Genomic DNA, 115,343 nt, shown 5'->3' on the forward strand with positions numbered 1-115,343 from the left:
GATCATTCTTAACCTTAAGAAAAACCAGAGCCCGACCATCCCAAAAATTCGCCAACGAAGACCACGACGAAGGATTACCCGGACACGGATCCCCACCCGTCAAAGGCTCCCAACTACTCGGACGAGACACAAAAACCACTCCTTCACGGTTTGTTTCCTAATGCAGATACCTTCATCACACTATTAAGCATCCTCAAAGAGCGGAGCGGGAGAACCCTATTGTCCATATTTATGGGGACACGGCGTGCAGGTTTACCGTGCTCACAGCGGTAGCGTGTCCCCTGTTCTGCGTTTTTGCTGGATCCGATACACGGGTTTATGACGAAATGTTACAGAAAAACCGCGGCTATCGGTATCCGGGGCCTACCCCTCCAGAAGCTCTGAGAGCTCCATCCACCGGGTCTCCAACGCCTCAATCTCGGTATCAAGATCCGTAAGATTCTGGGACAGGGCTGAAAGGCCCTGATAGTCGGCCTGGTCGTGGGCAGCCATCCGCTCAAGAAGCTCCCCCCGAGAGTCCGCCAGCTTAGCCAGCCTGCGGTCAATCCGACCTATCTCTTTTTGCATTACCCGTTCCTGGGCGCCGGATACCCCAGAACCGGTATCCCTATTCTGCGTAGCCAGGGGAGACGAAGCCCCCCCAGCACCCGCTGACTGCCCGCCCAAACCTGCCGCTGCCAGCCGCAGATACTCATCCACCCCACCGGGTAAATGCCGAAATTCGCCATCAATAACCGCATACTGCTGGTCGGTCACCCGCTCCACAAAATAGCGGTCATGCGACACCACCAGCAGGGTGCCGGGCCAGGTATCTAGCAAATCTTCCATAGCCGCCAACATGTCGGTATCAAGATCATTGGTGGGCTCATCCAAAATCAGCACATTGGGTTCATCGAGCAAAATCAGTAGCAGCTGCAAACGCCGCTTCTGCCCGCCGGAAAGATCCCGCACCGGAGTCGACAACTGGGCGCTAGAAAATCCCAGTCGCTCAAGAAGCTGCCCCGGAGTCATCTCCTTCCCGTCAACCACATAGGAAGTCTTCTGACGGCCCACCACCTCGGACACCCTGTCATTCTCAACCTCGGTCAGCTCGTCAAGCTGCTGAGTGAGCGTAGCGGTCTTCACCGTCTTGCCGCGCTTGACCCGCCCCGCAGAAGGACGCACCGCACCGGTCACCAGCCCGAGGAGGGTGGACTTTCCCGCACCGTTAACACCCAAAATACCGGTGCGCTCACCGGGTGCTATCCGCCAGGTGACATCCCTCAGTACCTGGCGGGAGTCCTCGCCAGCCCCACCGTAGGTCACCCCAACATTCTCAAGATCAACCACATCTTTACCCAGCCGGCTCACCGCCAACCGGGTAAGCCCCACAGAATCCCGCACCGGCGGCACATCGGCGATCAGCTCGTGGGCAGCCTCAACACGGAACTTGGGTTTAGACGTGCGAGCAGGGGCGCCCCTGCGCAGCCAGGCAAGCTCCTTACGCATAAGATTCTGCCGCTTGGCCTCGGCCGCAGCAGCCTGCCGGTCACGCTCAACCCGCTGCAAAACATAGGCCGCATACCCGCCCTCAAAAGGCTCCACCGTACCGTCATGCACCTCCCAGGTGCCGGTGCACACCTCATCAAGAAACCAGCGGTCATGGGTCACCACCAGCAGACCACCCGAATTTTTGTGCCAGCGCTTCTTAAGGTGGGTAGCCAACCAGTTGATCGCCTCAACATCGAGATGGTTAGTGGGCTCATCAAGCATGAGCACGTCCCAATCACCGGCAAGTAGGGCAGCAAGACCTACCCTGCGCCGCTGCCCACCCGACAGCGAGGACACCGGTGCCTCCCAGTCAAGATCGGGCACCAGACCCCGAATCACATCGCGCACCCCGGCATTGGAGGCCCACTCATAATCGGGAGTATCACCCACAATAGCCCGCCCCACCGTCAAAGAATCGTCCAGGGTATCGGCCTGGTCCAGAAAACCAATCCTGGTACCCGAACGCACCGTCACCTGCCCCGAATCGGGGCTGAGCCTTCCGGACAGTAAAGAAAGCAGGGTGGACTTGCCGTCACCGTTCCTCCCGACGATCCCGATCCGGTCCCCCTCACCGACACCAACGGTAACTCCCTCAAAAATGGGTCGGGTTGGAAATTCAAGATGCAGGTCTTCGCCGCCAAGTATATGTGCCACAGTTGACAAGGGTACCAAACCATCGTCGAGGCCCCTCCGCATACGCTCCACCCCGCCATAGGCCCCCAAAAAATTGTTAGGATAAACGGGTACCGTACAGTTTGCAGAAAAGAGTGCTGTGAGTAGCTTCAACGTGTCATCTCTGCTCGGCAACCTCGCCAGAAAACAAACGCGAATACCCTGGCACACCGGAGAACAAACACCTTCACCCGACATGCAGCCGCAGAAAAAAATCCTCTTTGTCTGCACGGGGAATATCGCCCGCAGCGCCTGCGCAAAATACCTTGCCCGCCATCTGGCAGACACAAACACCCCGTGGGTGTTTGACAGCGCCGGGACCGGGGCCGTGGTGGGAGCCCCGGTAGCCCCCCACATCGACCGAGAACTAGAAAACCGCGGCATAGACTTTCAGGATCACAGCGCCCAACAAATCACCCGGAACATGGTCGCCGAATCCGCCCTGGTGCTGGTCATGGAAAAAGAACACCTCAACTGGATCAGCCGCGAATGGCCCCAATACCGCAGCCGGGTACACCTGCTCGGGCAGATGAGCCGACTACGCCACGGCTCCGGCAGACGGGTTGACCCCGTCTCCTACCTGCGCCAGCACGACGCCGCACCCCTGACCCAGGACGAAATAGCCGACCCCTACCGCCGCGGACACACCGCAGCCCAGCAGGCCGTGGCCAGAATAGAAAAAGACCTCTCCGTGGTTGTGCCCTGGCTGGGTCGATAGGATCATGCCACCCCGTACAGGGGGTTAACAGCTGCCATAGGATTTTTGGTATTGTTTTCTTTTGGCGGGCAAAGCAGTCACGGTTTTTAAACCCGGCCGGCCCCGCAAAATAATCCGCCATGGTGTAATGGCAACACAGCGGCCTTTGAAGCCGTTATTCCAGGTTCGAGTCCTGGTGGCGGAGCTACACTAGCGTGATTGATGTTCCGGCTAGTGTCTTTCCACCGTTGAGGAGTCATCGCCTGTGACTAACGCAGTTCAAAATGTCCCATCCGCTGTTATTGTTCTAGCCGCTGGGGCTGGGACTCGCATGAAATCTTCTACCCCCAAAGTGATGCACGGTATCGGTGGCAGGTCAATGGTCGAACACGCCATCGCTGCCGCCCGAGAACTCAAACCCCGCCGGCTGGCAGTTGTGGTCAGACACCAGCGCGATAAAGTGGCTGAGCATATTGTGAACTTTGACCGGCAGGTGAGCATTGTTGACCAGGACGAAATCCCGGGTACCGGGCGCGCCGTCGAGGTGGGTCTGCTGGGGCTGGACCACGATGAGCCGGTGCGGGGGACGGTGGTGGTCACCTACGGTGACGTCCCGCTACTGCGCGCCGAAACCCTGCGTGAGCTCGTGGCCTTCCACGAAAAAGACCGCAACGCCGTAACGGTGTTGACCACCCACCTCGACAACCCCGGAGCCTACGGGCGTATCGTGCGCAACCAGGCGGGAGAGGTCACCGCCATTGTTGAGGCAAAAGACGCCAGCGCGGATCAGCTGGCGATCACAGAGATCAACTCGGGTATATACGCCTTTGACGCGGACGTGCTCAGGGACTCGCTGGCTAATGTCACTACCGACAACGCCCAGGGCGAGAAATACATTACCGACGTGCTAGAAATCGCCAGATCAGCTGGCCACCGCACCGCGGCCTTGGCCATCGAAGACCGCTGGGAGGTTGAGGGGGCAAACGACCGTGTGCAGCTTGCCCAGCTGGGGCGCAAACTCAACGACCGTCTTGTAGAAGAGCATATGCGGCGGGGGGTAACAATCGTTGACCCGCAGACCACCTGGATCGACTCGACCGTAACCATTGACAATGATGTCACGATTCTGCCCGGAACCCAGCTGAAGGGTAACACCTCGATTGCTACCGGTGCGGTGGTGGGGCCCGACTCGACCCTGGAGAACGTTGAGGTTGGCCCGGCGGCCACGATCGTGCGCACCCACGGTTCGGACTCACGGATTGAGGCGGGAGCCAGCGTGGGTCCTTTCGCCTACCTGCGGCCGGGAACCCTGCTGCGGGCTGAAGGAAAAATTGGGACCTTCGTGGAGACCAAAAATGCTGATATCGGTGCCGGTTCCAAGGTCCCCCACCTCTCCTATGTGGGGGACGCGACCATCGGTGAGAACTCCAATATTGGTGCCGCCTCTGTCTTTGTGAACTATGACGGCGTGAATAAGCACCGCTCCATTGTGGGGGACCATGTGCGCATGGGCTCGGATAACATGTATGTTGCCCCGGTTAATATTGGCGATGGCGCCTACTCGGGGGCGGGAACCGTGATCCGCGAGGATGTCCCGGCCGGTGCCCTGGCTATTAGTGAGTCTCCCCAGCGCAATATTGAGGGCTGGGTTATAAAAAATCGAGAGGGTACCGACGCGGCGAGGGCAGCGGCGGCAGCGATATCGAGCAACTCTTCGCAGGAAGGCGGAAAGTAGGTCATGGTGGATATTACTAATCCCGGCGAAAAAAAGATGGTGCTCGTTTCTGGGCGGGCGCACCCCGAACTGTCGGAGCAGATCTCCCATGAGCTCGGGTGCTGTATGCTACCGACCTCTGCCTATACCTTTGCCAACGGTGAGACCTATGTGCGGTTTGAGGACTCTGTGCGCGGTGCTGATGCTTTTGTGATCCAGTCGCATCCGGCCCCCATCAACGAGTGGCTGATGGAACAGCTCATCATGATTGACTCGCTCAAGCGGGCCTCCGCACGGTCTATCACCGTGGTGTCTCCCTTTTACCCCTACGCCCGCCAGGATAAGAAGCATAAGGGGAGGGAGCCTATTTCGGCCAGGCTGGTTTCTGACCTCTACAAGACTGCTGGCGCGGACCGGCTGATGAGCGTGGACCTGCATACCGCGCAGATCCAGGGTTTTTTTGATGGCCCGGTTGACCATCTGATGGCGATCCCCCTGCTGGCACAGCACGTCAAAGAGGTGGTTGAGGACGTCTCCAACGTGACCGTGGTTTCACCGGATACCGGCCGTGTTCGGGTGGCTGAGCAGTGGGCCGAACTGTTGGGCGGGGCGCCGCTTGCCTTTGTGCACAAGACGCGGGATATCAGTGTCCCTAACAAGGCCGTATCCAAGACGGTGGTGGGTAACATTGAGGGCCGTACCTGCGTGCTCATCGACGACATGATTGATACCGGGGGCACTATTTCCGGGGCAGTACAGGTGCTCAAAAATAATGGGGCTAAAGATGTGATTATTGCTGCTACCCACCCGGTTTTTTCTGAGCCTGCAATAGAACGTTTAGCTTCTTCGGGTGCCCGTGAAGTGGTGGTGACCAATACGCTTCCCGTTGCACCGGAGCAGCGGTTTGATCATTTGACGGTGCTTTCTATTGCCCCGCTCATTGCTCGAGCTATCAAGGAAGTTTTTGATGAGGGGTCGGTGACCAGTCTCTTTGACGGCCGATCAAATTAGAGCACTCCTTCTACCCTAGCGATAGCAGAACCCGCTCTGACAGGCGGAAATTTGGTGCTGGGTCGGTGGTGAAGAGGGGTNCGCCCGGTGATCACCGGGCGAGTCACCCCTCTTATCTGTATAATAAAAAGATCGCACTAACACATAACACTCGCAAGCCTTCGTTCGCTCACTTTTGGGGGCACGCAACACTCAATATATAGGGAAAATAGGGCCGGGCACGGCCCCTTTGGGTGTGGCCGGAGGCTAGTACTTTTAGGGGAGAAAGAAGTCGGATGCTTTCTAAAATAAAGAAGGTTCTACAGCTCATAGACTATCCTTACAGAGGAAAAATCATTTTTTCCGTTCTTGGATCAGCCTTTGTGTCTATTCTTGAGATGATCGGGGTTGCGGCCAGCTACCCCCTGTTACTGGTGGTCTCCGGAGCCGATATTCACAGCGGGGCGCCGGGCATTATTTCTTCAATTTTTAAGATCGACGATCGCGGACAGCTCATTATTGTCACCGCCCTACTGGTTGGTTTGTCCTTTGTGCTGAAGAGTATTATTTCGATGGCATTCCGCTGGTGGCAGCTGGGTTTCGTCAACCAGCTGGAGAAAACCGCGCGCACCAATCTTTTTAGGGCCTACCTGGATGTTCCTTTTCTTGAGCACCGCGCCAAGCAGATACCGGATCTACACACTAATCTGGCGGCCGCGGTGTCGCAGTCATACGGGCAGGTTATCCTCGGTACCATCACTTTTTTCTCCAATGCTTTTACCGCCCTGCTGCTGATGACCGTGATGCTGCTGGTCTCTCCACTTGCCGCCCTGGTGGCCCTGGTACTCTTTTCGGGTGCGGGCCTGCTGCTCTCCTTTTCGCTGCGTAGCAGGTTACGGAGGGTCAGCGCCGAGGCCACGGAAGCGGACCGTATTTCTTGGTACGCGTCGATACCGGCCTTTCAGGCTTTCCGCGAGATGAGGCTCTTTAACGTGGCCGCTAACTTCTCCCGCGACTACGCTACCGGTGCCACCCTGCGAGCCAGTGTCAACCGGAGGAACGGTTTCTACTCGGAGCTACCCAAGTACCTGATTGAGATCGTTTTTGTGCTCGGGGTGGCCTTCTTGGCGGTCCTGCTCTTTAACCTGTACTCGCCCGAGGAGGCTATCTCGGTCATGGGCGTGTTTACGGTTGCCGCTATGCGCATGATGCCCAGCGTAAATTCGGCTATCGCAACGGTCAACGTGGTGCGTGCCGGTAGCGTGGGGCTCGATATTCTCAGTGCCGAGGTGGACCAGCTCAACAGGAATATTCCCAACTCCCAGTTGCCCACCTCCAACACAGAATTTTCCGGTGACATTGAGATTAAAGATCTGGTGTTCGGCTACGACGACGAGTCAAAAATTCTTGACGGCATCTCCTTCAATATTGAGAGGGGCACCACCGTTGCACTGGTGGGTTCCAGCGGGTCGGGTAAGTCAACCCTGGTTGACCTGATCTTGGGCCTTCTCCCGGTTCAGGGAGGCAGTATTAGTTCTGGCGGGGTTGATATTCACTCGGATATTCGCGCCTGGCAGCACGAGATGGGTGTGGTACCCCAGAACGTGTTTATGATCCCGGGAACCTTTAGGGACAATATCGCCTTCGGTATTGACTCTGAGGACATTGACGACAGCAAGATTATCCGTGCCGCCCGGGACGCCGACCTCGGCGACCTCATCGAATCCTTCCCCCGCGGTATCTACGAGGACCTGGGCCAGGACGGCAACAGGTTGTCGGGCGGGCAGCGGCAGAGGCTGGGTATTGCGCGGGCGCTCTACCGCAACCCCAAGGTTCTGGTGCTCGACGAGGCGACCTCGGCGCTGGACAACAAGACAGAGCACCGGATCACCGAAACCATCGCTAAACTCCGGGGCAAGGTCACGACGATTGTTGTCGCCCACCGGCTATCAACCATTAAAAATAGCGATCAGATTTTCTACCTGCGCCGGGGGGAGATCGTCGGCAGGGGTACCTTTGAGGAGCTTGAAGGCATGGTTCCCGAATTTGCCGAACTCGTGAGGCTGGGGAAAATCTAATGGTCACTGTTGCCGTACTCAGCCCCATTGTCCCCGAGCACAACCCGGCCAACGCGGGCGAGAAACTGGTGTGGAACCTCTGCCGAAGCCTACGGGACCTGGGGGCCTCGGTAACGATCATTTCCGAGGGATCGCCGAGGAACCGGCTGAAAGAAACGGATTTCCCCACCGTGCTCGTGGAGGGCCGGGAGACCTTGGCAGCCTCTAGCTTGCGTAGGTTGCACCGGCCCGTGTCATCGTGGACTCCCCAGCTTGATTTTTTGGCCGCGCTGCTGCGCACGCCGGAGGCTTACCGCCGCCTCAAAACCGCCGACGTGATTGATCTCCAGTGGGCTTCAATGGTGCTGCTTGCCCCTCTGATTCGCAGGATAAACCCCACCGCGCTTCTGGTGGGGACCCTCCACGATGTCAATTCTCAGCGTTTGAGCCGCCGGGCTTCCCGGGAGCACCGCCGGGTGCGGGCGCTGATCTGGAGCCTTCAGGGGAAGCTGGCGGGCGCGCTTGAAAACTCGGTGGTGGCCGCTCTGGACCGGCTGGTGGTGCTCTCCGAGAAGGATGCCGCGCTTTTAGGGCGGCGCACCCGGAAAAACACCGGGGTGCGGGTGATCAGTCCGCCCGTCTACGATTCTTTTTTCGGCGAGCTTGAGCACGCACCCGATACCGGGGCTACCCCGACCTTCCTACTCATGGGCTCCATGTACCGGTGGGAAAACCAGGAGTCGCTGCACTGGCTGGTCAGCAGGGTCATGCCGTTGGTCTGGCAGGAGCAGCCGCGGATTCGGCTGGCGGTGGTGGGGCCGGCTCCGGAAGAGCTGATGACAGGTCTCGACCCCAGGGTGGACTACCGGGGAGTGTCCGAGACCGTCTCGGATGCTTACCGGGAGGTGTGGGCCGCACTGGTACCGCTTCGGCTGGGTGCCGGGGTTAAATTCAAAACCGTTGATGCCCTGCTTGCCGGTGTACCGGTGATAGCAACCTACGCCGGTGCAGAGGGTATCTGCCGGGTGGACTGGGTGTCCACGATAGCAGAAAGCCCGCAGGCTTTTGCGGCAGCCATGCTGGACACGGTGTCCAGCTACCCCCGGTACCGCCGGAAGGCCCTGGCCCAGCGGGCACAGGTGAGAGAAGCCTACGGTCTCGACAGATACCGTACGAGGGTGAAAGAGGTGTATGACCTATAGACGTATCTGTCGTTATCCCCGCACACAACGCCGAACCCTATCTCGCCGCACAGCTGGAAAAAATTCTTGCGGCAGACTTCCCCGGTAAGACCGAAATCCTGGTGGTGGATAACCTCAGCACAGACGGCACAGCGGCCGTTATTGAGCGTTTCTGTCGCAGGGACCCGCGGGTCCGCCGTGTAGGGGCGGCCGAAAGACCCGGGGTCAACTATGCCCGAAACACGGGCGTGCTGGCCGCCCGGTACCCGTATATTCTGGTTTTTGATGCCGACGACCTTATTGACCCCGATCTGCTCCCCGACTTTATCAATCTTTTTAGACAGGCAGATCTGCTGGGGGCCGGCCACCGGCAACTGGTCTGGGATCCCGTCACCGCAGATTACCGGCCCGGTGAGATTCGGCGTGAGGCCCCGGTGACCCCCGCACAAGAGCCCTACGCGATGGGGGCAGCCATGGGTTTCACCCGCTCGCTTTTTCTCCAGATTGGGGGGTTCGACGAATCCTATGTGGGGGGCCACGACGAGGTTGATTTTGCGGTACGCGCATACGCGGCGGGGGCAGAGTTTGGTTGGCTAGATCAACCGCTTATCAGCTACCGCCAGCGGAACAGCCTGCGGGCCAGCCTCCGCCAGAAATTTCACTATGCCCGCACCTCGGTGCAGCTGGTGCTCAACTGTGCGCCGCGTTTTGATTTTAGCCTGCCCGGTTATCGGTTATTGGTGCGCAAAGAACTTGCAGCCCTCAACCGGGTGTGCACACAGTGGACCGGTAGACACCGGCAGCACGAACTCGAGGGCCTGGCCTGGACAAGCGGCCGACTCTATGGTGCCCTACTCTACCGCCTCCTCAAGCGGCTACCGGCGAGGCAGCTGCTTGAGGAGACAGCCGGGGCCGCTGCCGGCGGAGGCCGTGCCCCGGTAAAGATTGGCTTTCTGACCTCCTGGGATATGGACGATGAATACTCCTGGTCGGGGGTCTGCTATCGGGCGGTACGTGCCCTTGAAGAGAGGTGTGAGACCCGGCGGCTGCCAATACCGCGGGTCAAAGATGCCGCCGTAGACCGCCTTCTGGCAAAACTGTTGGGTAGGCTGGGGCTGGTCTACCTGCCGAACCACGCCCTGTGTACGGCGATCAAGCGTTCGCTGGTTGCTCGCCGCCTGGTCACCACGGCGCCCCCGCAGACCCTGGTGGCGTTTGCGGCCTCCACCGAATCCCTGCTGCTACCGCGAAAACTACCGGTAGTGCAGGTCACAGATTCGTCGTTTGCGGCGGTTGCCGACACCTACTTTTCGGGCGAGCCAAAACTGTCGCGCCTGAGCCTGTGGCAGGGTAAACTTATCGACCGCTGGGCGGGGCGGCGATCGGGTATCTACAGTCTGGCCAGCAACTGGTCGAGGGAGGTGGTGCGCCGCGACCTGAATCTACCGTCGAGGACACTGATCCTTAACCCTTTCGGCCCTGGAACTCTGCCCCGATCCCTTGCGGAACCCTACCGGGGAGGGGCCCTAAAAATTATTTTTATCGGCTCCGACTGGGAGAGGAAGGGCGGTGAAGATATGCTCCGTGCGCTACACCAGGTCCGGTCCCGCCGCGATATAGAAGTCACCGTGGTGGGCCAGGAGCACCGAAAGTTACCCTGCTGGGTGAGATCGCTACCGCGTCTGAACCGAGAGCAGCTCTCCGCCGAATACGCCGACCACCACCTGCTGATCGAGCTCAGTACCGCAAGCGCCGGCGGGGTGGTGGCAACCGATGCTCTCGCACACGGGTTAGCCACCCTCGCCGCAGACACCGGTGGACTCAAAACAATCGTGAGAAGCAACGGCTGGCGGGTTCCGGTGCGGGACTGGAAAGCCGCCGCCGACCTGCTGGCCGGGCTCACCCGCCAAGACATCAGCGGTGCCCAGGCAGAAGCCCGCCGCCTGTACAGAGAAGAGATCAACTGGGAACGGTGGGCGCAGAGAATTCTCGATATGGGCTAGTGCCTAACGATAGTTTTTGAGTACCGGCTTAATCCTTTCGTCAAAAAGAATGTGGCTCTGATGCTTGAGGGAGAGCGGGTGAATGATAGTACAGAGAATCTCTGTCCACCGAATAGGGTAGGCGGCGGGGAGCCGATAGGTGTCGGTGATCGAGGCCGTTTCTTCCAGCTGATCCTGGTAGAAGGTGAGGGTGCGGTGTAGCTGAGCCATCCACTCCCGCGTGAAAGGGGAGTGGGGCTTGAACGCGAATGCTGAGGGGCCGATAAGCGCCCGGTAGTGTTTCTTGAGGGCCCTCCCCAGCTCGTAGGGCATTTCGGGGGCGTATTCCGAGGTGATCTCACGGTAGCCCACCACCCAGGTGTCGGGGCTGGAATTGATCTGATCGATCACGGGGTAGAGCTGGTGGGTGTAGGGCTTGATGTCGGTGTAGATTCCCCCGTAGTGGTGCATGGCGTAGGCGCGCAGGTAGTCGCTTTTATGCACCGGTGTGAGGTGATCGTAGGCGGGGTGGAAGGGGTGGCCTACCAGCTCGATATCTTCTCTGCCGGTAATCAGACGGATGTCGAGGTTCTTCTGCTCACGGAGCATATCCAGGGACCGCTGACGGGTGGGGGTCATATCACCGCCGGCCCAGCATATCCAGAGTATGGCCGGTGCCGGTGCCGGGCTACTGTAGGGTTCCGGGTCGGGGTGGCTCAAAAAAGTATGGGGAAAGCCGTTGTAGACGTAGGGGTGTTTGGTTTCCGCCCGCGCCCACCTCCAGTCGTTGACCCGCAAGCTGCACCTGTGAAGGGTGGTTCGTAGTTTCTTGGACACGACAAAGGCCCGGTGTTTGGCAGATTTGAGAGGCTGAAGCACTTCAGTCATTGGTCTAACTCACCTTTTGTGAAAGATTCATAACTATGGAGTGAACGCGCATACCCCTAAATAGCGGACACGCCTATAAGATATAGCTAGCCCCCGTCCACAGTCAAGCTATGCTTGACTGTGTCTGCGCAGGTCCGGTGAGCAGATCGGGGCGTTTTACCGGGTAGAAATGATTTCCTGCACACATGACAGGTAATATATAAATATTTATAGGCAAATTTTGAAAAATACTGTTTTGGTTTCTGTTCTTATCCCTTTTTACGGGGACCCAACAGACACAATGGCTCTTGTTGACCAGCTCAAATCGCAAAACCCGGCACCCGAGACCGAGGGCCCTGCGGCGGTTGAGATCATTGTTTCTGATGACTGCTCACCGCAGCCTTTTCCCGCCGTCGAGGGTGTCAGGGTCGTCCGGCGGAGCGAAAACGGCGGATTCGGGGCAAACGTCAATAGCGCCGCAGCCCTGGCGCGCGGAGAGTGGCTTTTTATTCTCAATTCGGATGTGAGTATAGAACCGGATTTTGTGCAGAAAACAGTACGCCGGGCAGAGGCTCTGGGCGACGTGCTCTTCAGCCCGCAGGTCGTGGGCCACGACGGCACCAGCCAGTACGTGGGAAGAAAATTTCCCACCACCTTCCACCTGGTGTGGGAGTGGCTCACTCCGCTGGCCCGAATACGACACACCCGGCTCTGGCACACCCTGGTGGGGCACGACACCCGCTGCGTGAGCGGGGTAACCCGCCGGGTGGACTGGGTGATGGGGGCCTGCATGGTGGTGCGCCGCGAAACGTTTCAGCGTGCGGGCGGTATGGACGAGCGTTTCTTTATGAACAGCGAAGAGGTCGACCTGCAACGTCGGCTCCGCGACCTCGGTGTTGCGCGGGTTTTTGCCGGTGCACTCACCGTTGAACATGCCGGCGGGGCCTCCTCGGGGGCCGGTTTGCAGAGGCGGCAGTGGGTGCTTGACTCCCGCTTTATCTACGCCCGCAAATGGAAAGAAATGGGCCGGCTCGCCCCGTGGCTCAGAGCGGCCACCCACGTCAATTACGCCTTCAACAGGGTGCGGGCTTTGCGCAACCGGCAGGTTGATGCCGCGGCAACCAAAGAAACTGAACTTTCTCTCATTGAGCGGGCAGAGAAGAAGGGGCGGGAATGAAAAACCGAAAACTTTTGATTATTAGTCCGGCTTTTCACGGCTACTGCTACTCGATAGCGGACGGGTTCCGGATGCTGGGCTACAGCGTGGTGGTTCACCGCTACGACGCTTTTGACGATTTTGCCTCCAAGGTCCGTAACAAGGCCCTCCACGAGCTCCCCGCAAAAATTGGATTAGACTGTGGGCGTGCAGCAGAGAAACGCGCCACCGGTAAAGCTATCTCGGTGCTGGAGGAGGTCAAACCTGACCGTCTTATCGTGATTAAGGCAGATACCCTGGGGGAGAGTTTCTGGGAGCGTGTTCGAGAGATGTCCATCCCCTATATGCTCTGGCTCTATGACGATCTCAAGCGGCACCGCTACACCGATGCCTTCCTGAGGGAGGTTCCCGCGGTACTCAGCTACGCACGCAGCGAGGCGGAGCAGCTTTCTCAGCGCGGCGCTAACGCCCATTTTATTCCCAACGGCTACGACCCCAAACTTGCTAGTCTTCCCGCTACGCGCACACAGGAGATCGTTTTTGTGGGTTCCCGCTACGATAACCGGGTGGATATGATGATCCGGCTCAAAGATGCCGGGGTGCCGGTGCGGGTCTACGGGCGCGGCTGGTCCCACCACCCCTATGACAGGTTGCGCACCTGGGAGTGGAGTCGCCCGGATTTGCCCGCGGAGAGGGATATTTCCCTGACCGATGCCTACCGGGTGCAGGCCGCAGCGGCCGGGGCCCTGAATATCCACGGCTTACAGGCGGGCCTTGCCATGCGTACCTTTGAAGTGCCGGGGATGAGCGGGCTACAGCTGATTGATCGTCCCGATGTCGAGGAATTCTACGAGGTGGGGAGTGAAGTTCTCCTCTACCGGTCGGTGGAGGAGCTGGTGGATCTGTGCCGGAAGATTATTGCTGATGCGCGCTGGAGCACGGCGATACGGGAGGCCGGCAGAAAACGCAGTCTAGCCGAGCACACCTTCTTTCACCGGGCGCAGAAAATGGACCGGCTATGGGCCTAAAATTTCCCGATAACCTTGACGACTGGCGGGCCTGGGCTCAGCGGCAGAATCTTCCCCGCTACCTTAAAAACCGTGTGCTACCGGGCGCCCGGCGTCCGGTGCAGCGGTTGGTGCTGGTGTCCAAAGATCGAAGGAGTCCCCGGGTTCTGGTTGCTCTTGAGGCGATGACCCCCACCCAGCGGCAGGCCCTACTGGTTCCGGGGGACTATCTTGCCGCCGCGGGGCTACCGGTTGCTGTTCTCGCCCCCGCTGAGCACCGGGATTGTTTGGTCGAACAGGGGTATGGACTGGTGGCTGAGTTCGCGGGAGACGACCGCGTGCCGGCTCATTTGCACGGGGTGGGGCAGGTTATCTCCACGGGCAACTATCTTCCGGTAGGTGATTGGGCCTACCGGCAGGCGCAGACCCGGGGCTGGGACTACAACCTGGTGCAGCACGGACTCAACACCCCCTTTGTGCCCCCTCTACCCCGGGGGTCCCGACTCTTTGCCTTTAGCGAGCAGGATGCCGCGTTCTGGATATCTCACCGTACCGATATCGAATACGAAACGGTCGGGTCACAGATTTTCTACCGGGCCCAGCAGCGGGCCGGTTTAAAACCGCACAGTATTGAAAAAACACCGATATTTTTAGGGCAAATGCACGGGGCTGAACTGTCGCGTATCAGTTTTGCTCGTGCATCATATCAATTCAGTAAAAATCACTCTGCCATATATCGTCCCCACCCTGCAGAAAAGGATAAACTATCTACTATGACCCACAGCTTGTGGGCCAAAAAGGGTATAAGGATCGATCGTAGCGGTACACCGTTGAACCAGATAAACAACCCCGTTGTGTCTATCTTCTCCACCGGTGTGCTAGAAGCTGCAATCCGCGGACTACCGGCATGGGCTTACCACCCCAACCCGCCCGCATGGTTGGTTGAGTTCTGGGACCGATACGGAATGAGTCGGTGGGGAAGTGACCCCACTTTGGCACCGGCTCAACCCGAGATTGAACCTGCCCAACGTATTGCCCACGTTATTGCAACACACCTGGAGACATAGTGCGCATTCTGTGCGTTATTCCGGTTCGCGGTGGTTCCAAAGGAATACCCCGCAAGAACCTCAGACCCATTGCCGGAAAACCGCTTGTTGCCTGGACCATCGGTCGGGCACTGGAAGCCAAAAAAGAACTGGCGCCGGAGCACGTGCTCGACGTCCTGGTCTCCACCGATGACCCGGATCTCGCAGAAACCGCCCGTACCTACGGTGCCGAGGTACCCTTTATTCGGCCCGCGCACCTCGCGGAAGACACCGCCGCGACCGAGCCGGTTATCGAGCACGCCATTGAGTTCATGAGCGGGGTCGGGAGGAGACCGCAGGCGGTCATGCTTTTGCAGGCAACCAGCCCGGTGAGATTACCCGGCACCCTGGCCCGGGCTGTTCGACAGTTTGCCGGCTCAGATGCGGATTCTCTGGTGGGTGTTGTTCCCATCGGCCCCTTTATCTGGGCGGCTACAGATCCCCCCACCGCCCAGTACGAGGTGGATGCGCGGCCGCGGCGGCAGGAACTGACCCGAGAAACCTACCGTTACCGCGAAAACGGCTCCGTATACATCACGGCAACAGAGATATACGAGCGCTACCACAACCGGCTTGCCGGAAAAATAGAGCTCTTTATACTCAGCGAACTGGAGGGGGTCGATATAGACGCCATGATCGATTTTTCGGTTGCTGAGCATCAGCTCCAAGAAGTTTTGAAGAAGGAAAGCGAATACCCCCATGATCATTGAACGGAATATCGTTTCCTACGTGGTTTTTTCTGAGGACCCGGTGCTGAACGCCCTCCAGAAGATCACGGCAAACGGGCAGCGCATTATCTTTGTGGTTAACGAGTCGGGAATCCTGCAGGGGTCACTCTCCGACGGTGACTTTCGGCGCTGGCTACTGGCGCACCCCGCGGCTTCCCTGGACACCGCAACCATCGAGGTGGCCAACAGGCAGGTGCGTAGCTTTCCCGTGGGGACCGCGGCTGACGAGTTGAGCGGGGAGTTTGCCCGGGGCATTTCGCATCTTCCGCTGGTTGATGAACGCGGGCACCTGATCGCTATTGCCATGAACCAGCAGGACGTTTTGCGTATTGGCAGGCACGAAATTGCCGAGGATAAGCCCGCTTTTATTATCGCCGAGATTGGCAACAACCACCAGGGCGATGTTGACCTGGCCAAGAGGCTGGTTGACCTGGCGGTTGAGGCGGGGGCCGATGCCGTCAAGTTCCAGCTCAGAGATATGGAGGCCCTCTACCGGCAGAAGGGTGCTGTCTCTGCCGGGGAAGACCTGGGGGTGCAGTACACCCTCGATTTGCTGTCGCGTTTCTCTTTCACGGTGGAGCGTATGTATGAGGTTTTTGACCACGTTAAGCAGCACGATATGGATATTTTGTGCACGCCCTGGGATTCGCCCTCGGTGCAGGCGCTGGTTGACTACGGTATTGCGGGTATGAAAATTGCTTCTGCCGACCTCACCAATCACGAGTTGCTGCGCGATGTTGCCTCCCGCGGACTACCCATGCTGGTGTCGACCGGTATGAGCCGCGAGGAAGAAATTCGGGAGTCGGTGAAACTGCTCCAGAATCGGGGGGCTTCGTATGCTCTTTTGCAGTGCCAGTCAACCTATCCCGCGCCCTTTAAAGACGTGAATCTTGCCTATATGGATAGGCTAGCTGAGATCGGTTCATGCCCGGTGGGTTACTCGGGGCACGAGCGCGGTTACCATGTGCCTCTCGCCGCGGTTGCCCGGGAGGCCAAGATTATCGAAAAGCATTTTACCGTCGATAAAACACTGGAGGGCAACGACCATACGGTGTCTCTTCTGCCCGACGAGTTCAGGTCCATGGTTACCCAGATCCGGGAGGTGGAAGAAGCTATCGGTTCGGCAGCTCCCCGCCGGGTGTCCACCGGTGAGATGATGAACCGGGTGAACCTGGCAAAATCGCTGGTGGCCACCCGCACCATAGCCGCCGGTGAGACGGTGCGCGAGTCAGATGTTGCGGTTAAGTCTCCGGGCAGGGGGCTTCAACCCAACTACCTGCCGCAGCTGCTGGGCCGTACTATGCGGCGAGAGATTGAAGAGGGCGGTTTCTTTTTTGAGGGGGACCTTAAAGACAGTGCGGTAACCCGCCGGAATTTCGCCTTTGACCGCCCCTGGGGTCTACCCGTGCGCTACCACGACTACGAGCCGCTGATCGAGGAGTCCCACCCCGATTTTTTGGAGTTCCATTTTTCGTATAAAGACCTTGAAATAAACATTGATGAGGTTTTTGAGAAAAAGCTGCCCATGGGTTTCACCACCCATCTGCCCGACCTGTTTGCCGGTGATTTTTTGGTTGACCTTGCCTCCGACGATCCCCGGGTGTGGGAGCGCTCCATCGCCGAGGTGCAGCGGACCATTGATATTACCCGCGATCTCACCCGCTACTTCACCCTGGACGACGACCCGGTCATGGTGGTGACCATGGGTGGTTTCACCGAAGACGGACATATCAGCCCCGCCGCCCGCGCCGATAAATATGAGCGTATCGGTGAGGCGTTGGGCAAGCTGGATTCTTCCGGGGTGAGGCTGGCGGCCCAAACCCTGCCACCCTACCCCTGGCTGATGGGCGGGCAACAGTACCACAACCTTTTCCTTGACCCCCACGACACCGCCGATTTCTCCGACACCTTTGAGACCCGCCTGTGCCTTGACGTATCCCATACCGTACTTGCCGCCAACTTCTTGCAGATTCCGCTCTCCGAAGCGGTGGAGGTGTTGGCGCCCCGCTCAATCCACCTGCACCTGGTCGACGGTGTGGGCGTTGACGGCGAAGGAGTGCAGATAGGCGAGGGGGATATCGACTGGGCGGCCCTGGGCAAACAGCTACGCCGGCTCAGCCCCGGTACCTCCTTTATTCCCGAAATTTGGCAGGGGCACATTAATAACGGTGAGGGCTTCTTTACCGCGCTCGATCGGCTAGAAAAATGGCTGTAGATTCACAGCTGCCGCTGGCCCTCTGGGTGGTGCCGGTTGCCGAGTTCGGCGGGGTAGCCAGGCACGTATACGATGTTGCCGCTGCCGGTTTGCCCGGTTTTCGTCTGGCTATTCTACTGCCCGAGGGAGAGCTCTCGCGCCGGCTTGGCTCCCTCGCCAGGGTGCTGACCGCCGATTTCGGTACCGAAGCCGGGTTTGCCGCCTCTTTTTCCACCCTCAAAAGGGTGATCTCTGAACTGCGCCCGGTAGTGGTGCACAGTCACCTTGCCTACGCCGATACCGTGGCGGCGGCCGTGGTGACAGCCTTGCGGGTGGGTCACCGCCTGAACCCCGGGGTGCACCTTCCCCTGCTGGCCAGTACCGAACACGGTATTGCCGGTGTGAGCGGCATCTACCACGGATCGGAGCTGAAAGCGCGGGGGCGGAAGCTACTCCATCGACTGCGGTTGCGGGTGACCGATCGCGCTATAGCGGTGTCGGCCTCCACCGCCGAGCAAATGCGTAAGAAGTGGGGTGCCCGGCGGGTTGAAATTATTCGTAACGGTGTTGATAGTCAGCGGATAGCCAGCCTCGTGCACCGTGACCGGGTACCCGCTCACGGTGGCCCCCGGATTCTGTCCCTCTCCCGTCTGGCCCCAGAGAAGGGGCTGCCGCTCTTGCTTGAAGCCTTTGCCAGGGTACGGGAGACCTACCCGCAGGCGCACCTGGAACTTGCCGGTTCAGGTCCCCTGCTGAGGGAGCTCCGGGAGCAGGCTGCGGGGCTGGGACTGGACGATTCGGTCTCTTTTCCCGGATTCGTTGATCCGCTTGAGGCGATGGGCAGAAATGATTTTGTGGTGCAGCTCTCCCTCTGGGAGAACCTGTCCTATACGCTGCTCGATGCTAAGGCTGTGCCGCTGCGGGTGGTGGCAACCGATGTGGGGGGTAACCGCGAGATCGTGGCGGACCGGGAGCTGGTGGCCGCGGCTGCCGGGAAAGCCGGCGCCCGTGACGTTGCCCGGCGGATAGTGCAACTGTGGGAGCAGCCTGTTGCCCCGGGGAAGCCGATCCCTTCGGTTGAACATATGGTGAGAGAAATTGTTGCCTGCTACGGGAGAGGGATGAGGTAGCTATGGTTGCTGAAAAACACGCCGATGCAAAGAGACTCGCCGACTACTACGACGAGGCAAAAAACGTGCTCAGAGACCAGAGCTCGCAGATCCGCATACCCGATTTTCTGCTTTTTGCCGGCCTTATTCTGGGCATGGATATCGGTATTGGTCTGCCGACCAACCAGATTATTTTGATCATTATTTGCCTATACGGGCTCACCAGAAAACCGGTCTATGACCTTAAGCCGCTGGGCGGTCTCATGGGTCTGTTTATGATCATGCTCAGCTATATTGCCCTGGTTTCTTTTCTGGCCGACCCCACCGAAGACGCCAGTGACTGGAAACGGCGGCTTCTCCGCCTGGTGCTGACGACGGTGCTCATTTTTATTCTGGCCTCCGGGCAAATTCATCTGCGCTCGGCAATCTACGGTTACGCTACCGCGATCGTGGTCAATATACCGCTCTTCTATGCGGGGCTAGTGCCCGATAACTACGGCGGCTATCTCACCGGTTTGGTGGGGGATAAGAACGTGGCCGGTTTGGTCTACTGCCTCTTTGGGATTTTGATGATCTCTCTGGTGAACCGGCGATCCTCTAAAGCGGTGGTTTTTCTGCTGTTTTCCGGGGCACTGTGGCTGACCGGTTCGCGCACTTCTCTAGCCGCTTTTGCCATGGCCTTGCTGTGGATTCTGATAGCTCCCAGGCTGCCGGTGCTGGGTAGGTTTGTGCTGGCCTACCTGCTTTACCTGGTGGTGAGAGTGCTCTCCGAGGACTATTCTCAGGTGGGGGAGTTTGCCAACCGTGTTGGGTCTGATGAACTGCGACAGCGGATTGACGATGCCTCCTGGGCGCGAGTGCAGGAGACCGGATTTTTTGGGCAGGGCCTCGGTGAAGCCTACGTGCAGCTGGCCGATTCCCTCAACTTCTTCTTCCATAATTCTTACTGGTCTGCTTTTGTGGAGGGGGGCTGGCCCTGGGCTGTTTTCCTGGTTGCTGTAACGGTGTTTGTGCTGGTGCGGCCGTTCTCTGACCGTAAAGGCTGGACCCGTCAGCAGCTGATCGCCCAGGGCTTGGGTATTGCCCTGCTCATTTGTTCTCTGCGTCTGGGCGAGGTTCTGTTCACCCTCTACTGGGGTATCTGTATGGGCTACGGGTTGAGGGTGTGGCTGACCGAGCTGCCGGAGAACAGGGGTAGGGTGGGCCCCGGGCGGGGGCTCGACCAAGAACTGATACCCGCCAAGGTGAAGTAGGGCTCATGGTTGATTCCAGCTACGAGGTTTCGGTTATTGTCTGTGTACGTAACGGTGCGCAGACCATTCTGGGCCAGCTAGAAGCCCTCAACACCCAGAGTGGTGCACCGCCCTTTGAGGTGATCGTTGTCGATAACGGGTCAACCGATTCAACGCGGCAGACGGTTGAACAGTGGATTGGGGCCGCCTCGCGTCTGCCCCACAGTGTTCGGCTGGTGGCGGCAAACCGGCGTGCTTCTATACCCTATGCGCGGAATGTGGGGGTGGGCCATGCCCGCGGCCGGGTAATCGCTTTTTGCGATGCTGACGACCGCGTAGACTCCGGCTGGGTTGCCGCTTTTGCGCGGGCCGTGCACGGGAATATGCTCGCCGGTGGAAAGATTATTCCTTCGCGGGAGAGTCTTATGCCTCCCGGTTGGGGGAGCGGGCTCTTTGCCACCCCCTACCTCATGCATGTCGCCAACTGTAACTGTGCCCTTGAAAGGGAAACCTTTCTGAGGATTGGTGGCTACGACGAGTCGCTACCCCGCTACGGTTTTGAGGATGTTGAGTTCTCTTGGCATGCCCAAGCCCGGGGTGTGGAGCTTGCCTATATTCCGAGTGCGGTGGTGCACTTTACGGTGAGTGGCGACCGGGCATCTGTGCGTAAAAAGTTTCATCTGGGCCGCGGAAGGGTGCTCATGGCACGCCGCTATCCCGGATACGATTCACGAACCTATTCGCCGGGGTCCACTCTCGTAGACTGGGCCCGGGGGAGCGGGAGGATTGTCACAGATCTGATGCGTACCCGCCGGGTATCCCGCCAGCAGCTGGGTGCTTCGGTGGCAGCCCTGGGGCGGGTGGCCGGGTCCCTGCAATACTCCGGTAAAACCAAGAACATCGCTCGCAAAGGAATAGCCGGTGACTAAGCCCACGATAACGATAGCCAGTAACAACGGTGATATGGGCGGTGGCGAAGTCATGCTCCTCAACCTCGCCCGCGCTATGAGGAGGGCAGGCTACACGGTGACCGTGCTGGGTCCGGCCCAGCCCGGCGAAGTCTGTGAAGCCGCCGCTGACGAGGGCTTTGACACCCTGGCGCTACCCGCTCAGAGTCGCGCACAGTATATGGGACAGCTCAGGGCCTGGGACAGGCAGCGGCAGGGGGTTCTCTGGTGCAACGGTCTACTGCCTGCGGTAGCGACATCCGGTCACGGCCACCGTGTGGTTCACCTGCACCAGTTACCCCGAACCACCCCGCAGAGGGCCCTGCTGAAACCGGCCAGGAAAGGAGCTTGTGTCACCCTGCTACCCAGCGACTACGCCGCGGCCAGGGTGCCCGGCTCACGGGCCTTCTATAACTGGGTGGACCCGGTCGATATGCCCCTGTCGCGGAGGGCACCGACAGGTTCTCTGACCGTCGGTTTTTTGGGCCGCCCCTCGCATATCAAGGGCACGGATATTCTGGCGCAGGCCGTGCTAGGGCTGCGTCAAGCCGGTGAAGACTACCGTCTGCTGATTGGTGGTGAACCAAAATTCGTTGACAGTGCGGACCGGCAGCGGGTGCAGCGGCAACTGGATCCGCTGGGGGACGCGGTCGAGTTCACGGGATGGGTGGAGCCGGCAGAATTTTTACGGCGTATCGATATGCTGGTGGTCCCCTCAACAATCGCTGAAACCTTTGGGCTGGTGGTGGCCGAGGCAATGTCTGCGCGAGTCCCTCTGCTCATCACCGATGCCGGGGCTCTCAGTGAGGTGGCAGGGAGCACCCACCCCTGGGTTGCAGCCGCCGGTGACCCGGCAGATTTAGCGGAGAAGATCCGGCAGCTGGGGCAGAAAATCACCGAGGGTGACGACGCTCTGGGACAGATCCTACTTTCTGCTTATTGGCGGTGGCAGGAGCTGTTCTCCCCCGAAGCCGGCCAGGCAAGGGTCAGCGCACTGCTGCGGGAACTCGCAAGCACCGGTGCAGGGGAGGCGCCGTGAACCGACCGGTTCAGACCGATCCCGCGCCGGCCCCGTCGGTAAACCGCCCCCGTTGTACAGTTTGAGAGTAAGAGAATGGTTGACTATCAGGCAGCAGTTATCATCCCCACCAGAGGCGGTGCGGCAAAACTCCATTATCCGCTGGATGCCCTGGAGAAACAGAGCGAGAAAGACTTTCAAGTTATCGTCGTTATCGACGGTGATATCGACGGCACCGAGGCGGTCGTAGAATCCTACAAAAAACGCGGAAAACTCAACCTTGAGACCGTGGTCTTTGCCGAAAACCGCGGGCGTACCAGGGCGCTTAACGCCGGCCACCGGGCTGCCTCTGCCGCCGTGCTCATCCGCTGTGACGACGACCTGGCGCCGGGGGAAGATTTTGTTGCCGGGCATCTGGAACACCACAGGGGTGAAGAAGAAGTGGGAGTGATCGGTATCTATCACAATATTTTTCCGCCCACCCCCTATGCCCGGGCCTACGGTGAATACCGGAACACCCGCTTTAAAGAAGATGCCTACCGGGCCGACTCTGATTTTTCCTGGTATTTTTGGGCCGGCAATGTCTCGATGCCCGCAACCCTTTATGAGCGTCTGGGCGGCTACGATGAGCGTTTTCGCCTCTACGGCTGGGAGGACGTGGATATGGGGTACAGAATCTACCGTTCCGGCGCGAAGATCGTGATTGATCCCCGGCTAGAAACCAACCACTACCTGGCCGCAACCACCACCGCTTCCCGGGCGGTGCGGGCCCTGCACTCGGGTGCTGCCCGGGCTCTTTTCGTCAACAAACACGGTGGTGGTTCGCTGCCGGACCCCCGGCCGGCGGGCCTGTGGGGGCTGGCGGTGAGGCTGGTTGCCGCGGGGGCGCATGAGAAAACCATTACCCCGGCGGGGTCCGCCATTGACAGTATTGCGGACCGTCTGCCCCGAGGCATGGCAGAGAAACTCGTCTCTCTGCTGGTTGAATCGTCGTCATACGCCGGTATCCGCTACCCGCGGCGTGCCCAGAAAGTTTTCTAAGATGCTTTTTAACGGTGTTAAAAAAACCCATTCCGAGCAGCTGGCACCGGTTGCGATAGCCCACGACTACCTCACCCAGAGGGGCGGGGCTGAGAGGGTGGTTCTGGCCCTGCACCGGGCCTACCCGCAGGCAACCATCTATACCGGTCTCTACAATGCTGAGAGGACCTACCCGGAGTTTCGCGACGCCAACATTGTGGTTTCACCGCTTAATAAAATACGGTTTTTTCGCGAAAACCACCGCGCAGCGCTACCCCTGCTACCGCTTGCCTCAAGCCTGCTTCGGGTACCGGCAGAAAAAACGATTGTCTCCTCAAGCGGTTGGGCCCACGGGTTCCGGTTCTCCGGAAGAAGCCTGGTCTACTGTCACTCACCGGCCCGCTGGCTCTACCTGAAAGACCAGTACCTGGGGGAGAACAGTAGCCCGGCTGTTTCCGTGGCGCTCAAAGCCATGCTGCCGGCCCTCATCCGCTGGGACCAGCGGGCAGCCGGCAGGGCGAACCGCTATATTGCCAATTCGACCGTTATTCAGCAGCGGATCGCCAGCGTCTACGGTAGGACAACAGACATCATTTTCCCCCCCTACTCCATACCGGAAAACAGCGCACAGCAACCGATTGCCGGTCTTCAAGAGTTCATGGCAGACTCCGACTATTTCTTGGTGGTCTCCCGTCTGCTGCCCTATAAAAATGTTGACAGGGTGATCGAGGCTTTTGCCGGTCTTGATCACAAGCTGCTGGTGGTGGGGGCCGGCCCCATGGTGGATGAACTGCGCGCTGCCGCCGGGAATAATATCCGTTTTGTCTCTGACATTTCCGATGAGGAGCTGCGCTACGCTTACGCCCACTGCAGGGCTCTCCTGGCGGTATCACACGAAGATTTTGGGCTGACACCGCTTGAGGTCGGGGCCTTCGGTAAGCCCACGATCGCCCTGAAAGCCGGCGGCTACCTCGATACCATTAACCCCGCAATCAACGGCCACTTTATTGAGGCACCAACGGCGGCGGCTATACGCACGGCGGTCTATAACTTTCAAGAGCAAGACTGGGACGCTAAGGCTATCGAGGAGCACGCGGCCAAATTTTCCGAGGCCCGATTTATTCAGCAGGTCAAAGCCTCCATGGACCTGCTCTAGAGGAGCACCCGCCGGATCAGCTGCATGTCCAGCAGAGAAGACACGAAAACGGTGATGTCCTGGGAAATGGCTTCCGGTGAAACCTCAAAAATACCGGCGGCCAGGTCGATCAGGGTATCCACGGTGCGGGGCTCCCGCAGCAGGTCCCACATAATCCCCGCCGTCCCGTCAAAACATAGGATCTCCGAGCGTTCCAGGTGGGCAACATAGATCTTTGTGGAGTTGGGGTTACCCAGATCGGCATCGTACACGTATGCGCTGTCGGGTGAGTGCACAAAAGCCACCGTGCTCATCGGGACCCACCCAGCGAATAGAAGCGGGCAAAAAATTTTCTGCGTTTCTCGGCACCGGTGGGTGCGTGTCCTAGGGACATGGCCAAATGGTCCTCATTGACCGAAAAAATATTGGTGAGCAAACGAGCCTTCGCCCTGAAACCGTGTGCCCGCTGCATCCGTGCTAGCCACTGCAGATAGAAGGGCGAATCCTGAGACATCACCTTCCACAGCAGATAGTGAGGCGCCCCCCGGTGCTGCTCGACCCTGCCCAGGGCCGTATCAAAAGCGAGCACCGCATCAAGTTCTTCTGCCCGGGCCCGCAACTGGCCCCACTCGGCAGCCCCCAGCACGGACTCCAGATGGGCGACCTCCCGGCTAGACCGGGCACGAGCACCGTGTACGATCACCAGCAGGCGAGAGTCAAGCAGGGAAGGAACCTGGCAGGGGAAAGAAGAAATATCCTTGGTCCGCCGCTGCCCCCACAGCTGCTCAAAAGCGCGGGTGGGATCGGCGAAACCGACCCCCGGAAAGTAGCGGTGAATATCGGCCAGCCCCCAGCTGGGATGATAAACGGTAGCCGCGTGCTCAAAAATTGATCCGGTTTCAAAATGGGTGAGCACCTGCCAGCCGTCCTGGTCGAGCAGGGCCATCAGCCGATGAACGTGCGCGGGGCGTACCAGCAGGTCGACATCCGTACTGGCACGATCTTTCCGGTAGGTGTCTTCACCGAAGGCGTAGCCCTTGATATGGAGAAGATCCACCGCGTTGAGGAGAGCTACCCGCTGAAAATAGGCGTGAGAGAGGTGTATACGAGCCTTCAGCGGTATCTCGTTGAGCACCGGATCAGCCACCGTCACCGTCCGCCCCCTTTCATGTGCGCCTTCTGGTGCAAGAATAGTGCGGAAGCCCCCCGCACTATTGGCCTGCGATCTTTCTATTTTTTGTCCCTGCGCCGGGGCCGATCGGAGGAGCTCTCCTGTGCGCCGTCTACCCCGTAGTAGCTGGAGTACATAGCGGTACCCGCGTAACCAAAACCGTAGTAGGAGGTGCCCAAGCCCTTGAGCGGGGTGCGGTTAATAACCGTGCCCAAAATATTGGCGTCAACCTTGTCCAACACATTCTTCGCCTCAGCCAAATGCTCCTTGCGGGTGGCGCCCACGGCCGCAACCACCACCACGCCGTCCACCGCGGTCGACAGCAGAGATGCATCGGTGACCGGCAGCAGCGGCGGCACATCAATGATCACCATAAACTCCTGAGAGAGCTCTTTGATCAGCTGACGCATCTTATCCGAGCCCAGCAGTTCCGAGGGGTTGGGCGGAATCCTGCCGGCGGGAAGAATAAAGAGCTGGGTGTCCTCGTACTGGCGTACCGCGTCAGAGAGCTCCACCTGACCCACCAGCACCTGGGTGAGACCAACCTTGGAGTCGATCTTGAATTTTTTGGCAATCGACGGGCGCCGCAGATCGGCATCGATGATAATGGTAGGCTGCCCCGAATCGGCCAGGGAACGGGCAATCGAGGTCGATACCGTCGATTTACCCTCACCCGGCTCGGAAGAGGTCACGATGAGAGACCTGGGCGGATTGTCAATATTCACAAAACGCAGGTTGGTTCGGATCTGGCGAATGGCCTCCTGCGAAACGTGATCGTCGCTACTGGTGAGAAGGTTCTGTTCGTTGAGCTTCTCGGTTTCGGGTAGGGTACCCAGCACCCCCGCATCGGTGGCTTTGACGACGTCGTCGCGAGTGCGTACCCGAATGTCGAGCTGGTTACGGAGGAAAATAATGGCAAAGACCATCACCAGGCCGGCACCGGCACCAAGAGCGGTGTTTTGAATAAAGTTGGGGCTGGAGGGGGAGCCGGGAAGGGTGGCGTTATCCAGCGGAACCACCCGCACGGTGGTTGACCCCTCAAGGTCGTTGACCACCTTGGCGGTTGCCTCAAGTGAACTGTTGGCCAGGGTCTGGGCATGCTCGGGGGAGTCAGCGGATGCGGTGACCCGGATCAGTGCGGAGTCCCCCTCTAGAGCGGCGGAGAGGTTGCCCTGGATAGCGCCCTTACTCATGCCGAGTTCGGGGTGAGATGCCAGGATTTCTTCGGCTACGGGGCCGGAGGAGACCAGGGCCAGGTAGGATGAGGCCTTGTCTTTGGCGGCGGTGCTGCCGGAGATAACATCACCGATACCGGTGGAATCACCCACGGTCACGTAGCCGGTGGATGAGGAAGAATAAATTTTAGGTTGGAGCATGGAATAGCCAAATCCCAGGAGCGCACCAACGAACACGCCAATCACGAGGTATTTCAGATTAACTCGAACCAGGCGCACAAAATCAAGGATTGTCATAGCGGATAAACCCCAAACCTAAATAGTGTGAAAAATCGTGCGAATAAATGAGTCTCTGCAAGTCTAGCATCTCCCCTTGGAGGAAAGGAGGCGGCTTGTCCCCTAAAAAGAGGTAGCTTTATATCACAGAAATTATTCTTTAGGGCAGACACCGTTTCCGTCCGGCCTCAGCGGCGACGGGCCGGGGTGAGCCGTGGGCGGGACCTGCCGAATCAACCGCAGAACCTTGCCACCTCAACAGCCTACTTCAGCAGGCCCATCAGGTATTTACCGTAGCCGCTTTTAAGAAGGGGCTGGGCCAGTTCTTCTAGGCGGGAATCATCAATATATTTCATCCGCCAGGCAATCTCCTCGGGGCAGCCAATAGAGAGCCCCTGCCGCGCCTGTACGGTGCGAATAAAATGGGTGGCATCGGAGAGAGAATCAAAAGTCCCGGTATCAAGCCAGGCGGTGCCGCGCGGCAGAATCTCCACCCGTAATTTTCCCTGCCGGAGATAGACACTGTTGAGATCGCTAATTTCTAGCTCACCGCGGGCCGAGGGCCTTATACTTTTAGCAATCTCAACCACCCGGTTATCGTAGAAATAGAGTCCGGGGATCGCGTACTCGCTCTTAGGAAACCGCGGTTTTTCTTCAATAGAAATAGCCCTGTAATTTTCGTCAAACTCCACCACGCCGTAGGCCCGTGGATCCGCTACTCGGTAGCCGAATACGGCGGCGCCGTCAATAGTGCTGTATTTGCGGAGCTGGGTTCCCAGCCCCGGCCCGTAAAAAATATTGTCGCCGAGCACCAGGGCCACCGAGTCTTCACCAATATGATCCTCGCCCAGCAGAAAAGCCTGTGCCAGGCCGTCGGGGGAAGGCTGCACCCTGTAGCTAAACCGCACCCCAAACCGTGAGCCGTCGCCCAGCAACCGCTGAAACTGCTCAAGATCTTCACCGGTGGTGATGATGAGAATGTCTTGAATCCCCGCCAGCATCAGGGTCGAAAGCGGGTAGTAGATCATTGGTTTATCGTAAACGGGGGTGAGCTGCTTACTGATTCCCAGGGTAACGGGGTGGAGTCGGCTACCGGTTCCGCCGGCTAAAATAATTCCCTTCATAGGCCCATTCTGACATGTAAACCCGCAATACTTTTCTAACCCGAGAATAAATTTTTTGGTGGTTACCCCTTACCATGGGAGCATGGCAAAAATCTTAGTAACCGGCGGTGCCGGGTTTATCGGATCAAATTTTGTTCATTATCTTCTCGATAATACCGAGCACTCGGTGGTGGTTCTGGACAAAATGACCTACGCGGCAAACGAGAAATCGCTGGAGGGCGCTGATTCCTCCCGTTTCACCCTGGTGCGCGGTGACGTTGCTGACCGCGACATCGTGGACCCGCTGGTGGCAGAAGCCGATGCGGTGGTGCACTATGCGGCCGAGTCCCACAACGACAACTCGCTGGCTGACCCCCGGCCCTTTATCCACACCAACCTGGTGGGAACGTTCACCCTGCTTGAGGCGGTGCGCGCCCACAGAAAGCGCTACCACCACATTTCGACCGATGAGGTTTTTGGTGACCTCGAGCTTGATACCCCCGCCAAGTTTACAGAAGAGACCCCCTACAATCCGTCTTCCCCCTATTCCTCAACCAAGGCGGGGTCAGACCTGCTGGTGCGTGCCTGGGTGCGGTCTTTCGGGGTTGAGGCGACCCTGTCGAACTGCTCTAACAACTACGGCCCCTACCAGCATATTGAGAAGTTTATTCCGCGGCAGATTACCAATGTGCTTTCGGGTATCCGGCCCAAGCTTTACGGCGAGGGGCTGAATGTGCGCGACTGGATTCACGCCAACGATCACTCGTCTGCCGTGCTGACCATCCTTGAGAAGGGGGAGGAGGGGCAGACCTATTTGATCGGTGCCCGCGGTGAGCGGAACAATATCACGGTACTCCGCACCATTTTGCGGCTGATGGGTCAGCCCGAAGACGCTTTTGAGAAGGTGACGGACCGCCCCGGCCACGATTTGCGTTACGCCATCGACGGTAGCCGTCTGCGGCAGCAGCTGGGCTGGGAGCCGAGGTTTACCGATTTTGAGGCGGGCCTGGCGGACACAATCGACTGGTATACGCAGCACCGCGCCTGGTGGGAGCCGCTCAAGGCCGAGGTGGAAGCTCAATACGCAAAGGCTGGTCAGTAAGTTGAGTCAAGAACTGAGGGTGCACACCACCGATATCCCGGGGCTACTCCTGATTGATATGCCGGTACACGGCGATAACCGGGGCTGGTTTAAGGAGAACTGGCAGCGGGAGAAGATGACTGCTGCGGGCCTACCCGATTTTGTTCCGGTACAGAACAATGTTTCCTTTAACGCTGTCGCTGGGACCACCCGCGGTATCCACGCCGAGCCCTGGGACAAGTATGTTTCTGTAGCCAGTGGCAGAGTCTTTGGTGCCTGGGTGGATCTGCGCGAGGGCGACTCGTTTGGCAGGGTGGTAACCGCGGAGATGGGGCCCGACACCGCCGTCTATGTGCCGCGCGGGGTGGGTAACTCCTTTCAGACTCTGGAAGATAACACCGCCTATATCTACGTGGTCAATGACCACTGGTCGGAGCAGGCGCTGGGGGATTATTCTTTTCTTAATCTCGCGGATCCAACGGTGGCGGTTCCCTGGCCTATACCTCTGGGGCGCGCAGAGCTATCCGAGAAGGATAGAAACCACCCGTATCTGGCAGAGGTGACCCCGGTGAAGCCGGCCCCCTACCTGCTGGTCGGGGCAGACGGGCAGCTGGGTCGCGAGCTTGCCCGCCGGTTCACCGTAGCCGGTACCCCCTATATTGGTGTTACCCGGGGCGAGTTTGACCTGGCGCGGCCGGATACCTGGAAGAACGCCTACCGTTGGCGTTCCCTGCGCGGTATTATCAACGCCGCCGCCTACACGGCGGTTGACCTTGCCGAGACCGATGGGGGCAGGGCTCAGGCGTGGGCGGTCAACGCTACCGGTGTTGCTGCGCTTGCTGACCGCGCCAGAGAGGCGGCCATTGACCTGGTGCAGGTGTCGACCGACTACGTTTTTGATGGCGGGCTGGAGTTGGGCCGCGAATACGGCGATAATGACCCCGTAGCCCCCCTGGGCGTCTACGGCCAGTCTAAGGCTGCCGGGGAGATGGCGGCTCGCGCCTATAATCGCCACTATATTGTGCGAACCTCGTGGGTGATCGGTGACGGCAAAAATTTTGTGGATACTATGCGCTCGCTGGCAGCCGCCGGGGTGGATCCGTCGGTTATTGACGACCAGTATGGCCGGCCGACTTTTACCGGAGATTTAGCGGCCGGTATTCTGCATCTGCTACAGACCGGTGCCGACTACGGCACCTATAATCTCACCAATACCGGGCCGGTGATCACCTGGGCCGACCTTGCCCGGGCCAGTTTCGCCGCGTACGGGCACGACCCGGCGCGGGTGAGAGATATTAGCACCGAGAAATATTGTGAGGGGGCAGAATTTTTCTCGCCCCGACCCAAGAATTCTGCGCTAAACCTATCAAAGATTATGGGTACCGGTTTTGTACCGCGGGATCACCGGCAGGCGTTGACCGACTATGCGCAGGGAGCGGAGTAGAAGGAGTTGAGCCGAGGTTTACTGTGACGGGCTCGATACCCGTGCTTCTTGCGCCGGTGCGCGGGCCGAAGGCATACTTAATGGGTTGCCGAAGCCCCGGCAACAGCCAAGGCGGTGGAATGCTTGCGAAGCAGGTCCGTAACCGACGGTGGCTGACTGGAAGTTATTTTCTGGCGTCAGTGCACTGCTTGGCGCAATAATTTTCAGTAGAGAAAAGAGAAGACACAGTGGCTAACACCATTAAGATTGCGGCAACCCGCCGCGAAGATTTTGGCAAGGGTTATGCGCGCCGTATCCGCATGGCCGGTGATATTCCGGCGGTGATCTACGGTCACGGTAGTGAACCGCAGCATGTGGTGCTGCCGGGGCACGAAACCACCCTGGCTGCCCGCAACGCAAACGCTATCCTCAACCTCGATGTTGAGGGGGAGAGCGTGCTGGCCATGATTAAGGATATTCAGCGTCACCCTATCCGTCCCGAGCTGCAGCACATAGATCTGCTGATCGTTCGCCGCGGTGAGCGTGTGGAGATTGAGGTTCCCCTGCAGGTTGAGGGCGAGGTTGAGAAGGGCGCTGTTGCCAACGTTGAAGAGACCGTGCTTCTGGTGGAGGCAGACGCCCTGTCTGCACCGGAGCAGATTGTTGTGAATATCGAGGGCCGCAAGGTTGGCGAGCATGTCACCGCCGCCGATATTGTGCTTCCCGACGACGTCACCCTGGCTGCCGACGGTGAGCTGCTGGTGGTCAACGTCTCTGAGCCCGAGGTTCTTGAGGTCCCCGAGGCCGACGGTGAGGCCGATGAGGCAACCGCCGAATCCGCCGGTGAAGCTGCGGAGTCAGAATAGGTTTACTCCCGGTTCCGCGCAAGGGGCGGGGCCAGACTTCTGAGGGCCCGTACACTGCCGTGTACGGGCCCTTGATAATGGATGCAGTGATTGTAGTGGTCAAATTTTTTCGAGACCGAAGAGAGAGCAGAGCGGATATGGGCGAAGCTTGGTTGGTGGTGGGTCTGGGGAACCCCGGCGAAGAGTACCAAAAAACGCGCCACAATATCGGACAGATGGTTCTTGACCGCCTGGCTGAGAGAGTGGGCGGTAGTTTCCGGAGGCAGGCGCGGGCAAGGGCATTGACACTGGAAGGTCGTCTGGGGGTGGGGGGCCCCAGGCTGGTGCTGGCTAAACCGCTGACTTTCATGAACGTCTCGGGCGGCCCCGTGGCCGCCCTGGCCTCCTTCTACGGTATAGGCCCCGACCGTATTATTGCCGTGCATGACGAACTTGATATTCCCTTCGACACGGTCAGAATCAAGAAGGGTGGGGGAGAGGGTGGCCATAACGGTTTACGCGATATCAGCAAAGCGCTGGGCACCAAAGACTACTATCGCCTCCGCACCGGAATTGGTAGGCCGCCGGGGCGTATGGATGTCTCGACCTTTGTGCTCAGACCTTTTAGCGCTGCCGAGACGGGGCAGCTGCCCCTGCTGGTGGATACCGCCGCTGATGCATGCCAAAGCCTGGTCACCGACGGCCTTGCCGCCGCCCAGCAGAAATACCACGGCACCTGGGGCTAGACCTCAGGCAAGCACCGCCTTACTATCAATTTCGGCCCCTCAGGAATAAGCTATAAAAATATGTCGTTATGGCATGCGCATGCAGACAGGCAGAGCCGAGACCAAAGGACGGTACAGTGACTACCCAGGGATACGCCCTCGCGCCGGGAACACCCCTCAACAATGAGACGGTGGCACGGCTACGGCAAGACTTTCCTCTCCTTCAGACACGGGTGAACGGCTACCCCCTCACCTATCTGGATTCGGGGGCGACCAGTCAGAACCCGGTGCAGGTGATCACCGCCGAAAGAGACTTTTATACCGGCGCTAACTCGGCGGTGCACCGGGGAGCCCACACACTGGCGGTTGAGTCAACCGACCTCTTTGAGGATGCCCGCCGCACCGTGGCCCGTTTTGTCGGTGCCGATGAAAATGAGCTGGTATGGACCTCTAACGCTACCGAGGCGATCAACCTCATCACCTACTCCATGGCTAACGCCAGTGCGGGCCTGGGCGGGGAAGCTGCCAAGAAATTTGCTCTGGGACCGGAAGATGACATCGTGGTGACCGAGCAGGAACACCATGCCAACCTGATTCCCTGGCAGATCCTTGCCCAGAAGACCGGTGCCCGTCTGACCTGGATTCCGCTTCTCCCCGATGGGACACTCGACTATGAGGCGGCCGAAAAAATAGTCAGCGGTAGAACAGCGGTGCTGGCCTTCACCCACGTCTCCAATGTCTTGGGGTCGGTGACTGACGTAGAGTTTCTGACCCGGCTAGCTCGCGGCGTGGGTGCTCGCGTGGTTCTGGATTCCTGCCAGTCCGTTCCCCACATGCCGGTGAATTTTCACGAACTCGATGTTGATTTTGCCGTGTTTTCCGGCCACAAAATGCTAGGTCCCACCGGGATTGGTGCCCTCTACGGCCGGGCAGAACTGCTGGCTGATCTGCCTCCCTTCCTCACCGGCGGCTCCATGATTACCAGGGTGAGTATGACCGAGGCCGAGTTTATGGCGCCACCGACCCGGTTTGAGGCGGGTACTCAGAAGGTGAGCCAGGCGGTCGCGCTGGGGCAGGCGGTACGCTACCTTGAGAACCTGGGGATGGACGCGGTACACGCCTGGGAGGCGCAGCTGGGCCAGCGTCTAGCTACCGGGATCGAGAAGATTGACGGTGTACGGCTACTGGGCCCCGCTGCGGGCAAGCCCCGCGCCGGTCTAGCCGCGGTGCACGTCGACGGTGTACACCCCCACGACGTGGGACAGCTTTTGGATATGCGGGGGGTGGCTGTGCGCGTGGGCCACCACTGTGCCCAGCCCCTGCACCGGGCACTGGGGGTGACCGCATCGACTCGGGCCTCCACATACATCTACAACACCACTGACGACGTGGACCGCTTTCTGGACGAGCTTGCCGGTGTGCGCGGCTACTTCGGTCTCTAGCATAGTAATCGGACAAGACAGCGAAAGGATCACCATGAGCGGGTTGGAATCCCTCTACCAAGACATCATTCTTGATCACTCCAAGCAGCGTTTGGGCCAGGGCCTGGTCGATGCGGTACACGCCCACGCCGATAACCACCAGTACAACCCCACCTGCGGCGACGAAATCAACCTGCGGGTGGAACTCTCCGAAGACGGCGAAACCATCGAGAAAATCTCCTGGGAGGGGGAGGGCTGCTCCATTTCGATGGCTGCCGCCTCGGTGCTTTCACAGATGGCACCGGGAATGGGTTTAAACGATTTTTGGGATTTGGTTGACCGTTTTCGGCAGATGCTGCGTTCGCGCGGACAAATAGAGCCTGACGAAGAATTTTTTGGCGATGCTGCCGCATTTGCCGGTGTTTCTAAGTTCGTTGCCCGGGTAAAATGTGCTATGCTCGCCTGGGTTGCCGCAGAAGAAGCAGCGAAAGAGGCACATTTGGCGGCAACTGTCCACTAAAGAGGTGGCATCTAGAAGACTTTGTCCCCCAAACTATGCTCACGATTTTCTTTCGCTTGAGCTTCACTATCCACTAGTGTGAAGGGGGCCGGCTGTAGATGCCATGACCGCCCGCGGGTAGGGGAAACCCCGGGCCGGGTAACAACGCGCGATAAAGGGGAAACGCAATGAATATTGGCTATGCAGCCGGCGCTTTTGATCTGTTCCACGTGGGACACCTCAACATTCTTCGCCAGGCAAAGAAAAACTGTGACTATCTCATAGCGGGTGTGGTCTCCGATGAAATGCTTGAGCTCACCAAGGGCCGCCGCCCGATCGTGCCGCTGGCAGAGCGCATGGAGATCGTCGCGCACATTGACTTTGTGGATGAGGTGCGGGCAGAAACCGTGGTGGATAAGCTTGAAACCTGGGAGCAGGTCGGTTTTAACACCTTCTTTAAGGGCGATGACTGGAAAGGTACACCCCGCGGTATCGACCTTGAAAACCGCTTTGCCGAGGTGGGGGTGTCGGTGGTTTACTTCCCCTACACAGCCCATACGTCGTCGACCAAGCTGAGGGCGGCACTCGCGGCGCTGTCCACCCCCCAGAAGGCGGCGTCCTAGTTTCTTCTGGTCTCCCCGGCGGCCCCAAGCGGTGTGTTTGTCCGCGGCTGTCGAGGGGATCTAGATAGGCGAATAAGAGCTGTCATCACAGATAGCTTGAAAAGATAGTACACCGGGGGTGCGGCACCGGTCACCGGCGCCGCACCCCCGGTGTATATAGCGAGGGTAAAGAGTGGATCCTCTACCTACCGCTGTGTCTATTTCTGGGCTGTCCACTGCTCCACATAGGAGCCCAGACGCACAAGAACATTACCCACGTAGGGCTCGGCCGCAGCGGCAATCTTCTTACCCACCAGGGGGATACCGCAGGATACCTCGCCGCTGACCTCGATAACGGTCTGCTCACCCTGGGGCAGTAGCTTCTGTGTGGCCTGTGCACTGATCGGAAGCCCGCCGACCTTGATGTCGGTGGTGACGGTGCGTACACCATCATCACCGGGGGCAGAGACCTGATCGGTCTGGGTCATTTGAAGACCCTTTGAAACAAACTTCTTGGCAATATCAGGTACCCGGTCGGCAGAAACCGTGCGGGTGGTTGTTGAGGTAAACGCCCCGGAGGTATCCCCGTCTACCGAGAAAGAACCAAAAGCAATCTCGAGCTGGTCACACACAAAACGCGCAAAATCCTCGGATGCGTAGGCTTCAATAACGCGTGCCACCGGTGTATTGACGGTGGTTGATTCCTGAACAGACATAGAAGTCCCTTTCTTATAGGTTTGAGGGTTCTCGATCAACGAAAACAGGCACGGGTTCAAGATACCCAAGAGAGGTAACCCGTCGCGAATTTTCGCGGCCCCGTTTCGCTGGAGGGTGACTACCTCCGACATCGGAAACAGTCACCCTCCAGCACAATTTTACTGCTCTACCCGGCCAAAATACCGCGTAAAACCTGTCCGCAGCGGCGCACAAATTTTCGGCTATCGTGGCCCACAGAGGGGGCAAAATTCGCAAAAAGTTCCGACATCTTATCCGCTGCATCGTCGGCTCCCGGAAGTCGCACCTCACCGCGTACCCGCTCGGGATGGTCAAGAGCCCAATTTATCTTGTTCTCAAAATCTTCGGCGTCAGCAATAACCCGGGTTTCACCGTAGCTTTCCATCACGCGAGAGAACTCAATCTGGTGATCATCGACCACCTCGTCCAGGTCGCTGCGGCGCGGAACAGCAAACGGGATCTGTCCCACCTCGCGGGCGTCCAGAATGGAGCCGGGTCCGCCCTGGACCACCACTACCTTAGCCTGCTTGTAGATCTGAAGAAGATCAGCACGCGGAAGCCTAGAAATACTGTCGGTGGCGTTCTCCGGTGCGCCGGTGAAACCGTGCTGGAAGAGGCATGAAACCTCAGGGTGCTTGGCCAGATAGGAATCGACCCAACCGACCAACCGGTCAAAGGCGTGGTAGTCGGTCCCTAACGAAACTACCAGGTCGTAACGGGGGATAGCGCGTTCTCCGCTGTCCCCGGTCTCAGAATGTACAGTCATATAAACTTCCCCTAATGAGTCTATGAACTTTACAAATTAATGAATGAAATTACAGGATTGCCCCGATATTGACCGCCTCGGGAAAGGCTCGCTTCTGCTCATCCCACTGAACAAGAAAAAGATCACTCATGGGATAACACAGCCGTGCGCTCATGGTGGGCATGGTAATGCGGTCGTATGCTTCAATAAACACGGTGCGGATCCCTAATATCTTTGCAACCGCGAAAAAAGAAACAGCCACTGCCGCCCCGGTACTAATTACCACATCGGGGCGTTCCCGACGAAGAACAGTCCAGGCCAAACGGAGGTTGCGCAGGGCATTGGGAAGATTACGAGTGGTTGGGAAATATACCCAGTCCACTTTTTCACCCTCCAATACCGCTCGAACCTCCGGCAAATCAAAAGTCGCCCAGGTGCGGTCGTGTTCCTTCCAAAATTTCTGCAGGGCGATCAACTGCGCAAGATGACCCCCCGCACTAGCAACATATAGTGCTTTCAATGTATTCCCCTTAGTTTGCGAGATATACATATTCTATAGTGGCAGCGGAAGTTTCGGCTACAGCAACAAACTCTCGAACCTCGTCAACCGACGAGGTGTTCGACACTACCAGCACGCATGAACCCAAAATGTCGGCCGCATCAAACACCTGCGAGAACTCGGTGTCGACCGGTGCCAGCACCACCGTGGGCTCCATCTCGGCATCGGTATTGCCGGACTCGGCGGGGGAGAGACCCTGCAGAGAATCCAAGAAATGAACCCTCCGGTTAGAAATAGCCTCGGCGATAGAACCGGCAAAGCTCTGACCGGTCTGCTGGGAATCAGAGTAAATGACCAGGCCCCGAAGTCCGGCGGCGGTAAACTCTCCGCCGGGCGCACCCAGGGAGCGGAGCAGACGGCGGGTGTCCTCAACAGCGTGCTGCTGGCGAACCAGATGAATGTTACCCACCATGTCTTCAAGCCTGTCAGGGTAGGCAATAGTCCGGGTGCGGGAGTCAACCACGCGGGCAGCTACCATACCGATCAGGGCACCCATGACCGCGCCAACCAGCATGTATTTTCCGACAGAGAGGCTTTTAGCGGACTGCGGTGTCTGCGCCTGGGTTACCACACGCCCGGCTGTGGTTGAGGTGACCTCCACCTGGGCTAGTTTTTCCTGGAGCGCGTTACGGGTGGCGGTATCGCCTTCCCCCAGAGAGCTGAGCGAGTCGCGAATCTCTTCGGCGGTGGAGTCTACAGAACTCTGGAGGCTCGACTGGCGTACTTCAAGGTAGGCTTCCGCCATGGCGTTGGCGTAGGTCGCCGCGTCCTCAGCGGAATTGGCGGTTGCGGTGAAATCAAGAATGGCGGTACCCGAGTGGGCGGCCACTGCCATGCTGGATTTGATCTTTCCGGTGAGCTCGGGGTCAGACGAATCGAGCTGTTCGGCAGCCCGCCTGGCCACCTCCTGGGAGCCGGCCACCGACGCCTCGGTGTCAATATTGACACTGGTCTGGTTGGAGGCGGCGGCGTTGGGGTCCTGCGTGAGCGCGTAGACCACCACGGTTGAGGTCGCCTCATAGCGGGTAGCGGTGAACAGGGAAGCAACGGCCCCCAAGATTGCGCAGACAGCCACACACGCCAGCACAATTACCGGGTGACGAATAATTTTTTTGAGCTGTTCGGAGAGGGAGACAGGCTTGAGGGCCTGCGGCTTATGCGAGGGCGCGGCCTCTGCTCGGGTGCGGCGCGTCGGAAGGTTATGCTGTGCCACTAATATCATCCTCTTTCTGGTGAGCTTTGCTAGTGCTGCTTTTCTTGGTGCGAGACGGGAAAAGGGAACTGATACCGACTGCCTCGCGGAACCGGTAGAGCAGGAGAAGATAGGTGGGGACCAAAAGCACGGCGTAGAGCAGGATGGCCCACCAGCTTTGCCCCAGAATACTCTGAGCGATCAGGGCAGCCGCTACCGGAACACCGGAGCCCAGAAGCATAACCGGATATATCTCGGTCACGCTGGCCCGGATCCCCACCAGGCGAAGCACCTGGTAGGCGGCAAGAAACGTGTCGATAAGCGCGGCTGCCGCCCAGGCGGTGACCGCACCGAACAGCCCCCAGAGGGGGACCAGGGTGAAGTTGAGGGTAAGTGAAACCGCCAGCGCAGAAAGTTTGTTGTAGAGCTGCCAGCGCGATTTTCCGCTCATGAGAAGCACGGACTGCACCCCGCCGGCAGACATGGCCACCATCATGGCCGGGCAAATCACCCAGAGCACCCCGGCGCCCCGGGAGAAGCCTTCACCGAACACCTCCATGAGGGTGGAACCGAAGAAGGCAAGGCTGATATAGAAGGGCCAGCCGGTGGCGATCAGCACCCTGGTATTGGCCAGGAAGATAAGACGCGCCCGCGCCCGATCGCCGACAGCCAGAGCCGAGCTGATTGAGGGCCCGGTGACCACCCGACCGATGTGTTCAACCATCACCCCCATGCGCACCATGCGGTTTACCGCGCCGTAGATACCCGATGCGCCGGCACCCAGAAAGAGCGCCACGCAGAGCACATCGACCCACTCCAGGACCGTTTCCACCACGGCAGAAAAACCGCGGGCCGAGCTGAACCCCCAAAAACTTTTCAGGGTTTCCTCCCCGCCGGCAGTCGCAAGCACCCTGTCTTCTTCCCGGGGGATATAGCGGTACACCAGAAACCAGGTGAGGGCGGCAACAAGAACCACCGGGACGGTCCAGGCCAGAGAGAGAGAAACCATGCTGCCGGCGTAGGCGACCGCTAACAGGATAGCCAAAATACGCAGGGTGGGCAGGAGCAGGTTTTGGAGGGCCGTAAAAGTAACCACCCGGTTGAGCCCGCGTAGCACCCCAAAACCGATGGTCATGACCGCGGCGGCAAGCAAAAATACGGCGGTCACCCGGAATGTTACCCGGTAGCTGTCGCTCAGCTGGGGAGAAAAAATATCGAGGGTGTAGAGCAGGGCAAGCAGGGTGATAGCGATAGCTATGCACAGCGAGGGTAGCAGGGCGAAGCGGATCAGCTTCTTCACCGCCGAGTAGCGGCCCACCGCATTCTGCGCGGATACCATGCGCACCAGCCCGGTATCCGCCCCAAAAACTGACAGCGAGGTGCCGATACTAAAGAGCGCCATAATCTGAAAAAACTCTCCCGCGCTTGCCTCACCCAGACCGTTGGACACGATCAGGGTGGCAACAAAGGCGGCAGCAGCACCGTAGATCACAAAAACCGAGGAGAAAGCCCCACTTTTAGCTAGATTAGCCACTAGAGCCCCTCTCGATAAACCAGCGAACGCATCATGAGCGCCAAACAGAGCATCATGGCTGTCATCTGCATGGTGTCAAAACTGTAGAAGATAAACACAAAGATTGCGGTGACCGGGACAGAGTGAATCCATACGCCGGTGTCAGACTGCACACCCCAGGTGGCCCCGATAGAATAGAGCATGTAGGCCAGAAAAAGGCCGAGCCCCACCAGGCCGAAACAAAACATGAGCGCCCACAGGTACCCCTGGGTTCCCAGCGAGACCCCCACAGTCACGTCCAAGCGGGCAGTGCCATATCCCACCAGCGGCGAGCGGGTGACCGCCTCCCAGGTGGCTCCGTAGAGTGAGGCTCGCCCACCGGTGGAATCCGAATACTCCTGCCGGCCAAGAATCTGCCCCAGAGCCCCCGAGGCTACCAGGCCCACAACAGCCAGGGCTGTCGCCACCAGGGCGTAGAGGGCAACCCTGAGGTTGCCGGCGAGCACCTGACGAAAAATCACGTACACCACGCAGATAGCCAGGCCGATAAACATGCCCCGGTTTGAGGTGGCGATGGCCGGGAAAAGGCCGGCAACAATCGAAATACCTAAGATAACCTTGGTGAGAGTTTTGTCGGCCGCGGTCATCACCGCAATCACCACCGGAGTGAGGAAGGTGAAGGCAAGGCCCCAGCTGTTGGCGTAGGGGAAGGGCGCGGACGGGCGAACGTAGGGTTCCGGTGCCCCCCAGGGGAGCTGAACCTCGGCCAGGGGAGGCATCACATAGTTCTTTACCAGGTCGTTTGACACCAATCCACCGGGCATAATCATGCTCATGGGGGTGGTGAGCCTAAAATCCGGGAAGAAAATAGCCAGCCAGCCCAGGATCACCACCGTATACCAGAGTGTCACCAGCCCACCCAGCAGACCGTGGTTGGTAATACGGTCGCGGGCGTTAAAGAAGTAGACACTGTAGACCCCGGCGTTGAAAATCACCAGGAACCGCAGGCCCCAGGCCAGAATATCGCTGGGCCCGGTGAGGGACACGGTACACAGCAGGCACCAGATCACCAGCGCAAACCAGATCCACTGGGTTTTAAAGATCAGCACATTCTTGCGCAGAATCATGTAGAAAACCATGACGAGGGCAAGAAGAGTGGGTGCAAACTGCCCCATCCCCATAGCCCAGATGACCGGGTAGCCGTAGAGCAGGCTGTAAAGGGGCCAGGCCGGCAGCGGCCGGGACAGGGACGAACCGGGGTGTTCCGCTACTTCACGGTAGCGGCTACCCCGCCTGGGTTCGAAGAGGGAAACAACCACGGCGTGTACCTCTTACAGGCCGCGACCGGTTTTGTTGACCAGGTCCAGAAGCATCTGCGGTTTGACGAGACCGCTCACAATGAACAGGGCCGCCCAGGCCCGAAGCTGGCGGATATCGCGGCGCAGGGCCGAGCGGGCGTAGGCGTAGGCTTGTCGGCGGTTGCCCAGGGCCGCGTGGGCGAAGGCAATCTGGCCGGCCACCCTAGCCAGACCGCGGGGGTGAAGCTCGAATTCGGGGAATTTTTGCAGCATGTAGGTGAGGCCGTCCACCATGGACTGCCACTTACCCGAGAAGAAGGAGGGGCGGTCCCAGAGGATGAGGGATCCCGGCTCCTGGAGAGAATAAATATCACCAAACCGGGTGGTGCGCAGAAAGAGGTCGTAGTCTTCCCCGTAGGCGGCGGGAAGGTCTTCATCGACCGGACCGATTTTGCCGTCGGCAAGCAGGTCTTGGCGGATAAAAAGCGTGGTGCTGGGCAGGATCTCGGTAATGCGGGACTGCAGAAAATCGTCGAAGGTCACGCGCAGGGGCGGGATACGTTCAAAATCTTTACCGCCGGAGCGAACTGTCATGCCGGCCGATATTGCGGCGGCTGAGGGGTGCTCTGCCCACAGTTTAAGCTGGGCCGAAATACGCCCCGGGTACCAGTAGTCGTCATCATCACAGAAACCGACGTAGGTGCCGCTGGCCACCGAGATACCGGTGTTACGGCCGCCGGCCAGACCCTTGGAGCGGTTGTTGACCACGGTCACCAGGGAGCGGTTAGCGGGTACTTCAAGGTCGCTGAGGTCATCGATATCCACGTAGTCAAATACCACCACCACCTCGATGTGGCCGGGGTAATCCTGGTCGAACATCGACTGCACGGTGGTGCGTAGCAGCTGCGGGCGGGCGCCGGCGGTGGCGATGAGAGCTGAGACTGGAAGCGGTGACATTTATTCTCCTGACGGTGTGCTGAGCGAGACAAATTTGCGGCGCATCGACACCGCCGTGGTAAGGAAGGTAGCGGTGAAAAGTAGCCCGTAGACCACCACAAAACCGGTTCCCCAACCCCAGAAGATAAAGATCCAGCACAGGGTTCCGGCATCCATGTGCAGGTTGATAAAAGAACGCAGGGTGCCACCGGTGGCCGGTGCCGAGGTTTTGCGGTTGTTGCGCAGCTGCTCGGCCAGGATCTGGCTCATAAAATGGCCGACGGTGATCACGGTAAAGGCCAGAGGCAGCCACCAGAGGGCCCAGCCGGTAGCCGGCCAGTGATCCTCAAAACGGATGAAGGCTACCAGCACCGACAGGTGGATAGCGGGAACCCGGATGGAATCGACCACGTGATCCAGCCACTCACCGGCCGGTGAGGAGGCTCCGGTCACCCGGGCCACCTGGCCGTCCGCAGAGTCGAAGGCGTAGCCGGCGGCAAAAAGCAGGGCAACGATGAGCCCGGTAAGAAAGCTGGGGCGAGCAAAAAGTAGGGTGAGCAGACCCAGCAGGGAGAGGGAGGCACTGATGGCGGTAACACCGTTGGGGCTGATACCGAATTTAACGGCTCCGGCGGCAAGAAAACGGGCAACTCTGCGGTTGACCCAGCGAGTGTAGGCGGGTACACCGTGACCCGGTTTCTGCGCGGAGTTGAGGGAGCTCAGGGTGGTTCTGAAGCCTGGATTGCGGGGTTCTAAATGTTGCGAACTCACGGGAACCTATCGAAGTAGTGGTGATTGGATTTCTCTACCGGCAGTTTCTGCCCGGGCCCGGTGGGACGGGGAAGCAGTCGGTGTAGTTTTGCTGTGATATGAGGTGTGTATGGGCCGGGTGTCTTGCACTTTTCCCTAACGAGACACAGGCTCTTAACAGGTGTAAAAACCACAAGGTGCAAACCGCACGATTTGACTTTTCTTATCGAGCGGTTTGCACCGGCTGATAAAACCTGTCGCTAGATTCTATCAGCATAGCGGCTTGCCAGGTAGGGTTTTATTTTTCCAGCGTTGCTGAAAGGTCAAAACTCACACCCGAATACCAGGGGCTATAGGCGTGTGACTGCACGGCAATGGTGTTTTTCCCCTCGCGGAGCTGGGAGACCGGGACCTCCAGGGTTGTCAGGTCATTCTGGGCTTCGCTATCGGAGCGGGAACGCTCTGCCTGAGCATAACCGGGAACCTGCCGGTACCAGGAAGAGAGGTTATAGCGGCCAACCTCTGTACCATTGACATACACCGCGGCACCGTCATCTACCCGCACCTTGAGAACCATTTTGGAGTAGCCGTTGAGGCTGTCGATGGTGAACTCTTGACGAGCGAACATGGAGGTGGGCTGCGAGTTGTAGCGGCCCAGTGTCAGCTGGCTGCTGAGGTTGCTTGCCGACCAGCCCATGGGGGCCTTAGCGGTGCGCCATCCGGTGACCGAGGTGTCGGTATCCTTCCAGCTATCGGCGGTGTAGAAACCGTTGAGCAGGTAGTTCCAGTCAGAGCCGGCGGCCACCACTTCCTTGGTAGCAGGAGACTCTGTTTCCTTCTCGGTGGGCTCGGCAGTGGGTTCGACGGTTGGCTCAGCCGTGGGCTCGGCGGTGGGTTCAGCGGTCGGATCATCCGTGGGGCTGGGCTCCGAGGTCGGATCTGAACTTCCCGAGCTGGTGGCCACAGCGGTGGTCTCGGAGTAGTTACCGGCGTTGTCTACCGAGCGAACAAAATAGCGGGCGTCATCGGTGTGGGAAACCTCGTAGGAGGTTCCGTTGGTCACGGTGGCGATCACGCGGTCGTTACGGAGCACCTGGTAGGCGGTCTTTGACGACGTGCCGCTGGTCCAGGTCAGCTTATCGGTTGAGCCCTCGGTGGTTACCGACAGGTTAGACGGTGCCGCCGCCGGGGTCACGTCGCGGGGGGTAAAGCGGGCAAACCCAACGGTTTTCTGCACGCCGCTTGCACCCATGGACTTGGTGATATCACCGCCGACCCAGAGCACACCGGTGGAGTCGACAAACGATTCCCATACGCCGTAGCCTTTAGCGCCGGCCAGATTGGGGTTGAAGTCGGGGATCACCTGACCGGTCGAGGCATTGAAGGCGCTCACGAGGCGGATACTGTGAATATTGTTGGAGGTGGACCAGGGGTCATCGTGGGTGTCGCCGCCCTCGTAGATCCAGTCGCCACAGTGGCAGGCACCGTAGATCACATCGCTGTTCTTGTCCCGGTAAAGGTCCTGGAAGTCACCGCCGTTGCGGGTAATAGCAGAAGACATGCGGGAAAGATCGCTCTTATTGTACTGGGCAATGAGGTGCTCGGCACCGGCCGCGTAAACGGAGTTGCCGCTGTCCTGAACGTCAAACTGGAAACCCATGCTGTTAGCGGTTCTCGATGAGGTGTACGACAGTTTCCAGTCCCAGGTCTGCTTCAGCGAACCGTTGGTTGGGTCAATGGAAGCCAGTTTCCAGCTCCTCTGATTACCCAGGGTGGAGAAGTAGCCGGCGGCGTAGACAGCGGAACCGTCTTCGGCGGCGTTAATACCGTTAACGGTGCCGTTGAAGCGGGGAGACCAGTTGCGGTCGGCAGACCCGTCGTCCATCTTAAAACGCACGGCGTTACGGGCGTAGACGTAGTACTTCGAGGTCTGGCCCTTGGTGTGGGTGAAGGCACCTCCCAGGTAGAGGTAGCCGTTTGACTCGTGAATGGAGCGAACAACGGTGGTGCCCGATGAGAGACGGTTTTCCACCACCCAGTCGTAGGTGCGGTCAATTTCGCCGGTGACCGGGTCAAGCACCACAAAACCGGAAACATCTTCACCGTTGACGCGGGTAAACTCACCGCCCACGGCAAGCTTTCCGTTGGATAGGCCCTCCACCGCCTTAATCTGGCCGTTAAAGGTGGGGGTAAAGGAGCGAACGAGTTCTGAGCTGTTGACATCGAACCCGGCAAGGAAAGACTGGTCCACGGTCTCACCGCTTGCGCTCACCACGTTTTTGAAGTTACCGCCGGTAAACACGGTGTTACCCACCTGGGTGATGGCCTGCACCTGGGTGTTGAGTTCTCCGGTGGCTCCGTTTCCGGTTTCTTCGGAGGTGCGCCACTTCATTTTGGCGGTGTAGTTGTTAGGGATCTGGGTTTTCTCTTCTTTGCCCGCCCCGCTGTCGGCAATCCGGGTGAAACCGGCATTGTCCTGGGTGAGCTGGGGGCGCACGTAGACCTGGGTGAAGGGCATGGCCGAGCTGCCGGTGGGGCTCCACAGGTAGGAGCTGGAAGAGTTGCTACCGCGCACGGATGAGCCGTAGCTGAAGCCCAGCTTCCAACCAAAGCTACTGGTGGTGGTAAAGGCTAGGGCGTTGTACCGGTTATCCCAGTTGCCAATTCTGCCCACCGACGATGAGGTGCGGTAGTTTGAGCCGACGCTGTAGGGGTTGTCAATGCTGATCGAAGACCATTTGGCGTTGGCCTGTAGCGCCCAGCTCCAGTTTTTGGTGTTGTCGCGGTTGGCGTAGAGGTTCTGCCAGTTGTTACCGTTTGAGTCGGTAGCTCGGCGGAACCGAATACCGTCTTCAAGATCGCTGGGTGCTTTGCCGCCCAGGAGGGCATCGACGGTTGAGGAGCCAAGCTGTACCGGGGTGAACGCGTCGGTGCCGTCGGGGTTGGATGCCAGATCATCTGCCTTGCCCTTGCCGGCATAGTCCTGTGTCCAGCCTTCGCGGCCGCGGCCAATGAGAACCCAGCCGCCCCCGTTGGTTTCCTGGTCGCAGTAGAACTGTTGGGGCGCGTCCATCTGGGGGGTGTAGAGCCAGTAGGATCCCGACCTGGAGTTGGGGTCATTCTGCTTGATCTCGTAGCAGGATGCCGCCGCTTTGTCGCTCGATGAGCCGTCGGGTTTTGTGGTCGCCGCCTGGGCGCCAACGGTGGGGAGTAGAGAGGCCCCCATGACCAGTGCGGTAGCCCCTACCGCAAATTTACGTGAGATATTTTTTAGTTTCATGGTGTTCTTCTAGCAATCCGGGTTGTTGGGAAAATCGTGCATGGCGATTTTCCAGCTGCCATTGTCTTCGATGAGTGTAAAAATGTTGAGCGAACGCTTGGCGTGCGAAGAGGTCAGGTTATTGCCCGCACTGTCTTTCACCGTGACATCCGATGAGTCAACGCAGACTTCAAGAATTTTTGCGCTCTTACCGTCAAAGGTGGTGTCGGCGACCTTGGGTTCCCCAACAATTTTTGAGCTACCCTCCTGTGACCAGCCGTTGGCCCCGAACTCCAGGGCGGTTGCGGCGAACTCTTCGGCTGCGGAACCGGTGGCTACCCTATTGATTTCGGCTATAGCCTGGTCGCTGAGCTGGGTTGCACCGGTGTCGGCGGGAGAGTCCTCATTGCTTTCACCGCCATCTACCTGGCTGGAAGAAACGTCTGCTGCTGTGGTCTCGACGGAGGAGAGCACGCCCTCATACTGCGTGTAGAGGTCACCGGTGGCGACAACCTGTTCCTGGTCCAGCGGAACGGTTGGGGCATCGGCGAGTGCCTCGGATCCCTCAAAGTTTTCTTCGGTGGATTCCGTGTCGTTGTTGTCTGTGCTCTGTTCGGCGGCAGAGTCCTGTGCACTGCTTGCCGCTGTGGATGAGGGGGTTGCATCGGTTGATGTGTTCCCCGCCGAGCCACAGCCGGCTAGCAGAAGAGTCGCTGCGGCCGCTGATGTGAGCGACGCGTAGAGATACTTCTTGCGCGTATCGGTGTCAAAGATGTGAAACATCGATCCCTCTATGTGTTTATAAGTTGCGATGATTACTTGAAAAAGCCCTAATTTTCTCAAGTCGTATTGCCTAGCGGTAGTACAAGTTTTTGGCCGGCAATCTGTCATCAGTTTAGGGGTAAAAATCGGATGAGGGGATACATTCTCGCTGGGGTGTCGGCAAATGTGGGCCATTATGGGGATACTTGCCAACCTAGATGTGGACCTGACTAGCGAAAATACTTGATGTGTAAAATATTTGAGATTTTGTTAACACGGGCGGGTTCGCGGCTGTGTCCACTAGTCAGGAGCAGTATCTTCGACCCGCCTCTGACTCCGAACCCGCGCACGCTGCGCGGTGGGTAACGGGTGGGGATGCGGTGCCTCGTGCGGTAACAGCTTGTACAGGTGCAGCTTGGGAAGCCGGGCAAGCTCGTGCGGCTATCGGTCGTTGGTGCAGAAGAGGTGCGGGAGGTGCCAGAAACCGATCCGGCGGACATGTCGGAAGAGCGGGGGGGGGCTGGCGGGTTTGTTGGCGTGTGTGACCCTGAAACGTGTTTGTGGCGAAAGAGAAGGCCCCGGATCTGATCCTAGCCCGATCAGATCCGGGGCCTTCGTACGGCGTGTTCGACTCGCAGAAAATTTTATGGCACGTATGTCCAAGCGCGAACATAGTCAACGACCATCGTTCCCGCCAGATTATTATCGGGTGCTATTTCTCCCCAGTAGTTTGAGCCACCCTCAAAGTTGAGACGCAGATGCAGTTTTACACCGGGTTTCTTTGCTTTGAGAAGCCGCGGATCATTTGCGGGGACATGCAAAATTTCGGTCTCGTGATCATAGATTACTTTAATCCCGTTATTGGGGGTAATTTCGAGGGTCCACACGTGGAATTCGTCCTGTAATTTTTGATCGCCGGCAGGAGTCCACCTTATTCCGTAGGTCGGTTTATTTCCAACTTGGCTAGTTTTATTTTTACCCGTTTGATCGAAATGAACCGTGCTTTCGGTGCGTTCGGTAGTATCGAAATTATTGGCCTTCTTTTTATAGTTGTAGCCGTAGTATTCGTTAATATCTATTTCTATGGAGGGTGTGCTTTGGCTACTTCCCGAAAGATATTTACTGTCGGGCCTGAGCCACAGGCAGGCGTGGTTTCCACCGGTCTTTCTTCCCGACGGCATTTTAGCCCGAATTTCTACACGCATATACTCGGCAGAAAACTTGGCGGGAGCGGACAGGTTTCTCTGGTGGGTGCGGTTATTGATAATCGGGTTCCCGGTATCGAGATAGCCGCCCAGATATTTACGCTGAGCACCGTCAACCACACGATTTTTAGCCAGTTTTTTAACCCTGAAAGTTGCCTTGCCGTGCGCAACACTGATACACTCTGCGGCGTTAATTGTCGGGGTCTTTCCCGGACTGTTTGACCAGGCCCCCTTGGAGTTGGCGGTGTTCTCGTCGGTGTAGGCGAGTGCCGGTGCTGAATCGAGTATATTCCATTTTTTAGTGTCGATAGAGTTGCCCGTAAACTCATCGTTAAAGGCCAGTTTCCAGTGCGACCCCGCGTAGGTATTCCCCGGCCTTGTATCGTAGGGGGTCACCGATATTTTTTCCTGAAAACTTATTCCCCGGTTTCCGTTGACGTACGCAGAAGATGTCACCTCCTCGCCCATGAGGGGCTGGGCTTTTTCGGTAAATTCTACAGAGGTGAGTTTCTTTCCGCCCTGATAAACCTCCCCGTAGAGGTAGGGCAGACGGGTGAGCAGGCGCATCTCCAGGGCCTGGCCCGCAAGATTTGCCGAGACTTTTTTGGTGCTGAGAATTTTTCCTGACCCATCGGTAACTTTTTCTAGCCGAAGACCAATGTGCGCGGTACCCGACGAGAAGAGAACAAGACTGTAATAGCTGTTTCCATCAACCCTGCTATTGAGTCGCTGATCCCAGCTGGCCCCCGACGAGGGCAGATTTGAGGGCGTGATAGATTTTGTTGCCCAGGTGTTGAGCGCACCCGAGTGGGCCGTAGCGGAAACAAATTCTTGAGCGGCGACCGCCTGTGCCTGAGAGGGAGTAGCCGTGAGCGCACCGGCTCCCGCGAATGCCGATAATGCAATAAGGCCTCTGCGTGAAATCATATGTTAACTCCTTGGTAGAGCGTGTGCTTATTGAAAAATTACCACAGGAATTTTTTGTGTCAAGCTATGCATATTTTACTTACTTAGTATCTGTGCGGGAAAAAGCTATCTACCCGATAAGAGTTCGGAACATGCGATAATGAACGGGCAAGAAGACCCTGCCCACCCTGAAGGACAACGCCCATGAGCCTGCGAGGCCTCGCTACCCTCCTAGCAGAAGAGCCCGGTTTTAAGCGGATAGCCGAGGCTGCCGCCGCCCCGGTCACCGAGCGCGTCAACGAACTGATGATAGGAGCGGTTGACGGTGTTCGCCCGGCCCTGGTGGCGGCAATGTCGGCCCGCCTGCGTCGGTCGGCAGGAGACTCAGCAGCCCTGCTGGTTATCACGGCCACCGAGCGTGAGGCCGAAGATACCGCATCCGCTCTTACCTCGTTTATGCCGGACCACCAGGTTGCTCTCTTCCCGGCCTGGGAGACACTGCCGCACGAGCGGCTTTCCCCGCGCTCAGATACCGTGGGGGCCCGGATCGCCCTACTGCGTCGGATGGCGCAGGGGGATACGCCGCAGGTTATTCTTGCCCCCGTCAGGTCGGTGATCCAGCCTTTTGTCGCCGGGCTGGAATCCATGGAACCGGTTCGGCTGGTTGTGGGCCAAGAACACGATTTTGACGATACCGTGCGGGCGCTTGCCGCTGCCGCCTACTCGCGGGTTGACCTGGTTTCTAAACGCGGAGAATTTGCGGTGCGCGGCGGTATTCTCGACGTCTTCCCACCCTTGGCCCCGCAGCCGGTACGTATCGAATTCTTTGGTGATGAGATAGAGAACATGCGATATTTTTCGGTTGCGGACCAGCGCACGGTGGCCGGTAAAGAGCACCCGCGGGAACTGGTGGCAGAGCCCTGCCGAGAGCTGCTCATCACCCCCGCGGTCATGTCCAGGGCCGCACGGCTAACCCAAGACTATCCCGGTGCCGCAGCACTACTGGAGAAAATTGCCGGCGGCATCTACACCGAGGGCATGGAGTCGCTCACCCCCCTGCTGGTGGAGAATATGACAACCCTCATCGACGCTCTACCGGCGGGATCCCTACCCCTGGTACTGGAACCCGAAAAGGTGCGCACCCGGGCGGCTGACCTGCTGTCAACTAACGAAGAATTCCTACTGGCAGCCTGGGAGTCGGCGGCAGAGACTAACTCCGCTCCCATCGACTCGGCATCGCAGGCAGCCGGCTTTGCCGCCGGTACCTTCCGCACCGTTGCCGAGATCCGTGACAAAGCCCTGTCCCGGGGCTTGGGCTGGTGGGGGATTACCGCCTTAGGTGTGGACACAGCCATCGAGAACGACATGGATACGCTCACCCTGGATGCCCGGGTTCCCCACTCCTATGCCGGTCAGGTAAGCCAGCTCCTCAGCGAGGTGGGACGCAAGGTCGAGGAGGGGTGGCAGCTGGTGGCGGTGACCGATGGCCCCGGTCCGCTTTCCCGCCTGCACACGGTGTTCACCGAAGCCGATATAGCCGCCACCCGTACCGAAGACCTTGATACCCCGCCCACGAAAGGTGCCATAGCGCTCACCACCGCCCCGGCGGGCAGGGGATTCATGATAGACAGCGCAAAGATTGGGCTCCTCACCGAGACCGACATACTGGGGCGCTCCTCTGCCTCCACCTATGCTGCCCGTAGCGGAGCTGGGAAACTGCCGGTTCGCCGCCGCAAGAATGCTGTTGACCCGGTGTCGCTTACGGCCGGCGACTTTGTGGTGCACGAGCAGCACGGTATCGGGCAGTTCGTGGAGCTGGTACAGCGCCCTATTGCCGGGGCCCCTATCAAACCGGGCCAGTCCAAACCCGTGAAAGAATACCTGGTGCTTGAGTATGCCGCATCAAAGCGAGGCGGGCCCAAAGATCGGCTCTTTGTGCCCACAGACCAGCTGGACCAGGTATCACACTACGTGGGCGGGGATACGCCAGCCCTTTCCAAGATGGGAGGGTCGGACTGGGCAAAAACCAAATCGCGGGCCCGGGCGGCGGTGCGGGAGATTGCCGCCGACCTCATTAAGCTCTATTCTGCCCGGCAGGCATCTCGGGGCCACGCTTTTGGGCAGGACACCCCCTGGCAGAGGGAGCTGGAAGAAGCCTTTCCCTACAACGAGACCCCGGACCAGCTCTCAGCCATCAACGAGGTGAAGAGCGACATGGAGAAAGAAATTCCCATGGACAGGTTGATCTCCGGCGATGTGGGCTACGGAAAGACCGAAATAGCCGTGCGTGCAGCCTTTAAAGCGGTGCAGGACGGCAAACAGGTCGCGGTACTGGTCCCCACCACCCTTCTTGCCCAGCAGCACTTGGAAACCTTCAAAGAGAGATTCTCCGGATTCCCTGTCAGGGTCGCCGCACTATCGCGTTTTCAGACTAAGAAGGAGTCTCTGGACACCCTGGAGGGCATCAAAAACGGTACCGTCGACGTGGTGATCGGCACCCACCGGCTACTGTCTGAGGCCGTGCATTTTAAAGATCTGGGCTTGGTGATTATCGACGAAGAGCAGCGGTTTGGTGTTGAGCACAAAGAGAAACTGAAGCAGATGCGCACCAACGTCGATGTGCTGGCCATGTCTGCCACTCCCATTCCTCGTACCCTGGAGATGTCTCTGACCGGTATCCGTGAAACCTCCACGCTGGCGACCCCGCCGGAGGAGAGACACCCCGTGCTCACCTTTGTTGGTGCTCGCACCGATAAACAGATAACCGCCGCTATCCGCCGTGAGCTTTTGAGGGAGGGGCAGGTGTTCTTTGTGCACAACAGGGTTTCCTCCATTGATCGGGTAGCCGCACAGGTGCAGCAGCTGGTTCCCGAGGCGCGTATCGCGGTTGCCCACGGCAAAATGAGCGAGTCCCGTCTTGAACAAATTATTGTTGACTTCTGGGAGAGAAAATTTGATGTGCTGGTGTGTACCACCATCGTGGAGACCGGCCTCGATATCTCCAACGCCAACACGCTTATTGTTGACCAGGCGCAGAACTACGGGCTGTCCCAGCTGCACCAGCTACGCGGACGGGTGGGCCGCGGCCGCGAACGCGCCTACGCCTATTTTCTCTACCCCGCGGATAAAATGCTGGGCGAGATCGCCCTGGAACGACTCAAAGCGGTTGCCACCCACAACGAGCTGGGGGCCGGTATGCAGCTTGCCATGAAGGATCTTGAGATACGGGGTGCCGGTAACCTGCTCGGTGGTGAACAGTCAGGCCATATTGCGGGGGTTGGATTTGATCTCTACCTGCGCCTGGTGGGGGAGGCTGTCGCCAGTTTCCGCAGTGACGATGCTGACGTTGCCCCTGCCGATGTCAAGGTTGATATACCGGTGAACGCCCACCTCCCCCATGACTATGTTTCCTCAGAGAGGCTGAGACTTGCCGCCTACCGGCAGATTGCCCGCGCGGGGGACGAGCGGGAGCTGGTGGAGGCTCGCGAAGAGCTGGTTGACCGGTACGGGGAGATTCCCGAGGCGGCCGAGAATCTTTTTCGGGTTGCCCGGTTACGCCTGAAGGCTCGTGCCGCGGGTCTCTCAGAGATCGTGGCCGTGGGGCCCAAGGTGCGGTTTTACCCGGTGGATCTTCCCGAATCGAAGGTGATGCGGCTTAACCGCATGTACCCGGGGTCTGCGTACCGGAAGGTTCCCGGAACCGAGCAGTGGCAGATTCTGGTGCCCCGCCCCAAGACGGCCCGGGTCGGTGGCAAAGACCTGGTGGATGAGGCCATGATCGACTGGACCGCCGATTTTATCAGGGTAATCTTTGACTAGACCCCCTAGGACGGGGTGAGGGCTTTCAAAAAACCGGGCGGAGGCAGCATTCTGTGCCGCCCCCGCCCGTCTGCATTAACAGTCATCTATAGCTGGGTCAGCTCGGTTCCGTTGCTCCTGTGCTGCCGGTTGGTTTTGCTGGAAACCAGGTGGTAGACCAGCCCCCAGGGCAGAAGCATGCCCACCAGGGCGAGGCACCACCAGAGGATGTGGCCGTCGGGGTACATTCCCAGAGCGTAAATGCCCAAGCAGAAAATGGCGAACAGGACCGCAAAAAGCGCGATACTCTCACCCAGACGACCGCTACCCGAGTGGGTGGGGCCGGTTGCCCTAAACATGCGGGGGTCGTAGTATTCGTTATCCATGAGAACCTTCTTTCGGCCGGCCCGCACCCACCCAGGGTGCGGGCCGGAAGCGGGTGTGCGTGTATCAACTCCCTCCAGTATAGGTGCCCCACCCCGCGGATGCACGGTGTGTCAGTATCACGCTGCTCAGATCCGGTGTGCAGACCACCGCAAAACTCCAATATTTATTCGGCGGCGGGCCGTCGGGTTTGAAGAGAAGCCACCCTCTAGAACACAATAAGAATGTGACTCATAAAACTAGGTACGCAGCACACAGAATCATTATCCTGGGCGGTGGCCCGGGAGGCTACGAGGCCGCGCTGGTCGCAGCATCCCTCGGGGCCGACGTCACCATCATCGAAAAAAGGGGCCTGGGCGGTTCAGCGGTACTCACCGACGTGGTACCCTCAAAAACCCTCATCGCCTCGGCAGACCTCATGGAACGGATCTCCACCGCCGCAGACCTGGGCATCACGGTGGGCACCGATACCAGCGCGCAGACCGCCCACGTCGACCTACGCCGCGTCAATGAGCGCCTGCTCAACCTGGCAAAAACACAGTCTCGGGACATCGGGCGTTCCCTGGAACGGAGCGGGGTAAAAATTATTGCCGGCACAGGACGCCTCAAAGGGCCTCACACCGTTGAGGTCACCGATAGCACCGGACTCATCTACGACCTTGACACGGAGTTCATCCTTCTGGCTGTCGGCGCCCACCCGCGCGAGCTAGAGACCGCCCGGCCCGACGGGCGCCGCATCCTCAACTGGACCCAGCTCTACCAGCTTGAAGAACTACCCCGCGACCTCATCGTGGTGGGGTCGGGGGTCACCGGCGCAGAGTTTGCATCGGCCTATAACGGGCTGGGATCCAAGGTCACCCTTATCTCCTCGCGCAGCCGCGTGCTACCGGGGGAGGACGAGGACGCGGCGGCCGTACTCGAAAAAGTCTTTGAACGCCGCGGGGTGCGGGTCATGCCGCGCTCGCGGGCGGAGGCAGCCGAGTACACCCCCGATGGTGAGGGAGTCATCGTTACACTCTCCGACGGGCGCAAAATTTCTGGTTCTCACGTGCTGATCGCGGTGGGCTCTATCCCCAACACCGAGAACCTGGGTTTGGAGACCGCCGGGGTGGAGGTCTCGGAGACCGGGCACATTAGCGTGGACCGGGTATCGCGCACCAATGTTTCTAACATCTATGCCGCCGGCGACTGTACGGGGGTATACCCGCTGGCCTCGGTGGCCGCCATGCAGGGGCGGATCGCTATGGCGCACCTGATGGGAGACAGCGTCAAAACCCTGCGCATCCACCAGGTGGCGGCCAATATTTTTACCTCTCCCGAGATCGCTACGGTGGGGATCAGCGAAAAGGAGATCGAATCCGGCCGCTACCGTGCCGATACCGTGCTGCTGCCGCTGGCCACCAACCCCCGGGCCAAGATGCTGGCGGTATCGGACGGGTTCATTAAAATTTTTTCTCGTAAACACTCGGGCACGGTGATCGGCGGCGTGGTGGTGGGCCCGCGCGCCTCCGAGCTGATCTTCCCGATTTCCTTAGCCGTTGACAAGAAGCTACACGTAGACGATGTAGCTGACTCCTACACGGTCTACCCCTCGCTGACCGGTTCTATCTCGGAGGCGGCACGACAGCTGCACAAGCTCCTGTAGCGGTTCTCACCCGCCTGCGCGGGCGGTGAGCGGGGGCCGGTAGGGTTAGTCGGTGGACGGCTCGTACATGTCCACATCCTTGGTTTCGTGGGTGAGCAGCATAAAAATCACCGAAATAGCCGCGGCAAAAGCCAGATAGGCTCCCACCGCCCCAACACCGAAACGCGCGTTGAGCCAGACCGCCACAAAGGGGGTAAGCGCAGCGCCCAGGATAGAAGCCACGTTGTAAGCGACCCCGGAGCCGGTATAGCGGATATTGGTTTTGAACAGCTCGGGGAGGTAGGCAGACATGGAACCGAACGACAGGCCCATCAGCGCCATACCGACAGACATAAAAACGGTAAGCATCACCATGTTCGCGTTCTCACCCGTACCCACAGCCTGCGGAGAAATGAAGAAACTAAAACAGAGACCGTAGGCGGCCATGAGCCCGGTAGTGATCACCTGCTGGGTTCTGCGGCCAGCTCTATCAGCCCACCAGCCAGAAACAGGCACAAACAGGGCAAAAAAACAGATAGAGATAATCTGCACGATCAAAAATTCGTGGTAGGGGATACCGAGCCCTCCACTGGCCACCGCGGCAATACCGAACGAGAGTATCCAGGCCGTCATGACGTAAAAAAGCACGTAGCAGGCCACCATGATGAAGGTGCCCTGCACCATGGGCCACCAGGCGGTCCTCAAGGCCTCCACTAGGGGAGTTTTTACCTTCTCATCGTTGGCAACAGCCCTGGCAAAAACCGGGGTCTCCTCAAGTTTGAAACGCACGTAGAGGCCGACAGCGACCATCACGATCGAGGCCAAGAAAGGAATACGCCAGCCCCACACCAGAAAAGAGTGGTCGTAGGCGGCGGCATCCCGGGTGGAGTCAAAATTGAGCAGGGAGGTCAGTGCGAGCACAAAACCGTTGGCCAGAATAAAACCGAAGGGAGCACCCAGCTGGGGCCACATGGCGGCCCGTGCCCGCCTTCCCTCCTCGGCGTACTCGGTGGCCAGTAGGGCCGCACCGGACCACTCTCCACCGAGGCCAATACCCTGGCAGAAACGCAGGACGGTCAGCATGGTGGGCGCCCACAGCGCAATCTGCTGGTAGGTGGGGAGCAGGCCGATGAGGAAGGTTGCGATCCCCATGGTGAGCAGGGCCCCCACCAGGGTTGCTTTCCGCCCGATTCGGTCACCACAATGCCCAAAAACCACCGACCCGATAGGCCGGGCCACGAAGGCCACACCAAAAGTCGCCATGGAGGCGAGCAACCGGGCGGTGTCGTCGGCCCCAATAAAGAAAAGAGCGGGAAAAACAGCCACCGCGGCTGTTGCGTAAATATAAAAATCGTAGAACTCAATCGTGGTGCCAACAAGCGAGGCAAGAATAACGCGGCTTTTAGGGACCTTAGAGGCAACCCTGATCGCCTCTTCTACAGCTCGCCTGTTAGCTGACTCAACCGAACCATCAGTCACCGGGAAACTCCTTATGCGCAGGATGAAACACGCTGTGGGTTCAAGATTAGCCTCCAGGGGGAAACGGTGTAACACACCGCTCACATGGTGAGAACCCCGGGCCCCCAATGTGCACCGGTGAAGGCGGCGTTGCGGAGCTACTTAATGGTTGCAATCACCGCACCGGCGGTCACGGTATCACCGGCCTGAAGCTTTAGACCGGTCACCTTACCCGCCTTGTGCGCGGTAATAGGCTGCTCCATCTTCATGGCCTCCAGCACCACCACCAGGTCACCCTCGGCCACCTTGGCGCCGTCCCTCACCTCCACCTTCACAATGGTCCCCTGCATGGGAGAAGTCAGCTCGTTGGAGTTAGTGGAGGTAGCGCGCGGGTTACGGTCTTTGCGTTTCTTGGCGGCGGACTTGGTGGAGGAAGACGCCGACGAGAGCGAGGGCATAACAACCTCTAGGCGCTTACCGGCAACCTCAACCACCAGTTTCTGCCGCTCCTCCTCGTCATCGGGGCTGCCGTAGCCGCCGTTGTAGGCGGGAATATTGTTTTCAAACTCGGTTTCTATCCAGCGCGTGTGCACGCTAAAAGGTTCACCCGCCTCGGGGGTGAAAGCGGGATCCCGCATGACTGCCCGGTGGAAATTGGCCACGGTGGGCATACCCTCCACCCGCAGCTCTTCCAGGGCGCGGCGGGAGCGCTCTACCGCCTGCCGGCGGTCAGCACCGGTCACAATCAGTTTGGCCAGCATGGAGTCAAAGGCACCACCGACCACATCGCCCTCAACAACACCGGAATCCCAGCGCACACCGGGCCCCGCCGGAACACGCAGCTTCTCGACGGTGCCGGGGGAGGGCATAAAAGAGCGGCCGGCGTCTTCACCGTTGATCCGGAACTCAAAAGAATGACCGCGCAGCGGGGGATCGGTGTAACCCAGCTCTTGCCCCCGTGCCAGGCGGAACTGTTCACGAACCAGATCTATCCCCGATATCTCTTCGGACACCGGGTGCTCAACCTGTAGACGGGTGTTGACCTCGAGGAAAGAGATAGTGCCGTCGGTACCCACTAAAAACTCGCAGGTGCCCGCACCCTGATAGTTTGCCTCACGCAGAATCGCCTTGGACGCCTCGTAGAGGCGCTCTACCTGCTCGTCACTGAGATAGGGAGCCGGAGCCTCCTCAATCAGTTTCTGGTTGCGCCGCTGCAGGGAACAGTCCCGGGTGGAGATCACCACAACAGCGCCGTGGGCGTCGGCCAGGCACTGGGTTTCGACGTGGCGGGGAGAATCAAGAAACCGCTCGATAAAACATTCACCGCGCCCAAAGGCGGCGGTGGCTTCGCGTACCGCCGACTCGTAAAGCTCGGCAACTTTCTCCCGCTGACGAACCACCTTAATGCCGCGGCCACCACCACCAAAAGCCGCCTTGATAGCTATGGGTAGTCCGTAGCGGTCGGCAAAATCCTCTACCTGGGCAGCCGAGTCCACCGGGTTCTGGGTGCCCGGCACCTGAGGGGCACCCACCTTTTCGGCAATGTGCCGTGCCGCAACCTTATCGCCCAGAACCGAAATAGCCTCGGGTGAGGGCCCTATCCAGGTGAGCCCCGCCTCGATCACCCGCCGGGCAAAGTCAGCGTTCTCGGAGAGAAAACCGTAACCGGGGTGCACGGAGTCGGCGCCCGACCGGTGGGCGACGTCGAGAATTTTGTCCATGACAAGGTAGGAGTCCGTGGCGGTAGAGCCGGACAGGGAGTAGGCTTCGTCAGCCAGTCGCACATGTAGCGCGTCACGGTCGGGTTCGGCATACACGGCAACCGCTTCGATACCCTCGTCGTGGGCCGCACGAATAATACGGACCGCAATTTCACCGCGGTTGGCCACCAGAACTTTGGAGACGGGGCCGGTGTGTCGTCCCGGAACCGGGGTAAATTCTTTGCCTCTGGACTCGGTATGATTGGTCAATGATTCTCCTTAAAATCCGTGCGGCAGTCTGTGAGAAGCGGGGTGCACGGTTGGTTCGCGGTCATGCCTTCCAAAAAGTCTACAGTTCTTTTGCGGCCTGTGCCTTTGAAACTTATCGGGGTTTCGTCCAAAAAGCGGTGATAGAGTAACCCAGCTCTGCGAGCATGGACCGCAGAGCGTTGAGGGAAAGCCCCACCACGGTGTGATATTCACCCTCGATACCGCGGATGAAGGGGGCGCCGTAACCGTCTACGGTGAAAGACCCCGCAACCCCGAGCGGCTCCCCGGTTGCCACATAGTCGCTGACTTCTTGCTCGTCGAGATGCTCAAAATGCACGGTTGCGGTGCGTAATTCTGACGATTCCCGGTACCGGTTCGAGGTGTCTATCAGCCAGTGTCCGGTGTGGAGTAGGCCGCTGTGCCCGCTCATGGCGCTGATTCGTTCGGTAGCTTTTTCTGCCGTGTATGGTTTGCCGTGCCCGGTTCCGGCAAACTCAAATACCGAGTCGCAGCCCAGTACCAGGCTGGCGGTCGCTTCGGGGCGGGAGGCTACCTCGTGTGCTTTAGCACGGGCGAGCAGGAGGGCGGTTTGCGCCGGGCTGATGTCCGTATCGCCGGCGGTATCTTTGCGCGCGCTAGCCAGTGCAGCCTCTTCATCGACTGCTGAAACGAGTGTCTCGAAGGCGATCCCGCAGTCGCGGAGAATTTTGTGCCGCGCCGGTGATGCCGAGGCCAAGATAAGGCGGGGTGGCGTGTTGCTGCTGGTCATAGACACCAGTCTAAACCGGTCAAGCCGCGCGGCGGCATCTCACAGAGTAAACATATGTTGTTATTGGGTGGCGATATACCGCTACCGTTGAAGTGTTTCCCCCGCAACGTGTGGGGATCTCACGACGGTTGATAAAGGATAGTTATGGGTACATTCTCCGATCTGAAGGTTAGCCCGCGGCAGGCAGAACTGGAACTTACCGAGACAGATGAGGAGGCTCTCGCCCAGCTGAGGGGACGCCGGGTGGTTCTGCTGGTTCCCGCACCGGGGCGGGTACGCATGTATGTGCGGGATAACCTTCCGATTTCAACTATCCTGCCCACGCTCACGCACCTGGGACTGGAAGTGCGCGGCCAGGCAGCGTTTACCCTCGAGGCCGCAGACACGAGTCTGGAAGCCTACGAGCTGGAGGTGGCGGAGTTCAATACCGAGCACGTGCAACTGCTCGAGGATGCCTTTAACGCGGTGGTGGAACAGGAAGCCGACGATGACGATCTCAACAGGCTGGTTGTTGCCCGCGGGGTGTCCTGGCGGACCGTGGTGGTCTTTCGCGCCTATCTGAGCTATCTGGCGCAGTTGGGGGTGTTTTTTACCGCGGCAGAGGCCGCCGATTATTTGCTGGCCCACGGGGAGATCACCGACCTCTTGATCGAGTTTTTTAATACCGGTTTTGATCCCGAGCTGTCACTGAGCCGGCGGGAGCGGCTGGACGAGCGCGCACGGATAGCTCGGGATATAGGGGAGCGGTTGAGCGGGGTCTCGGATCTTAAAACTGACCGGTTTCTGAGCGCGCTAGCTGAGGTGATGCGGGCGACCGTGCGCACCAGCCTGTACCGGAACCAGCCGACCGTGGCTTTTAAGCTGAGCCCGCAGAAAATTTCGTTTGCCCCGCACCCGCGCCCGCTGTGGGAAATATGGGTGTACTCGCCGCGGGTGGAGGGAACCCACCTGCGGTTTGGTGCGGTCTCGCGCGGTGGGCTCCGCTGGTCTGATCGCCCCGATGATTTCCGTACCGAGGTGTTGGGACTGGTGAAAGCGCAGCGGGTCAAGAACTCGGTGATTATTCCCAACGGCTCCAAGGGCGGTTTCTTTCCCAAGGGTCTGCCTGACCGCGATGCAGAGCAGGAGAGGTATGCGCGGATGGGTCTTGAGGCTTACAGGCTGTTTATTGGTGCCCTGCTTGATCTGACCGATAATCTGGTGGTTGAGGATGGGCAGGAGAAAATAGTGAGTCCCCGTGCCGTGGTGGCTCTCGATGAACCCGACCACTACCTGGTGGTTGCCGCAGATAAGGGAACCGCCACGTTTTCCGATACCGCCAACGCCCTGAGCCTAGAGCGCGGGTTTTGGCTGGGTGATGCTTTTGCCTCGGGTGGCTCGGTCGGTTTTGACCACAAAGAGATGGGGATTACCGCCCGCGGGGCCTGGGAATCGGTGAAGCGACATTTTGCCTCGATGGGCCGTGATTCCCAGACGGAAGATTTCACCATGGTGGGTATCGGCGGTATGGCCGGCGATGTTTTTGGTAACGGGGCCCTGCTTTCCCCGCATATCCGCCTGGTTGCCGCCTTTGATTCCCGCCATATTTTTATTGACCCCAATCCCGATGCCAAGGTGTCTTTTGCCGAGAGGAAACGGCTTTTTGACCTGCCGCGGGCCTACTGGAGCGACTATAACCGGGACCTCATATCCGACGGGGGCGGTGTTTTTAGCCGCACCGATAAGTCTATTCCGATCACCGCGGCCATGCGGTATGCGCTGGGGCTACACGAGGGGGTTGAGAGTCTCGCCCCCCACGAGCTGATCCGGGCGATTATTGCCGCCCCCGTCGATCTTCTCTATACCGGCGGTACGGGAACCTACGTGCGGGCCAGCGATGAGACGGATGCCGAGGTGCGGGACCGTTCCAACGACCAGATGCGTATTAGCGCCCCCGAGCTGCGGGTACGGGTCATTTCTGAGGGCGGTAACCTGGGGCTGACCCAGCGTGCCCGTATTGAGGCTGCCAGGGCCGGGGTGCTGGTGAACACCGACGCGGTGGATAATTCCGCGGGTGTGGAGACCTCAGACCACGAGGTTAACCTGAAAATCCTGGTTGACAGGCTGATCTCTTCCGGAGAGATCGACCGCGATGACCGCGCCGGGCTTATCGAGGTGCAGGTGGACGAGGTGGCTTCTCAGGTGCTGGAGTCCAATATTGGCCAAAATATTCTTTTGCAGGCCGAGCGTAACGGCACCCGACCCACCAATTCTGCGGCCGCCCGCTTTATCGCTTTCCTTGAGGAGAACGCGGGTCTTGACCGTGATGTTGAGTTTTTGCCCTCGGACGAGGAGCTGGCGCAGCGGCGGGCTGCCGGTGAGCGGCTGAGCGGCCCCGAGCTTGCGGTGCTGGCTGCCTACAGCAAAATCTGGCTAGCCCAGGCACTGCTCGATGAGGGGTTTGGTGAGGACCGCTGGCTAGAGCCGGTGCTGGGGGACTATTTTCCTGCCGCGATCGGTGAGAGGTACGGTAGGCATTTCTGGGAGCATCCGCTGCGCAGCGAGATTATTGCGACCAGGGTGGCCAATGAGATTGTGGACACCGCGGGGATCGTGTTTGTTTTTCGGGTGATCGAGGAGACCGGTGCATCGGTGTCCACCGTGGCGCGCGCTTTTCTGGTTATTCGCGAGGTCTATTCTATTGAGACTGTTATGCGGCAGCTACGGGAGCTTCCCCCCACCACCGACCCCGAGATTTGGCGGATGCTGATCCACGGTATTCAGCGGTTCATTGACCGGGCGGTACGCAAGGTGGTGCAGGAGGGCACGCTTGCCGATGCTGAGGCGCGAGGGCAGTTGGCGGGGGTGATGCAAAAAATGGTGGACCGTTACCGCACGGTGGGCACCCTGGTGGATCTCATTCCCCGGTTTGTGGGTGGTTTCCTGGAGGAGCGCCTGAACCGTAAACTAGAGCAGGTTCGCGAATGGGCGGTGCCCCGGGAGATCGGAAACTCCTGGGCACGGGTGTGGGAGGAGGTCGCCGTGCTCGATATCCTGGATATTGCGGCGGCTACCGGCTGGGACCCGCGTGAGGTTGCTCCGCTCTATTATGCTCTCTACCAGCGCTATAACGTCTCTATAGCCCTGGTTGCCATTACCGGGTTGCCCCGCACCGGCCCCTGGGACTCGATTGCCCGGGCCTCGTTGCGCACAGATCTGTACGAGACGGTTATTCGGCTGACCCGGCACCTTATCGCCTACGCAGGTAGCGCCGGTCTGGAACATCCGGACAGTTTTGATCGGGCCCTGGAGATGGTGCGGGCCTGGGAACACAGTCAGCCTGTACTGGCCTCTAACTTTAGAAGGAGCGAGGACCTCACCGACATTTTGCGCGGGTACGCCGATCGGCCGGATACCGCAGATTTTGCCACGATCGCGGTTGCTGTGCGGAATCTGCGGGAAATTGCCGACTAGTTCCCGGGCGGGCGCTGTGGGCGCAACGGGTGTTTTTGTGGGCCTGTATCCCGATGGGTTGTCTTCATAAAAACCGAACCTGTGTGGTCTGATGTGGCTATATAGGAAGACTTGCCGAAGATTTCTTATCTGCCGCACAGGTTCGATTTGTATGATGGGGGTTTGGACAGTAAGTTCCAAGACAGTTTATTATTCACAACACGAAAGATACGAGCGTGCAAGACATCAGAATCTGCTCCTTGAAAGAAATTAGCGAGATTTTTCAGCGCCCGCTTGCTCAGGTCCAAATCCTTGACCGTGCGCGGGTGCTGGGACAGGCCTACGTCAACGGATCCGGGGCACGTTACTATCTTGAAGAGAGTATTGAAAAGATTGCTGCGGCTCCCCGCTACGATAAGCAGTCGCTCAGCCGCGATATTCACAGTATCGGTTTCCCCTCCGATATTGCGGTGATTCTGCGGCAGGTTTCTGCGCACCCGACTCCTCAGGATCCGGTGCGTCAGTGGACGGGGTTTGACCTTTCAAAGGAGGAGTCGTCGCTGACCTTTGAACGTACCGAACAGACCGATGCTTCGCGCATGTGGTGGCCGCTTTCCCCGGCTAACCTTCTGAAGGTGCGCGAGCTGGAAGCGGGTCAGTTCATCCCCATGTTTATTACGGTGGGTGGCATGATCGTGGCCGGTCGAAATATTGTGGGTATCGATGAAGATATCTCTGCCCAGCGGCTCGACAATCAGATCGCCTTCAAAGTGGAAGATGCCAGCGGCTGGTTTGACAAGTACCGTTTCACCTGGTTGTCGTCGGGGCCCGGTAAGTCAATTCTCTGGTGGTAGGCGTTGGCACCCGCCTCGCCTGCGCACCCCGGCCGGCATACCGCACCGGGGTGTTGCTTTTAGTCTCGGAGAGCCCGATCGAGCGTGTCTAGGCCCACCGAGCCCAGCATGAGGGCCCTGGTATGGAAGAGGCGATCGTATTCACCGGCGGTCCCGGTGGCGCGGGCATTCTCGCGCAGCTGGTTCCAGACGCGCTGACCCACCTTGTAGGAGGGGGCCTGCCCGGGCCAGCCCAGGTAACGCAGAAACTCAAAACGCAGCTGGGCATCGGGAAGATCGAGGTGGGTTTGAAGAAAAGTCAGCCCGTTTTCAGCAGTCCAGACGCTCTCTGTCAGACCCAGCTGCTTTACCCAGTGATCCGGGATATCGAAACCGCAGTGTAGACCAATATCGAATACTACGCGGGCTGCCCGCAGCTTCTCGGCGTCGAGCATACCCATGCGGTCTGCGGGGTCTGAGAGGAAACCCAGCTCATCCATAAGCTGCTCGGCGTAAAGGGCCCAGCCTTCGCCGTGCCCCGATACCCAGCAGCCGTGGGCCCGCCAGTCGTTGAGGGTTGCGGCCATAGCCGTGGCGACCGAAATTTGCAGGTGGTGGCCGGGTACACCCTCGTGGTAGACGGTGGTTTTTTCTCTCCAGGTACCAAAGGTTTCTTCGCCCTCGGGAACCGACCACCACATGCGGCCGGGGCGGGAAAAATCGACGGAAGGCCCCGTGTAGTAGATGCCGCCTTCGTGGGTGGGAGCAATCATGCACTGTAGCTCGCGCATGGGCCCGGCGATCTCAAAATAGGTGCCGGCAAGGGCATCTACGGCGCTGTCTGAGGTTTTCTGCATCCACTGCCGCAGGGCCTCGGTGCCGCGGAGGGTGCGGTCGGGGTCGTTATCGAGTAGCCGCTTTGCTTCAGCGACGGTGGCCCCGGGGCTGATCTCTGAGGCGAGGGCAGTCTGCTCGGCAGTAATCCGATCGAGTTCGGCCACACCCCAGGCATAGGTTTCCTCAAGATCCAGGGAGGTACCCAAAAACTGCCGGGAATAGAGTGAGTAGCGTTCTGCACCCACCGCGTCTTCGTCTTGAGCCAGCGGCAGGAGCACCTCGCGCAGATAGGCGTTGAGCGTGGCGTAACCGGTAATAGCTGCCGCCGCCCCGGCCTGCGCCTGAACCGCCAGCCCGGGAGCTGCGGCAATTATCTCCTGGGCAAGCTCAACAAAGAAACCGCGATCAGAAATATAGGCGTCGGTTTGCTCAATCGCGGCCTCAATTTGCCGGCGGGCAGACACTTTGCCCTCACCGCGGGCCTGCTCAAGCGACTCAATATAGCCGGAGATCGCCGCCGGAACATTCTTCATTCGCAGAGCTATATTCTGCCAATCCTGCTCCGAGCCACGGGCCATGAGATCAAAAATTGCGCGAATACTCTGCACCGGGCTGGCAATATTATTGATCTCCCAGTAGCCCAGCCCCGCCTCGGCAAGTTCCACCTCAAGCCCCAGACGCTCCCGCATGGCGTCCAGGGTCACCCGGTCGGTATCATCGACAGGCCGGGCACCATCCAGCTCAGCCAGTGCCCGACGGACCAGCTGCAACCTGCGCCGTCGCCCCTCGGGGGAGTAGTCTCCGTACTCGGTCTCATGACCGGCAAAACCCGCGGCTGTAGCCTCCTCGGGGGAGAGCTCAAGCGATTCATGATAAAAACGGTGAGCTATCTCATCGATCGCTGTAGGTTTACGGTCCCGACGAAAAATCTCTGGCAGCTGAGCATATCTAGACATAGTCCCATCATAGAAGTAAACCAGATGGACCTACATGGGGCGCGCCCGCCGCCAGGATCCGGGGCCCGGCCGCAGCCTCGCCCCCAAACGCTGGCCGCGGTTAAGGCGACGCTGCCACAGCGCCGTTGCCGAATAATCTTTCTGCCTACTCTGCTGCTGCACCGTCATTACCGCAGCAAGCAGGGCGGCCAGCTCCTCCTCGGTAGGGTTGCCGGCCACCACCGAAAAAAGCGGTTGAACAGGCTGCCCCCCGGCAGCCTCGGGGTCGGTACCGGCCGGGTGGGGAAAAGAACGGTTACCCGCCACAAAAACTCCTTACCTGTAGGTCATTTACGGGAATGAGCCACTACCGTTAGAGGGGAATATTTCCGTGCTTCTTAGCCGGGCTTGAAGCCCGCTTATCCCGCAGGGCGCGCAGAGACGCAATAAGACGCACCCGGGTCTCCGAGGGGGCAATCACCTCGTCAATATAGCCCAGCTCTGCCGCCTGGTAGGGGTTGAGAAGCTCCTCCTCATACCTGTGCACAAGCTCGGCGCGTTTCGCCTCCACATCCTCACCGGCGTCAGCTGCCGCACCCAGCTCGCGGCGGTACAGAATATTTACCGCCCCCTGAGCCCCCATCACCCCGATCTGGGCGGTAGGCCAGGCAAGGTTAATATCGGCACCCAGCTTTTTCGAGCCCATCACAATATAGGCGCCGCCGTATGCCTTGCGCGTAATCACGGTCACCAGAGGAACGGTAGCCTCGGCGTAGGCATAAAGCAACTTAGCGCCGCGGCGGATAATACCGTTAAACTCCTGATCGGTACCGGGCAGAAAACCGGGCACATCAACGAAGGTCAGAATGGGAATATTAAAGGCATCGCAGTTGCGCACAAAACGGGCCGCCTTCTCCGAGGCATTAATATCCAGGGTACCCGCAAACTGCATGGGCTGGTTGGCCACAATACCCACGGTCCGCCCCTCCATTCGCGCATAACCGATCATCACATTGGGCGCATACAGCGCCTGCATCTCCAAGAAGTGGCCGTCGTCAACCACGGATTCAACCACCGCGCGCATATCGTAGGGCTGGTTAGCAGAATCGGGAATAAGGGTATCGAGGTCAAGATCGTCAGCGGTCACCTGCGGGTCTTGATCGTGTTCCACCGGGAAAGGCTCAGAGAGGTTGTTGGAGGGCAGAAACTCTATCAGCTCCCGCACAAAATCAAAGGCATCATCCTCATCCTCGGCAAGGTAGGCAGAGGTGCCGGTAACTGCATTGTGCGACCGAGCCCCGCCCAGAGTCTCCATATCCACCTCTTCGCCGGTCACGGTTTTAATCACGTCGGGGCCGGTAATAAACATGTGGCTGGTTTTATCAACCATCACAATATAGTCGGTGAGGGCCGGCGAATAGGCCGCCCCCCCGGCGCAGGGCCCCATAATCACCGAAATCTGGGGAATAACACCCGAGGCACGCACATTCATCCGAAAAATATCGGCAAACATAGCCAGCGAGGCCACCCCCTCCTGGATACGGGCACCCCCACCGTCGTTGATACCGATAACCGGGCAACCATTTTTGAGCGCAAACTTCTGCACCTTCACAATTTTCTCGCCGTTGACCTGGGACAGCGAACCGCCGTAGACGGTAAAATCCTGGGCATAAACGGCGACCAGGTGCCCGTCGATGGTACCGTAACCGGATACCAGGCCGTCCCCCAGGGGCCGCTTCTTTTCCATACCAAAAACGGTGGTGCGGTGGCGGGCAAAAGCGTCGAACTCTACAAAAGAGCCGGCATCGAGCAGCATGTCGATGCGCTCGCGGGCGGTATTTTTGCCGCGGGCGTGCTGACGCTCGATGGGTCCGTATCCGCCGGCGAGGTAGCTGGCCTCCCTGCGGGTGTAGAAATCGGCGATTTTGCCGGCGGTCGTGGTCAGGTCATGGTCGGGTGTTTCGGCCGTATGGCCGGAGGACGGGGTAGAAGTCTCAGACACGTTATTCCTTGAAGATTGGCCCGTATGCGCTGTATCGCGGGGGTTAAGCGTGCAACTGCCATAACTATAGTGGGTTTTGGTGAGCGATGGTGCCGGTTGCGATAAAAATTGGCGGGTATTTGGGGAAGAAGCGTGCGAGTTGCCCCCTAATTTATAGTTACCGGTCAGTAGCTGAGGGGTCGGGGCCCACCTGCCCCATGACAGGATTCCATTCACGCAGCTGCCAGGAGAGGACGGCTCCACCGGTGTACATGGGGTCAGCAGCTATCAGTTTTTCCGCCTCCGTGGCTGATTCCACGGAGAAAATAAGGAGTGCGCCGGGGTCGGCGTCGGTGATAAAGGGGCCTGAAGCCGCGAGTTTTCCCTGTTCCACCAGCTGAGCCAGGTAGGTGCGGTGGGCGGGCCGGTATTTGGCCTGTTCCTCAGCCGGACCGTAAGAGTAGGTTGCCACGATATAGCTCATCTTGTATTCCTTGCATGTCTCCGCGGGCCGGGGCGGGTCAGCCTCGGCGTGCGGGGTTGTTCTGTGTTCTAATGCTAACGTACCCCAAAATTTCTTGGCCGCCTCGATTCTTCGGCGGCCGGTAGTAGCCAAGGAGGGCGATCGTGGCCATTGAGCACTTTCGAATAATGGAGCTGAGGCTCATCGACTACAGTCGGGTGCAGCTGCTTAATTCGGTGGACTCCACCAATGAGTTTGCGCGCAGAGAATTGGAGGGCGACAGCGATATTTTGCGTCAGAGCTGGGGTGAGCTGGGGCTGGTGGCGACAGCTGACCAGACCTCGGGCAGGGGCAGGCTGGGACGGGAGTGGATAGCGCCGGCCGGCGCCGCCCTGTGCACATCATTTATTATTCGCCCGCACGCCCGATCGGGTACGGCTATCGAGCAGCGGCGCTATCGGTGGTTTACCCTGCTGGTAGCCCTGGCCGCCCTCGACACGTGGGCAAACTGGGGGGTATCTACCAGCATTAAATGGCCCAACGACGTGATGGTGGACCAGAAGAAGGTGTGCGGTATCTTAGCGCAGCTGGTCACCGAGCCTTCCGGGGAGGTCTCGGTGGTCGCGGGGATAGGGATGAACCTCAACTTTGAGCCCGGCGACCTTCCGGTGGAGCACGCCTCGTCCGCCCTGATTGAGACCGGGAAGCGGGTCGATCATACGCTTGCTCTGCGGCAGCTGGCAGAGAATTTTGCGCGCTACTACGCTGATTTTGCCGGGGTGGCCGGTGACCCGGAGGCCCCCCTGTCCGACGGTCTTTCGCTACTCGATCGGGTGCGGGCGAAAATGTCCACCCTGGGTATGGAGGTCACCGTGCACCTGCCCGATGAGCAGACGGTCACCGGGATCGCGCAGAACGTGAGCTCCGAGGGGGAGATCGTTGTGCGTTTGAGCGACGGCGGTGAACGGAGATTCTCGGCGGGGGACGTGGTGCACCTGAGACCTCGGCAGTAGCGGGCGAGTTGCCGGTGAGATTCCTCGAGAAAATGGAAAATGGTTCCACCTATCCCGTACTATGGTGTGAGTTATGAGACTACGCGGTGCCCTTCTTCCCGGTGAACAGGTGATTACCGCTACCCGTAGCCATGAAAGTTTTTTGTTTCCCGCGGCCCTGTGCGGTTTTTTGGCCGCGGTGTTTTTTAGTTTTGCCTCGGTGGTCTACCCCTCAACCCGTTTTTTCGGTGTTCTGGGCTATCTGTGTGCCGCTGTGCTGTGCTGGTTTGCGGTGCGACGTCTTTGGCGCTGGGCCGCTACCGGGTATGTGCTGACCACCCAGCGTTTGGTGATTCAGCGTTTTTTTGGGTTTGGTCGTTCGGTGAGTATTCCTCTGGGCAGTATTGAGGGGATCGATGCCAGCCGTCCGCTGCTGGCACCGGGGCAGAGTATGCGGCTATCGGTGCACTCGGGGGGAACGGTGCACGTACTGCGTCAGGTGCCCCGCGGTGGTAGTTTCTCCGGTGAGGTAGCGGAGGCGCAGAGCCGTTTTTTGGGATATCGCGGCGGCATAGGGGACGGCCGCTACGGCGCGTATCCCGGCCGGTTTTAAGCTGCCGGCTGTGAAATCAAGCATGCCGCCCTAAATTTTAGTAAGCTGTATCACAGGTATATTGGCGGTAGCGCCGAGCCCGCAAGGAAAGGAATGCTCGTGGAACCAACGGCACCGGGATACAACAATTTTCCCAACCTGGAGCCGGAGAATACCCACACCGGAAAACGCCTTCGTCACCCGGTCCAGGATAACGTCTACCGCTCGGATGAAGATGTGGAGGCGGTTGCCCGACTGGAGCGGGTCCTGCTGGGGGAGAACCGGTCACTCAAGCGTCGTGAAGCCGCCGCTGACGCCGGGGTATCTCTGCTGACCGCCCGTAAAGTGTGGAGGGCTCTGGGGGTGCCCAACCTGAGCGATGATGATATCTATTTCACTCCGGGTGACTCGCGGGCTCTCGGAACCGTGACCGGCCTGGTGCGCGATCACGGTATTTCTGAGGACAGCACTATTTCTATCACCCGCTCGGTAGGGCAGATGATGGACCGCATGGTGGCCTGGCAGGTGGAGGCCCTAGTGGAAGATATGGTGACAAACCGGGGAATAAGCGATGCGAAAGCGCGCCAGGAATTGCTTGAGCTACTGCCGGAGCTGATCGATGATCTTGAGAAGATTGTGCTCTACGGCTACCGGCGACAGCTTAACTCTGCCGTGCTACGTTTGGCCCTGCGTAGCGAAAATACAGAGGACGTCGACCCTTCTGCCCTGCCGCTGGTGCGGGGTATCGGTTTCGCGGATATGGTGTCTTACACCTCCCTGTCGCGCCGTATGAGCGGCAGGATTCTTGCCGAGCTGGTACAGACTTTTGAGCAGCGCTGTGCCGAGGTGGTGGCCGTGGGCGGCGGGAGGATCATCAAAACTATAGGGGACGAGGTTCTTTTTCTCACCGAAACCCCCGAGTCTGCGGCTCGAATCTCACTGACTCTCTCAAAAATTATTCGTGAGGATCCCCATCTGCCCCAGGCGCGGGTTGCTTTTGTCTGGGGCAGGATTCTCCCTAAACTTGGAGATGTCTACGGGCCGACGGTAAATTTGGCGTCGCGGCTGGTTGCGCAGGCCGAGCCGGGCGTTGTTTTTACCGATGACGCCACCGCCGAGATCCTGGAGAACAACGAACAATTCGTCCTCACCCCGCAGGGGACCCGCAATGTGCGCGGTTTTGGGGACGTGCATCCGGTTGCGGTGACACCGGGTATCGGAAATGAACTGGAGATTGATTTTTAATGACCACGCTAACCACCCTTGCCGGTAGTGCCACCGATGTGGGGCAGCACCGCGACAATAATGAGGACTCTTTTTCTGTCTCCGGTACGCTCAGCCTGGTTGCTGACGGCATGGGCGGGCACGAGGCCGGGGAGGTAGCTAGTCGCCTGTGTGTGCGGACTCTGGCCTACTCGCACATGTTCTCTCGGCCCGGCGGTATGACCGAGGAAGAGCGGGAGGTGTACGCCAGGGAGTTGGAGGCAGAGGGCACTGCCGATGACGGACAGGGGCGTGGGCTGCTGCGCCGCCGTAAAAATGTTTCTGCCCTCAACCGGCAGATTATGCGCACCCTGGAGAAGCTGCGCGAGGTGATCGGTGAGGCGGACGAGAAGATTAAAGACATGCTGGGTCAGCGTGCCGGTACCACCCTCACCGGGGCCTGGTTGACCCGTATCGGCGACCAGAACATGTGGTTCATTTTCAATGTGGGGGATTCACGCACCTACCGGTTGGTACGGGAAGACAGCGTGCAGACAACAAGCAGCGATATTTCTTTTTCTGCCGGTGCGGTGGACGGGCTGTATCTGGAGCAGGTGACCGTGGATCATTCGGAGGTTCAGTACCTGGTGGATACCGGCCAGATTACCGCGCTGGAGGCTCTCACCCACCCGCGCCGTAACGTCATTACCCGTGCTCTGGGTACGGGTAACTACTGGGAGCCCGATTTTTGGGTGATTCCCGCGCACGAGGGGGACCGGCTGATGATGTGTTCGGACGGGTTGTCGGGTGAGCTGTCGCATAATTATATGGCCAGGGTTCTAGCCACGGTGGAGCACCCCCAGGATGCCGCCGATGTTTTGCAGATGGCGGCTTTGCGAGCCGGCGGTAGGGACAATATCACCGTGGTGGTGGTGGACGCTATTAGCCGGGAGACCGCTCAGAGGAACGCTGACCAGCTCAAGGAGCTGACGGAGGCTCAGCAGCAGAATTTGGTGACCCGGGCCGAAGAGTTTGATACCTCGCATACAGCCAGTGTGGAGCCCGAGTCCTACAGCGACGAGCGAGAGCTCAGGCGTGAGAACCTCTAGATCTTTACTCATCTCCCCGGTTGCGGTGGGTGGAGCGGGTGTTTGTTGGCATCCGGTTTCGGTGCTGTGCCCGGTTTCGGTGGCACAATGGGTGTGTGACTGATCAAGAAAATATTCCCCAGGCGGCACCCGGCGGTGTCAGCGGTGCGCTCAAAGAAAACTACGAGCAGCTTAAAGAGCGGGTGCGTACCGCCCGTCAGCGCTACTATGTGGACGATGCCCCCACCATCTCTGATGCCGCCTACGATTCTCTGTATCGTGAGCTTGAGGAGCTAGAGGCGCTCCACCCCGAGATCGTTTCCCATGATTCGCCCACCCAGGAGGTGGGAGGGGTGGCTTCGGAAGCTTTTGCGCCGGTGACCCATATCAGCAGAATGTACTCGCTTGAAGATGTTTTTTCGCTGGACGAGCTCCGGGCCTGGTTTGCAAAAACCGAGGAGAACGCCACCCTGATCGGCGGAGAAAAGCCCCGGTGGTTGACCGAGCTCAAAATCGATGGCTTGGCTATCAGCCTGCTTTACCGGCGGGGAAAACTGGTGCGGGCTGCCACCCGCGGTGACGGCTACGTGGGCGAGGACGTTACGCACAACGTACTCACTATTAAAAGTATCCCCGCCCGGCTCGCCGGGCAGGACCACCCCGAGGAGGTGGAGGTGCGCGGGGAGATTTTTATATCGTCAACCGATTTCCGCGCCCTGAATGAGCAGATGGTGAAAGAGGGTAAGGCGCCCTTTGCCAACCCCCGTAATGCCGCTGCCGGGTCCCTGCGGCAAAAGGATGCGCAGGTGACAGCGCGCAGGCCGCTTTCCATGTTTGTGCACGGCGTGGGCAGCGGTAGCCAGCTAGATGGCGCCAGCCAGTATGAGACCTATGCGCGGCTTGCCGCGTGGGGTCTACCCACCAGCCCCTATGCCAGGCTGTGCGAGGGGCTTGATGAAATTCTTGATTTTATTGCCGACTACGGGCAGAAGCGGCACTCGCTGGTGCACGAGATTGACGGCATTGTGATTAAGGTGAACGATTTTCGTGTCCAGGAGCAGCTGGGCTACACTTCACGGGTTCCGCGTTGGGCGGTTGCCTATAAGTACCCTCCCGAGGAGGTAAACACTAAACTCCTCGATATTCGGGTGGGGGTGGGCCGGACCGGGCGGGTGACCCCCTACGGTGTGATGGAGCCGGTGAAAGTTGCCGGTTCAACCGTTGAAACGGCGACCCTGCATAACCAGGATGTAGTGAAGGCCAAGGGGGTGCTGATCGGTGATACCGTGGTGCTGCGTAAGGCCGGCGATGTGATTCCGGAGATTGTGGGCCCGGTGGCGGCCCTGCGTACCGGGGATGAGACCGAGTTTGTGATGCCCGCTTTCTGCCCTTCCTGCGGTTGGGCGCTTGAGCCGGAGAAAGAGGGCGACGTTGATATTCGGTGTACCAATCCGCGCAGCTGCCCGGCGCAGCTGACCGAGCGGATATTTTATGCCGCTTCGCGCGGTGGCTTTGATATTGAGGCACTGGGCTATGAGGCCGCTAAAGCTCTGGTGGCACCGGCGGATCCGGAGACTGCCCCGCTGACTTCTGAGGCCCATCTTTTTGATCTCACCGTTGAGGATTTACGAAACGTTAGGATTGAGCGGCAGAAGCGGCGGGCCGGTAAGCCCACCGGTGAGGTTGAGCTGGTGCCCTATTTTTGGACCAAAGGTAGCGCCAAGGTGGCTTCTCACCCCACCAAGAACACCGAGAACCTGATGGCTCAGCTGGAGAAAGCCAAGTCGCAGCCGCTGTGGCGGGTGCTGGTGGCGCTGTCTATCCGGCACGTGGGGCCCACCGCAGCACGTGCTCTTGCCACCGAGTTCGGGTCGATGAGCGCTATTGAGGCTGCGGATGAGGAGAGGCTTGCGGCGGTCGACGGCGTGGGCGGTATTATTGCCCGCTCTGTTAAAGAGTGGTTTGCGGTGGACTGGCACCGGGATGTGATTCGACAGTGGGCTGCCGCCGGGGTGCGTATGGTTGATGAACGCGATGAAAGTATTGGGCGTACCCTGGAGGGGGTTACCGTGGTGGTGACCGGGACTCTGGAGGGTTTTACCCGCGATTCTGCTAAAGAGGCGATTCTTGTGCGCGGTGGTAGGGCATCGGGGTCGGTGTCCAAAAAGACCGATTTTGTGGTGGCAGGAGCTTCGGCAGGGTCCAAGCGTGACAGGGCTGAGCAGCTGGGTATCCCGGTGCTTGATGAGGAGGGTTTCCGCCGGCTACTGGATGGCGGTGCCGAGCAGTTTCTATCGGAAGAAGATGGGGGAAACGGGGTTTAACGGCCCTTCTCAGTATGTTGTACGCCACGAAAAGAGAAAATTTTTAAAAATTTTTTCGGTGCCGGCTGGGGGTGGACGGCCCCAGATTGGGCACGGTAAAAACACCAAAATAATAAGCTAACTGTTCTTTTGCGGGCGTGCAAACACGGGAAAACCGGCGGTGTTAAGGGTGAAACATAATTAATAAGATCACGGAAGCCGGGCCGGGGCGGCGCTCGAAGGTGTCCCCTCTTGTGTGATTGTCGTCCCCTAAAAGTGGCTGGCGTATATCAAATCGTTACAGTATCGTTATCAACGAAGAAATCCCGATGAGGGAATAACAAACAGTTCGGGGCCGTCAAGGCCGTGAACAACATGCCGGGTTTTGCCGCACACCTGAGTCCGTCTACAGGGCAAAACCTTTACTAGATACCCAAGAAGCATCTAGGGTAGACGGCGACGCAGCGAACCCAGGGGACTGGGCTAGCGTTAGGTGGCCTATTTGGAGCATTGTGAACAAGACTTCCATTCGTCGTAACGCAACCCGCACAGCAGCAGCTCTGGCTATCGGCGGTGCCGCCGCAGCCACCCTGTCGGCTCCGGCAAATGCAGCACCCATCGAAGCGTGGGATGCTCTTGCCCAGTGCGAGTCAGGCGGCAACTGGTCCATTAACACCGGCAACGGTTTCTACGGCGGTCTGCAGTTTACCCAGTCATCGTGGGCAGCGGCCGGTGGTACCGGTTCGCCCCAGAACGCCTCAAAGGCTGAGCAGATCCGCGTTGCTGAAAACCTGCTTGCCATGCAGGGCTGGGGTGCCTGGCCTTCGTGCGCCTCGCAGCTGAACCTCTACCAGTACAGCACCAACGGTGCTGCCGCAGTGGTTGAGGACAGCGCACAGGTGACCACCCAGGCTGAAGAGACCACCGTGGTTGAAGAAGCACCGGCGGCTGTTGAGGCTCCGGTAGCACCTGAGGCTCCCGCAGCTGTTGAGGCCCCCGCCGCCGAGGCAGCACCGGCTCCGGCACCTGCTGCGGGCAACACCTACACCGTGGTGGCAGGTGACACTCTCTCGGAGATCGCATTTGCACACGGCATCAATGACTGGTCGATTCTCGCGGCAGCAAACGCAGACATTGTGCCCAACCCCGATGTTATCGAGGTTGGTCAGGTACTGACCATTCCCGCAGCCTAGAAAGATCTCAGCAGTCCCCTTCGGGAGACAGCAGTTTTTACTCTCCGCCACCGCTGTTTACAGCGGTGGCGGATTTTTTCTGCACCAAACCGGTTTATGTTCAACCCGCATCAACCGACAGGGGACCACGCCCGGTGGTTCTAGCCGGTCGGTGCGGCTAAACTGGGTGAGGAAAACTTTTGCCAATAACGGAGAACCCATGTCTGACATTACCCGTGAGACCGTTGCGCATCTTGCCCAGCTGGCTCGTATTGATATGACAGACGCGGAGCTGGAGGCGCTCGCCTCCGAGCTCGGCGTGATCGTTGAGTCTGTTGCCTCGGTATCGGAGGCTGTATCCGATGATATTCCTGCTACCTCGCACCCGATCCCGCTTCGCAACGTCTTTCGAGAAGACACCGTGGGGAAGACACTGACGGCGCAGGAGGCGCTATCGGGTGCTCCCGATCAAGAAGACGGAAAATTTAGGGTTCCGGCAATTCTGGTGGAAGACTAGGGGGTCCCGGTGAACGAGCTTATTCAACTTTCTGCCGCCGAAATTGCCGAAAAACTCAAGTCCGGTGAGGTGTCCTCGGTGGAGGTGACGCGCGGATACCTTGACCGGATTGCGGCAACCGACGGTACCGCCCTGGACCCTGATCATCGCGCCGCTGGAAAAGACGGCCTCAACGCTTTTGTGCACGTCAATGAGCAGGAGGCGCTCGCGGTTGCCGGTGAGGTTGACCGGGCACGTGCTGCCGGGGAAGAGCTGTCCGAACTTGCCGGTGTGCCTATTGCTATCAAAGATCTCATTGTGACCGTGGGGCAGCCGACCACCGCCGCCTCCCGTATGCTGGAGGGCTGGATGAGCCCCTACGACGGCACGGTTACCCAAAAGGTGCGGGCCGCCGGTATGCCGATTTTGGGTAAAACCAATCTTGACGAGTTTGCGATGGGTTCTTCGACCGAGCACTCAGCTTTTGGGGTGACCCGCAACCCCTGGGCGCTGGATAGAATCCCCGGTGGTTCCGGGGGTGGGTCGGCTGTCGCGGTATCCGCTTTTCAGTCCCCCCTGGCCCTGGGAACCGATACCGGTGGGTCTATCCGTCAGCCGGCAGCGGTGACCGGGTCCGTGGGTGTGAAACCCACCTACGGGTCGATTTCGCGCTACGGTGTGATTGCTATGGCGTCCTCGCTTGACCAGGTGGGGCCCTGTGCCCGTACCGTGCTCGATGCTGCGCTGCTGCACGAAATTGTTGGCGGACACGACCCCAAAGATTCCACCTCTCTGCGTGAACCGGTGGGACCCTATGCGGCTGAGGCCCGCCGCGGGGCCGGTGAGGGAGGCATAAAAGGGCTGAGGATCGGTGTTATCCGAGAGCTCTCCGGTGAGGGGTTCCAGGCCGGTGTTTCGGCTCGTTTTAATGAGTCTTTGGAGCTGTTGCGGGCCGCCGGTGCCGAGATTATTGAGGTATCTATTCCCTCGGTGAAAGAAGCCCTGGGGGCCTACTACCTGATTATGTCCTCCGAGGTTTCGTCGAACCTGGCCAAATATGACGGCGTGCGGTTTGGGCTGCGGGCCCTGCCGCAGAGCGGTCCTGTAACCATTGAACGGGTTATGTCTGCTACCCGTGCTGCCGGGTTCGGTGCTGAAGCTAAGCGTCGCATTATCCTTGGTACCTATGCGCTGTCAGCCGGCTACTACGACGCCTACTACGGTTCGGCGCAAAAGGTGCGTACCCTGATCCAGCGCGACTATGCGGCAGCTTTTGAGCGGTGCGATGTGCTGGTTTCTCCCACGACGCCCACCACCGCATACGGGCTGGGGCAGATGGACGAGTCGTCTGATCCTATGGCCATGTATCTGGGTGATATTGCCACCGTGCCCACCAACCTGGCGGGTGTACCCTCGATTTCTTTGCCGGCTGGGCTGGCAGACGAGGATATGATGCCGGTGGGTATTCAGTTCACTGCCCCCGCACACGAAGATTCCCGGCTTTACCGTGTGGGCGCGGGCCTGGAGGCACTTTTGTTAGACCGGTGGGGTGCGCCGCTGTGGGCGCAGATGCCGGATACCGAGTCTTTGATCCGTGATTTTGATTTTGGGGGAGCACAGTAAATGTCGGACGAAATTTTGAGTTTTGAAGAGGCCGTGGAGAAGTACGATCCCGTGCTTGGTTTTGAGGTTCATGTTGAGCTGAACACCGCCACCAAAATGTTTGATTCTGCCCCCAACGAGTTTGGCGATGTTCCTAACACCAACGTCACCCCTGTGTCGCTGGGGCTGCCCGGTGTACTCCCGGTGGTTAACGGTCGGGCGGTGGAGTACGCTATCAAGCTGGGGCTTGCCCTGGGCTGTGATATAGCGCCGGTCTCGCATTTTGCCCGCAAAAACTATTTTTACCCCGACACCCCCAAGAACTTTCAGACCTCACAGTACGATGAACCTATTGCGGCCAACGGTTCTCTTGATATCGAGCTCGAAGACGGTACGGTTTTCACCGTGGAGATCGAGCGCGCGCACATGGAAGAGGACGCGGGGAAACTGACCCATAAGGGTGGCTCAGCCGGGCGTATCCAGGGCGCCAGCTTCTCGCTGGTTGACTATAACCGGGCGGGCGTGCCGCTGGTAGAGATCGTGACCCGCCCCATTGTGGGCGCGGGGGCGCGTGCCCCCGAGCTAGCGCGCGCCTATGTGGCGGCTATTCGCGATATTGTGAAGGCGCTGGGGATTTCGGATGCCCGCATGGAGCGCGGCAACGTGCGCTGCGACGCCAATGTGTCCCTGATGCCCAAGGGGGCCAGCGCATTCGGCACCCGGACCGAGACCAAAAATGTGAATTCTCTGCGGTCAGTAGAGCGGGCGGTGCGCTATGAGATTCAGCGGCATGCCGCCGTGTTGGAAACCGGTGAGAGGATTGTGCAGGAAACCCGCATGTGGCACGAGGACACCAGGGAGACTACCGCTGGCCGCCCCAAGTCTGATGCTGACGACTACCGGTATTTTCCCGAGCCGGATCTGGTTCCGGTGGTCACCGATAGCGGGTGGATTGAGTCTTTGCGGTCGCAGCTACCCGAGATGCCCGCGGCCCGCCGGAAAAGGCTGAAGACCGACTGGGGTTTTACTGACGAGGAGTTCCGCGACGTGGTTAATGCCGGTGCGGTGGACCTGATCGAGGAGACCGTTGCCGCCGGTGCCCCGGCGTCTGTGGCCCGCAAATGGTGGATGGGTGAGATTGCCCGTATTGCTAAAGAGCGTGAGGTCGGTATCGGTGAGACCGGTGCGGACGCTGCCACCGTGGTGGAGATCAACAGCCTGATCGAGCAGAAGAAAATCAACGACAAGATCGCCCGGACGGTGCTCGGTTTTGTGGTGGAGGGAGAGGGGAGACCCGCAGACATCGTTGAGAAACGCGGTCTTGCGGTGGTCTCCGATGACGCCGCGCTGTCTGATGCCGTCGACGAGGCCCTGGCAGCCATGCCCGATGTTGCCGAAAAGATTCGCGGCGGTAAAGTGCAGGCTGCCGGCGCCCTGGTGGGTCGGGTAATGAAGGCCACCGGTGGGCAGGCGGACGCTGCCAGGGTACGCGAGCTTATTGTGGAGAAGCTTGGCGTGAGCTAGTCGGTGAGGTGGCTGAGGGCAAAGGCGTACCCCCAGGCGATATCTTTCCACCGGGTGTAGCGGCCGGAACCACCCCCGTGCCCACCGTCCATCTCGATTTTGAGGAGGGGGGTGGGTGAGTCGGCGGCTATGGTTTGCCGGAGGCGGGCCACCCACTTTGCCGGTTCTACGTAAAGCACCCTGGTGTCGTTGAGGCTGGTGATCGCCACAATGGGTGGGTAGGTGACCGGGCGAATATTTTCGTAGGGTGTATACGATTTCATGTAGGCGTAAGTCTCGGGGTCGGTGATGGGGTTACCCCATTCTTCCCACTCTAGCGCCGAGAGCGGCAGGTCGGGGTTGAGGATGCTGGTGAGCGCATCGACAAAGGGGACCTCGGCGATAGCCGCCGCGTATTTTTCGGGGGCGAGATTGAGCACTGCCCCGATAAGTAGGCCCCCCGCGGAGCCACCCTCAATCGCTATTTTGTCGGCTCTCACCCAGTTTTGGCCGGCCAGGAAGTCGGTGACCGCCACAAAATCGGTGAAGGTGTTTTTCTTTGCCAGCTTCTTGCCGTCCAGGTACCAGCTTCTGCCCAGCTCACCGCCGCCGCGCACGTGGGCGACAGCGTAGATGATGTTGCGGTCGAGCAGGGAGAGCCTTGCCGCAGAGAAATAGGGGTCCATGGATGCCTCGTAGGATCCGTAGCCGTACTGGAGCAGGGGGTGCTGGATATTTTTGTCGAGGTCGGCGCGGTGCATGACGGAGACGGGGACCATGGTGCCGTCGGGGGCCGGCGCCCACATCCGGTAGGCGGTGTAGTCCGCCGGGTCATATCCGGGAGCCGGGGTCTGCTTACGCAGCAGGAGACGGCCGGTAGCGGGAAAGTAGTCGTAGACCCGTGCCGGGGTGATCCAGGAGGTATAGAGGAAGCGGATCACCGGGGAGTCGACGGAGGCACCGAGGAGGCTTGTGGTGTATATGTCTTCGGCGAATTCTGTCGGTTCACTGAAGGTGCAGCCGGCGCGGTGGCCGGTGTCGAGGAGTTCTTGGAGCTGGGTGAGCGGGGTGAGGAAAACTTTTACGGTGGTGTTTTCTCTGGCGGTGAGTACCAGGTGGTCGGAGGAAAGAGAGAATGTTTCTATCCGGGCGGTGGGGCGGTGGGCTGCCACCGGTAGCCAGGTTGCCCGGAAGTCGGTAAAGGACTGGCCGGTGGGGTAGGGGGCTAACACTAGCTCGGAATTGAGAGCCCGGTGGTCGTGTTGGATGAGCAGGTAGCTACCGCCGTCAACGGTGATGGGCTCTACCGAGTACTGTATCCTCTGGGTTTTTTCGATAACGGTCACGGGGTCTGCCCGCAGGTTGGTGACCGGGATAAGACGGACCTCTGAGTACTCGGACGAGTAGGAGGTGAGGATAAGGTGGCTACGGTCCCTGGAGAGAACGGACTCCAGCCAGAGGGTCGGGTCGGTTTCGGTGTAGAGAACCGAGTCTTCCTCTGTCCCCCCGATGAGGTGCCTGCGCACCTGGTAGGGGCGCCACGAGTCATCCGCTAACGCATAGATGAGGGACGCCCCGTCGGGAGTGAGGTAGGCCCCAGAAAAAACGTTGTCGATGGTTTTCTCGAGGAGCTGTCCGGTGACAAGATCTTTAAAGTACTGGCGGTAGCGTTCGTCGCCGGTGTCATCGACGCTGAAGGTGAGCACGGTCCCGTCGAGCGAAGGCACGAATGATCCCAGGGAGAAGAAGGCCATGTCGCGGGCAAATTCGTTGCAGTCCAGCAGCACCTGTTCACCGGGAACCGTGCTGTGGGCGTCAATATCTGGGGGAGTGAACCGGTCTTCTACGCTACCGGAGGTTTCTGCCGCGACCCGGCAGTAGATGGGGTACTGCTGGTTATCCGCGGTGCGACTGAAGTACCACCAGTCACCGTGGCGGGTGGGAACCGATAGGTCGGTCTCTTGCACGTGGGACCGTATTTCGTCGAAAATTTTTTGTCGCAGTTCTTGCTGGTTTGCGGTAACCTCTGCGGTGTATGCGTTCTCTGCGGTGAGATAGTCAATCACCTGCTGGTTGTCTTTTTCTTTGAGCCAGTCGTAGTGGTCGATCACGGTGTCACCGTGGTGGGTGCGTGTTGTGTCCCGCTGCGGGGTGCGGGGAGCCTGTGGCGAAGTCAAACCGGTACCTCCTCATACATATGTGGCGTGCGACAATACGGTGAGTCTATATTCCTATAGCATACTGCAGGGATTGCGGGTCGGGTAATGGAATTCTCGCGGTATGTGTCTCTGTGCGGCTCGGTATGACGAAATATGACCAAATGCTAAGCGGGCCATGAAATATTGCGGATCGGTTGACCGGGGCGCCCGATATGCGGGTACTATGGCAGAGACAGGGTCATGAGAACCAGTGTTAAGCCCCAGCTTACTGGTCGGCAACCCTCCACTCGCGGTGGGGTGCCCTGGGTGAAGACCTGGCACAGTTCAAAAGTTCTGTGCAAGCGCGGGACCGATGCCCCATCTTCTTTCCGGGACATCGTTACCTTTCGAGACATCTCCCGAAAGAAACGGCATGTGGCCCCAACTAAGATTCAAAACAGTGGAGCAAACATGAGCGCAAAAAACACCCTTCCCACACCCGAAAACCCCGGTGGCTGGAAATTTGAGACCAAACAGATCCACGCCGGCCAGACACCGGATACCGCCACGGGGGCACGGGCGCTACCCATCTACCAGACCACATCCTTTGTTTTTAGGGATTCGGAGCAGGCCGCTAACAGGTTCGCGCTCAGGGAGCTGGGCCCCATCTATACCCGCCTCAACAACCCCACCCAGGAGGTGGTTGAAAACCGTATTGCGGCTCTTGAGGGAGGGGCCGGTGCCCTGCTTCTGTCCTCGGGGCAGGCGGCAACCACCTTTGCTATCCTCAACGTCGCCGGAGCCGGAGACCACATTGTCGCCTCTCCCTCTCTCTACGGCGGATCGTATAACCTACTCAAATACACCCTGTCCACCCTGGGCATCGAAACCACCTTCGTCGAAAACCCCCGCGATATAGGGCAGTGGGAGCAAGCGGTTCGCCCCAACACCAAGGCTTTCTTTGGCGAGACCCTGCCCAACCCGCAGGGAGATGTTCTCGATATTGAACCCATTGCCGCTACCGCCCACCGGGCAGGTCTACCGCTGATCGTTGACAACACCATCCCCACCCCCTACCTCCTCAACCCCATTGCCTTTGGGGCCGACGTCGTGGTTCACTCCGCCACCAAATACCTGGGCGGCCACGGCACCTCGGTGGGCGGTGTGATCGTGGACTCGGGCAACTTTGACTACGGTGCAGACCCCGAAAAATACCCCCTCTTCAACCGACCCGATGAAGGCTATCAGGGCCTGGTCTACGCACGTGACCTGGGTGCTGAGGGCGTATTCGGGGCCAACCTCTCCTACATTGTGAAAGCACGGGTTGGTCTTCTCCGCGACCTGGGCTCAGCTATCTCACCCACCAACGCCTTCAACATCGCCATAGGCTTAGAAACGCTGTCGCTACGCATCGAGCGCCATATCGAAAACACCCGGACCATCGCCCGCTGGTTGGAGGCACACGAGGCGGTGGAATCGGTCAGCTGGGCCGGGTTGGAGAGCTCACCCCACTACGACCTGGCGCAGAAATACATACCCGAGGGCCCCGGGGCGGTACTCGGCTTCACCCTCAAAGACGCCGACGCCCAAACCGCCAATAAATTTGTTGACGCGCTGCAACTGCACTCGCTGCTGGTCAATATTGGTGATGTGCGCTCGCTGGCGGTTCATCCGGCTTCCACCACGCATTCGCAGTCGTCGGAAGCTGAGCTGGAGGCCATCGGGATTAGCCCCGCCTTTGTGCGGCTGAGCGTGGGGATTGAGAATGTTGATGATCTGCTGGCAGACCTTGAGCTGGGTTTTGCCGCTATTCGGTAGGGTGCGGATGATCCGTGAAAGAGGTGTACTGTGACCGAAGGTAAGGCCCCTCTCCATCGCGGTGACGGCCTGCTGAGGCACCTATCGATCGGTGATTTTCGGCTTGAAAACGGGGAGGTGCTGCCCGCGGTAACTCTGGCCTATGAGACCTGGGGGCAGCTCAACCGACAGCGAGATAACGCGATACTGGTGTTGCACGCTCTCACCGGGGACACCCATGTTTCCCGGGGTGTCCCTCCCGCAGGCTCCTCTGCCCGGTCGGTCGGGCAGGCTGAGAGGGAGGGCTGGTGGGAGGGAATGGTTGGTCCCGGTTGTGTCATCGATACCAACACGTATTTTGTGGTTGCCCCCAATATTTTGGGCGGCTGCTACGGATCGACCGGACCGGCCAGCCCGGCCCCCGATGGTAGACCCTACGGGTCCCGTTTCCCCCAGGTGACTATCCGCGATACCGTTGCTGCCGAAAAGAGACTGACCGACCTGCTCGGAATAGCCTCATACCGCTATATTATCGGTGCCTCGCTGGGAGGCGCCCGCGCCCTCGAATGGGCGGCCAGCTACCCCGCGCTGGTGGAGGGGTGCGCTGTCATTGCCTCGGGGCACTCGGCAACCGCAGACCAGCTTGCCTGGGCCCAGGCACAGAACCTGGCGATACGCTCTGACCCCAACTGGTGCGGTGGTGACTACTACGGCACAGCGGGCCCGGTTGCGGGGCTGGGACTGGCCCGGCGCATAGCTCATATCACCTACCGTTCAGCACCCGAGCTGAACTACCGTTTCGGGCGCAGGCCCCGGGGCCACGAGCGGACTCTGGTATCCTATACCCGGAAGAGAGGCCGCTACGAGGTGGAATCCTACCTGGACCACCAGGCCGAGAAACTTGTGCACCGTTTTGACGCCAACTCCTACCTGGCCATCAACGAGGCACTGATGACCCACGACGTGACGCGCGGGCGCGGCACCCTACGCCAAACACTCGCCCGCACCCACTGCGACTGGCTCATCGCCTACGTCGACACCGACCGCCTCTTCTCTCCCAGCGAGTCAATAATTCTTGCTGCCGCGGCCCCGGGGAACCCTCAGCCGCAGGTGATTCGCTCACCCAGCGGCCACGACGGATTCCTGATTGAAAAACCGCAGGTAGAGGCTATTCTGCACGGGGCGCTGAGCAGGCAAGAAGAAAAACTCGCCAACAAAGATACAACAGGCCCGCCCCGAGGAGCACCATGAAACATATCGTTGAATACACCAACCGGGTACAGGAGAGGGAAGATACGCACCTGGTGCTCATGCTTCACGGCTACGGCGCTCAGGAAGAAGACCTCCTCCAGCTAGGGCAGATGATCGGCGGCCCTATCACCTGGGCAGGTATGCGGGCACCGCAACCGGTGGGGGCAAAACTATCCCCGGACGCCGATACCGCGTTCATCCCCGGAACCGCAACCGGCTACCAGTGGTTCCCCCTGTCCACCGCCAACCTCGATGCAGACTTCAGGTCCGTCGAGCTTGCCGCCGACTACGTGCTTGATTTCCTCGATGCCGAGTCCGGTATCTACCGTTCCGTGTCCCTGCTGGGGTTCTCCCAGGGTATGGCGCTGGCAACAACTATTGCCCGCCACCGTCCCGGTCTTGTGCGCTCGCTCATGGGTTTGAGCGGATACGTGATCGATACCGAATCTGACTACCTGCACGATACGGACCTGGCTCAGGCGGAACTGCCGGTTTTCTACGGGCGGGGGGACGCAGACCCCGTGATACCGGCCCGGCGGGTTGCTTTTACCGAGGATTTTTTGCGGCGGCACAGCACCCTGGAGTCCCATGTTTATGCGGGTATGCAGCACGCCATCTGCGATGAGGAGGTTGGGCAGCTGGCCCTTTTTGTACGGAAAAATATTTTAGACAGTGGCTCCGGCCGATAAAAATTTGGGTCAGGACCGGTGGTCGGCGGCTACCCGAAGGCTCAAGCCGTTAAGTTCCACTGTATCGCCGGGGTACAGTTGCTTCCCTCGTTGCTCACATATGTGACCGTTGACCTTGACCAGGCCGTCTTGAATCAGTTCGCGGGCGTGGGCCCCGTTCTCCACCATATTGGCCAGTTTCAAAAACTGGCCAAGCCGGATAGAACCCTCCCGCACGGACACCTCTTCTATTTCACCCATAGACTCAAGTGTAACCGGTCTCAGCTGCGGGGTTAGCGCGGGTAGGCAACCCCCGCCTAGAAACCGTATAGGGTACTCTTGATAGCGCGCTCGTAACATACTTTTAAAAGCTCTTACGGGCGCATAAAGATAACCGACCCGGCACGCCGTATCCAGCGGCGGAGCGTAAGGAAGAGACATGGCAGAAAAATCCACCCTCGACAGCGTGATTACCCTGGCAAAGCGCCGCGGCTTTGTCTTTCAGGCGGGTGAGATCTACGGTGGTACCCGTTCGGCCTGGGACTACGGTCCGCTCGGTGCCGAGCTGAAAGAAAATATTCGCACGCAGTGGTGGAATACGTTTGTGCGCGGCCGCAAAGATATGGTGGGCCTAGACTCCTCAATTATTCTCCCGCGCGCTGTCTGGGAGGCATCGGGCCACGTAGCCACCTTCACCGACCCGCTGGTTGAGTGCCTCTCCTGCCACACCCGCCTGCGCCAGGACCACCTTCTTGAGGGATACGAGGAGAAGCACGGGCACGCACCGGACGGGGGGATGGCAGACGTCAACTGCCCCCACTGCGGCACCAAGGGACAGTGGACAGAACCCCAGAACTTCTCGGGCCTGATGAAAACCTATCTGGGCCCGGTCGACAACGAGGAGGGCCTGCATTTCCTCCGCCCCGAAACCGCCCAGGGAATTTTTGTTAACTTCAACAACGTGGTGACCGCAGCCCGCCAGAAGCCCCCCTTCGGTATCGGCCAGATCGGTAAGGCATTCCGCAACGAGATCACCCCCGGTAACTTTATTTTCCGCACCCGCGAATTTGAGCAGATGGAAATAGAGTATTTTGTGCACCCCGAGGAGGCAGACAGCTATTTCAATCAGTGGGTGGAAGACTGCTGGAACTGGTTTGTCGATCTCGGTGTCAACCCGCACAATATGCGCCGGTTCGACGTCCCCGCCGACGAACGCGCCCACTACTCGGCGGGTACCATCGACCTCGAATACAATTTTGGTTTCCAGGGTAACCCCTGGGGGGAACTGATGGGTGTTGCCAACCGCACCGACTACGATTTGGGTGTGCACAACGCACACTCCAATGCCAAACTTGAATACTTTGACCAGGCCAGTGGCCAACGCTATGTTCCCTACGTTATTGAGCCCTCTTTCGGTCTAACCCGGTCTATGATGGCCTTTCTCGTCGATGCCTACCACGAAGATGAGGCCCCCAACACCAAGGGCGGGGTGGACAAACGTACCGTGCTCAAACTTGACCCCCGCCTGGCCCCGGTAAAGGCGGCGGTTCTACCGCTGTCCAAAAAGGCTGAGCTCACACCCGAGGCTGAGAAACTGGCTGATCGGCTACGCCGCAACTGGAACATTGACTACGATACGTCCGGGGCAATCGGCCGCCGCTACCGCCGCCAGGATGAAATCGGTACACCCTTCTGCATCACCGTTGATTTCGACACCCTCGAGGACCGGGCCGTGACCATCCGCGAACGGGACACAATGGCCCAGGAGAGGGTACCCCTCGACCGGGTGTCGGCCTACCTGGCGCAGAAGCTACTGGGCTAGGCTCGGTAACGAAAAAAGAATAAGCGAGAGAGACAATCGTGAGTGAATATACTTTTCGCCCCTGGCAGGAGGGGGACGATCTACAGCTGCTACAGATATGGGCGGACGCCGAAAACTCCCAGCAGGCAGCTTTTCGCGCCACACTCGCCGCAGACTCCGACACCTCTCCCTGGCGGCGAACCCTTATCGCCACCCACCGGGGTATCCCGGTGGCGGCAGGTACCGTCTATGAAAGCTCACTGCACCACCGCCACCTGTGGGTCTACCTTGAGGTCGCCCCGGACCACCGGCGCCAGGGTGTTGGCACCGCCCTGCTCTCCCGGCTGCGGAAACTGGCCGAAACCTCCCCATCCGGGGTAAACACCCTACGGGCCAAAGTTGAAGAGGGCTCAGCCGGTGCAGAATTTGCGCTCGCTGCGGGACTCAAGCAGATACAGCACTCCTATATTGTGCGGGTCGCGGCCGGTTCTGTACCCGTGGTGCCGCTCCGGCACGATGACGACGATCAGCCTACCCAGGCAGTTGAGGATATCGCTACCGGTTCGGTGGAGCTGACCGAGAAATTTTGGGACTTTTATCGGCGGTCTCACCGCTGGGACCCACCGGCAGAACTATCGCTGGGGCGGGTAAACCGTCTTTTTCTCTCGGAGGAGGCGGATGCCTACGGGGCGATTGTGCTGCGGGACCGGGTACAGCAAGCCCGCCGCCAGGGCAAAAAGGGAAAGATTCTCGCTTTTGCCGTAAGCTACCGGCCGCTTGAGGCAGATATGCCCGGTTTTGAGGTACCCGATGATCACGCCACCGAGGTGCTGGTAGGCTACGACTTTGACGATGAGACAGCCACCGAGGCTATCGTGCAGCTGCTTTCTCTGCTCACCGCCCAGTACCCGGTGACCCTGGAAGTTGACGAGGCGATGGGGCAGCTCTGGGCGGTGGTGGAGAAGCTTCTGAGCATGGGTTCTGCCACCGTGCAGGAAAACATGCTGGTGCTTGCCGATGCCTAGATGGGCTCGGTGCCGCTAGCAGAGTTTGTCCACGGCGGCTACCCACCGCTCTCTGAGGTCGTCGCGGTTAACCCGGTGCTGGCTGAGCTTGATTGAGTCCTTCCCGGTAGAGACCGCGAAGCCCTCCCGTCTCCAGTGTTCGAGGGCCCGTCTGCCGTGTCCGGGAATTTCGCCGCGGGAATTGCACACCCGCCACCAGCTCACGTTTGACCCCCACTGGGCGAGAATCCTCCCTACCAGCCGCGCAGATTCACCGGTGATTTCTGCCAGGTCACCGTAGGTTGCAGCCTGCCCCGGTCCCAGGCACTCCACCGCGCGGAGTACCCGTTCAATCCGTATATCGTCCACGGTGTCTCCCTCCTCACCCTATTGTTGCCGGTGGGGTGGAGCGGGGCAAGTTCGGGCTACAATTGCTGGGTGAATGAAAGCAGAGAAGCCCCCGCCGCGGGGCAGTTGAAGCTACCGCCGCTGCAGCTGGGTAAACACACCGTGAAGGTCCCGGTAGAGCTTGCCCCCATGGCGGGGGTCACCAACAGGGCTTTTCGTCGTCTCTGCCGTGAATACGGGGGCGGCCTGTATGTGACCGAGATGGTGACCGCGCGTTCTCTGGTGGAGCGACGGGCTGAGTCGCTGCGCATCATTGAGCATGATCCCGACGAAGAGATCCGGTCAATCCAGATTTACGGTGTTGACGCGGTGAACGTGGGTAGGGCGGTGCGCATGGTGGTGGAAGAGGACCGCGCCGACCATATTGATCTTAACTTTGGTTGCCCCGCCCCCAAGGTGACCAGGCTGGGGGGCGGCTCTGCCCTGCCCTGGAAGAGGGACCTTTTCCGGGCCATTGTCCAGACAGCGGTCACCGAGGCGAGCCGCAATAATATTCCCCTGACCATTAAAATGCGTAAGGGTATTGATGAGGACCATCTGACCTTTATGGAATCCGCTAGGGTGGCTCGTGATGTGGGTGTGGCGGCTATCGCCCTGCACGGCCGTACCATGGTGCAGCACTATTCGGGCAGGGCTGACTGGGGAGCTATCGCCGATTTGCGTGAGGCCATCCCCGATATTCCTATCCTGGGGAACGGGGATATTTTTTCTGCCGAGGACGCCATCGCCATGGTTGAACAGACCGGTGTTGACGGTATTGTGGTGGGCCGCGGCTGTCAGGGCCGGCCCTGGCTCTTCGGAGATTTACAGAATGCTTTTGAGGGCTCCGATCAGCGGTTCCGACCGGGTATCTCTGAGGTGGCCGACATGATCTACCGGCATGCCGAGCTCCTAGTCGAAACATTCGGCGACGAAACCAAGGGTATGCGTGAGATCCGCAAACATGTGGCCTGGTACTTTCACGGATACCCGGTGGGAGGGCAGCTGCGACAAAAAATGTCGCGGGTGCCCGATCTGGAAACTTTCCGTGAATTTCTAGCCGAACTCGACCACACCATACCCTACCCCGGTGCCGCCGTAGAAGGACCCCGAGGACGAGCCGGCAGCCCCAAAAAAGCCCACCTCCCCGACGGCTGGCTTCGCAGCCGAGAACTAGGCGATGCTGAAAGACTGGGATTAGCCGGGGCAGAACTGGATATTTCGGGAGGGTAGCGGGCCTTAATGAGGCACAAAAATGTGAGCATAGGATAGATTTGTAGATGTCGCAGGGTCGTCGTGGTTGACGTGATACAGGGTGGTATCTATGGAGATTTTTTCAGGGCCGTTCCCTCGCTGGAGTCCCCAAGCCGAGAGTGTCTGGGCTAAAACAGACCGTGACAACCCAGAAAGTGGGGAATGGCTCAACCTTCCTCAGCACATGATGGACTCAGCCCAGGTGTGTGCCTACCTTTGGGAGAATTATCTCTCGGCCAACCACCGGCAGTTTATTCAGGACCAGCTAGGACTCACTGCCGATGAAGCCCATAGGCTGGTGGCCTTCCTCTGCGGTGTCCATGACGTGGGTAAGGCTACCTGGTCTTTCACGATGAGGATTACCAAATCTTCCAAAACTAGTTCACCGTACGGTTTTCTACTCGACAAGATCCGAGAATCTGGTTTGCCGCTTAAAGATCTACCGGACGATGAGTGGTCTCCCCACTCAGCAGCCAGTCTCGTTATACTTAACAATTTCTTGATCCAAAAGTATGGCTCTGAGGATTATCGCTTTCTCTCCCACTTAGGGCAGATTTTGGGGGCCCACCACGGCCTGCCCGCCACAGAAGATTTTGAGGATCGAGCTGAAATTGAGATTCGTGGAATGAACTCATCGTGGAAGGACCTTCACCAGGAACTCCTCACAAAAATGCTGGAATTAACCCGGGTAGAACCGGCTCTTGAGAAACTTATAGAGCAAAAAAATCAGATTGGAGATAGCTCCAAGATGATTCTTTCGGGCCTCATCATTATGGCGGACTGGATTGCCTCTAATACCGACTATTTCCCTCTGGGGCAATACTCCCCAGCAGATCAACCTACTCGTTTTATGGAAGGCATAGACAGACTCCGTCTCCCTACTGCCTGGGCCCCTGAAGACTTTGGTCGCCGTCCTGCTACAGATATCTATACTGATAAATTTCTCTGGCCTGCTTCTAGTTCACCGCGGCCGGTCCAGAAGGAAGTTCTTGATGTTTTAGACGCCCATAGTTCAACAAAAATGCTCATTATTGAGGCTCCCATGGGGGAGGGGAAGACAGAGGCGGCTCTGGTTGCTGCCGAGAAGTTAGCCAGAACCAACAACTGCAACGGTATTTTCTTTGGCGCCCCCACCATGACCACTACGGACTCCCTTTTTAGTCGTATTAGTCGTTGGGCGGAACAGTCCCATGAATCTCCGGTAGTATCCATGTACCTGGGGCACTCTAAGAACCAACTTAACGACAACTACACGTCTATGAATAGGCTTCCCAGAATAAACCTTGACGACGACACAGAGCCGGGGGCAAGAACCAGCCACTCGCAGGTTATTGCCCACCAGTGGTTCCGCGGGCGAAAGCAAGGTATTCTCTCCAGTCTTGTGGTGGCAACCGTCGACCAGGTACTGATGATGGCCCTGCAGAGTAAGCACCTGATGCTCAGACACCTGGGCCTGGCGGGCAAGGTAGTGGTCATCGACGAGGTGCACTCATATGACTCCTATATGGGCCACTACCTAGCATCAGCCCTCCGATGGCTGGGAAACTACGGGGCTCCGGTCGTCCTCCTATCTGCAACCCTGCCATACGAAACCAAGGCAAAGCTGGCCGAAGCCTACCAAAAGGGTCTCCTCGGTAGGCGAGCCAGAAGATCACAGAAGCTACCTGCCACAGGGGCGTCCTACCCCGTCATTACCAGTGTTTCTGCCCGGGAAATCCAGACCAGCACGACAGAGCCTAGCGCTCGCAGCACAACCTACCGGGTTAAACCTCTTGCCGATGATGATTCTTCCCTGCTTCAGGTGATGAGCCGGGTGGTCCAAGACGGTGGTTGCCTTCTTATCATCTGCGATACCGTAAGCCGCGCCCAGCAGGCATACCTCCTAGCGCATGACCTGGTGGGTGAAGATGCCTATCTGCTCCACTCGCGTTTCACCGTTATCGAGCGGGTGGAGAAGGAGGGGAAGCTGGTGGAGGAACTCGGGCCCGCATCTTCTGTGGGTCGGGGACGCCCCCAGCGGCGCATTGTTGTAGCTACCCAGGTGGTGGAGCAGTCCCTGGATGTTGATTTTGACTGCATGGTTACCGATATTGCCCCTGTTGACCTGGTACTCCAGAGGCTAGGGCGGGTCCACCGCCATGAGCGGCCGGAGACAGATCGACCCGCCTGGGCTAGCTCTCCCCGGGTGTATATCCGGGGCATGGAAGAACTTCCTTCCCGGGACAAGGCCCCGGTTTTTGCCTCCGGAGTAGACGCTGTTTACCAGCCCGCCCTACTTTTATCGACCTGTTCAGAGCTCAAGCTCTTCGACCCCGAACCACCCTCCATCGTTGTGCCTGGAGATATCCCTCTTCTGGTAGAGGCGGTTTACCGGGAGGAGGCAGAGGTCCCGGCAGGATGGGAAAAGGACTACCGGAAAGCTCAAGAAAAACTAGAATCTGATCAACATGGTGCTGCTCGTAGGGCCACCCCTTTTAGAGCCCAACTAAAATCTGTAGTGAGAAAAAATTTCAGAGAAATTTGGTCTGGCCAAGAAGGAGATGTGACGGAAGAAAGGGGAGCGGCCCAGGTACGAGACACAGAGCCCACCATCGAGGTTGTTCTGGCTCAACAGGTAGGAGATGGCTACTACGCACCCCTGCCTTGGGTCCGAGATGAAGAAGCAGGGGAAAGACCTGTTATTTCTCAAGGCTTTACTCCCGATGCAGAAACCGCCTATGTACTGGCACGGTCGACAGTAACCTTGCCCTACCAGCTCTCATGGAAGTTTGAACAGGTACTGAAGAATCTTGAGAGAAACACAGACCCTGCCTGGCAGGAATCTTACCTCCTCAGGGGTATGCTTCAGCTAACATTAGATGAGCGGTGTGAGGTTGAGCTATGCGGTTACAAACTCAGGTATACGCAGGAACTTGGCTTGCAGCTTTTAGAGGATAAGGAAAAAATATAATGAGCACAGTAGCTAGTTCCTTCAATCTTATTGATGAAGGATGGATCCGGTGTCTCATGCAGGATGGCTCCACTCGGTGTCTCTCGCTCAGAGAAATCTTTGGGCAACTGACAGACGTTGTTCGTCTCTCCGGTGACTCACCCCAGCAGGATTATGCCGTTTTTCGAGTGCTCCTGGCTATTCTTTGGCGGTCCCACGCACAAACCGATAAGGTTCTGGACTGTGACAACTTCATAGACTGGTGGTACGGCATGTTTGAAGGTAGCGCCTCTGAGCTTACTGACCCGGTCTTCACCTATCTTGAAGAGCACCGATCCCGCTTCGATCTTTTAGACCCGGTTGCACCTTTTATGCAGGTGGCCGATCTTGCAACTCCTAAAAATACTTATTCAGAAGTTCAGCGTCTTATCCCCGAGGCTGAATCAGACTACTTCACCATGCGAGCGGGTAGCGGTAAGAATTCTCTGACTTTACCCGAGGCCGCCCGCTGGGTTATTGCCATGCAGGCCTGGGATTACTCCGGTATTAAGCCGGGCGCGGTCGGAGATCCGCGCGTCAAAGGCGGTAAAGGGTACCCGATTGGGACAGGCTGGGCCGGCTATACCGGAGGAGTCGTTATCCACGGGTCCAATCTCTTCGAGACCCTGCTTTTTAATACTCCCGCCGATTTTGTTTTTGGTGAAGATACGGTTGATAAGGATCTACCGTCTTGGGAAAGAGAACCGGCGACGGCAGAACCCAGAAGTAGCGATTCTCCTGAAGGTCCGGCCGATATACTCACCTGGCAGAGCCGCCGTATACGTCTCTTTCGAGCAGACGGAAGCGATGACATTACCGGTGTCCTCATTTCTAATGGGGACAAGATCGAGATTCGCAATCAGCTCCTGGACCCCATGACGGGCTATAGATACAGCAAAGCCCAATCAAAGAATCAACCCGTATTTTTTGCTAAAACACATGCCGAAGAAAGAACCCTCTGGAGAGGTGTTGAAGCCCTGCTAGTGGGTAAAGAAATCCAAGCTGGTCCACGGGGCGAAGAACCGGATAAGGTTCCTCGCACCTGGAGTTTTCTGCGTGAGCTCAAGAAACGTCCCTGGATGTCTCCGCGGCAGCGAGTCACCGTCGAACTTGTAGGATTTGTCTACGGAAACCAATCTGCCCTTATCGCCAATACCATTCATGAGGTCCTTCCCTTCAAGCTGCGGTCTTTGATTTCTGAGGATCAGGACATTGCTTTCAGGGTAGTACAGGCTGCCCGGCGGGCTGTTGAGGCTTCTATCCATCTTGGTCGGTTTGCGGGGTCTCTTTTGAAGGCAGCCAGTGGGGAATATGCTTTTGTACCCTCTGCTAGCGAGAGGGCTCTCAAGAAGCTTGAGACCAGCTTCAAGGAGTGGATTTTGACCATTGAACCCGGTGTACCCTTGGAAGAGCGCCTTAACACTTGGTGTGACACGGTCGAAGCTCTCATTAAAGAAGAAGCAATTCAGTTGGCGCGAGGAGCCGGTGAGAGGGCCCTGGTGGGACGAATGGACGATGATAATTCTGAGCCGCCCAAGGTTCTGAATACCGGTACGGCTATAGAGCGGCTCCACGCCTCTCTCAAGAAAACCCTTGAGCGCATTCCAACTGAAGCAACCTCTGAAGAGAAAGGACTCTCATGAGCTCTACCCAGCCCCAGGAAACTAAGGACCTTCAGACTGACCAAACTTTTTACAATTCCTTGGCTTCTGCCCTGCACCGCCTGCAGGAAGGATACCTCCGGGGTGACAGGGCCAAGTTAGCCACCCTGCGTCGGGCAGCCGGTAAAAACCCAGAAAAGGACCATTTGGCCTGGTTCACGGCCTTGGACAGTCTCCTCCCCGATTTCCCCTACCGGGGGCAAGGGGACCAGGCTAGTCCGGCAGAACGTGCAGCCTTCAATGCCCTTACACTCTATGCTCTGCATCAGCGTTCTCTTTCTCAGCCCATGCATGTTAAAGGCTGGAAATCACTGGGTAGGGCTACCGCTGAGCTAGCCCTTCGAACCGAGAGCAAGTCTATTAAAAAACGGCTTGATGCCCTGATGACAGCCCGCACCTACGAGGCTAAAAATTACCATCTACGTTCACTTATCGGACTTTTACATGCTTACGAGATCCCTCTGGATTATGCCCAGCTTGCCAGCGATCTCTGGTCCCTTCAAAACAATAATCGCGAAAAAATTATTCTGCGGTGGGGACGCGATTATGCTTTCGGCCTGTGGAAAAACCAAAATAAAGAGTCTTAACCCCTGAAAGGAAAAAGAATAACCATGTCCCTCTTCATCGATATTCACGCCCTGCAAACCCTTCCTCCCAGCAACATCAACAGGGACGATACCGGTAGCCCTAAGAGCGCTACCTTTGGTGGCGTTCCCCGGCAGCGGGTTTCTTCTCAGGCATGGAAGCATGCTATCCGTAAGGATTTATTCCAGACCCTCACTCCCGAAGTTATGGGTGTCCGCACTCAGCGCGTCGCCCAAAAAATCGCTAAAAAGGTTACTGATCTTGATAGCAGCTGGAGCGAAGAAGATTCCCTCCAGGCAGCAGAGGCCGTCCTTAAAGTTGCGGGTATCAAGGTGGCTCCCAGCAAGAAAAAGAAAGAGGGCGACGAAACACACCTTGAAACCGGTTATCTGCTCTTCCTCAGCAACTATCAGATCGAGGCAGTAGCTCAGGCTATTATTAATTCAGCAGGAGAGAAAATCACCAAGAAGGAAGCACAGAAACTTCTTGACGATAAGAACTCTGTTGATATCTCCCTCTTTGGCCGTATGGTTGCTGATGAGCCTTCTTTTAACGTTGATGCCTCGGTCCAGGTATCCCACGCCCTGGGTGTTTCGGGGTCAGATCCCGAGTTTGATTTCTACACCGCCGTCGATGATGTGGTTCGTGATGCCGAAGAAACCGGAGCGGGCATGCTGGGAACCGTAGAAATGATGTCCTCCACCCTCTACCGTTACGCTACCCTCGATCTCGATGCTTTGGCCAGTAACCTGGGTAACCGGGAGGTAGCTATTAGGGCAGCTCAGGCTTTCGTGGAATCTTTCCTCACCTCCATGCCCACCGGCAAGCAAAATACTTTTGCAAACCGGACCCTTCCCGAGGCCATCCTTGTTAGCCTTAGGACTGACCGACCCGTTAGCCTGGTCAACGCTTTTGAAGAGCCCGTCACCGATAAAAACGACGGCTACCGCCTGCAGGCCGCCAAGAAGCTAGCGTCTGAAGCAGAGGGGCTAGAAAGTATGTATGGAAATAAACCCCTAAAATCCTGGGTTATTGCCCTTCCCAACCTGATTGAGACTCTAGAGGGGCTAGGTTCTGTCACCAGCCTGCCTGTTCTTCTGGAAGAGCTTCCCCAGGCCCTCCAGAGCTCTGACATCTAGGCTAAGCTATGAAAACTTTGGTTCTTAAGCTGAAAGGGCCTTTGCAGTCGTGGGGCTCCAGTAGCCGCTATCGCACCCGTGGTACAGATTCAGTACCCACAAAATCCGGTGTATTGGGAATGCTTGCGGCTGCTCAAGGGCGGCAACGTACAGACGAGATTGCGGATTTAGCCGGCCTTGATTTCGCCGTGCGGATTGACCAGCCGGGGACTCTGGAGCGTGACTATCAGACAGCGATAGACGCTGGGGGTAAAACCAATCTCTCCACCCGCTATTACCTCTCTGATGCCGTTTTCCTCGTTGCTGTTTCCGGACCAACTCCTCTCATTGAGAGCCTGGCGCAGGCTATCCAGAACCCCGTTTACCCGCTCTTTCTGGGGCGACGTAACTGCCCGGCTAACTCGGATCTTCTCCTGGGCATTGTTGATGCCGACGTAGAAACCGCCCTGCGGCAGCAGGACTGGCAGGCTGCCGAATGGTATCAAAAGCGCAGGGATAAAAAGGTATTTTTACCGATTTTGCGCGATGCTCGTCCCGGTGAAGCGGGGGATTCAGTGAGAGATATTCCTCTGAGCTATAGTCAGGAAAACCGGCAGTATACATGGCGGACTGTATATGAGGCTGAGCCTCTTGTAGTTGAAAACGATAAAGGACTAACTTCAAGTGATCCCTTTTTTGAGGCGGTGCGGGGCCGATGACCTGGTTTAGCTCTATTCTGATTAACCCGCAGAAACGGGAGGGGCGGAAGCTGCTGGCTAACCGGCAACTTTTGCACAAGGCTGTCCTTCAGTCTTTCCCGCCGGGTTCTTTAGAAGAGACTGGCGAGCGGGCTCTCTGGCGTCTTGATCAGGATGGCCTGAAGCATACTCTCTACGTGGTCAGCCCCCTGGAACCTGACTTCACCCATATCGTTGAGAAGGCAGGTTGGGTGTCTCAAACCTGGAACACCATCCAGTACGATACTTTCTTGGAGGGGCTTATGGTGGGTCAGGAATGGGGGTTCCGCCTACACGCTAACCCCGTGATTCAGAAATCCGCACCATCCGGACAAAGAGCGAAAATCCTTCCTCACGTTACGCCCGACCAACAAATTAAGTGGCTACTTTCGCGGTCCCCTAGGCTTGGGTTTGAGATTAAAGAATCTGACGATAGCCTCAACGGTCTCCTGATAGATGTCAGTCATCGTGAAGATTTACGGTTTACTCGTAAAGACCCACACCAGAACGGTAAATCCGCTCAGGTTACCATCCGTAAGGCCCAGTTCGATGGTGTTCTTAGGGTGAAGGACACCGGTCAGCTCAGGCAGACCCTAACCCAGGGGATTGGGCGTGCTAAAGGCTACGGCTGCGGCTTACTCACCTTAAGGAGGTTAGGGGCATGAGCCTTCCCGGTATACCACCGCCTAAACGTACAGATTTAACTCGGATAAGCGATAGGCTATCTTTTGTCTATCTTGAAAGGTGCGTGGTGCACCGGGACGCTAACGCGGTGACCGCAACCACCGACCGCGGAGTCATCCATATCCCGGCTGCCACTCTAGGTTGCCTTCTTTTAGGCCCGGGAACCAGGGTTACCAGCGCTGCTATGTCTCTTCTGGGTGACTGCGGCGCAAGTGTTGTCTGGTGCGGTGAAAATGGTGTTCGCTTTTATGCACACGGGAGCTCTCTGGCCCGCAGCTCCAGGATTTTACAGGCACAGGCTGAATTGGTTTCCAATACTCGTTCTCGGCTGGACATTGCCCGTAAAATGTATGCCTATCGTTTTCCCGGTGAAGACGTCTCTCAGCTAACGATGCAGCAGCTCAGAGGCAGAGAAGGTGCCCGGGTCCGGCGGGTTTATAGGGAACACGCTAAGCGTACCGGCACCCCCTGGGATAAGCGTGACTACGTTCAAGACTCTTTTGAACAAGCAAACCCTATTAACCAGGCCCTGTCAGCAGCTAACGCAGCACTCTATGGGGTAGTTCATTCCGTTATTGTTGCTCTAGGGTGCGCACCCGGTCTTGGTTTTGTGCATACTGGGCATGAGCGGTCTTTCATCTACGATGTGGCTGATTTATACAAGGCAGAAATAACTATCCCTGCGTCTTTCGATGTTGTTGCCTCAGGCAGCAATAACCTTACTTCAGATGTTCGAAGAGTTGTTCGGGACGCGGTCGTTTCTCATCGCTTGTTAGCTCGTTGCGCCAATGATGTTTCAAAACTCCTGGTCCCTGATATTGACATCGAATGGGAACAGATCGACTCTCTATCGCTCTGGGCAGGACCCGGCCAAAGCACTGTTAAAGCAGGAACAAATTACGGGGATGATTTTGAATGATCGTTCTAGTAGTTACAGCCTGCCCCGAAAGTCTACGTGGAGATTTAACCAGATGGCTCCTAGAAATCAGCCCCGGTACTTTCGTAGGTAATGTTTCAGCCCGAGTGCGCGATGCTCTCTGGGAAAGAACCTGCTCTTATGCTAGTGGTGGTAGAGCTATTCTGGTTTACTCATCGAATAGCGAACAGCGATTAAGATTTAAAGTACATAAGCACGACTGGGAGCCCGTCGACATAGAGGGACTTACCCTCATGATGCGCCCTCCACCGGGAAGCCAAAAACAATCCCAGCGACGAACAGGCTGGAGCAAGGCGCGAGCACAAGCTCGAAGCAGAAAACCTTCCTGGCACGATAAGATGTAATCAACCTACTTCTCGACAAGACTCATTCAAAGTGAATGAAAATCATTGAGGCTCGAATGAAACCCCATGTCAAGAAGTGTATTCCCCACATGCGTGGGGATGAGCCGCTTTTTGTACTACCCTGAAAAAACAGCAAAAAGTATTCCCCACATGCGTGGGGATGAGCCGATTGACATGAACGATTCTATCAATTTTACCGGGTATTCCCCACATGCGTGGGGATGAGCCGCATCATCGTCCACTGTGATTTTTCCGGTGTGGGTATTCCCCACATGCGTGGGGATGAGCCCTGGTGGGGCATCCACCGGTGTCGTGGGCCTAGGTATTCCCCACATGCGTGGGGATGAGCCGGGTTGCTTCCAGGTCCTCCTTGAGCTCGTCCAGTATTCCCCACATGCGTGGGGATGAGCCCGGGATTTCGGCCGTTGTGAGATTCTTTGTGAAGTATTCCCCACATGCGTGGGGATGAGCCGGTGTAGCTGCAAGGGTAGCAAAAGTCAGAAATGTATTCCCCACATGCGTGGGGATGAGCCTTTTCATACGCACGTCGGGTTTTATCGTTGAGCGTATTCCCCACATGCGTGGGGATGAGCCTTGAGGTGTGGGAATTTACTACAAGAACTCTTCGTATTCCCCACATGCGTGGGGATGAGCCGGTTTTCTCTCCTTCAAAGAAGAACCGGACTGGGTATTCCCCACATGCGTGGGGATGAGCCGCTACTTTTTCACCGCGCGCCCGATGAATAACCGTATTCCCCACATGCGTGGGGATGAGCCTCCTTGACCCTTAGGTGAGTTCCTTGGGGACTGGTATTCCCCACATGCGTGGGGATGAGCCGACGTCATTGCTGTTTCTGGGTCATCTACAGAGGTATTCCCCACATGCGTGGGGATGAGCCGAATCGCAACCATGCAATTTGCATATCTCTCTCGTATTCCCCACATACGTGGGGATGAGCCCAGATCGTGCCGGGCGTCGGTCATGCGCGCCGTGTATTCCCCACATACGTGGGGATGAGCCTGCCCCACTCACCGTCAGTCTCATTCGCCTCTCGTATTCCCCACATACGTGGGGATGAGCCTTCGTGCATGCGGATGTTTCCGGTGGCAATCAAGTATTCCCCACATACGTGGGGATGAGCCGCTCTAGTACCCCAAAGCTGTGACTGCACTTCAGGTATTCCCCACATACGTGGGGATGAGCCCCAGAAAGGTGGCGTCGGTAAGACCTCGATCACGTATTCCCCACATACGTGGGGATGAGCCTTCCCCATCCTCTCCGATCACCTGGTCTTCAACGTATTCCCCACATACGTGGGGATGAGCCGAGTGCGCAGCGCCGTCACCAGCATTAACAATAGTATTCCCCACATACGTGGGGATGAGCCGCTAACACCTGACAGCCTAAAAGAGACAGCTGAGTATTCCCCACATGCGTGGGGATGAGCCGTGTCACCCAGGGCTGAGTGGCTTATGATGCCTGTATTCCCCACATGCGTGGGGATGAGCCCCAGCCCTGTGGAGGCCGCTAGTTGGGGCGGCGGTATTCCCCACATGCGTGGGGATGAGCCATGGACGAATCCTTGCCCGGGCTGTGTTTTCACAGTATTCCCCACATACGTGGGGGCGGGCCGGGGATTGCCTGTGAGATGTACCGATCTGCAAGAACCTGTTTTTCTGCGAGTGGGGTGATTTTCAGTGCTTAATTTATTGATTTGCAGCCCTAGTTCTTTTGCTGCTTCGTTGAGGGGTCGGGTTTGGATCTTGCCAGCACGGGCTAATTCTGCATCGCGTTTGAGCATGTAGGCGTGTTCTATAGTGTCAAGCCCAGTTTCTAGGGTCTCGGTAATGTGGGGAAAGCGGATGATGGGTCTGCGCTGCTAGGGCATTAAGGCGTTTTTTAGCTGCGGGGCGGTTCGTATGGTGAGGACTTGTTCGTGTACTTCTTTCTATACCATATTTCTATCGCATGTGAACAGATAAGTTTTTCAAGACCCTGACGTTTTCCCTATTGCGTGGGTAGAGCTAATCCTTGGGAGATATACGGGGGTGGAGATGAACCAACTGGCAGCGGAAACTGGGTATGAGCTGAAAGGATATGCTTGATAGGTATGACACCGTCATCGGTCACGATGTTTGGATTGTCCGAGGGGCTATCGTCATGCCCGGTATCACCATTGGTGATGGAGCTGTAATTGGTACCCAGGCTGTGGTAGCTAAAGATGTGCCCGCCTACGGTATTGCGGTAGGTAATTCGGCTAAAGTGATTCGTCGGCGTTTCGACCAAAAAACATTGACTTCTTGCAGGGTCTCAAGGGGTGGGATTTTTGCCGGGCCCAATTAGAGGAGTCCATACATACCCTATTGACCTCCGTCCAGCTAGAGGAAAGCCGCCGAGTCCTGGCTGAACTAGCTTCTGCATAAGACCCGGGTTCCTCACTGAAGCCGGGAGGGGCGGCAGAAACTTGCTGGCCCAACTAGCATAGTATCCTGCCGTCCCATCGGCCCCAACACCGAAGAACAGGTTTCTTCTTTGAGTGCTTACGCTAGGGGTTAAGAGTGGCCCGACCCAGCAACTTACCCGAGGCAAGAGCCTGGAAGGCTTCCCTGACTTCCTCCAGTTTCCAACTACCTGCTAGGGTGGGCCGAATTCCACGATTCTTGATGAGGTCAAGTACCAGACCAATGTACCGGTCCCTCTGGTCAGAACGCAGAATTTGATCAACTTGGAATCCTACAAGATGCATCTCCTTACCGATGAGCAGGTTGGCGTCAAGAGAAGCACTCATACCGCCCAACACGCCGTATTCAATAACCAGTCCCTGACGTTTAGTACTCTCCAGAACGGTGGATAGGAAGGCGCCACCTATGGGGTCAAAGGTGATATCCACGCCCTTACCTCTGGTTAGTTCCAACACCTGCTGGGCGTAATCCTGGCTGGAGGTATCAATGACGTGGGCGAAGGGGAGCAGGTTGCGCGCAGCCTGAGCCCGGTCGGCTGAGCGGGTAGAGAGGATGACATTTACGCCCCCGGCGTGCGCAATCTGGGCCGCGGCAATACCCACGGCAGATACGCCCGGAGGGTAGAGCCAGCCACTGTCCAGCTTCTAGGGGTCTGTAGTATTGGATACCCAGGGCGGTGAGGAAGGGAACCCAGAGGCTGGCTGCTTCATCGGCGGTCAGGTCTTGAGGGTATTCGATTAGGCGGTCGGCCGGAACGATAGCGTGGCTGGCAGCCATGGGGTAGGCATGCTGATCGAAGGGCCCCAGGGGTGCTACGTGCTTGCCCACCCATCTGGGGTCTACCCCTTTGCCTACTGCCAGTACCCGGCCGGCACCTTCGTAGCTGAAGCCGGTGGGCAGTTGGGCAGGCTGGCGTCCGCCATAGTCTGCCCCCGAGAGAAAGGGAACCTGATCCAGGCTCAGAGCGGTGGCCTTTATTTCAAGGAGAGCGTGATCGGGACCGGGAGCGGGGGTCTCCATCTCATCAATCTGGAGTGCCTGGGGACCTTGATAGGAATGGATTCGTGCGATTTTCATAAGCTTCCCTTCATATATGGAACATTCGTTCCGTTTTGTTCTTCTAGAACAGGAACATGGGTTCCGTTTCTCAAATTCACAGGAGTAAAAGTGTCCAAGGCAACAAATACCCGTAAGGATGCCAGCCATAATCGCCAAAAAATCCTCGAGGCTGTCCGCAAACTACTAGAGCAAGAAGGGGACGGTTTCTCTATGCGGCAGCTAGCCCAAGAAGCCGGAGTGGGAATCGGCACTCTCTACCGCCACTTCGACAACAGGGAAGCAGCTATCGATGCCCTCAGTCTGCACTACACGGGCACTCTGCAGAAAGAACTCCACAAAATAGTCAGCCAAGAGGACCCCCGCCTCATGTTCCATCAGTTCATCAATCTCGGCCTGGGCCTAGACCAGCAGACGCCTCTTCCTTACCTGGCCCTAGCCCAGCTGGCTGACTCCTCCCTGGCCCCCAACCAGAATCCGGCTACCGCCCCTCTGATTGAACAAATCTTCAGCCGGGCAGAAGAGGCAGGACTTATCAAAAACCGGGAAGACATCCCGGTCCTCACTACCGTCTTCTCCTTAGCTTGCCAGCGTCCCCTGGACCGGCAGATCCTCACTGCCCTGGCCTCCTTACTCAAACGGGGGCTGACAGTAGACGCAGAAGACTAGGGGACCCGGCCCCTTGCCGGCATTCCACGGTTTGGTTTTAGTGGCTGGCTGCCCGGCTGGGGCCGGGGATTTTACCGGCCGGTACCAGGAAGGAGACCAGGACGGTTGCCAGGGAGATTCCAGCGGCAATCAGGAAGGCCAGGTGAACACCGGCCATATAGGCCCCTGCCCCCTCACCGCCGTGAGCTGCGGTCCCGGCCGCCATCAGGGCTACGAAGAGGGCGGTGGCTGCCGCCCCGGAGACCTGCTGGAAGGTGGTCATGGCGGAGGAGCCAAATGCCTGTAAACCCTGGCTCAGGGAGCTCAACCCCAGGCTCATCATGGGGGTGTTGATAAGGGGCAGGGTGAAGGTCATCAGCGTGTAGGTGGCAATGATCTGCCAGGGCTGGGTGTGGCTGTTAAAAATGCTCATCAGCCAGATTGAGGCACTAAAGAGTATGGCTCCGGGGATGACCAGGGTGCGAGCTCCCAGCCTGTCAGAAAGCCGCCCAATGAAGGGGCTGAGGAGGGCCATGAGTGCGCCGCCTGGGAGGAGCATGAGCCCGGTTTGCAGGGCATCCATCCCGAGTACGTTGGCGGTGTAGAGGGGGATGACAATAGCAACCCCCAGCATGACTCCCATACCCAGGGAGCTCATGATGACCGTTAGGGTAAAGGGCTTGGAGCGGAAGATTCGCATGTCCATGAAGGGGCCGGTCTCTTGCAGGCTGACTTGCCGGCGGATGAAGAGGGTGATGAGCAGGGCCGAGGTCAGGACCAGGAGCCAGGGATTGACCGGTAGGGTGCCGCCGTGGGAGGAGTCTCCACCCATGGTGGAGAGGCCCAGTACCAGCCCGCCGAATCCCAGGGTAGAGAGCAGAATAGAGAGAATATCTAGTTTCTGGTCGCTTCCGGCGGGCTTATCATTGGGGGCTAAAGCCAGGCCCATGACTAGGGCGATCAGGCCGATGGGCAGGATCAACCAGAAGAGCCAGCGCCAGCTGCCCAGACTGAGGATGAGGCCTGAGACCGTGGGCCCTGCTGCGGGGGCGGCCGAGATCACCATGCCGACGATTCCCATGGCCTGGCCGATTCGGCTGGGGGCAACCAGTCGCATCATGGTGGTCATGAGCAGGGGGATCATGATGCCGGTTCCGCCGGCCTGTAGAATCCGCCCGAGTAGGAGTAGGCCGATACCCGGGGCGGTGGCGGCTACCAGGGTTCCGACCGAGAAGATGGCCATGGCGGCGGCGAAGACGGTTCGGATGGAGTAGCGGGAGATGATGAAGCCTGAGGCCGGGGTGACGACGGCCATGGTTAGCATGAAGCCGGTGGAGGCCGAGATGCCGAGGTCCTCCATGATGCGTGGTAGGGCCACGCCCAGCAGGGTTTCGTTGAGGATGAGGATGAAGGCTGCTACGACCATGATGGCCAGGAGCAGGAGTTCGGGTCTTTCTAGTTTTTTGGGCTGTGGCTGCTTTGTTTCTTGGTTAGGCATGTGGGGTTTGGTTTCTATTTCTTTGAGGTTGTGGGTTCTCAACACAGACTTTCCACTGTAGTGAATTTCTGTGTGTTCCGTCAGTAGCTTGTGAGGCTAGCTTGCTCACACCTCAACCAGCCTTCCTCCCCGTATCGGGACCGGCACGTTCCCGCGTGAACGGGGTGGGTACGCGATGTGCACGGGGAGTTTTAGCTAGGCTGTTTCCCTCCCAAAGGGTGCGGGTTTATTTGACGTTTTTGCTGTTATGACTGCTGTAGGAGAGCGGATCAAGGTTAACGTAGCCGGAGATAAAGCACCGCAAAAATAGCGCCTAATGCGGTGCCAAGTAGGAGCTCTAAACCGCTGTGGCGTTTCAGCTGGTGTCTTGCCCATACGGTTGCTACCCAGATTAGAACACCGATTACGTAGGTAGATTTCGGCGCTTCGGTATATAGAGGGAAAACTATTGCAAAGAGCGCTGCAACGAGTGCGTGAACACTAACCTTGATTTTGAAGTTGATGATCATGACGACAACCAGCATGGCAACTGATAGATTGAGTGCAAGCTTTACCTCGTGGCTTGTGCCCATGATGTTGAGGGCTGTGGCTCCGATCAGGTAGGAGAGTAGAGTGCCCGCGTAGAAGGGGGTGCGCTGTTTTCTTACCCGGATAAAACGATCTGTTACGCGGCCGGTTCTATGCATCCACACGGAGAGCGCCAAGGGGATACTGACAAAGAAAGTAAGGGAGACGGTGACTGGCACACCCCAGGTGGTGTCTGTTGACATGGCGATAACGGTAATCAGCAGCCCGGATAGGACAAAGGGCGAGAAAGCCTCTGAAACGACGGTAGAGAGTTTTGTCAACACCAAACATGCACCCCAAAAATGTCCAGACTATTTCTTGATATTTTCTACGTCAACTTATGGCTTCTCGCTTCTGCCTGAGTGCGTGTCAGGGACAATCTTGAGAGGGGGCGAGAGTGGGTCGCGGCTAGAGTACCTCGCTGGCGAGATTCACCTGGCCGGTAAAATACTCTAAGCATTATACGATAATGATGTTTCAAGGATTTAGTATGAAACCAGATATTACGGTCCGCCCCGAAAAATCCGCGGATATCCCCACAATACGTGCCCTACACCGTGCAGCTTTTGAAACTGACTACGAATCTTCCCTGGTTGATCGTTTGCGAGCCAACGCTCGTCTTTGGGATGAGGGCATATCCCTGGTTGCGGCCAACGAGTCGGGGAAAATTATCGGACATGCCCTCTTGAGCCGCTGCCGGATAGGGAACCAACCTGCTCTAGCTCTAGCACCTGTAGCCGTCCACCCCCAATACCAGAACCAGAAAATCGGTACCGGACTGGTTACTTCTCTTCTCGACAGGGTTTCGACGGGCAGCGGAAAAATCAGCCCGTCTCTACCTATCGTCGTCCTCGGTGACCCCAACTATTATTCCCGCTTCGGGTTTCAGCCCGCTCACCGCTATAGCATCTATACCTCTATTGCCGGAATTGACTCTGATATGCTGGCGGAGGCCTTACAGGTACTTGTCTCCACCCCACATTTTCCCCCGCCCGCCGGACCGGTTATCTATCCCACCGAATTTAACCTTGATCAGGGAAGTGACCTCTAAACTAGAGGGGTAAACGATGAAAGGTAGACGGTATGAGCACTCAGAAACCAGGTAATGCTCCAGCCCCCGAGCAGACCTCCACCCCCGGTTATACCGACCTCGACGCTGAGCGTTGGGTGCCCGAGCTACACCGCAATGTTTATCGGTCTGCCTTTGAACGGGACAGGGCGAGAGTGCTTCACTCGAGTGCGTTGCGCCGGTTGGGCGCTAAAACCCAGGTTATGGACCCCGATACCGATGACTTTGTGCGTACCCGCCTCACCCACTCGTTGGAGGTCGCCCAGATTGGGCGGGAAGTGGGGCGCATGTTGGGCTGTGACCCCGATGTGGTAGATACCGCCTGCCTCTCTCACGATATCGGGCACCCGCCCTTTGGCCACAACGGTGAAACCGCGCTCAACGAACTGGCCCACGGTATCGGCGGTTTTGAGGGCAATGCCCAAACCCTGCGCCTCCTCAGCAGACTCGAACCCAAGGTGATCCGTCACAACGGTGGTTCAGCCGGCCTCAACCTCACCCGTGCCTCACTCGACGCCACCTGTAAATACCCCTGGACAGCGGAAGAAGCCCCACCCCGACCAGATGGCAAACCCAACCGTAAATTTGGTGTCTACGATGATGACAGGCCGGTCTTTGACTGGTTCCGCAGCCGGGCACTGGAGGAGGGAATACCACCCCGGCAGAAGTGTATGGAAGCCATGGTCATGGATCTGGCTGACGACATCTCCTACTCCGTACACGATGTTGAAGACGCGGTCTTTGGCGGACACCTGCAGCTAGAAGACCTTACCGACCCCAAAAACAGGGCCCGGATATTTGAAAAAACCCGGCAGTGGTACCTGCCCCGAGCCGCAGATGATGATTTGGACCGGGCACTGACCCGCCTTGAGCGACTTGACCAGTGGGTGCCCTATCTCAGTGGAACCCGGGCGTCCAACGCCGCCCTCAAAGCGCTCACCTCAAAACTTATCGGCAGGTTCGCGGCCTCGGCCATGGAAGCCACCCGGGCCCGCTACGGCGGTAGCCGCCCCCTGACCCGTTATTCGGCGCAGCTTATTGTGCCCGAAGAAACAGAGCAGGAGATCGCGGTGCTGAAAGGGATAGCAACCGCCTTTGTCATGACGGTGCGCGACGCCCAACCCCACTACGAGAACCAGCGCGAGATACTGGCCCTACTGGTTGAGGCGCTGCTGGAAAATAGCGAGTATCTCGATCCCGTATTTGCTGCCGATATGAGGGAACTTGGCCGCAACGACACCTCCGCCCGCTTACGGCTGGTGATCGACCAGGTGGCTTCACTCACCGACCGCTCGGCTGTTAGCCTTTATCAACGTATTACCGGCAATAACTGGGGGCTCGGCGACAAGCCGCTGTGGTAGCCCCCAATATAGAGCCGGTAAAGCAAACCTGCGATGCAGAACAACGGGGGATAAGTATGAAACAGATTGTCCTAGTGTGCGTAACCAGCCTGTGCGTGGCGCTGCTGATTGGTGCCCTGCTGGGGTCCTGGGTGTGGGCTTGCGCGGCTTTCGCCCTGGTGCTCTGCGTGGGGCTGTCACCGGCAGACTTTGGGCTGGGCCGCACAAAACCCAAGCCCGACCTCGATAACGAAGATATCGAGGGAGCTTGACGAGACTGGCTATCATAATGGGGTGGCAGGTTTAATAAAACGTGAGGATATAGACGAGGTTCGCACCCGCACGGATATCCGCGAAATTGTTGAGGGGTATGTGACCCTCAAGGGGGCCGGGATTGGCTCCTTCAAGGGGTTGTGCCCCTTCCACGATGAGAGAACCCCCTCCTTTCACGTGCGCCCGCAGATGGGCACCTACCACTGTTTTGGTTGCGGAGAGTCCGGCGATGTTATCGCCTTTCTGATGGAGATGGAGCACACCTCCTTTGCCGAAACCGTTGAAAGGCTCGCAGCTCGGATAGGCTACGAGCTGCACTACGAAGAGGGCAGCGGACTCTCCCGCGAGGAGATAGGCCGCCGACAGCGTCTCCTTGACGCCCATAAAATTGCCGCAGAATTCTATCAACGAAATCTCTATACTCCGGCGGCGGCAGAGGCGCAAAAATTTTTGGGAGGGCGCGGTTTCTCTCCCGAGACAACACGAACATTTGGGGTGGGGTATGCCCCGCGCGGTTGGGATAATCTGCTCAACTATCTGCGTGGTAGGGGGTTTGATAGCGAAGAACTTGAGGCAACCGGCATGTTTTCGCGGGGTCACCGCGGGCTCTACGATCGTTTTCGCGGAAGGATCATGTGGCCTATCCGGGGAATCTCGGGGGAGACAATAGGTTTTGGTGCCCGGAAACTCTACGATGATGACCAGGGCCCCAAATATCTCAACACCCCCGAAACCCAGCTCTATAAAAAATCTCAGGTGCTCTACGGGCTCGATATGGCTAAACGCAATATAGCCAAGAAACGGCAGCTGGTGGTGGTTGAGGGCTATACCGATGTGATGGCCGCCCACCTGGCCGGTATTGATACCGCAGTAGCAACCTGTGGCACGGCCTTTGGTGCCGGGCATATTAGGGTCACGCGTCGGCTAATTTCCGACGACGGTAGCGGTGGCGAGGTTATCTTTACTTTTGACGGTGATGCTGCGGGACAAAAGGCGGCGCTGCACGCTTTTGAGGAAGACCAAAAATTCCTTGCTCAAACCTATGTTGCCGTGGCCAAAGACGGCATGGACCCCTGCGATCTGCGGCTGGCTCGCGGGGACGCTGCGGTGAGGTCGCTGATCGCCAACCGCCGCCCCCTGTTTGAGTTTGCTCTTCGGGCAACTATCAAAAACTACGATATGAAAACCCTTGAGGGCAGAGTGCGTGCCATGCGGGCGGCTGCCCCCATCCTTGCCGGTATCAAAGACAGCACCTTGCGGCCCGCCTATGTGCGTGAGGTCTCCGGATGGCTGGGGATAGATACCGAGGAGGTGCAGCGTGCTGTGTCTGTGTCGACCGCACGCCGGCAGATAGGCGCCCGGCAGCAGGCGCAGGAGGAGCAGCAGTCCGGGGGCGAGGTCGAGCGTCAACAACAGGCTGAGGGGGAGGCTGGTCCCTTTGACGTTCCCGATCTGCGGGATCCTGTGGCTCGTATGGAGCGGGAAGCCCTTGAAGTGATTACCCAGCTTCCCCACTATCTTTCTACCGGCCAGTGGCAGGAGTTTGCCCGGGTACAGTTTCGCTACCGAAGCCACGCCGGTTTAGCCGCGGGGATCGTGGGGGCAGCCTCCGAGATGGTACCGCAGGCCGGCGCACCCTGGGTGAACGCGGTGCGGGCGCGGGCACCGGAGCAGGTGCACGCCCTGCTGGCCGAGCTTACGGTTTCACCCATACCCGCACGTACCGAAGAGCAGCTGGCCCGCTATGTTCACGATATCCTGAACCGGCTCTTTGAACAGCAGATTAACAGGCAAAAATCTGATCTGCTGATGCGTTTGCAAAGGCTTGACGCGGAGACCGAGGGAGAGGAATTTCGCGGCGTCCAGCGGGAACTTCTCGCCCTTGAACTGCGCCGGCGGACCATCATGGAAGGCCAGGATTAGACCGGCCTGGGCGTGTGAGTGAGGTCAATACTTTTCAATTTGCGCCCCCTGTGAAACCTGCGTATAGTTATTACACGTTGTGGCGGTAGCACCGCTGCGGCGGGATATTCCCCCGTAGCTCAATTGGCAGAGCATTCGACTGTTAATCGAAGGGTTACTGGTTCGAGTCCAGTCGGGGGAGCATAGAGCCCGGCTGATTTTTATCGGCCGGGCCTTTTTCATTGGGTTCTGTGTTGTCCTGTACAAGTCAGTGGAGGGCAGGCGGGTAAAATATTTTTCTGCTGACTTGGGTTGTCTCGGGATGAGTTATAGCAGAATTTAGCCTATGGTGTTGGTAGAGAATATTCTGCGACCGCAGGAACAGCACACCGCAACTCAATGCGTACTTAATTTTCGGAGAGGTAAGGGTATGACCGAACACGGCAACCCCGAGAGCACGGGCCCCCAGCAGGAGGGTATCGCACAGGCCGCGAAACCCGGTATCAAAGAACGGTTGATCAATCTCAAAACCAACCTTACCGGTACCAGTGACGCGGTAAAGGTCATTGCACGACTTACCCCCAAGCAGTTTAAAGACGAAATTCAGATTGCCAAGCTGGAGCTCAAAGACAAAGGTATAGCCCTGGGTAAGGGTGCGGCAGTGGTTGCTGTGGGTGTGCTCTTTGGCCTCTTCCTGCTGATCGCGCTGGTCGCAGCGGCAATTTTGGGCCTGGGAGCAGTGATGGAGCCCTGGCAGGCTGCACTGGTACTGGCTCTTATCTTTCTGCTGTTTCTCGTCATCTTTGCTTTTATCGGCATCAGCATGATCAAAAAACAGCTACCCGTCAAACCGAAATCAGCAATTTTTGGTATTTTATACGACCTGGGTGTACTCAAACACGGCTCCACAATGACCTCAGCACGGCTGGAACGCGAGCAGGCTGAACAGCGAGCACGCCGGGAAGAAGAGAAGAAAGCAGCAGCAGCAGAGGCTGCACAGCAGCAGAAAGAGGGAGAGCCCACTGAGCCTCCCGCAGCGAACGAAGAACAGCTTAAACTGCGCACCAAGCAGCGCCGCGAACACCTTAAAACCCTGCGCGATGATATCGACACCTACAGCAACGCGGTGCGCGATAACGCCAACGGGCTGGTACGCGGGATCAAAGAGAGCGTGCAGCAGGCACCGGCTTCGGTTGCTGAAAGCGGAAGGCGGCTGGGCAGGAACGCGGCTGACCCCGAAACCGTGAAAGCTCGGTGGGGCTCGTTTACGGTTCTGGCCACAGCCATCGGCACATTCTTTGTCTTTGTGGGAAAACTGTTCAGAAACAGAAAATAACCGCTTTCGGCAGCTACAGACGCAGTGATCAAAGGATCTTTCTCCATGACAACCGAGCAGCTGACAATCATGATCGGTGCAGACACTTACCCGCCAGACATCAACGGTGCTGCACAGTTTGGCCATAGGCTGGCTACCGCCATGAAAGCGCGGGGACACCGGGTCCACGTCATGGCGGCAAACCCCGATCAGGCAAAGAACGAGACCCGCACTGTAGACGGGGTAACCGAACACCGTCTGGTATCGCACCATCCGCCAACCCACCCCTACATGCGGATCTGCACCCCCTGGGAGATTTGGAGGAGGGTGGGAAGAATCCTCGATGAGGTACAGCCCGACGTGGTGCACGTTCAGTGCCACTACATCGTGGGTAGGGCCCTGATCTACCAGGCTCAAAAGCGGGGGATCCGTATCGTTGCCACCAACCATTTTATGCCCGAAAACCTTGACCCTTTTCTTCCCTTCCCGGGCTGGTTCAATAGGGCATTTGCCAAATTTAGCTGGGGCGATATGCGCAGGGTTCTTGCGAAAGCCCAGGTTGTCACCACCCCCACACCGATTGCGGCCCAGACCATGAAAGAGTCGGGGCGTTTCCGCAGGCCGGTCATACCGGTATCGAACGGTATTGAGACCTCAGACTATGAGCGGCAGCGGGACGAGGTTATCGCGCAGAAGCAGGATGAGAAGCGCATCTTCTTTGCGGGCAGACTAGCCATCGAAAAAAATATTGATGTGCTCATTGAGGCTTTCTCAAAGCTGCCTCATAACCTCAGCAGGGTGGTGCTGGAGGTGGCAGGTACCGGGGAGATCCTCGAGGATCTCCAGCAGAAAGCCCGTGATCTCGGCGTTGAAGACCGGGTACGGTTCTTGGGGTATGTCTCCGATGAAGAGCTACGGAAGGGCTACCTGCGTGCCGATGTTTTCTGTCAGCCCGGTACCGCAGAGCTCCAGTCTCTGGTGACTCTCGAGGCCATGAGCGCCTCAAAACCGGTGGTGCTTGCGAATGCCCTGGCCCTACCTCACCTGGTGAAACAGGGGGAGAACGGCTACCTGTTTGATCCGGGTAACTCAGATGATCTGGCACAGAAACTCACCACGATCCTTGAGCTGTCTGATGATAAGCGCCGGGGCATGGGCGCGAGGAGCCACGAGATGGTTCAAAACCATGCGGCACAAAAGACCTGGGAAACGTTTGAGTCGCTGTACACCTCAAACGAGCTGTACTACGACTACGTCCGGTCACTGGCGCAGAAATAGCTGTGCCGTCAATGACAGCGGGTAGTCGGCCGACATAATTTCCTGAAACTACCCGAAATCGGGTAGTCTAGAGGAGTTGTTCCGCTATTGCAGACGACGGGGGGCCTTAGCTCAGCTGGTTAGAGCAGGGGACTCATAATCCCTTGGTCGCGGGTTCAAGTCCCGCAGGCCCTACTTAGAAACCCCATCCTGACAAGCACAAACGCTTAAAGGGTAGGGGTTTTCTGTTGTTGCAGAACAGAGTTTGAATCCCTTTTTGAACCCCATTAACACGGAATAAAGCCACATATACCCCCGCCGCTAGGACCTACGCCTGCCACTGAGATCTACAGTAACCACTTATGGAAGTCTCTTGTTTCAAGGGCAGGTTGTGAGCGTGAGGTGTATGGGGTTCACGCGGGTGCAGATTTAATGTGTTGAATGATCTCAGGCTGCATAGTAAGGTTGCTTCTAACAGTAGGCTTACTTTTTTGTAGATGTCTGAGATCAAGATTATCTATGGGGTGTTATGGATTCTTTTGTAAGTCGTGAAGAGTTTGAAGAGCTTAAGGATGAGCTGGGGCGGATGCGGGCTGAGTTCTGGGAGATTCTTCAGTCTCTTGTGCATTCGGTTGAGTTGACGGATGAGCATCCCTGGTCGAGGGCTAAGGCAGAGACTATGACCGGTGGTGAGAGGGCTGGTTATGTTTTTATCGTGATTGGTGCCTGTTTGGGGAAGGCTCGTACGGGTAAATTGAGTGGTTTTCCCGATGAGGCTATGCGGCGGTTGCCGGTATTGCGGGAGGTTGCTGTTACTCCGATAGAGACCAGGGCCGATATTGTGGGTATGGTGTCGAAGGTGGTGGGTAATACCAGGGGTGCCGCTATTCTGGTGGATGGGTACGAGAAGAGGGGCCTGGGCCGTGAAGGGTTTGCGGTTTTGAAGGACTCCCCGCCAAAGACAGAATAACTGTATTTAAAGGGCCTGTCCCCATATCTAACGCTCTTAAGCTGCGTGAGCCTTGACGTACTCTGCAATTGCTAAGCGAACAATGTGGTAGGTGTTGTTCTTAGTGTTCATGAGATTCCCTATTCCTAGTAGATGAGATGACGGAACTTGTCGGTAAGCTCCATAATGTGGAATATCACGGATTTATGTCCCGCAGGCCCTAGTCCCCACTAGTGCGGGTTGAGTGCTAGCTACCATGTGACAGGTCGCCCGGTCGAGTTCATATCGACCGGGCGACCTATCACCTGCTCTCTACCGGTAGAGAAGACACCTGTTTTCTCTGATACGGTTAGGGCTCCGCGACAACCGTGGTGCCGGCGGTTCCGGCTACCAGATCCTCGATATCAGAGAGTGCGCCGATAACGGCGCGCTTACCCGTATTCCGTGCAAAGTTGCAGGCGGCCTCAACCTTGGGCCCCATAGACCCCTCGGCAAGATTGAGACTCTCGGCCTCGTCCACGGTGAGCCGGGAAATCTTCTCCTGATGAGGCTCACCCCAGTTCCTGTACACGGCGTCGATATCCGTGGCAATAACAAGCAGGTCAGCGTCAAGGTTTTCCGCCAGCAGAGCGGAGCATAAATCCTTGTCGATAACGGCCTCAACCCCGTGCAGCTTCCGATGCTCATCCAGGTAGGTGGGAATACCGCCACCGCCGGCACAGATAACCATGACGTTCTTGTCCACAAGGTGGTTGATAGCTTCTTGCTCGATGATTCTCCGCGGTAGAGGAGAAGCCACTACCCGCCGAAAATATGCGCCGTCAGGTTTAACCACCCACCCTTTCTGCTCGGCTAGCTGGTGCGCTGTTTCCTCGTCGTAAACCGGACCGATAAATTTGGTGGGACGATCAAAAGCGGGGTCATTCGGATCAACCTCGGTCATGGTCAGAATAGTAACGATCCGCTGATCCTGGGGAAGAGCGTTACCGAGCTCTTGCTCCAGCATGTAGCCGATCATAGCTTCTGACTCGGCCCCCAGCACATCAAGGGGGTAGGCCTCGACCTCCGTATACGCCGCAGACTGTAAAGCTAATAAACCAACCTGCGGGCCGTTACCGTGGGCAACAACCACCTGGTTTTCACCGGCAATCCGCGAAATACGTTCGGCGGCAATATGGATATTTGCCCGCTGGTTGTTAGCTGTGAGCGGCTCTCCGCGTTTAAGAAGGGCATTACCTCCCAGTGCAACAAGAATTCTCATCCCGTCTCCCTTCAACACAATAATTACTCATTACCTGAACCTAGCCCAGAGTTGAAACCAGCACAGCCTTAATGGTGTGCATACGGTTCTCTGCCTGATCAAAAGCAATATTGTAGGGAGACTCAAAAACATCTTCAGTCACCTCAATACCGCGGGCAAACTCGGGGTATTTCTCGGCGATCTGCTGGCCAACGGTTGTCTCTGCGTTGTGGAAAGCCGGCAGACAGTGCATAAATTTAACCCGCGGATTCCCGGTGGCTTCCATGAGCTGACGATTCACCTGGAAAGGCTTCAGAAGCTCAATGCGTTCCCCCCAGCTATCCAGTGGCTCACCCATAGAAACCCACACATCGGTGTGAATAAAATCGACACCCTTGACAGCCTCCAGCGGGTCATCGGTGATGGTGATACGGGCACCGCTTTCCTTGGCCCAGTGGCGACACTGCTCCACCAAATCGTCTTCGGGCTGCAGCCCCCGGGGTGCACCGATACGCACATCCATGCCCAGCTTTGCGCCGATCAGCAGCAGTGAACGCCCCATATTATTGCGGGCGTCCCCCACATAGGCGTAACTGATCTGGTGAATAGGCTTATCGGCGTTTTCAACCATGGTCAGCGTATCTGCCAGCATCTGGGTTGGGTGAAACTCGTCGGTGAGGCCGTTGAAAACGGGGACACCTGAGTATTGGGCCAGTTCTTCCACAACGCTCTGCTTAAAACCGCGGTACTCGATAGCGTCATACATGCGACCGAGCACGCGAGCGGTATCCTTCATGGACTCCTTATGGCCGATCTGTGAAGACGTCGGGTCAATATAGGTCACATTAGCACCCTGATCGTAGGCGGCAACCTCAAAAGCACAGCGGGTGCGCGTAGAGGTTTTCTCAAAAATGAGGGCAATATTTTTTCCGCGAAGCCGTGGCTGCTCATTCCCGGTGTACTTTGCCCGCTTGAGGTCCCTGGCCAGATCGATAAGAAACCGTAGGTCTTTCTGCGGGTGGTGGGTGAGGCTGAGCAGGTGACGGTTGTGCAGGTTATATGACATCGTATTCTCCTCAAGAAACGGTAACTGGTTGTGCCGGTAAAGGCGTTTTAGTAGTCGACGGGGTCGCGGGTAATGGGGCAGGTCATGCAGTGACCGCCGCCCCGGCCCCGGCCGAGTTCACTGGAATTGATGGTAATAACTTCGATACCTGCTTTACGCAGGAGGGCATTAGTGTGAATATTGCGGTCGTAGCCCACCACAACGCCGGGCTCGAGGGCTACCAGATTGTTGCCGTCGTCCCACTGCTCACGTTCGGCTTGGAATGCCGTGCCCCCGGTGGGTACAACGTGCAGCTTGGGCAGACCGAGCGCCTCGGCCACCACCTCAATAAAGGGGCGGTCCTCCACGTGCACGGAGAAGCGGCGGTCACGATCAGCGGGTCGTAGAGATATGGTCTGAATCGTGTCAACAACCTCGTTGAAGGCAGTCACAATATCGCGGTCACAGAAGGTGAAAACGGTATCCAGGTGCATGGACGCACGATTCGGGGCCATTGCCGCAACAATAATGTGCTGTGCGGCCTCTGCCTCAAACAGGTTCTTCGCCAGCTGCGAGATAGCTTGCCAGGATGAACGTTCACCCATACCTATGAGCACCACACCGTTACCCACCGGCATAATGTCCCCGCCCTCAAGCGTGGCAAGACCGTTATCTTGGTCGTTGGCGTCGTACCAAATCTTATAGTCTTTCCCGGCAAACAGGGGGTGGAAGGTATAGATTGCCGTGGTGAGCAGGGTTTCCTGTCGGCGGACCGGCCAGTGCATGGGATTCAGGGATACACCACCGTAGATCCAGGCGGTGGTGTCCCTGGTGAACTGGGTGTTGGGTAGAGGCGGGAGGATAAAACTCATCGCGTGATTGACATGCCCCAGTGCACGGGTGGCGGTCCTCTGAAAATCGTCGGGGAGGTCGGTGTAGACAATACCGCCGATCAGGTATTCTGCTAGCTCCTTCGAGGGGAGGAGGTTGAGCCAGTCATAGAGTTCTTCTGATGGGCCTAACCCGACGTATTTGGGTGCCAGCTTGTGCTGGAGAACCCATTCGCGAGCCCGCGGTATGTCCAGTGTTTCGGCGAGCATCCGGTGCATCTCTAGGGTCTCGATACCGCGCTCCTGCATGGCGGTCACAAAGTCCTGGTGGTCTTGCTTGGCCTTAGACACCCAGAGAACATCGTCAAAAAGCAGTTCTTTACAGTTTGCCGGGGTGAGCCGCTGATGTGCTAGCCCGGGGGAGCACACCAGTACCTGGCGGAGTTTACCGACCTCTGACCATGCGCCAAGAGGAGTTGCTGTCATGATTTTTCATCCCTTCATGAAAATAGTGAATAGGTGGTTTCACACCGTGACCGGTGCGCGGAGAGAGCCGGCAGCTCACCCCTATGTAAGACTCATAGACCCCTGTGCCAGAAGTACAACGGCGCTGGCTGCGG

At 58.2% G+C, this 115,343-nt stretch carries 94 protein-coding genes, 3 tRNA genes, 1 pseudogene, 1 CRISPR repeat array and 1 riboswitch (1 of these 100 running past the window's edge); of the genes and pseudogenes, 63 read left to right on the plus strand and 35 right to left on the minus strand.

Going from position 1 to position 115,343, the window contains the following annotated elements; all coding sequences use genetic code 11:
- Window positions 1–363: 363 nt before the first annotated feature.
- On the minus strand, window positions 364–2,184 hold the full coding sequence (locus ACS1BR_RS00650; RefSeq protein ID WP_463559479.1) for an ABC-F family ATP-binding cassette domain-containing protein: 1,821 nt from the start codon (window positions 2,182–2,184) through the stop codon (window positions 364–366).
- Between the two features lie 118 nt (window positions 2,185–2,302).
- Between ACS1BR_RS00650 and ACS1BR_RS00655 the strand changes: the two genes are divergently transcribed.
- The 7 genes from ACS1BR_RS00655 to ACS1BR_RS00685 all read left to right on the plus strand — a co-directional run bounded on the left by ACS1BR_RS00655 (window position 2,303) and on the right by ACS1BR_RS00685 (window position 10,844).
- Window positions 2,303–2,920 (plus strand): arsenate reductase/protein-tyrosine-phosphatase family protein, encoded by a 618-nt coding sequence (locus ACS1BR_RS00655; RefSeq protein WP_463559480.1) that lies wholly within the window; start codon window positions 2,303–2,305, stop codon window positions 2,918–2,920.
- 113 nt (window positions 2,921–3,033) lie between these two features.
- Window positions 3,034–3,104 (plus strand) — tRNA-Gln (locus tag ACS1BR_RS00660).
- 60 nt (window positions 3,105–3,164) lie between these two features.
- Window positions 3,165–4,634 (plus strand): bifunctional UDP-N-acetylglucosamine diphosphorylase/glucosamine-1-phosphate N-acetyltransferase GlmU, encoded by a 1,470-nt coding sequence (glmU, locus tag ACS1BR_RS00665; protein ID WP_463559481.1) that lies wholly within the window; start codon window positions 3,165–3,167, stop codon window positions 4,632–4,634.
- Window positions 4,635–4,637: 3 nt separating this feature from the next.
- A complete protein-coding gene (locus ACS1BR_RS00670) occupies window positions 4,638–5,624 on the plus strand; it encodes a ribose-phosphate diphosphokinase (RefSeq protein WP_463559482.1) in 987 nt (328 codons plus the stop codon).
- Window positions 5,625–5,899: 275 nt separating this feature from the next.
- Complete coding sequence (locus ACS1BR_RS00675; protein WP_463559483.1) at window positions 5,900–7,681, plus strand: ABC transporter ATP-binding protein; 1,782 nt, start codon at window positions 5,900–5,902, stop codon at window positions 7,679–7,681.
- Window positions 7,681–8,862, plus strand: coding sequence for a glycosyltransferase family 4 protein (locus ACS1BR_RS00680; protein WP_463559484.1), 1,182 nt, complete (start codon window positions 7,681–7,683; stop codon window positions 8,860–8,862). Before ACS1BR_RS00675 ends, ACS1BR_RS00680 begins: the two co-directional genes overlap by 1 nt.
- Window positions 8,863–8,876: 14 nt before the next feature.
- On the plus strand, window positions 8,877–10,844 hold the full coding sequence (locus tag ACS1BR_RS00685) for a glycosyltransferase (protein ID WP_463559735.1): 1,968 nt from the start codon (window positions 8,877–8,879) through the stop codon (window positions 10,842–10,844).
- Window positions 10,845–10,847: 3 nt separating this feature from the next.
- Here the strand turns inward: ACS1BR_RS00685 and ACS1BR_RS00690 are convergent, their stop codons facing one another.
- Window positions 10,848–11,711 carry a glycosyltransferase gene (locus ACS1BR_RS00690; RefSeq protein ID WP_463559485.1) on the minus strand — a complete coding sequence of 288 codons (864 nt, stop codon included), beginning with the start codon at window positions 11,709–11,711 and terminating at the stop codon, window positions 10,848–10,850.
- 235 nt (window positions 11,712–11,946) lie between these two features.
- Here ACS1BR_RS00690 and ACS1BR_RS00695 point away from each other — a divergent pair, with 235 nt between their 5' ends.
- The 11 genes from ACS1BR_RS00695 (at window position 11,947) to ACS1BR_RS00745 (ending at window position 24,342) form a co-directional block, all read left to right on the plus strand.
- On the plus strand, window positions 11,947–12,867 hold the full coding sequence (locus tag ACS1BR_RS00695) for a glycosyltransferase family 2 protein (protein ID WP_463559486.1): 921 nt from the start codon (window positions 11,947–11,949) through the stop codon (window positions 12,865–12,867).
- Window positions 12,864–13,874 carry a CgeB family protein gene (locus ACS1BR_RS00700; RefSeq protein ID WP_463559487.1) on the plus strand — a complete coding sequence of 337 codons (1,011 nt, stop codon included), beginning with the start codon at window positions 12,864–12,866 and terminating at the stop codon, window positions 13,872–13,874. The genes ACS1BR_RS00695 and ACS1BR_RS00700 overlap by 4 nt, the downstream gene beginning before the upstream one ends.
- Complete coding sequence (locus ACS1BR_RS00705; RefSeq protein WP_463559488.1) at window positions 13,865–14,920, plus strand: RNA-binding protein; 1,056 nt, start codon at window positions 13,865–13,867, stop codon at window positions 14,918–14,920. The genes ACS1BR_RS00700 and ACS1BR_RS00705 overlap by 10 nt, the downstream gene beginning before the upstream one ends.
- A complete protein-coding gene (locus tag ACS1BR_RS00710; protein WP_463559489.1) occupies window positions 14,920–15,648 on the plus strand; it encodes an acylneuraminate cytidylyltransferase family protein in 729 nt (242 codons plus the stop codon). Before ACS1BR_RS00705 ends, ACS1BR_RS00710 begins: the two co-directional genes overlap by 1 nt.
- Entirely contained in the window at window positions 15,638–17,881 is a 2,244-nt protein-coding gene (locus ACS1BR_RS00715; RefSeq protein WP_463559490.1) for an N-acetylneuraminate synthase family protein, read from the plus strand. The genes ACS1BR_RS00710 and ACS1BR_RS00715 overlap by 11 nt, the downstream gene beginning before the upstream one ends.
- Window positions 17,872–18,990, plus strand: a complete 1,119-nt coding sequence (locus ACS1BR_RS00720; RefSeq protein WP_463559491.1) for a glycosyltransferase — start codon at window positions 17,872–17,874, stop codon at window positions 18,988–18,990. The genes ACS1BR_RS00715 and ACS1BR_RS00720 overlap by 10 nt, the downstream gene beginning before the upstream one ends.
- Before the next feature lie 2 nt (window positions 18,991–18,992).
- A complete protein-coding gene (locus tag ACS1BR_RS00725; RefSeq protein WP_463559492.1) occupies window positions 18,993–20,222 on the plus strand; it encodes an O-antigen ligase family protein in 1,230 nt (409 codons plus the stop codon).
- Between the two features lie 5 nt (window positions 20,223–20,227).
- Entirely contained in the window at window positions 20,228–21,130 is a 903-nt protein-coding gene (locus ACS1BR_RS00730; protein WP_463559495.1) for a glycosyltransferase family 2 protein, read from the plus strand.
- Window positions 21,123–22,187, plus strand: a complete 1,065-nt coding sequence (locus tag ACS1BR_RS00735; RefSeq protein ID WP_463559496.1) for a glycosyltransferase family 4 protein — start codon at window positions 21,123–21,125, stop codon at window positions 22,185–22,187. Before ACS1BR_RS00730 ends, ACS1BR_RS00735 begins: the two co-directional genes overlap by 8 nt.
- A gap of 75 nt (window positions 22,188–22,262) precedes the next feature.
- Window positions 22,263–23,207, plus strand: coding sequence for a glycosyltransferase family 2 protein (locus ACS1BR_RS00740; RefSeq protein WP_463559497.1), 945 nt, complete (start codon window positions 22,263–22,265; stop codon window positions 23,205–23,207).
- A gap of 1 nt (window position 23,208) precedes the next feature.
- Complete coding sequence (locus ACS1BR_RS00745) at window positions 23,209–24,342, plus strand: glycosyltransferase (RefSeq protein ID WP_463559498.1); 1,134 nt, start codon at window positions 23,209–23,211, stop codon at window positions 24,340–24,342.
- Here the strand turns inward: ACS1BR_RS00745 and ACS1BR_RS00750 are convergent.
- The 4 genes from ACS1BR_RS00750 to rfbA all read right to left on the minus strand — a co-directional run bounded on the left by ACS1BR_RS00750 (window position 24,339) and on the right by rfbA (window position 28,067).
- Entirely contained in the window at window positions 24,339–24,635 is a 297-nt protein-coding gene (locus ACS1BR_RS00750; protein WP_463559499.1) for a PqqD family protein, read from the minus strand. The genes ACS1BR_RS00745 and ACS1BR_RS00750 overlap by 4 nt on opposite strands.
- Window positions 24,632–25,474, minus strand: a complete 843-nt coding sequence (locus ACS1BR_RS00755; RefSeq protein WP_463559500.1) for a nucleotidyltransferase family protein — start codon at window positions 25,472–25,474, stop codon at window positions 24,632–24,634. Before ACS1BR_RS00755 ends, ACS1BR_RS00750 begins: the two co-directional genes overlap by 4 nt.
- 77 nt (window positions 25,475–25,551) lie before the next feature.
- Complete coding sequence (locus ACS1BR_RS00760; protein ID WP_463559501.1) at window positions 25,552–26,964, minus strand: tyrosine-protein kinase domain-containing protein; 1,413 nt, start codon at window positions 26,962–26,964, stop codon at window positions 25,552–25,554.
- A 242-nt stretch (window positions 26,965–27,206) separates the two neighbouring features.
- Entirely contained in the window at window positions 27,207–28,067 is an 861-nt protein-coding gene (gene rfbA / locus ACS1BR_RS00765; RefSeq protein WP_463559502.1) for a glucose-1-phosphate thymidylyltransferase RfbA, read from the minus strand.
- Between the two features lie 82 nt (window positions 28,068–28,149).
- On the opposite strand from rfbA, the gene rfbB reads away from it, so the two are divergent.
- The 7 genes from rfbB to ACS1BR_RS00800 all read left to right on the plus strand — a co-directional run bounded on the left by rfbB (window position 28,150) and on the right by ACS1BR_RS00800 (window position 34,663).
- Window positions 28,150–29,148: a dTDP-glucose 4,6-dehydratase gene (gene rfbB / locus ACS1BR_RS00770; protein ID WP_463559504.1), complete on the plus strand. Its 999-nt coding sequence runs from the start codon at window positions 28,150–28,152 to the stop codon at window positions 29,146–29,148.
- Between the two features lies 1 nt (window position 29,149).
- Window positions 29,150–30,571, plus strand: coding sequence for a sugar nucleotide-binding protein (locus ACS1BR_RS00775; RefSeq protein WP_463559505.1), 1,422 nt, complete (start codon window positions 29,150–29,152; stop codon window positions 30,569–30,571).
- Between the two features lie 227 nt (window positions 30,572–30,798).
- Window positions 30,799–31,416 carry a 50S ribosomal protein L25/general stress protein Ctc gene (locus ACS1BR_RS00780; RefSeq protein ID WP_463559507.1) on the plus strand — a complete coding sequence of 206 codons (618 nt, stop codon included), beginning with the start codon at window positions 30,799–30,801 and terminating at the stop codon, window positions 31,414–31,416.
- Window positions 31,417–31,553: 137 nt separating this feature from the next.
- The gene (gene pth, locus ACS1BR_RS00785) at window positions 31,554–32,141 is read left to right on the plus strand and encodes an aminoacyl-tRNA hydrolase (protein ID WP_463559508.1); all 588 of its coding nucleotides are present in this window, start codon (window positions 31,554–31,556) and stop codon (window positions 32,139–32,141) included.
- A 116-nt stretch (window positions 32,142–32,257) separates the two neighbouring features.
- A complete protein-coding gene (locus ACS1BR_RS00790) occupies window positions 32,258–33,562 on the plus strand; it encodes a SufS family cysteine desulfurase (protein WP_463559509.1) in 1,305 nt (434 codons plus the stop codon).
- 34 nt (window positions 33,563–33,596) lie between these two features.
- Complete coding sequence (gene sufU, locus ACS1BR_RS00795; RefSeq protein WP_463559510.1) at window positions 33,597–34,061, plus strand: Fe-S cluster assembly sulfur transfer protein SufU; 465 nt, start codon at window positions 33,597–33,599, stop codon at window positions 34,059–34,061.
- Between the two features lie 167 nt (window positions 34,062–34,228).
- A complete protein-coding gene (locus ACS1BR_RS00800; RefSeq protein ID WP_463559511.1) occupies window positions 34,229–34,663 on the plus strand; it encodes an adenylyltransferase/cytidyltransferase family protein in 435 nt (144 codons plus the stop codon).
- A gap of 197 nt (window positions 34,664–34,860) precedes the next feature.
- On the opposite strand, the gene ACS1BR_RS00805 is transcribed toward ACS1BR_RS00800, so the two are convergent.
- The 11 genes from ACS1BR_RS00805 to ACS1BR_RS00855 all read right to left on the minus strand — a co-directional run bounded on the left by ACS1BR_RS00805 (window position 34,861) and on the right by ACS1BR_RS00855 (window position 48,523).
- The gene (locus tag ACS1BR_RS00805) at window positions 34,861–35,358 is read right to left on the minus strand and encodes a DUF2505 domain-containing protein (RefSeq protein ID WP_463559512.1); all 498 of its coding nucleotides are present in this window, start codon (window positions 35,356–35,358) and stop codon (window positions 34,861–34,863) included.
- Between the two features lie 167 nt (window positions 35,359–35,525).
- Complete coding sequence (locus tag ACS1BR_RS00810; RefSeq protein WP_463559513.1) at window positions 35,526–36,143, minus strand: glycosyltransferase; 618 nt, start codon at window positions 36,141–36,143, stop codon at window positions 35,526–35,528.
- Between the two features lie 49 nt (window positions 36,144–36,192).
- Window positions 36,193–36,642 (minus strand): PssD/Cps14F family polysaccharide biosynthesis glycosyltransferase, encoded by a 450-nt coding sequence (gene pssD / locus ACS1BR_RS00815; RefSeq protein WP_463559514.1) that lies wholly within the window; start codon window positions 36,640–36,642, stop codon window positions 36,193–36,195.
- A 10-nt stretch (window positions 36,643–36,652) separates the two neighbouring features.
- Window positions 36,653–37,894: a Wzz/FepE/Etk N-terminal domain-containing protein gene (locus ACS1BR_RS00820; RefSeq protein WP_463559515.1), complete on the minus strand. Its 1,242-nt coding sequence runs from the start codon at window positions 37,892–37,894 to the stop codon at window positions 36,653–36,655.
- Entirely contained in the window at window positions 37,881–39,407 is a 1,527-nt protein-coding gene (locus ACS1BR_RS00825) for an oligosaccharide flippase family protein (RefSeq protein WP_463559516.1), read from the minus strand. The genes ACS1BR_RS00820 and ACS1BR_RS00825 overlap by 14 nt, the downstream gene beginning before the upstream one ends.
- Complete coding sequence (locus tag ACS1BR_RS00830; protein WP_463559517.1) at window positions 39,407–40,705, minus strand: O-antigen ligase family protein; 1,299 nt, start codon at window positions 40,703–40,705, stop codon at window positions 39,407–39,409. Before ACS1BR_RS00830 ends, ACS1BR_RS00825 begins: the two co-directional genes overlap by 1 nt.
- Before the next feature lie 12 nt (window positions 40,706–40,717).
- Window positions 40,718–41,641, minus strand: a complete 924-nt coding sequence (locus ACS1BR_RS00835) for a glycosyltransferase family 2 protein (RefSeq protein WP_463559518.1) — start codon at window positions 41,639–41,641, stop codon at window positions 40,718–40,720.
- Window positions 41,642–42,391 (minus strand): CDP-alcohol phosphatidyltransferase family protein, encoded by a 750-nt coding sequence (locus tag ACS1BR_RS00840; protein WP_463559519.1) that lies wholly within the window; start codon window positions 42,389–42,391, stop codon window positions 41,642–41,644. It lies immediately after the preceding gene.
- A 277-nt stretch (window positions 42,392–42,668) separates the two neighbouring features.
- Window positions 42,669–45,650, minus strand: coding sequence for a fibrinogen-like YCDxxxxGGGW domain-containing protein (locus ACS1BR_RS00845; protein WP_463559521.1), 2,982 nt, complete (start codon window positions 45,648–45,650; stop codon window positions 42,669–42,671).
- 9 nt (window positions 45,651–45,659) lie between these two features.
- The gene (locus tag ACS1BR_RS00850) at window positions 45,660–46,412 is read right to left on the minus strand and encodes a hypothetical protein (RefSeq protein WP_463559524.1); all 753 of its coding nucleotides are present in this window, start codon (window positions 46,410–46,412) and stop codon (window positions 45,660–45,662) included.
- Window positions 46,413–47,035: 623 nt separating this feature from the next.
- On the minus strand, window positions 47,036–48,523 hold the full coding sequence (locus tag ACS1BR_RS00855) for a glycoside hydrolase family 16 protein (RefSeq protein ID WP_463559525.1): 1,488 nt from the start codon (window positions 48,521–48,523) through the stop codon (window positions 47,036–47,038).
- Between the two features lie 183 nt (window positions 48,524–48,706).
- Here ACS1BR_RS00855 and mfd point away from each other — a divergent pair, with 183 nt between their 5' ends.
- Window positions 48,707–52,321, plus strand: a complete 3,615-nt coding sequence (mfd, locus tag ACS1BR_RS00860; protein WP_463559526.1) for a transcription-repair coupling factor — start codon at window positions 48,707–48,709, stop codon at window positions 52,319–52,321.
- A gap of 86 nt (window positions 52,322–52,407) precedes the next feature.
- On the opposite strand, the gene ACS1BR_RS00865 is transcribed toward mfd, so the two are convergent.
- Window positions 52,408–52,686, minus strand: a complete 279-nt coding sequence (locus tag ACS1BR_RS00865; RefSeq protein ID WP_463559527.1) for a hypothetical protein — start codon at window positions 52,684–52,686, stop codon at window positions 52,408–52,410.
- 224 nt (window positions 52,687–52,910) lie between these two features.
- Here ACS1BR_RS00865 and ACS1BR_RS00870 point away from each other — a divergent pair, with 224 nt between their 5' ends.
- On the plus strand, window positions 52,911–54,329 hold the full coding sequence (locus ACS1BR_RS00870; protein ID WP_463559528.1) for an NAD(P)H-quinone dehydrogenase: 1,419 nt from the start codon (window positions 52,911–52,913) through the stop codon (window positions 54,327–54,329).
- A 45-nt stretch (window positions 54,330–54,374) separates the two neighbouring features.
- Here ACS1BR_RS00870 and ACS1BR_RS00875 read toward each other — a convergent pair whose 3' ends face one another.
- The 3 genes from ACS1BR_RS00875 to ACS1BR_RS00885 form a co-directional block, all read right to left on the minus strand.
- Window positions 54,375–55,736 (minus strand): MFS transporter, encoded by a 1,362-nt coding sequence (locus ACS1BR_RS00875; RefSeq protein ID WP_463559737.1) that lies wholly within the window; start codon window positions 55,734–55,736, stop codon window positions 54,375–54,377.
- Window positions 55,737–55,924: 188 nt separating this feature from the next.
- Window positions 55,925–57,736 carry an acetyl/propionyl/methylcrotonyl-CoA carboxylase subunit alpha gene (locus ACS1BR_RS00880; RefSeq protein WP_463559529.1) on the minus strand — a complete coding sequence of 604 codons (1,812 nt, stop codon included), beginning with the start codon at window positions 57,734–57,736 and terminating at the stop codon, window positions 55,925–55,927.
- 112 nt (window positions 57,737–57,848) lie between these two features.
- A complete protein-coding gene (locus ACS1BR_RS00885) occupies window positions 57,849–58,505 on the minus strand; it encodes a Maf family protein (protein WP_463559530.1) in 657 nt (218 codons plus the stop codon).
- Between the two features lie 144 nt (window positions 58,506–58,649).
- On the opposite strand from ACS1BR_RS00885, the gene ACS1BR_RS00890 reads away from it, so the two are divergent.
- Both ACS1BR_RS00890 and ACS1BR_RS00895 read left to right on the plus strand, forming a co-directional pair.
- The gene (locus ACS1BR_RS00890) at window positions 58,650–61,958 is read left to right on the plus strand and encodes an NAD-glutamate dehydrogenase domain-containing protein (protein WP_463559532.1); all 3,309 of its coding nucleotides are present in this window, start codon (window positions 58,650–58,652) and stop codon (window positions 61,956–61,958) included.
- Window positions 61,959–62,173: 215 nt separating this feature from the next.
- Complete coding sequence (locus ACS1BR_RS00895) at window positions 62,174–62,791, plus strand: hypothetical protein (RefSeq protein ID WP_463559534.1); 618 nt, start codon at window positions 62,174–62,176, stop codon at window positions 62,789–62,791.
- Between the two features lie 59 nt (window positions 62,792–62,850).
- On the opposite strand, the gene ACS1BR_RS00900 is transcribed toward ACS1BR_RS00895, so the two are convergent.
- From ACS1BR_RS00900 to ACS1BR_RS00915, 4 genes are all read right to left on the minus strand, one after another.
- Window positions 62,851–64,563 (minus strand): DUF885 domain-containing protein, encoded by a 1,713-nt coding sequence (locus ACS1BR_RS00900; RefSeq protein ID WP_463559535.1) that lies wholly within the window; start codon window positions 64,561–64,563, stop codon window positions 62,851–62,853.
- A gap of 30 nt (window positions 64,564–64,593) precedes the next feature.
- Entirely contained in the window at window positions 64,594–64,869 is a 276-nt protein-coding gene (locus tag ACS1BR_RS00905) for an acyl-CoA carboxylase epsilon subunit (protein ID WP_463559538.1), read from the minus strand.
- A 46-nt stretch (window positions 64,870–64,915) separates the two neighbouring features.
- Window positions 64,916–66,544: an acyl-CoA carboxylase subunit beta gene (locus tag ACS1BR_RS00910; protein WP_463559540.1), complete on the minus strand. Its 1,629-nt coding sequence runs from the start codon at window positions 66,542–66,544 to the stop codon at window positions 64,916–64,918.
- Window positions 66,545–66,701: 157 nt separating this feature from the next.
- Entirely contained in the window at window positions 66,702–67,007 is a 306-nt protein-coding gene (locus tag ACS1BR_RS00915) for a YciI family protein (protein WP_463559541.1), read from the minus strand.
- Between the two features lie 143 nt (window positions 67,008–67,150).
- Here ACS1BR_RS00915 and ACS1BR_RS00920 point away from each other — a divergent pair, with 143 nt between their 5' ends.
- The 9 genes from ACS1BR_RS00920 to gatB all read left to right on the plus strand — a co-directional run bounded on the left by ACS1BR_RS00920 (window position 67,151) and on the right by gatB (window position 77,958).
- Complete coding sequence (locus tag ACS1BR_RS00920; RefSeq protein WP_463559542.1) at window positions 67,151–67,999, plus strand: biotin--[acetyl-CoA-carboxylase] ligase; 849 nt, start codon at window positions 67,151–67,153, stop codon at window positions 67,997–67,999.
- 73 nt (window positions 68,000–68,072) lie between these two features.
- Window positions 68,073–68,591 carry a hypothetical protein gene (locus tag ACS1BR_RS00925; protein WP_463559544.1) on the plus strand — a complete coding sequence of 173 codons (519 nt, stop codon included), beginning with the start codon at window positions 68,073–68,075 and terminating at the stop codon, window positions 68,589–68,591.
- Window positions 68,592–68,684: 93 nt separating this feature from the next.
- Entirely contained in the window at window positions 68,685–69,815 is a 1,131-nt protein-coding gene (locus ACS1BR_RS00930; protein ID WP_463559545.1) for an adenylate/guanylate cyclase domain-containing protein, read from the plus strand.
- Window positions 69,815–70,882 (plus strand): PP2C family protein-serine/threonine phosphatase, encoded by a 1,068-nt coding sequence (locus tag ACS1BR_RS00935; RefSeq protein ID WP_463559546.1) that lies wholly within the window; start codon window positions 69,815–69,817, stop codon window positions 70,880–70,882. The genes ACS1BR_RS00930 and ACS1BR_RS00935 overlap by 1 nt, the downstream gene beginning before the upstream one ends.
- Before the next feature lie 95 nt (window positions 70,883–70,977).
- Complete coding sequence (gene ligA, locus ACS1BR_RS00940; RefSeq protein WP_463559547.1) at window positions 70,978–73,185, plus strand: NAD-dependent DNA ligase LigA; 2,208 nt, start codon at window positions 70,978–70,980, stop codon at window positions 73,183–73,185.
- Window positions 73,186–73,676: 491 nt separating this feature from the next.
- A complete protein-coding gene (locus ACS1BR_RS00945) occupies window positions 73,677–74,357 on the plus strand; it encodes a transglycosylase family protein (RefSeq protein WP_463559548.1) in 681 nt (226 codons plus the stop codon).
- A gap of 199 nt (window positions 74,358–74,556) precedes the next feature.
- On the plus strand, window positions 74,557–74,853 hold the full coding sequence (gene gatC, locus ACS1BR_RS00950) for an Asp-tRNA(Asn)/Glu-tRNA(Gln) amidotransferase subunit GatC (RefSeq protein ID WP_463559549.1): 297 nt from the start codon (window positions 74,557–74,559) through the stop codon (window positions 74,851–74,853).
- Window positions 74,854–74,862: 9 nt separating this feature from the next.
- Window positions 74,863–76,455 carry an Asp-tRNA(Asn)/Glu-tRNA(Gln) amidotransferase subunit GatA gene (gatA, locus tag ACS1BR_RS00955; RefSeq protein WP_463559550.1) on the plus strand — a complete coding sequence of 531 codons (1,593 nt, stop codon included), beginning with the start codon at window positions 74,863–74,865 and terminating at the stop codon, window positions 76,453–76,455.
- On the plus strand, window positions 76,456–77,958 hold the full coding sequence (gene gatB / locus ACS1BR_RS00960; RefSeq protein ID WP_463559551.1) for an Asp-tRNA(Asn)/Glu-tRNA(Gln) amidotransferase subunit GatB: 1,503 nt from the start codon (window positions 76,456–76,458) through the stop codon (window positions 77,956–77,958). It abuts the gene before it with no gap.
- Here the strand turns inward: gatB and ACS1BR_RS00965 are convergent.
- Window positions 77,955–80,114 carry a S9 family peptidase gene (locus ACS1BR_RS00965; RefSeq protein WP_463559553.1) on the minus strand — a complete coding sequence of 720 codons (2,160 nt, stop codon included), beginning with the start codon at window positions 80,112–80,114 and terminating at the stop codon, window positions 77,955–77,957. The genes gatB and ACS1BR_RS00965 overlap by 4 nt on opposite strands.
- 218 nt (window positions 80,115–80,332) lie before the next feature.
- Window positions 80,333–80,446: riboswitch (SAM riboswitch) on the plus strand.
- Window positions 80,447–80,546: 100 nt separating this feature from the next.
- Here ACS1BR_RS00965 and ACS1BR_RS00970 point away from each other — a divergent pair.
- Genes ACS1BR_RS00970 through ACS1BR_RS00980 form a run of 3 tightly spaced genes read left to right on the plus strand, consistent with a single transcriptional unit; the run spans window position 80,547 to window position 83,812 of the window.
- On the plus strand, window positions 80,547–81,893 hold the full coding sequence (locus tag ACS1BR_RS00970) for an O-acetylhomoserine aminocarboxypropyltransferase/cysteine synthase family protein (protein WP_463559554.1): 1,347 nt from the start codon (window positions 80,547–80,549) through the stop codon (window positions 81,891–81,893).
- Between the two features lie 30 nt (window positions 81,894–81,923).
- Window positions 81,924–83,123, plus strand: coding sequence for a homoserine O-acetyltransferase MetX (gene metX, locus ACS1BR_RS00975; protein ID WP_463559555.1), 1,200 nt, complete (start codon window positions 81,924–81,926; stop codon window positions 83,121–83,123).
- On the plus strand, window positions 83,120–83,812 hold the full coding sequence (locus ACS1BR_RS00980; RefSeq protein ID WP_463559557.1) for an alpha/beta hydrolase: 693 nt from the start codon (window positions 83,120–83,122) through the stop codon (window positions 83,810–83,812). The genes metX and ACS1BR_RS00980 overlap by 4 nt, the downstream gene beginning before the upstream one ends.
- A gap of 9 nt (window positions 83,813–83,821) precedes the next feature.
- Here ACS1BR_RS00980 and ACS1BR_RS00985 read toward each other — a convergent pair whose 3' ends face one another.
- Window positions 83,822–84,052 (minus strand): RNA-binding S4 domain-containing protein, encoded by a 231-nt coding sequence (locus tag ACS1BR_RS00985; protein ID WP_463559558.1) that lies wholly within the window; start codon window positions 84,050–84,052, stop codon window positions 83,822–83,824.
- A 178-nt stretch (window positions 84,053–84,230) separates the two neighbouring features.
- Here ACS1BR_RS00985 and ACS1BR_RS00990 point away from each other — a divergent pair, with 178 nt between their 5' ends.
- Both ACS1BR_RS00990 and ACS1BR_RS00995 read left to right on the plus strand, forming a co-directional pair.
- Window positions 84,231–85,613 (plus strand): glycine--tRNA ligase, encoded by a 1,383-nt coding sequence (locus tag ACS1BR_RS00990; RefSeq protein ID WP_463559559.1) that lies wholly within the window; start codon window positions 84,231–84,233, stop codon window positions 85,611–85,613.
- A gap of 38 nt (window positions 85,614–85,651) precedes the next feature.
- On the plus strand, window positions 85,652–86,617 hold the full coding sequence (locus ACS1BR_RS00995) for a GNAT family N-acetyltransferase (RefSeq protein WP_463559560.1): 966 nt from the start codon (window positions 85,652–85,654) through the stop codon (window positions 86,615–86,617).
- A gap of 15 nt (window positions 86,618–86,632) precedes the next feature.
- On the opposite strand, the gene ACS1BR_RS01000 is transcribed toward ACS1BR_RS00995, so the two are convergent.
- Window positions 86,633–86,965: an MGMT family protein gene (locus ACS1BR_RS01000; protein WP_463559562.1), complete on the minus strand. Its 333-nt coding sequence runs from the start codon at window positions 86,963–86,965 to the stop codon at window positions 86,633–86,635.
- 69 nt (window positions 86,966–87,034) lie between these two features.
- Here ACS1BR_RS01000 and dusB point away from each other — a divergent pair, with 69 nt between their 5' ends.
- From dusB to ACS1BR_RS01050, 10 genes and pseudogenes are all read left to right on the plus strand, one after another.
- Window positions 87,035–88,216, plus strand: coding sequence for a tRNA dihydrouridine synthase DusB (gene dusB, locus ACS1BR_RS01005; protein ID WP_463559563.1), 1,182 nt, complete (start codon window positions 87,035–87,037; stop codon window positions 88,214–88,216).
- Window positions 88,217–88,307: 91 nt separating this feature from the next.
- Window positions 88,308–91,187 (plus strand): CRISPR-associated helicase Cas3', encoded by a 2,880-nt coding sequence (cas3, locus tag ACS1BR_RS01010; protein ID WP_463559564.1) that lies wholly within the window; start codon window positions 88,308–88,310, stop codon window positions 91,185–91,187.
- Window positions 91,187–92,848 carry a type I-E CRISPR-associated protein Cse1/CasA gene (casA, locus tag ACS1BR_RS01015; protein ID WP_463559565.1) on the plus strand — a complete coding sequence of 554 codons (1,662 nt, stop codon included), beginning with the start codon at window positions 91,187–91,189 and terminating at the stop codon, window positions 92,846–92,848. Before cas3 ends, casA begins: the two co-directional genes overlap by 1 nt.
- The gene (casB, locus tag ACS1BR_RS01020) at window positions 92,845–93,453 is read left to right on the plus strand and encodes a type I-E CRISPR-associated protein Cse2/CasB (protein ID WP_463559566.1); all 609 of its coding nucleotides are present in this window, start codon (window positions 92,845–92,847) and stop codon (window positions 93,451–93,453) included. The genes casA and casB overlap by 4 nt, the downstream gene beginning before the upstream one ends.
- 24 nt (window positions 93,454–93,477) lie before the next feature.
- A complete protein-coding gene (gene cas7e / locus ACS1BR_RS01025) occupies window positions 93,478–94,590 on the plus strand; it encodes a type I-E CRISPR-associated protein Cas7/Cse4/CasC (RefSeq protein ID WP_463559567.1) in 1,113 nt (370 codons plus the stop codon).
- An 8-nt stretch (window positions 94,591–94,598) separates the two neighbouring features.
- A complete protein-coding gene (gene cas5e / locus ACS1BR_RS01030) occupies window positions 94,599–95,288 on the plus strand; it encodes a type I-E CRISPR-associated protein Cas5/CasD (protein WP_463559568.1) in 690 nt (229 codons plus the stop codon).
- Entirely contained in the window at window positions 95,285–95,971 is a 687-nt protein-coding gene (gene cas6e / locus ACS1BR_RS01035; protein WP_463559569.1) for a type I-E CRISPR-associated protein Cas6/Cse3/CasE, read from the plus strand. The genes cas5e and cas6e overlap by 4 nt, the downstream gene beginning before the upstream one ends.
- Complete coding sequence (gene cas1e, locus ACS1BR_RS01040) at window positions 95,968–96,909, plus strand: type I-E CRISPR-associated endonuclease Cas1e (RefSeq protein ID WP_463559570.1); 942 nt, start codon at window positions 95,968–95,970, stop codon at window positions 96,907–96,909. The genes cas6e and cas1e overlap by 4 nt, the downstream gene beginning before the upstream one ends.
- Entirely contained in the window at window positions 96,906–97,271 is a 366-nt protein-coding gene (cas2e, locus tag ACS1BR_RS01045; protein WP_463559571.1) for a type I-E CRISPR-associated endoribonuclease Cas2e, read from the plus strand. The genes cas1e and cas2e overlap by 4 nt, the downstream gene beginning before the upstream one ends.
- Before the next feature lie 78 nt (window positions 97,272–97,349).
- A CRISPR array of direct repeats spans window positions 97,350–98,904; the repeat unit is 28 nt; unit sequence GTATTCCCCACATGCGTGGGGATGAGCC.
- 480 nt (window positions 98,905–99,384) lie between these two features.
- Window positions 99,385–99,615 (plus strand): annotated as a pseudogene (locus ACS1BR_RS01050) (LbetaH domain-containing protein); the annotation flags it as partial.
- Between the two features lie 202 nt (window positions 99,616–99,817).
- On the opposite strand, the gene ACS1BR_RS01055 reads toward ACS1BR_RS01050, so the two are convergent.
- Window positions 99,818–100,336 (minus strand): zinc-binding dehydrogenase, encoded by a 519-nt coding sequence (locus ACS1BR_RS01055; RefSeq protein WP_463559573.1) that lies wholly within the window; start codon window positions 100,334–100,336, stop codon window positions 99,818–99,820.
- A 565-nt stretch (window positions 100,337–100,901) separates the two neighbouring features.
- Here ACS1BR_RS01055 and ACS1BR_RS01060 point away from each other — a divergent pair.
- On the plus strand, window positions 100,902–101,459 hold the full coding sequence (locus tag ACS1BR_RS01060) for a TetR/AcrR family transcriptional regulator (RefSeq protein ID WP_463559574.1): 558 nt from the start codon (window positions 100,902–100,904) through the stop codon (window positions 101,457–101,459).
- A gap of 37 nt (window positions 101,460–101,496) precedes the next feature.
- On the opposite strand, the gene ACS1BR_RS01065 is transcribed toward ACS1BR_RS01060, so the two are convergent.
- Entirely contained in the window at window positions 101,497–102,936 is a 1,440-nt protein-coding gene (locus ACS1BR_RS01065) for a DHA2 family efflux MFS transporter permease subunit (protein ID WP_463559575.1), read from the minus strand.
- A 275-nt stretch (window positions 102,937–103,211) separates the two neighbouring features.
- Window positions 103,212–103,790: a hypothetical protein gene (locus tag ACS1BR_RS01070; protein ID WP_463559576.1), complete on the minus strand. Its 579-nt coding sequence runs from the start codon at window positions 103,788–103,790 to the stop codon at window positions 103,212–103,214.
- A 203-nt stretch (window positions 103,791–103,993) separates the two neighbouring features.
- Between ACS1BR_RS01070 and ACS1BR_RS01075 the strand changes: the two genes are divergently transcribed.
- The 9 genes from ACS1BR_RS01075 to ACS1BR_RS01115 all read left to right on the plus strand — a co-directional run bounded on the left by ACS1BR_RS01075 (window position 103,994) and on the right by ACS1BR_RS01115 (window position 111,629).
- Window positions 103,994–104,554, plus strand: a complete 561-nt coding sequence (locus tag ACS1BR_RS01075) for a GNAT family N-acetyltransferase (protein ID WP_463559577.1) — start codon at window positions 103,994–103,996, stop codon at window positions 104,552–104,554.
- 32 nt (window positions 104,555–104,586) lie between these two features.
- Window positions 104,587–105,933 carry a deoxyguanosinetriphosphate triphosphohydrolase gene (locus ACS1BR_RS01080; RefSeq protein WP_463559578.1) on the plus strand — a complete coding sequence of 449 codons (1,347 nt, stop codon included), beginning with the start codon at window positions 104,587–104,589 and terminating at the stop codon, window positions 105,931–105,933.
- A gap of 56 nt (window positions 105,934–105,989) precedes the next feature.
- Window positions 105,990–106,184 carry a hypothetical protein gene (locus ACS1BR_RS01085; protein ID WP_463559579.1) on the plus strand — a complete coding sequence of 65 codons (195 nt, stop codon included), beginning with the start codon at window positions 105,990–105,992 and terminating at the stop codon, window positions 106,182–106,184.
- A 22-nt stretch (window positions 106,185–106,206) separates the two neighbouring features.
- Window positions 106,207–108,108 carry a DNA primase gene (gene dnaG / locus ACS1BR_RS01090; protein WP_463559580.1) on the plus strand — a complete coding sequence of 634 codons (1,902 nt, stop codon included), beginning with the start codon at window positions 106,207–106,209 and terminating at the stop codon, window positions 108,106–108,108.
- A 108-nt stretch (window positions 108,109–108,216) separates the two neighbouring features.
- A tRNA-Asn gene (locus ACS1BR_RS01095) sits at window positions 108,217–108,289 on the plus strand.
- Between the two features lie 228 nt (window positions 108,290–108,517).
- Window positions 108,518–109,423 carry a phage holin family protein gene (locus tag ACS1BR_RS01100; RefSeq protein ID WP_463559581.1) on the plus strand — a complete coding sequence of 302 codons (906 nt, stop codon included), beginning with the start codon at window positions 108,518–108,520 and terminating at the stop codon, window positions 109,421–109,423.
- A 45-nt stretch (window positions 109,424–109,468) separates the two neighbouring features.
- The gene (locus ACS1BR_RS01105) at window positions 109,469–110,680 is read left to right on the plus strand and encodes a glycosyltransferase (protein ID WP_463559582.1); all 1,212 of its coding nucleotides are present in this window, start codon (window positions 109,469–109,471) and stop codon (window positions 110,678–110,680) included.
- 100 nt (window positions 110,681–110,780) lie between these two features.
- Window positions 110,781–110,854, plus strand: a tRNA-Ile gene (locus ACS1BR_RS01110).
- Window positions 110,855–111,188: 334 nt separating this feature from the next.
- On the plus strand, window positions 111,189–111,629 hold the full coding sequence (locus ACS1BR_RS01115; RefSeq protein WP_463559583.1) for a hypothetical protein: 441 nt from the start codon (window positions 111,189–111,191) through the stop codon (window positions 111,627–111,629).
- Between the two features lie 328 nt (window positions 111,630–111,957).
- Here ACS1BR_RS01115 and arcC read toward each other — a convergent pair whose 3' ends face one another.
- From arcC to arcD, 4 genes are all read right to left on the minus strand, one after another.
- Window positions 111,958–112,869 (minus strand): carbamate kinase, encoded by a 912-nt coding sequence (arcC, locus tag ACS1BR_RS01120; protein WP_463559584.1) that lies wholly within the window; start codon window positions 112,867–112,869, stop codon window positions 111,958–111,960.
- Window positions 112,870–112,909: 40 nt separating this feature from the next.
- On the minus strand, window positions 112,910–113,914 hold the full coding sequence (locus ACS1BR_RS01125) for an ornithine carbamoyltransferase (protein ID WP_463559585.1): 1,005 nt from the start codon (window positions 113,912–113,914) through the stop codon (window positions 112,910–112,912).
- A gap of 47 nt (window positions 113,915–113,961) precedes the next feature.
- Window positions 113,962–115,209: an arginine deiminase gene (arcA, locus tag ACS1BR_RS01130; RefSeq protein WP_463559586.1), complete on the minus strand. Its 1,248-nt coding sequence runs from the start codon at window positions 115,207–115,209 to the stop codon at window positions 113,962–113,964.
- Between the two features lie 81 nt (window positions 115,210–115,290).
- Window positions 115,291–115,343, minus strand: the final stretch of a protein-coding gene (gene arcD, locus ACS1BR_RS01135; protein ID WP_463559587.1) for an arginine-ornithine antiporter. Its footprint extends 1,429 nt past the window's final position; 53 of the gene's 1,482 nt are visible here — the last part of the coding sequence; its start codon lies beyond the right edge, outside the window; its stop codon occupies window positions 115,291–115,293.

The organism is Rothia sp. 18CD1-1 (assembly GCF_055285355.1).

What these genes read in the sequence shown, in the direction of transcription:
- pth (WP_463559508.1), top strand. Translation starts at nt 31,554, where the DNA reads ATGGGCGAAGCTTGGTTGGTGGTGGGTCTGGGGAACCCCGGCGAAGAG.
- ACS1BR_RS01100 (WP_463559581.1), top strand. Translation starts at nt 108,518, where the DNA reads ATGACCGAACACGGCAACCCCGAGAGCACGGGCCCCCAGCAGGAGGGT.
- ACS1BR_RS01085 (WP_463559579.1), top strand. Translation starts at nt 105,990, where the DNA reads ATGAAACAGATTGTCCTAGTGTGCGTAACCAGCCTGTGCGTGGCGCTG.
- ACS1BR_RS00890 (WP_463559532.1), top strand. Translation starts at nt 58,650, where the DNA reads ATGGGTACATTCTCCGATCTGAAGGTTAGCCCGCGGCAGGCAGAACTG.
- ACS1BR_RS00900 (WP_463559535.1), bottom strand. Translation starts at nt 64,563, where the DNA reads ATGTCTAGATATGCTCAGCTGCCAGAGATTTTTCGTCGGGACCGTAAA.
- ACS1BR_RS00670 (WP_463559482.1), top strand. Translation starts at nt 4,638, where the DNA reads ATGGTGGATATTACTAATCCCGGCGAAAAAAAGATGGTGCTCGTTTCT.
- ACS1BR_RS00680 (WP_463559484.1), top strand. Translation starts at nt 7,681, where the DNA reads ATGGTCACTGTTGCCGTACTCAGCCCCATTGTCCCCGAGCACAACCCG.
- ACS1BR_RS00885 (WP_463559530.1), bottom strand. Translation starts at nt 58,505, where the DNA reads ATGACCAGCAGCAACACGCCACCCCGCCTTATCTTGGCCTCGGCATCA.
- ACS1BR_RS00715 (WP_463559490.1), top strand. Translation starts at nt 15,638, where the DNA reads ATGATCATTGAACGGAATATCGTTTCCTACGTGGTTTTTTCTGAGGAC.
- ACS1BR_RS00915 (WP_463559541.1), bottom strand. Translation starts at nt 67,007, where the DNA reads ATGAGCTATATCGTGGCAACCTACTCTTACGGTCCGGCTGAGGAACAG.
- ACS1BR_RS00810 (WP_463559513.1), bottom strand. Translation starts at nt 36,143, where the DNA reads ATGACTGTACATTCTGAGACCGGGGACAGCGGAGAACGCGCTATCCCC.
- ACS1BR_RS00970 (WP_463559554.1), top strand. Translation starts at nt 80,547, where the DNA reads ATGAGCGCAAAAAACACCCTTCCCACACCCGAAAACCCCGGTGGCTGG.
- ACS1BR_RS00930 (WP_463559545.1), top strand. Translation starts at nt 68,685, where the DNA reads ATGCTCGTGGAACCAACGGCACCGGGATACAACAATTTTCCCAACCTG.
- cas1e (WP_463559570.1), top strand. Translation starts at nt 95,968, where the DNA reads ATGAGCCTTCCCGGTATACCACCGCCTAAACGTACAGATTTAACTCGG.
- gatB (WP_463559551.1), top strand. Translation starts at nt 76,456, where the DNA reads ATGTCGGACGAAATTTTGAGTTTTGAAGAGGCCGTGGAGAAGTACGAT.
- casA (WP_463559565.1), top strand. Translation starts at nt 91,187, where the DNA reads ATGAGCACAGTAGCTAGTTCCTTCAATCTTATTGATGAAGGATGGATC.
- ACS1BR_RS00730 (WP_463559495.1), top strand. Translation starts at nt 20,228, where the DNA reads ATGGTTGATTCCAGCTACGAGGTTTCGGTTATTGTCTGTGTACGTAAC.
- ACS1BR_RS00725 (WP_463559492.1), top strand. Translation starts at nt 18,993, where the DNA reads ATGGTTGCTGAAAAACACGCCGATGCAAAGAGACTCGCCGACTACTAC.
- gatC (WP_463559549.1), top strand. Translation starts at nt 74,557, where the DNA reads ATGTCTGACATTACCCGTGAGACCGTTGCGCATCTTGCCCAGCTGGCT.
- cas5e (WP_463559568.1), top strand. Translation starts at nt 94,599, where the DNA reads ATGAAAACTTTGGTTCTTAAGCTGAAAGGGCCTTTGCAGTCGTGGGGC.
- ACS1BR_RS00705 (WP_463559488.1), top strand. Translation starts at nt 13,865, where the DNA reads ATGGGCCTAAAATTTCCCGATAACCTTGACGACTGGCGGGCCTGGGCT.
- ACS1BR_RS00700 (WP_463559487.1), top strand. Translation starts at nt 12,864, where the DNA reads ATGAAAAACCGAAAACTTTTGATTATTAGTCCGGCTTTTCACGGCTAC.
- ACS1BR_RS00690 (WP_463559485.1), bottom strand. Translation starts at nt 11,711, where the DNA reads ATGACTGAAGTGCTTCAGCCTCTCAAATCTGCCAAACACCGGGCCTTT.
- ACS1BR_RS00800 (WP_463559511.1), top strand. Translation starts at nt 34,229, where the DNA reads ATGAATATTGGCTATGCAGCCGGCGCTTTTGATCTGTTCCACGTGGGA.
- ACS1BR_RS00805 (WP_463559512.1), bottom strand. Translation starts at nt 35,358, where the DNA reads ATGTCTGTTCAGGAATCAACCACCGTCAATACACCGGTGGCACGCGTT.
- ACS1BR_RS00865 (WP_463559527.1), bottom strand. Translation starts at nt 52,686, where the DNA reads ATGGATAACGAATACTACGACCCCCGCATGTTTAGGGCAACCGGCCCC.
- ACS1BR_RS00745 (WP_463559498.1), top strand. Translation starts at nt 23,209, where the DNA reads ATGCTTTTTAACGGTGTTAAAAAAACCCATTCCGAGCAGCTGGCACCG.
- ACS1BR_RS00990 (WP_463559559.1), top strand. Translation starts at nt 84,231, where the DNA reads ATGGCAGAAAAATCCACCCTCGACAGCGTGATTACCCTGGCAAAGCGC.
- ACS1BR_RS00740 (WP_463559497.1), top strand. Translation starts at nt 22,263, where the DNA reads ATGGTTGACTATCAGGCAGCAGTTATCATCCCCACCAGAGGCGGTGCG.
- rfbA (WP_463559502.1), bottom strand. Translation starts at nt 28,067, where the DNA reads ATGAAGGGAATTATTTTAGCCGGCGGAACCGGTAGCCGACTCCACCCC.
- ACS1BR_RS01065 (WP_463559575.1), bottom strand. Translation starts at nt 102,936, where the DNA reads ATGCCTAACCAAGAAACAAAGCAGCCACAGCCCAAAAAACTAGAAAGA.
- ACS1BR_RS00925 (WP_463559544.1), top strand. Translation starts at nt 68,073, where the DNA reads ATGAGACTACGCGGTGCCCTTCTTCCCGGTGAACAGGTGATTACCGCT.
- ACS1BR_RS00980 (WP_463559557.1), top strand. Translation starts at nt 83,120, where the DNA reads ATGAAACATATCGTTGAATACACCAACCGGGTACAGGAGAGGGAAGAT.
- cas2e (WP_463559571.1), top strand. Translation starts at nt 96,906, where the DNA reads ATGATCGTTCTAGTAGTTACAGCCTGCCCCGAAAGTCTACGTGGAGAT.
- mfd (WP_463559526.1), top strand. Translation starts at nt 48,707, where the DNA reads ATGAGCCTGCGAGGCCTCGCTACCCTCCTAGCAGAAGAGCCCGGTTTT.
- ACS1BR_RS00850 (WP_463559524.1), bottom strand. Translation starts at nt 46,412, where the DNA reads ATGTTTCACATCTTTGACACCGATACGCGCAAGAAGTATCTCTACGCG.
- ACS1BR_RS00720 (WP_463559491.1), top strand. Translation starts at nt 17,872, where the DNA reads ATGGCTGTAGATTCACAGCTGCCGCTGGCCCTCTGGGTGGTGCCGGTT.
- arcC (WP_463559584.1), bottom strand. Translation starts at nt 112,869, where the DNA reads ATGAGAATTCTTGTTGCACTGGGAGGTAATGCCCTTCTTAAACGCGGA.
- sufU (WP_463559510.1), top strand. Translation starts at nt 33,597, where the DNA reads ATGAGCGGGTTGGAATCCCTCTACCAAGACATCATTCTTGATCACTCC.
- ACS1BR_RS00760 (WP_463559501.1), bottom strand. Translation starts at nt 26,964, where the DNA reads ATGACAATCCTTGATTTTGTGCGCCTGGTTCGAGTTAATCTGAAATAC.
- ACS1BR_RS00985 (WP_463559558.1), bottom strand. Translation starts at nt 84,052, where the DNA reads ATGGGTGAAATAGAAGAGGTGTCCGTGCGGGAGGGTTCTATCCGGCTT.
- rfbB (WP_463559504.1), top strand. Translation starts at nt 28,150, where the DNA reads ATGGCAAAAATCTTAGTAACCGGCGGTGCCGGGTTTATCGGATCAAAT.
- casB (WP_463559566.1), top strand. Translation starts at nt 92,845, where the DNA reads ATGAGCTCTACCCAGCCCCAGGAAACTAAGGACCTTCAGACTGACCAA.
- ACS1BR_RS01080 (WP_463559578.1), top strand. Translation starts at nt 104,587, where the DNA reads ATGAGCACTCAGAAACCAGGTAATGCTCCAGCCCCCGAGCAGACCTCC.
- arcA (WP_463559586.1), bottom strand. Translation starts at nt 115,209, where the DNA reads ATGACAGCAACTCCTCTTGGCGCATGGTCAGAGGTCGGTAAACTCCGC.
- cas7e (WP_463559567.1), top strand. Translation starts at nt 93,478, where the DNA reads ATGTCCCTCTTCATCGATATTCACGCCCTGCAAACCCTTCCTCCCAGC.
- cas3 (WP_463559564.1), top strand. Translation starts at nt 88,308, where the DNA reads ATGGAGATTTTTTCAGGGCCGTTCCCTCGCTGGAGTCCCCAAGCCGAG.
- ACS1BR_RS01115 (WP_463559583.1), top strand. Translation starts at nt 111,189, where the DNA reads ATGGATTCTTTTGTAAGTCGTGAAGAGTTTGAAGAGCTTAAGGATGAG.
- ACS1BR_RS00855 (WP_463559525.1), bottom strand. Translation starts at nt 48,523, where the DNA reads ATGATTTCACGCAGAGGCCTTATTGCATTATCGGCATTCGCGGGAGCC.
- ACS1BR_RS00750 (WP_463559499.1), bottom strand. Translation starts at nt 24,635, where the DNA reads ATGAGCACGGTGGCTTTTGTGCACTCACCCGACAGCGCATACGTGTAC.
- ACS1BR_RS01075 (WP_463559577.1), top strand. Translation starts at nt 103,994, where the DNA reads ATGAAACCAGATATTACGGTCCGCCCCGAAAAATCCGCGGATATCCCC.
- cas6e (WP_463559569.1), top strand. Translation starts at nt 95,285, where the DNA reads ATGACCTGGTTTAGCTCTATTCTGATTAACCCGCAGAAACGGGAGGGG.
- ACS1BR_RS00835 (WP_463559518.1), bottom strand. Translation starts at nt 41,641, where the DNA reads ATGTCACCGCTTCCAGTCTCAGCTCTCATCGCCACCGCCGGCGCCCGC.
- ACS1BR_RS00935 (WP_463559546.1), top strand. Translation starts at nt 69,815, where the DNA reads ATGACCACGCTAACCACCCTTGCCGGTAGTGCCACCGATGTGGGGCAG.
- ACS1BR_RS00845 (WP_463559521.1), bottom strand. Translation starts at nt 45,650, where the DNA reads ATGAAACTAAAAAATATCTCACGTAAATTTGCGGTAGGGGCTACCGCA.
- ACS1BR_RS01125 (WP_463559585.1), bottom strand. Translation starts at nt 113,914, where the DNA reads ATGTCATATAACCTGCACAACCGTCACCTGCTCAGCCTCACCCACCAC.
- ACS1BR_RS00675 (WP_463559483.1), top strand. Translation starts at nt 5,900, where the DNA reads ATGCTTTCTAAAATAAAGAAGGTTCTACAGCTCATAGACTATCCTTAC.
- ACS1BR_RS01105 (WP_463559582.1), top strand. Translation starts at nt 109,469, where the DNA reads ATGACAACCGAGCAGCTGACAATCATGATCGGTGCAGACACTTACCCG.